At 44.3% G+C, this 115,343-nt stretch carries 109 protein-coding genes, 2 tRNA genes and 1 riboswitch (2 of these 112 running past the window's edge); of the genes, 62 read left to right on the top strand and 49 right to left on the bottom strand.

The window, feature by feature from the left end:
* The 3 genes from QY309_12420 to QY309_12410 all read left to right on the top strand — a co-directional run.
* Nucleotides 1-1,200: the 3' portion of a fumarate reductase/succinate dehydrogenase flavoprotein subunit gene (locus QY309_12420; GenBank protein ID WKZ58670.1), read on the top strand. It extends 723 nt beyond the left edge of the window; 1,200 of the gene's 1,923 nt are visible here — the last part of the coding sequence; its start codon lies beyond the left edge, outside the window; its stop codon occupies nt 1,198-1,200.
* A 1-nt stretch (nt 1,201) separates the two neighbouring features.
* Nucleotides 1,202-1,969: a succinate dehydrogenase/fumarate reductase iron-sulfur subunit gene (locus QY309_12415; protein ID WKZ58669.1), complete on the top strand. Its 768-nt coding sequence runs from the start codon at nt 1,202-1,204 to the stop codon at nt 1,967-1,969.
* Between the two features lie 103 nt (nt 1,970-2,072).
* Nucleotides 2,073-2,954, top strand: coding sequence for an alpha/beta hydrolase-fold protein (locus QY309_12410; GenBank protein WKZ58668.1), 882 nt, complete (start codon nt 2,073-2,075; stop codon nt 2,952-2,954).
* Nucleotides 2,955-3,032: 78 nt separating this feature from the next.
* Here the strand turns inward: QY309_12410 and QY309_12405 are convergent, their stop codons facing one another.
* Complete coding sequence (locus QY309_12405) at nt 3,033-3,536, bottom strand: hypothetical protein (GenBank protein WKZ58667.1); 504 nt, start codon at nt 3,534-3,536, stop codon at nt 3,033-3,035.
* Between the two features lie 137 nt (nt 3,537-3,673).
* On the opposite strand from QY309_12405, the gene QY309_12400 reads away from it, so the two are divergent.
* From QY309_12400 to QY309_12390, 3 genes are all read left to right on the top strand, one after another.
* Complete coding sequence (locus tag QY309_12400; GenBank protein WKZ58666.1) at nt 3,674-5,035, top strand: LPP20 family lipoprotein; 1,362 nt, start codon at nt 3,674-3,676, stop codon at nt 5,033-5,035.
* Nucleotides 5,036-5,104: 69 nt separating this feature from the next.
* On the top strand, nt 5,105-5,671 hold the full coding sequence (locus QY309_12395; protein ID WKZ58665.1) for a hypothetical protein: 567 nt from the start codon (nt 5,105-5,107) through the stop codon (nt 5,669-5,671).
* Between the two features lie 190 nt (nt 5,672-5,861).
* The gene (locus QY309_12390; protein WKZ58664.1) at nt 5,862-6,689 is read left to right on the top strand and encodes a universal stress protein; all 828 of its coding nucleotides are present in this window, start codon (nt 5,862-5,864) and stop codon (nt 6,687-6,689) included.
* A 4-nt stretch (nt 6,690-6,693) separates the two neighbouring features.
* Here QY309_12390 and asnS read toward each other — a convergent pair whose 3' ends face one another.
* On the bottom strand, nt 6,694-8,127 hold the full coding sequence (gene asnS / locus QY309_12385; protein ID WKZ58663.1) for an asparagine--tRNA ligase: 1,434 nt from the start codon (nt 8,125-8,127) through the stop codon (nt 6,694-6,696).
* Between the two features lie 163 nt (nt 8,128-8,290).
* On the opposite strand from asnS, the gene rpoN reads away from it, so the two are divergent.
* From rpoN to QY309_12370, 3 genes are read left to right on the top strand one after another with little or no spacing between them, the layout of a single operon-like run.
* The gene (rpoN, locus tag QY309_12380; GenBank protein WKZ58662.1) at nt 8,291-9,748 is read left to right on the top strand and encodes an RNA polymerase factor sigma-54; all 1,458 of its coding nucleotides are present in this window, start codon (nt 8,291-8,293) and stop codon (nt 9,746-9,748) included.
* Between the two features lie 4 nt (nt 9,749-9,752).
* On the top strand, nt 9,753-10,376 hold the full coding sequence (locus QY309_12375; GenBank protein ID WKZ58661.1) for a hypothetical protein: 624 nt from the start codon (nt 9,753-9,755) through the stop codon (nt 10,374-10,376).
* A gap of 17 nt (nt 10,377-10,393) precedes the next feature.
* Nucleotides 10,394-11,182 (top strand): enoyl-CoA hydratase-related protein, encoded by a 789-nt coding sequence (locus tag QY309_12370; GenBank protein ID WKZ58660.1) that lies wholly within the window; start codon nt 10,394-10,396, stop codon nt 11,180-11,182.
* Nucleotides 11,183-11,185: 3 nt separating this feature from the next.
* On the opposite strand, the gene QY309_12365 is transcribed toward QY309_12370, so the two are convergent.
* Nucleotides 11,186-11,929, bottom strand: coding sequence for an outer membrane beta-barrel protein (locus QY309_12365; protein WKZ58659.1), 744 nt, complete (start codon nt 11,927-11,929; stop codon nt 11,186-11,188).
* A gap of 114 nt (nt 11,930-12,043) precedes the next feature.
* On the opposite strand from QY309_12365, the gene QY309_12360 reads away from it, so the two are divergent.
* The 9 genes from QY309_12360 to QY309_12320 all read left to right on the top strand — a co-directional run bounded on the left by QY309_12360 (nt 12,044) and on the right by QY309_12320 (nt 17,071).
* Nucleotides 12,044-12,117: transfer RNA gene (locus tag QY309_12360), tRNA-Arg, on the top strand.
* A 262-nt stretch (nt 12,118-12,379) separates the two neighbouring features.
* Complete coding sequence (locus QY309_12355; GenBank protein WKZ58658.1) at nt 12,380-12,859, top strand: hypothetical protein; 480 nt, start codon at nt 12,380-12,382, stop codon at nt 12,857-12,859.
* 24 nt (nt 12,860-12,883) lie between these two features.
* Entirely contained in the window at nt 12,884-13,528 is a 645-nt protein-coding gene (locus QY309_12350; GenBank protein ID WKZ58657.1) for a hypothetical protein, read from the top strand.
* The gene (locus QY309_12345) at nt 13,492-14,286 is read left to right on the top strand and encodes a histidine kinase (GenBank protein WKZ58656.1); all 795 of its coding nucleotides are present in this window, start codon (nt 13,492-13,494) and stop codon (nt 14,284-14,286) included. The genes QY309_12350 and QY309_12345 overlap by 37 nt, the downstream gene beginning before the upstream one ends.
* On the top strand, nt 14,276-14,923 hold the full coding sequence (locus tag QY309_12340) for a response regulator transcription factor (GenBank protein WKZ58655.1): 648 nt from the start codon (nt 14,276-14,278) through the stop codon (nt 14,921-14,923). Before QY309_12345 ends, QY309_12340 begins: the two co-directional genes overlap by 11 nt.
* Before the next feature lie 91 nt (nt 14,924-15,014).
* Nucleotides 15,015-15,254 (top strand): LuxR C-terminal-related transcriptional regulator, encoded by a 240-nt coding sequence (locus QY309_12335; GenBank protein WKZ58654.1) that lies wholly within the window; start codon nt 15,015-15,017, stop codon nt 15,252-15,254.
* A gap of 62 nt (nt 15,255-15,316) precedes the next feature.
* Nucleotides 15,317-15,763: a response regulator gene (locus QY309_12330; protein ID WKZ58653.1), complete on the top strand. Its 447-nt coding sequence runs from the start codon at nt 15,317-15,319 to the stop codon at nt 15,761-15,763.
* Between the two features lie 89 nt (nt 15,764-15,852).
* Nucleotides 15,853-16,266 carry a DUF1801 domain-containing protein gene (locus QY309_12325; GenBank protein ID WKZ58652.1) on the top strand — a complete coding sequence of 138 codons (414 nt, stop codon included), beginning with the start codon at nt 15,853-15,855 and terminating at the stop codon, nt 16,264-16,266.
* Nucleotides 16,267-16,315: 49 nt separating this feature from the next.
* The gene (locus QY309_12320; protein WKZ58651.1) at nt 16,316-17,071 is read left to right on the top strand and encodes a class I SAM-dependent methyltransferase; all 756 of its coding nucleotides are present in this window, start codon (nt 16,316-16,318) and stop codon (nt 17,069-17,071) included.
* On the opposite strand, the gene floA is transcribed toward QY309_12320, so the two are convergent.
* A complete protein-coding gene (floA, locus tag QY309_12315) occupies nt 17,064-17,954 on the bottom strand; it encodes a flotillin-like protein FloA (protein ID WKZ58650.1) in 891 nt (296 codons plus the stop codon). The two genes, QY309_12320 and floA, sit on opposite strands and share 8 nt — an antisense overlap.
* A gap of 147 nt (nt 17,955-18,101) precedes the next feature.
* Here floA and QY309_12310 point away from each other — a divergent pair, with 147 nt between their 5' ends.
* The 4 genes from QY309_12310 to QY309_12295 are packed head-to-tail and all read left to right on the top strand — an operon-like array spanning nt 18,102 to nt 21,176.
* The gene (locus QY309_12310) at nt 18,102-18,674 is read left to right on the top strand and encodes an RNA polymerase sigma factor (GenBank protein ID WKZ58649.1); all 573 of its coding nucleotides are present in this window, start codon (nt 18,102-18,104) and stop codon (nt 18,672-18,674) included.
* A gap of 1 nt (nt 18,675) precedes the next feature.
* On the top strand, nt 18,676-19,455 hold the full coding sequence (locus QY309_12305; protein ID WKZ58648.1) for a HEAT repeat domain-containing protein: 780 nt from the start codon (nt 18,676-18,678) through the stop codon (nt 19,453-19,455).
* Between the two features lie 3 nt (nt 19,456-19,458).
* Entirely contained in the window at nt 19,459-20,361 is a 903-nt protein-coding gene (locus QY309_12300) for a hypothetical protein (protein ID WKZ58647.1), read from the top strand.
* 11 nt (nt 20,362-20,372) lie between these two features.
* Complete coding sequence (locus tag QY309_12295; protein WKZ58646.1) at nt 20,373-21,176, top strand: DUF4097 family beta strand repeat-containing protein; 804 nt, start codon at nt 20,373-20,375, stop codon at nt 21,174-21,176.
* A 72-nt stretch (nt 21,177-21,248) separates the two neighbouring features.
* On the opposite strand, the gene QY309_12290 is transcribed toward QY309_12295, so the two are convergent.
* From QY309_12290 to QY309_12265, 6 genes are all read right to left on the bottom strand, one after another.
* Nucleotides 21,249-22,112: an RNA polymerase sigma factor RpoD/SigA gene (locus QY309_12290; protein ID WKZ58645.1), complete on the bottom strand. Its 864-nt coding sequence runs from the start codon at nt 22,110-22,112 to the stop codon at nt 21,249-21,251.
* Between the two features lie 251 nt (nt 22,113-22,363).
* On the bottom strand, nt 22,364-23,041 hold the full coding sequence (locus QY309_12285) for a TonB family protein (protein ID WKZ58644.1): 678 nt from the start codon (nt 23,039-23,041) through the stop codon (nt 22,364-22,366).
* 29 nt (nt 23,042-23,070) lie between these two features.
* Nucleotides 23,071-23,307: a hypothetical protein gene (locus QY309_12280; GenBank protein WKZ58643.1), complete on the bottom strand. Its 237-nt coding sequence runs from the start codon at nt 23,305-23,307 to the stop codon at nt 23,071-23,073.
* Nucleotides 23,308-23,326: 19 nt separating this feature from the next.
* The gene (locus QY309_12275) at nt 23,327-23,896 is read right to left on the bottom strand and encodes a sigma-70 family RNA polymerase sigma factor (protein WKZ58642.1); all 570 of its coding nucleotides are present in this window, start codon (nt 23,894-23,896) and stop codon (nt 23,327-23,329) included.
* A gap of 69 nt (nt 23,897-23,965) precedes the next feature.
* Nucleotides 23,966-26,359: an ABC transporter permease gene (locus QY309_12270; protein ID WKZ58641.1), complete on the bottom strand. Its 2,394-nt coding sequence runs from the start codon at nt 26,357-26,359 to the stop codon at nt 23,966-23,968.
* 93 nt (nt 26,360-26,452) lie between these two features.
* Nucleotides 26,453-27,739, bottom strand: a complete 1,287-nt coding sequence (locus QY309_12265) for a hypothetical protein (GenBank protein ID WKZ58640.1) — start codon at nt 27,737-27,739, stop codon at nt 26,453-26,455.
* A 124-nt stretch (nt 27,740-27,863) separates the two neighbouring features.
* Between QY309_12265 and QY309_12260 the strand changes: the two genes are divergently transcribed.
* Complete coding sequence (locus QY309_12260; GenBank protein ID WKZ58639.1) at nt 27,864-28,337, top strand: hypothetical protein; 474 nt, start codon at nt 27,864-27,866, stop codon at nt 28,335-28,337.
* A gap of 35 nt (nt 28,338-28,372) precedes the next feature.
* Here the strand turns inward: QY309_12260 and QY309_12255 are convergent, their stop codons facing one another.
* Entirely contained in the window at nt 28,373-29,503 is a 1,131-nt protein-coding gene (locus QY309_12255; protein ID WKZ58638.1) for a DUF2911 domain-containing protein, read from the bottom strand.
* A gap of 200 nt (nt 29,504-29,703) precedes the next feature.
* Between QY309_12255 and QY309_12250 the strand changes: the two genes are divergently transcribed.
* Entirely contained in the window at nt 29,704-30,054 is a 351-nt protein-coding gene (locus QY309_12250) for a YopX family protein (protein ID WKZ58637.1), read from the top strand.
* A 3-nt stretch (nt 30,055-30,057) separates the two neighbouring features.
* On the opposite strand, the gene acpP is transcribed toward QY309_12250, so the two are convergent.
* From acpP to rsfS, 7 genes are all read right to left on the bottom strand, one after another.
* Nucleotides 30,058-30,303: an acyl carrier protein gene (gene acpP, locus QY309_12245; GenBank protein WKZ58636.1), complete on the bottom strand. Its 246-nt coding sequence runs from the start codon at nt 30,301-30,303 to the stop codon at nt 30,058-30,060.
* Between the two features lie 60 nt (nt 30,304-30,363).
* The gene (locus QY309_12240; protein WKZ58635.1) at nt 30,364-31,722 is read right to left on the bottom strand and encodes a HAMP domain-containing sensor histidine kinase; all 1,359 of its coding nucleotides are present in this window, start codon (nt 31,720-31,722) and stop codon (nt 30,364-30,366) included.
* Nucleotides 31,712-33,079, bottom strand: a complete 1,368-nt coding sequence (locus QY309_12235; protein ID WKZ58634.1) for a sigma-54 dependent transcriptional regulator — start codon at nt 33,077-33,079, stop codon at nt 31,712-31,714. Before QY309_12235 ends, QY309_12240 begins: the two co-directional genes overlap by 11 nt.
* Before the next feature lie 149 nt (nt 33,080-33,228).
* Complete coding sequence (locus QY309_12230) at nt 33,229-34,002, bottom strand: hypothetical protein (protein ID WKZ58633.1); 774 nt, start codon at nt 34,000-34,002, stop codon at nt 33,229-33,231.
* Between the two features lies 1 nt (nt 34,003).
* Nucleotides 34,004-34,780 (bottom strand): UDP-2,3-diacylglucosamine diphosphatase, encoded by a 777-nt coding sequence (locus QY309_12225; protein ID WKZ58632.1) that lies wholly within the window; start codon nt 34,778-34,780, stop codon nt 34,004-34,006.
* Nucleotides 34,781-34,845: 65 nt separating this feature from the next.
* Nucleotides 34,846-36,882, bottom strand: coding sequence for an ATP-dependent zinc metalloprotease FtsH (ftsH, locus tag QY309_12220; protein WKZ58631.1), 2,037 nt, complete (start codon nt 36,880-36,882; stop codon nt 34,846-34,848).
* Nucleotides 36,883-36,933: 51 nt separating this feature from the next.
* The gene (gene rsfS / locus QY309_12215; GenBank protein WKZ58630.1) at nt 36,934-37,320 is read right to left on the bottom strand and encodes a ribosome silencing factor; all 387 of its coding nucleotides are present in this window, start codon (nt 37,318-37,320) and stop codon (nt 36,934-36,936) included.
* Between the two features lie 71 nt (nt 37,321-37,391).
* Between rsfS and QY309_12210 the strand changes: the two genes are divergently transcribed.
* Entirely contained in the window at nt 37,392-38,129 is a 738-nt protein-coding gene (locus QY309_12210) for a biotin--[acetyl-CoA-carboxylase] ligase (protein ID WKZ58629.1), read from the top strand.
* Nucleotides 38,126-39,064: a DUF2268 domain-containing putative Zn-dependent protease gene (locus QY309_12205; protein ID WKZ58628.1), complete on the top strand. Its 939-nt coding sequence runs from the start codon at nt 38,126-38,128 to the stop codon at nt 39,062-39,064. Before QY309_12210 ends, QY309_12205 begins: the two co-directional genes overlap by 4 nt.
* A 102-nt stretch (nt 39,065-39,166) precedes the next feature.
* On the opposite strand, the gene QY309_12200 is transcribed toward QY309_12205, so the two are convergent.
* From QY309_12200 to QY309_12185, 4 genes are all read right to left on the bottom strand, one after another.
* On the bottom strand, nt 39,167-41,512 hold the full coding sequence (locus tag QY309_12200; protein WKZ58627.1) for a TonB-dependent receptor: 2,346 nt from the start codon (nt 41,510-41,512) through the stop codon (nt 39,167-39,169).
* Nucleotides 41,513-41,718: 206 nt separating this feature from the next.
* Nucleotides 41,719-43,383: a hypothetical protein gene (locus QY309_12195; protein WKZ58626.1), complete on the bottom strand. Its 1,665-nt coding sequence runs from the start codon at nt 43,381-43,383 to the stop codon at nt 41,719-41,721.
* Nucleotides 43,384-43,432: 49 nt separating this feature from the next.
* Nucleotides 43,433-44,404, bottom strand: coding sequence for a DUF4974 domain-containing protein (locus QY309_12190; GenBank protein WKZ58625.1), 972 nt, complete (start codon nt 44,402-44,404; stop codon nt 43,433-43,435).
* Nucleotides 44,401-44,979, bottom strand: coding sequence for an RNA polymerase sigma-70 factor (locus QY309_12185; protein ID WKZ58624.1), 579 nt, complete (start codon nt 44,977-44,979; stop codon nt 44,401-44,403). The genes QY309_12190 and QY309_12185 overlap by 4 nt, the downstream gene beginning before the upstream one ends.
* A gap of 224 nt (nt 44,980-45,203) precedes the next feature.
* Here QY309_12185 and QY309_12180 point away from each other — a divergent pair, with 224 nt between their 5' ends.
* From QY309_12180 to QY309_12165, 4 genes are all read left to right on the top strand, one after another.
* Nucleotides 45,204-48,440 (top strand): hypothetical protein, encoded by a 3,237-nt coding sequence (locus QY309_12180; GenBank protein ID WKZ58623.1) that lies wholly within the window; start codon nt 45,204-45,206, stop codon nt 48,438-48,440.
* Between the two features lie 202 nt (nt 48,441-48,642).
* On the top strand, nt 48,643-49,275 hold the full coding sequence (locus QY309_12175) for an ABC transporter ATP-binding protein (protein ID WKZ58622.1): 633 nt from the start codon (nt 48,643-48,645) through the stop codon (nt 49,273-49,275).
* Complete coding sequence (locus QY309_12170) at nt 49,272-50,525, top strand: ABC transporter permease (GenBank protein WKZ58621.1); 1,254 nt, start codon at nt 49,272-49,274, stop codon at nt 50,523-50,525. Before QY309_12175 ends, QY309_12170 begins: the two co-directional genes overlap by 4 nt.
* 134 nt (nt 50,526-50,659) lie before the next feature.
* Nucleotides 50,660-51,106: a hypothetical protein gene (locus QY309_12165; protein WKZ58620.1), complete on the top strand. Its 447-nt coding sequence runs from the start codon at nt 50,660-50,662 to the stop codon at nt 51,104-51,106.
* A 128-nt stretch (nt 51,107-51,234) separates the two neighbouring features.
* Here the strand turns inward: QY309_12165 and QY309_12160 are convergent, their stop codons facing one another.
* Both QY309_12160 and QY309_12155 read right to left on the bottom strand, forming a co-directional pair.
* A complete protein-coding gene (locus QY309_12160; GenBank protein ID WKZ58619.1) occupies nt 51,235-51,495 on the bottom strand; it encodes a hypothetical protein in 261 nt (86 codons plus the stop codon).
* A 38-nt stretch (nt 51,496-51,533) separates the two neighbouring features.
* Complete coding sequence (locus QY309_12155) at nt 51,534-52,628, bottom strand: glycoside hydrolase family 2 TIM barrel-domain containing protein (protein WKZ58618.1); 1,095 nt, start codon at nt 52,626-52,628, stop codon at nt 51,534-51,536.
* Between the two features lie 197 nt (nt 52,629-52,825).
* Here QY309_12155 and QY309_12150 point away from each other — a divergent pair, with 197 nt between their 5' ends.
* From QY309_12150 to QY309_12140, 3 genes are all read left to right on the top strand, one after another.
* A complete protein-coding gene (locus QY309_12150) occupies nt 52,826-55,057 on the top strand; it encodes a TonB-dependent receptor (protein WKZ58617.1) in 2,232 nt (743 codons plus the stop codon).
* A 157-nt stretch (nt 55,058-55,214) separates the two neighbouring features.
* Nucleotides 55,215-55,434: riboswitch (cobalamin riboswitch) on the top strand.
* A gap of 124 nt (nt 55,435-55,558) precedes the next feature.
* On the top strand, nt 55,559-57,460 hold the full coding sequence (locus tag QY309_12145; GenBank protein WKZ58616.1) for a TonB-dependent receptor: 1,902 nt from the start codon (nt 55,559-55,561) through the stop codon (nt 57,458-57,460).
* Nucleotides 57,461-57,462: 2 nt separating this feature from the next.
* Nucleotides 57,463-57,636, top strand: coding sequence for a DUF5522 domain-containing protein (locus tag QY309_12140; GenBank protein ID WKZ58615.1), 174 nt, complete (start codon nt 57,463-57,465; stop codon nt 57,634-57,636).
* Nucleotides 57,637-57,715: 79 nt separating this feature from the next.
* Here QY309_12140 and QY309_12135 read toward each other — a convergent pair whose 3' ends face one another.
* Entirely contained in the window at nt 57,716-58,465 is a 750-nt protein-coding gene (locus QY309_12135) for a hypothetical protein (protein ID WKZ58614.1), read from the bottom strand.
* Nucleotides 58,466-58,640: 175 nt separating this feature from the next.
* Here QY309_12135 and QY309_12130 point away from each other — a divergent pair, with 175 nt between their 5' ends.
* On the top strand, nt 58,641-60,545 hold the full coding sequence (locus tag QY309_12130) for a CocE/NonD family hydrolase (protein ID WKZ58613.1): 1,905 nt from the start codon (nt 58,641-58,643) through the stop codon (nt 60,543-60,545).
* A 78-nt stretch (nt 60,546-60,623) separates the two neighbouring features.
* Here the strand turns inward: QY309_12130 and QY309_12125 are convergent, their stop codons facing one another.
* Complete coding sequence (locus QY309_12125) at nt 60,624-60,992, bottom strand: DMT family protein (protein WKZ58612.1); 369 nt, start codon at nt 60,990-60,992, stop codon at nt 60,624-60,626.
* 112 nt (nt 60,993-61,104) lie between these two features.
* Nucleotides 61,105-62,787 carry an energy-dependent translational throttle protein EttA gene (gene ettA, locus QY309_12120; protein WKZ58611.1) on the bottom strand — a complete coding sequence of 561 codons (1,683 nt, stop codon included), beginning with the start codon at nt 62,785-62,787 and terminating at the stop codon, nt 61,105-61,107.
* A 227-nt stretch (nt 62,788-63,014) separates the two neighbouring features.
* Here ettA and QY309_12115 point away from each other — a divergent pair, with 227 nt between their 5' ends.
* A complete protein-coding gene (locus QY309_12115; protein ID WKZ58610.1) occupies nt 63,015-63,236 on the top strand; it encodes a DUF2795 domain-containing protein in 222 nt (73 codons plus the stop codon).
* Nucleotides 63,237-63,295: 59 nt separating this feature from the next.
* On the opposite strand, the gene QY309_12110 is transcribed toward QY309_12115, so the two are convergent.
* Nucleotides 63,296-63,976 carry a 2-C-methyl-D-erythritol 4-phosphate cytidylyltransferase gene (locus tag QY309_12110; GenBank protein WKZ58609.1) on the bottom strand — a complete coding sequence of 227 codons (681 nt, stop codon included), beginning with the start codon at nt 63,974-63,976 and terminating at the stop codon, nt 63,296-63,298.
* Between the two features lie 29 nt (nt 63,977-64,005).
* On the opposite strand from QY309_12110, the gene QY309_12105 reads away from it, so the two are divergent.
* Nucleotides 64,006-64,257 (top strand): hypothetical protein, encoded by a 252-nt coding sequence (locus QY309_12105; protein WKZ58608.1) that lies wholly within the window; start codon nt 64,006-64,008, stop codon nt 64,255-64,257.
* Nucleotides 64,258-64,272: 15 nt separating this feature from the next.
* Here the strand turns inward: QY309_12105 and queA are convergent, their stop codons facing one another.
* Nucleotides 64,273-65,319, bottom strand: coding sequence for a tRNA preQ1(34) S-adenosylmethionine ribosyltransferase-isomerase QueA (gene queA / locus QY309_12100; GenBank protein WKZ58607.1), 1,047 nt, complete (start codon nt 65,317-65,319; stop codon nt 64,273-64,275).
* 201 nt (nt 65,320-65,520) lie between these two features.
* On the opposite strand from queA, the gene QY309_12095 reads away from it, so the two are divergent.
* Entirely contained in the window at nt 65,521-66,786 is a 1,266-nt protein-coding gene (locus QY309_12095) for an ABC transporter permease (GenBank protein ID WKZ58606.1), read from the top strand.
* A 77-nt stretch (nt 66,787-66,863) separates the two neighbouring features.
* Here the strand turns inward: QY309_12095 and recA are convergent, their stop codons facing one another.
* Nucleotides 66,864-67,895 carry a recombinase RecA gene (gene recA / locus QY309_12090; protein WKZ58605.1) on the bottom strand — a complete coding sequence of 344 codons (1,032 nt, stop codon included), beginning with the start codon at nt 67,893-67,895 and terminating at the stop codon, nt 66,864-66,866.
* A 183-nt stretch (nt 67,896-68,078) separates the two neighbouring features.
* Here recA and QY309_12085 point away from each other — a divergent pair, with 183 nt between their 5' ends.
* The 11 genes from QY309_12085 (at nt 68,079) to arfB (ending at nt 75,513) form a co-directional block, all read left to right on the top strand.
* The gene (locus tag QY309_12085; GenBank protein ID WKZ58604.1) at nt 68,079-69,122 is read left to right on the top strand and encodes an aminopeptidase; all 1,044 of its coding nucleotides are present in this window, start codon (nt 68,079-68,081) and stop codon (nt 69,120-69,122) included.
* Between the two features lie 95 nt (nt 69,123-69,217).
* Complete coding sequence (locus tag QY309_12080; GenBank protein WKZ58603.1) at nt 69,218-69,907, top strand: response regulator transcription factor; 690 nt, start codon at nt 69,218-69,220, stop codon at nt 69,905-69,907.
* A 116-nt stretch (nt 69,908-70,023) separates the two neighbouring features.
* The gene (locus QY309_12075; protein ID WKZ58602.1) at nt 70,024-71,073 is read left to right on the top strand and encodes an ATP-binding protein; all 1,050 of its coding nucleotides are present in this window, start codon (nt 70,024-70,026) and stop codon (nt 71,071-71,073) included.
* Nucleotides 71,074-71,083: 10 nt separating this feature from the next.
* A complete protein-coding gene (locus QY309_12070; protein ID WKZ58601.1) occupies nt 71,084-71,797 on the top strand; it encodes an RluA family pseudouridine synthase in 714 nt (237 codons plus the stop codon).
* Nucleotides 71,798-71,908: 111 nt separating this feature from the next.
* On the top strand, nt 71,909-72,352 hold the full coding sequence (rplM, locus tag QY309_12065; protein ID WKZ58600.1) for a 50S ribosomal protein L13: 444 nt from the start codon (nt 71,909-71,911) through the stop codon (nt 72,350-72,352).
* A 3-nt stretch (nt 72,353-72,355) separates the two neighbouring features.
* On the top strand, nt 72,356-72,742 hold the full coding sequence (gene rpsI / locus QY309_12060) for a 30S ribosomal protein S9 (protein ID WKZ58599.1): 387 nt from the start codon (nt 72,356-72,358) through the stop codon (nt 72,740-72,742).
* A 16-nt stretch (nt 72,743-72,758) separates the two neighbouring features.
* Entirely contained in the window at nt 72,759-73,529 is a 771-nt protein-coding gene (gene rpsB, locus QY309_12055; GenBank protein WKZ58598.1) for a 30S ribosomal protein S2, read from the top strand.
* Nucleotides 73,530-73,656: 127 nt separating this feature from the next.
* Nucleotides 73,657-74,487 carry a translation elongation factor Ts gene (gene tsf / locus QY309_12050; protein ID WKZ58597.1) on the top strand — a complete coding sequence of 277 codons (831 nt, stop codon included), beginning with the start codon at nt 73,657-73,659 and terminating at the stop codon, nt 74,485-74,487.
* Between the two features lie 100 nt (nt 74,488-74,587).
* A complete protein-coding gene (locus tag QY309_12045; GenBank protein ID WKZ58596.1) occupies nt 74,588-74,938 on the top strand; it encodes a hypothetical protein in 351 nt (116 codons plus the stop codon).
* 1 nt (nt 74,939) lies between these two features.
* Nucleotides 74,940-75,104 (top strand): hypothetical protein, encoded by a 165-nt coding sequence (locus QY309_12040; protein WKZ58595.1) that lies wholly within the window; start codon nt 74,940-74,942, stop codon nt 75,102-75,104.
* Between the two features lie 4 nt (nt 75,105-75,108).
* Nucleotides 75,109-75,513, top strand: a complete 405-nt coding sequence (arfB, locus tag QY309_12035) for an alternative ribosome rescue aminoacyl-tRNA hydrolase ArfB (protein WKZ58594.1) — start codon at nt 75,109-75,111, stop codon at nt 75,511-75,513.
* Nucleotide 75,514: 1 nt separating this feature from the next.
* On the opposite strand, the gene QY309_12030 is transcribed toward arfB, so the two are convergent.
* Complete coding sequence (locus QY309_12030; protein ID WKZ58593.1) at nt 75,515-76,051, bottom strand: hypothetical protein; 537 nt, start codon at nt 76,049-76,051, stop codon at nt 75,515-75,517.
* A 214-nt stretch (nt 76,052-76,265) separates the two neighbouring features.
* Here QY309_12030 and QY309_12025 point away from each other — a divergent pair, with 214 nt between their 5' ends.
* A complete protein-coding gene (locus QY309_12025; protein WKZ58592.1) occupies nt 76,266-78,020 on the top strand; it encodes an MASE1 domain-containing protein in 1,755 nt (584 codons plus the stop codon).
* On the opposite strand, the gene QY309_12020 is transcribed toward QY309_12025, so the two are convergent.
* Nucleotides 77,975-78,385, bottom strand: coding sequence for a hypothetical protein (locus tag QY309_12020; GenBank protein WKZ58591.1), 411 nt, complete (start codon nt 78,383-78,385; stop codon nt 77,975-77,977). The two genes, QY309_12025 and QY309_12020, sit on opposite strands and share 46 nt — an antisense overlap.
* Nucleotides 78,386-78,601: 216 nt before the next feature.
* Between QY309_12020 and QY309_12015 the strand changes: the two genes are divergently transcribed.
* Nucleotides 78,602-79,069, top strand: coding sequence for a CBS domain-containing protein (locus tag QY309_12015; GenBank protein WKZ58590.1), 468 nt, complete (start codon nt 78,602-78,604; stop codon nt 79,067-79,069).
* Nucleotides 79,070-79,217: 148 nt separating this feature from the next.
* Here QY309_12015 and QY309_12010 read toward each other — a convergent pair whose 3' ends face one another.
* From QY309_12010 to QY309_11985, 6 genes are all read right to left on the bottom strand, one after another.
* Complete coding sequence (locus QY309_12010; GenBank protein ID WKZ58589.1) at nt 79,218-81,650, bottom strand: ABC transporter permease; 2,433 nt, start codon at nt 81,648-81,650, stop codon at nt 79,218-79,220.
* A gap of 18 nt (nt 81,651-81,668) precedes the next feature.
* A complete protein-coding gene (locus QY309_12005) occupies nt 81,669-84,041 on the bottom strand; it encodes an ABC transporter permease (GenBank protein ID WKZ58588.1) in 2,373 nt (790 codons plus the stop codon).
* Between the two features lie 11 nt (nt 84,042-84,052).
* On the bottom strand, nt 84,053-86,443 hold the full coding sequence (locus QY309_12000; protein ID WKZ58587.1) for an ABC transporter permease: 2,391 nt from the start codon (nt 86,441-86,443) through the stop codon (nt 84,053-84,055).
* Nucleotides 86,444-86,467: 24 nt separating this feature from the next.
* Nucleotides 86,468-88,918, bottom strand: coding sequence for an ABC transporter permease (locus tag QY309_11995; GenBank protein ID WKZ58586.1), 2,451 nt, complete (start codon nt 88,916-88,918; stop codon nt 86,468-86,470).
* 131 nt (nt 88,919-89,049) lie between these two features.
* Nucleotides 89,050-91,011: a KUP/HAK/KT family potassium transporter gene (locus QY309_11990; GenBank protein WKZ58585.1), complete on the bottom strand. Its 1,962-nt coding sequence runs from the start codon at nt 91,009-91,011 to the stop codon at nt 89,050-89,052.
* A gap of 34 nt (nt 91,012-91,045) precedes the next feature.
* Nucleotides 91,046-92,350 carry an NAD(P)/FAD-dependent oxidoreductase gene (locus tag QY309_11985; protein WKZ58584.1) on the bottom strand — a complete coding sequence of 435 codons (1,305 nt, stop codon included), beginning with the start codon at nt 92,348-92,350 and terminating at the stop codon, nt 91,046-91,048.
* A gap of 206 nt (nt 92,351-92,556) precedes the next feature.
* Here QY309_11985 and QY309_11980 point away from each other — a divergent pair, with 206 nt between their 5' ends.
* Complete coding sequence (locus tag QY309_11980; protein WKZ58583.1) at nt 92,557-93,300, top strand: hypothetical protein; 744 nt, start codon at nt 92,557-92,559, stop codon at nt 93,298-93,300.
* An 86-nt stretch (nt 93,301-93,386) separates the two neighbouring features.
* Here QY309_11980 and QY309_11975 read toward each other — a convergent pair whose 3' ends face one another.
* The 3 genes from QY309_11975 to corA form a co-directional block, all read right to left on the bottom strand.
* Nucleotides 93,387-94,352 carry a calcium/sodium antiporter gene (locus QY309_11975; GenBank protein ID WKZ58582.1) on the bottom strand — a complete coding sequence of 322 codons (966 nt, stop codon included), beginning with the start codon at nt 94,350-94,352 and terminating at the stop codon, nt 93,387-93,389.
* A 68-nt stretch (nt 94,353-94,420) separates the two neighbouring features.
* A complete protein-coding gene (locus QY309_11970) occupies nt 94,421-95,413 on the bottom strand; it encodes a calcium/sodium antiporter (GenBank protein ID WKZ58581.1) in 993 nt (330 codons plus the stop codon).
* Nucleotides 95,414-95,441: 28 nt separating this feature from the next.
* On the bottom strand, nt 95,442-96,455 hold the full coding sequence (corA, locus tag QY309_11965) for a magnesium/cobalt transporter CorA (protein WKZ58580.1): 1,014 nt from the start codon (nt 96,453-96,455) through the stop codon (nt 95,442-95,444).
* Between the two features lie 115 nt (nt 96,456-96,570).
* Here corA and QY309_11960 point away from each other — a divergent pair, with 115 nt between their 5' ends.
* The gene (locus QY309_11960; protein WKZ61703.1) at nt 96,571-97,545 is read left to right on the top strand and encodes a polyprenyl synthetase family protein; all 975 of its coding nucleotides are present in this window, start codon (nt 96,571-96,573) and stop codon (nt 97,543-97,545) included.
* Between the two features lie 115 nt (nt 97,546-97,660).
* Here QY309_11960 and QY309_11955 read toward each other — a convergent pair whose 3' ends face one another.
* Both QY309_11955 and QY309_11950 read right to left on the bottom strand, forming a co-directional pair.
* Nucleotides 97,661-98,128 carry a hypothetical protein gene (locus tag QY309_11955; GenBank protein WKZ58579.1) on the bottom strand — a complete coding sequence of 156 codons (468 nt, stop codon included), beginning with the start codon at nt 98,126-98,128 and terminating at the stop codon, nt 97,661-97,663.
* Between the two features lie 94 nt (nt 98,129-98,222).
* On the bottom strand, nt 98,223-99,677 hold the full coding sequence (locus QY309_11950) for a thioredoxin-like domain-containing protein (protein WKZ58578.1): 1,455 nt from the start codon (nt 99,675-99,677) through the stop codon (nt 98,223-98,225).
* A 160-nt stretch (nt 99,678-99,837) separates the two neighbouring features.
* On the opposite strand from QY309_11950, the gene gldA reads away from it, so the two are divergent.
* The 6 genes from gldA (at nt 99,838) to QY309_11920 (ending at nt 106,176) form a co-directional block, all read left to right on the top strand.
* The gene (gldA, locus tag QY309_11945; GenBank protein ID WKZ58577.1) at nt 99,838-100,764 is read left to right on the top strand and encodes a gliding motility-associated ABC transporter ATP-binding subunit GldA; all 927 of its coding nucleotides are present in this window, start codon (nt 99,838-99,840) and stop codon (nt 100,762-100,764) included.
* On the top strand, nt 100,761-101,489 hold the full coding sequence (gene gldF / locus QY309_11940) for a gliding motility-associated ABC transporter permease subunit GldF (protein ID WKZ58576.1): 729 nt from the start codon (nt 100,761-100,763) through the stop codon (nt 101,487-101,489). Before gldA ends, gldF begins: the two co-directional genes overlap by 4 nt.
* Complete coding sequence (gene gldG, locus QY309_11935; protein ID WKZ58575.1) at nt 101,483-103,165, top strand: gliding motility-associated ABC transporter substrate-binding protein GldG; 1,683 nt, start codon at nt 101,483-101,485, stop codon at nt 103,163-103,165. The genes gldF and gldG overlap by 7 nt, the downstream gene beginning before the upstream one ends.
* Nucleotides 103,162-104,097: a hypothetical protein gene (locus tag QY309_11930; GenBank protein ID WKZ58574.1), complete on the top strand. Its 936-nt coding sequence runs from the start codon at nt 103,162-103,164 to the stop codon at nt 104,095-104,097. Before gldG ends, QY309_11930 begins: the two co-directional genes overlap by 4 nt.
* A 96-nt stretch (nt 104,098-104,193) precedes the next feature.
* Complete coding sequence (dnaN, locus tag QY309_11925; protein WKZ58573.1) at nt 104,194-105,318, top strand: DNA polymerase III subunit beta; 1,125 nt, start codon at nt 104,194-104,196, stop codon at nt 105,316-105,318.
* A 162-nt stretch (nt 105,319-105,480) separates the two neighbouring features.
* Entirely contained in the window at nt 105,481-106,176 is a 696-nt protein-coding gene (locus QY309_11920) for a hypothetical protein (GenBank protein ID WKZ58572.1), read from the top strand.
* Here the strand turns inward: QY309_11920 and QY309_11915 are convergent.
* Nucleotides 106,173-106,676: a metallophosphoesterase family protein gene (locus QY309_11915; protein ID WKZ58571.1), complete on the bottom strand. Its 504-nt coding sequence runs from the start codon at nt 106,674-106,676 to the stop codon at nt 106,173-106,175. The genes QY309_11920 and QY309_11915 overlap by 4 nt on opposite strands.
* Before the next feature lie 127 nt (nt 106,677-106,803).
* Between QY309_11915 and QY309_11910 the strand changes: the two genes are divergently transcribed.
* Entirely contained in the window at nt 106,804-109,254 is a 2,451-nt protein-coding gene (locus QY309_11910) for a DUF5916 domain-containing protein (protein WKZ58570.1), read from the top strand.
* 144 nt (nt 109,255-109,398) lie between these two features.
* A complete protein-coding gene (locus QY309_11905; protein WKZ58569.1) occupies nt 109,399-109,992 on the top strand; it encodes a hypothetical protein in 594 nt (197 codons plus the stop codon).
* A 2-nt stretch (nt 109,993-109,994) separates the two neighbouring features.
* Here QY309_11905 and QY309_11900 read toward each other — a convergent pair whose 3' ends face one another.
* The gene (locus QY309_11900) at nt 109,995-110,795 is read right to left on the bottom strand and encodes a glycoside hydrolase family 16 protein (GenBank protein WKZ58568.1); all 801 of its coding nucleotides are present in this window, start codon (nt 110,793-110,795) and stop codon (nt 109,995-109,997) included.
* 51 nt (nt 110,796-110,846) lie between these two features.
* Between QY309_11900 and QY309_11895 the strand changes: the two genes are divergently transcribed.
* Nucleotides 110,847-110,919: transfer RNA gene (locus QY309_11895), tRNA-Gly, on the top strand.
* A 25-nt stretch (nt 110,920-110,944) separates the two neighbouring features.
* Nucleotides 110,945-111,919, top strand: coding sequence for a YafY family protein (locus tag QY309_11890; GenBank protein ID WKZ58567.1), 975 nt, complete (start codon nt 110,945-110,947; stop codon nt 111,917-111,919).
* Between the two features lie 470 nt (nt 111,920-112,389).
* On the opposite strand, the gene QY309_11885 is transcribed toward QY309_11890, so the two are convergent.
* From QY309_11885 to QY309_11870, 4 genes are all read right to left on the bottom strand, one after another.
* The gene (locus tag QY309_11885) at nt 112,390-112,992 is read right to left on the bottom strand and encodes a DDE-type integrase/transposase/recombinase (GenBank protein ID WKZ58566.1); all 603 of its coding nucleotides are present in this window, start codon (nt 112,990-112,992) and stop codon (nt 112,390-112,392) included.
* 83 nt (nt 112,993-113,075) lie between these two features.
* Nucleotides 113,076-114,191: an alpha/beta hydrolase gene (locus QY309_11880; GenBank protein ID WKZ58565.1), complete on the bottom strand. Its 1,116-nt coding sequence runs from the start codon at nt 114,189-114,191 to the stop codon at nt 113,076-113,078.
* A gap of 624 nt (nt 114,192-114,815) precedes the next feature.
* On the bottom strand, nt 114,816-115,142 hold the full coding sequence (locus tag QY309_11875) for a cupin domain-containing protein (protein WKZ58564.1): 327 nt from the start codon (nt 115,140-115,142) through the stop codon (nt 114,816-114,818).
* Between the two features lie 9 nt (nt 115,143-115,151).
* Nucleotides 115,152-115,343, bottom strand: partial view of a cupin domain-containing protein gene (locus QY309_11870; protein WKZ58563.1) — the 3' portion only. Its footprint extends 168 nt past the window's final position; 192 of the gene's 360 nt are visible here — the last part of the coding sequence; its start codon lies beyond the right edge, outside the window; its stop codon occupies nt 115,152-115,154.

The following is a 115,343-nucleotide window of genomic DNA, read 5'->3' as shown; positions in this document are numbered from 1 at the left end:
TCAAACGTAACGGCTGCCTGGCGCGCCCATAAAAAAGGAGCGCTGTTTGGTAATCCGTGCTATACCCAAATTCACCCAACGTGTATACCGGTATCAGGTGATCACCAATCGAAGCTTACGCTGATGTCTGAATCGTTACGTAACGATGGTCGGGTGTGGGTGCCAAAAACTGCACGCCCTGGATTGAAGGCGAAAGATGCAGTAAGCATTCCTGAATCAGAACGCGATTATTTCCTGGAAAGGAGATATCCTTCTTTCGGTAATCTTGTTCCCCGCGATGTGGCTTCACGCAATGCAAAATATGTGTGCGATGAAGGTCGTGGTGTGGGTTCAACAGGTCTTGCTGTTTTCCTGGATTTTTCCGATGCGATAAAACGTGACGGCAAGAAAACAATCGAAGCAAAATATGGTAACCTGTTTGATATGTATCAACAGATAACAGGCGATAACCCATACGAAGTGCCGATGATGATCTTCCCGGCCGTTCATTATACCATGGGCGGACTTTGGGTTGATTATAATTTAATGACAACCGTGCCGGGCTTGTATGCGTTGGGCGAAGCCAATTTCTCCGATCACGGAGCGAACCGCCTGGGTGCGAGTGCATTGATGCAAGGTTTGGCCGATGGTTATTTTGTTATTCCATATACCATAGGTGATTATCTGGCCGGTATGCCTTACGAAAAAGTGAGCACCGACCGTGCTGAGTTCAAAGAAGCCATGGACCAAGCAACCAGCAGGCTCCATACATTGGTGAATGTTAAAGGAACCAAAACCGTAGATGAGTTTCACCGCGAGCTTGGTTTAACCATGTGGGAATACTGCGGCATGTCGCGCAACGAATCGGGACTGAAAACAGCGAAACAAAAAATTCAAGGCATTAAAGAAGAGTTTTGGAAGAATGTAAAAATTCTGGGAGGCGCCAATGAATTGAATATGGAGCTAGAGAAAGCTAATCGTGTAGCCGACTTTATTGAGCTGGGCGAATTGATGGTTGACGATGCGTTGAGCCGTGCCGAATCTTGTGGAGGCCATTTCCGTGAAGAGTCAGCCACTGAAGATGGTGAAGCAAAGCGCAACGATGATCAGTATGCGTATGTGTCGGCTTGGGAATATAAGGGTGATAATCAACCTGAAGTATTGCACAAGGAATCGCTTGTTTTTGAAAATGTAAAACTTACTCAACGTAGCTATAAGTAACATGAAAGTAACGCTGAAGATATGGCGTCAGAAAAATACATCTGACAAAGGAGGATTCAAGACTTATCAACTTGATCACGCCTCTCCGGACATGTCGTTTTTGGAGATGTTGGATGTACTGAATACTGACCTGATTAAGAAAGGTGAGGAGCCTGTTCATTTTGATCATGATTGCCGGGAAGGCATTTGCGGCATGTGCTCGCTCTACATCAACGGCAGGCCGCATGGTCCGTTGCAAACCACGACCTGTCAGCTGCACATGCGCAGTTTTAAAGATGGGGAAACCATTACCATTGAACCGTGGCGTGCAAAATCATTTCCGGTAATTAAGGATCTGGTGGTTGATCGTTCAGCGTTTGATCGTATACAACAAGCAGGTGGTTATGTTTCCGTGAATACCGGTGGTGTTCCGGATGCAAATGAAATTCCCATCCCAAAAAAGATTGCGGATGAGGCATTCGATGCGGCAACGTGTATTGGTTGCGGTGCCTGCGTGGCCGCTTGTAAAAATGCATCGGCTATGTTGTTTGTGAGCGCTAAGGTTTCGCAATTTGCGTTGTTACCACAAGGTAAGCCTGAACGAAAGGAACGCGTGGAGCGCATGGTAGCCCAAATGGATGCTGAAGGTTTCGGGTCATGCACCAATACCAAAGCCTGCGAAGCCGAGTGTCCGAAAGGCATCAGCGTAACAAACATTGCCCGAATGAACCGCGAATATTATTCATCGATGGCGAGTTCGTATGAATGGCAAGTAGGAGGAGGAGAATAAGATTGAACGAATGATACATAGCAAAGCCCCGATTTATTCGGGGTTTTTTGTTTTGGACGGATTTTGATTTCAACTATTAGCGCTTTCAAAGCATCATACGTTTATGATAAAAAAACTAATCGTACTGGGAACAGCACTCATCTTATTTTGGTCATGCGGGCAAAATGAGAAAGGAACAACTGGATACGCTGAAAAGCCTCTTACTGAATTTTCAGACTATTATTCCCGCGCAACGGCAGAGAATCTCTACTCAAACCATGTTGGCGATACTTTCAAGATTTTTAAGTCCTTGCCAAAGGGATATTCAAACGAATCAGGTAAAAAGTATCCTCTAGTAATAATTCTTGACGGTAATGCATTCTTTGAGTCAGTGGTTTCGGAAATGAAGTTCAATACATTTATCGGACTAATACCAAAATCAATAATTGTTGGAATCGGATATAAAGACTTTCAAACGATGGATTCGCTAAGGTCAAGAAATTATACGTATCCAACAGCAATTCCGGAATATGAAATGGATTTAAGTGGCGGAGCCGAAAATTTCAAAAGATTTATTGATGAGGAACTAATCCCTAAACTTACAAGAGAGAATAAGATTGATATTGACAAGTCAGTTATATGCGGGCACTCACTTGCCGGGTATTTTACGTTATTCTATGGACTAAAATCGATAGAAGATAATTCGTTTACCATAAGGAATATAGTTTCAGCCAGCCCTAGTTTACATTATAACCACAGGTTCATATTTGATATGGAAGAGAAGCTCATGAACAGATCGGCTGAATTGAAACTATACATAAGCATGGGTACAGAAGACATGGCTGACGAAGAATCAAAGGGGATTCTTGAATCATTTGAAAAGCAAATTCAAGGGAAGAATTACCATGGACTTAAATTAAAGGCCGCTGAGTTTACAAACTTTGGACATATTGACGCAGCGATTCCAGGATTTATCAAAGGGCTGACCTTTGTTTTTGAGAACTAAAAGCCCCGGAGGGACGACATCTTATAAGAACGGAATAAATTAAAGCTTTCGAGCCCTGTAGGGGCGGCATCTTCAAACTCAATTGCTCTTGCACACACCAATGCTGGCTCTGCCGCTGGCAGCATCCAACGCAGCTTTGCCAATATTTCCAGCTGCAAGAATTATATCCCTTTCCGGGCCGGTTTCTGCTAAATGAATTTTGATGCAGGCATTTATATCCACCAGCTCGGCATAGGTGACGGGCGTCTCATCGGCTAATTGTTTAACAATGGTTTCACTCTTACCATTGGCAGCATTAATTGGATTCAACAATGCTGCAACATCTGCATCCGCTTCGCTGATATTACCAAGATGCACGTGCACGGGCAATTGAGCGGTTCCCTCTGTTCCCGTAAGATTAATCACAACTTGTGCGCTACCGTCCTTCTTTTCTTTAATCGTGGCCACCCCGCTAACAACGTAGACCGATCCGGCTTGCAGGGCATACGTAACTTCATTGCCCGTAAATTCGCCTACCGGCTGCTCACTTTCCTGGCATCCGAAGATGGCCAATCCCAATACCAACGCTGCTAACTTTCTCATTTTGATCAATAATTTTACCCCCAATTTAAAATATCTGTGGCCAATACTATAATGAATTTGGATTAGATTTGTTCAATCCATGCAAAATTGGCACAGAAGTAGCATTACTGTAACGCATTTAACTGACCAAAAATTTCGTGAAGCGCATATTTCTATACCTGGTTTTAATACTGTCTGCCTGTAGCCCTAAAGTTCAGCCGGTCGACCCACGCCCGGATTGGCTTACCGGCCAATTGAATGAACCACGCTACTATACCGGGGTAGGGCACAGCGCAAAAGATGGTACCAACAACTATGTGCAGGCAGCTAAGAAAAGCGCGTTGGATGATCTGGTTTCGCAAATAAAAGTGACGGTTTCAAGCACATCAATTTTGAGTGTTTTTGAACAGGATCGTAAAGAGTTTCGTGAGCAATATGAACAAATCATTCAAACCGAAGTAGCGGATGAGATTGAAGAGTTTGAACAGGCCGGAGCATACGAAGACGAGCGAAACTACTGGGTTTATTATCGCTTGTCAAAGGAGCGTTACAGGCAAATAAAAGAAGAACAAAAGCGCAATGCCGTAATTCTGGCAACGGATTTTGTTAACAAGGCGCGTAAAGCGGAAAAGGAAGGGTCACGCCTGCAGGCAATCGGATTTTATTTTCAGGCATTCCGAAGTGTTGAGAAATACCTGGGTGAGGCCATTCCGGCTAAAATTGATGACCGTGAAGTTTTGCTTACAAACGAAATATACGCTTCCATAAAGGCCTTGTTAGATAAAATTAAACTTCAGGTTGAGCCTGCCGAGATGGTTATTAACAGGAGGCTAAACCTGAATGCGCAGCCTGTAATGGTTCAGGCCGTGTACACGGATACTAATCAACCAGCGGTGAATTTTCCACTGGTTGCAGCGTTCGAAAAGGGCGAAGGTGAGGTTTTTCCAGACTACATCACGGATGAAAATGGCCAGTCAAAAATTTTAATCAGCAAAATTGCTTCACGTGATCTGGAGCAAACCGTGGGGGTAAAACTAAACCTGGATGCCATCAGCGGAACATCTGGATCTCCGGTTTATAATTTGATAGCTTCAACCTTAAATGCACCCACAGCAAAAACAATTCTGAAAGTTCAGCGTCCGGTGGTGTACCTTACTTCGTATGAAAAGTCGTTGGGTATTTTAAAGAACAGCAGTCAGATTTCAAATCGACTTAAAAACCTGTTGACCAATGCCGGCTTTGAGTTTTCAACCAGCAGTCAATCGGCCGACCTGCTGATGGAGGTTACATCCGATTCTGAAAAAGGTTCTATCTCCGGAAGCATTTACATCACGTTCCTTACTGGAGTTATTCGGGTTACGGAAGCAAAAGAGGGGCGGGTTATCTATGCCACCACACTTGATCGCATAAAGGGATATGGCCTGGATTACGACCGGTCGAGCCAGGACGCCTATAACAAGGCCATTGAAACCCTTGAAAAAGAGCGCATGACGGAACTATTAAACACCGTTTTACAATAAATTAAGGGGCTTTACTTAAATTGGTCTTAAAATTGTAAGCACTATACCTGAAACCAAAAATTGATTAATATGAAAAAGTTATCGTACTCAACCCTTATATTGTTTGCCCTCGCTGGTGCGTTGATGGTTGGCTGTAAGGGGAAAGAAAAATTACCGAAGGGTGAAACTGAAGTAAGCATTCCTTGCTCGGGCCCGGATTATTTCACCAACAAGAATTACTTCCGTGCCAATTCGTTGGGCGAAAGTTCTGACCTGGTGGTATCCAAGAAAAAGGCAATGGATAATGCCCGTGCAGAATTGGCTGCATCCATCGAGTCAACTGTTAAAACCGTAACCGACAACTACGTGAACTCACGAGAGTTTAACAACAAAGAAGATTTGGAAGAACGCTTTGAGCAGTTGAACAGAACGATTGTAAACCAAACCTTATCAGGTGTTAAAATGATCTGCGAAAAGCAGGTGCAAACCAGCCAGGGTGGTTACAGAACCTATGTTGCCATTGAGCTTTCTGCCAGCGATATTGTACAAAAGTACAATGAAAACCTTTCGAAGGACGAGCGCCTGAAGATCGACTACGACTATGAAAAGTTTAAGGAGACCTTCGACAAGGAAATGGAAAAAATGGGCAACCGTTAACGCGATCCTCTTAATAGAACTCCAGTCCTCCCTGAACACCAGGGAGGATTTTTTTTGCTTGTCCCGTTAATGTTAAGCCTAAGTTAATTACCGCACTTGCACCACTGACATAAATCAGGCTTTGTTCGCCATATTTAGTTAGGTGAATTCGCTGTTTTTCTGCAAATTTCAGTACTAAAAAATTTCAGTTATGTTGAACATTCTTGTTCCCACCGATTTTTCTGATTTATCTAAAGTAGCCATGCGCTACGCCATAGATATGGCCAAAAAAATGAACGGAAAAGTAACGCTGCTTCATGTTATTGATACTGCGCAACATGCCTCTAGCATGCGCCTGCGGCTTAGCTCGCTGATTGATGAACTGGTGAAAATGGCAGAAGAGGACTTTGAATCTGTTTTAGCTGAGGCTAATAAGTTGAATAAAGGCGGCAAGCCGATAAAACACGCCATTGAGTTAGGATCTTCTTTTGTTGATGCCGTAGCAAGATTTGCCAAAAAGCATAAAGCTAATTTAGTCATCATGGGAACCCACGGGGCATCAGGTTTGAAGAAGGTGGTGATGGGAAGTAACACAGCTTCTTTGCTGGAGGCCAGTAATGTACCGGTGCTTGCGATTCCTTCAGGCAGCGTATTCAAAAAGTTCAGATCGGTTGTGTATGCTACAGATTTATTAAATACGTCAGGCGAGTTTAAAGCCTTGCTTTCGATTGTGAGCAAAGTAAAGCCCTTGATTCATATCATTCATGTAGCACCCGATAAAAAAGCAGCAACAGTTGCGGAGAGCAAGATTGATAAAGTTGTGATAAAGTCTGGGTACAAGAATGTGTTGGTTCGTGTGTTGGTTAATGAAGATACTCCGGTCGTCATCAGTAACTATGTAAAGAAGTTGAAAGTAGATGTACTCACGATGTTCCCACACAAACACAGTTTCTTCGAAAAGCTGTTTAAGCCCAGTGTAACAAAACAACTGAGTTTTCTGAACAGCGCGCCTTTACTTGCTTTTAAAAGCAAGGGATGAACGATTAAAATTCAGCATTGCCCGGGAAACGCGGGAAAGGGATCACATCGCGGATGTTAGTCATTCCCGTAACGAATAAAATCAAGCGCTCGAAACCAAGGCCAAATCCACTGTGTGGTGCAGAACCAAATTTGCGGAGCTCCAGGTACCACCACAACTCTTTTTCAGGCAAGCCGAGTTCTTGTACACGCTTCAATAAGTTATCATAACGTTCCTCACGTTGTGAGCCGCCAATAATTTCGCCAATGCCTGGGAAGAGCACATCCATAGCCGCCACCGTTTTTCCGTCTTCATTCTGGCGCATGTAAAATGCCTTGATAGCCGCGGGATAGTTGTACAGGATAACCGGTTTTTTAAAATGCTTTTCAACCAGGTAACGTTCGTGTTCCGATTGTAAGTCAACACCCCAGTTTTCAATCAGGTATTGGAATTTTTTCTTTTTGTTTGGATTGGAGTTTCTTAGAATATCAAATGCTTCTGTGTACGAAAGTTTTTGAAATTCATTATTCACCACAAATTTCAGGCGGTCAATCAACCCGAGTTCGCTGCGTTGATCTTGTGGTTTCGATTGTTCTTCTTCTTTCGCGCGCTTATCCAGAAATTCCAGATCTTCTGCGCAATTATCCAGCGCGTACTGGCACAGGTATTTCAAAAAGGCTTCTGCCAGTTCCATGTTATCGTGGATGTCGTAGAAAGCCATCTCTGGTTCAATCATCCAGAACTCGGCCAGGTGACGAGTGGTGTTTGAATTTTCCGCACGAAAAGTCGGGCCGAACGTATAGGTCTCCGATAAGGCAAGCGCATAGGTTTCAACTTCCAGTTGGCCCGATACGGTCAGGTTCGTCTCCCGTCCGAAAAAATCTTCTTTCACATCAATATGTCCTTGTTCATCGCGTGGCGGTTTGTTCATGTCGAGCGTAGTAACACGGAACATGGCACCTGCACCTTCCGCATCTGAGCCCGTAATAATGGGCGTATGGATATAAAAGAATCCGCGATCGTTAAAGAATTTGTGAACAGCAAAAGCCATGGCATGACGCACACGCATCACGGCTCCAAAGGTGTTGGTACGTGCTCGCAAATGCGCAATCTCACGTAAAAACTCAAGCGAGTGTTTCTTGGGCTGAAGCGGATATTTCTCCGGGTCGCTGTCACCCAAAATTTCAAGTGCCTGTACCTTTAGTTCCACCGGCTGACCTTTTGCAGGAGAGGGAACGAGTTCTCCGGTAACAGAAAGGCATGCTCCTGTAGTGATGCGCTTTAGTGTGCCCTCAGCCTGGGAGTTTAGCGCAACCACTGCCTGAAGGTTTTGGATGGTTGATCCATCGTTCAGGGAAATGAACTGATTGTTACGGAAGGTACGTACCCAGCCCTTTACAGTAACGGATTGGCCCTTAGGCTCCACAGTAAGCAGTTCTTTTATCTTGGTGCGCTTCATAACTCAAATGGAATGAGGCGCAAAAAACGACAATTTGTAAGTTTTATCAAAAGGGTTCCGGATTGTTCTGTACGGGGATGGGGGCGCATATTAAATTTTAAGGTACAGGCCGAATTGATAAATTTGTGACAGATGAATTGACATCGGGAAATCGAAAACGTGCATGCAGAAACTAGGGTTAAACCAATCGTTACAACAAAAGCTGTCGCCACAGCAGATTCAGTTCATCAAGCTGCTTCAGGTGCCCACAGCCGAGCTGGAAAGCCGGATTGAGGAAGAACTGGAAATAAACCCGGCTTTGGAAGAGGGGGGGGACGACAACCAGCAGGAGGAGCGCACGGAAAATGACGATGATTACCAGGAAACATCGGGCAGCGAAGAGGAGGTAGACATTACCGACTATCTGCGCGATGACGAGTACAGCAGTTACAAGACGCAAGGCGATGGCGGGGGCGATGATGATGACGACCGTGAAATGCCCATCCCGATGGGTACTTCGTTGCATGAACAACTGATGACCCAGTTAGGGTACCTGGGTCTGAGCGATCATGAAGAGGCCATCGGAAAACAATTGATCGGAAGTATTGAGGCGGACGGATACATCCGGAGGGAATTGGAAGCCATTGTGAACGACCTGGCATTTTCCCAAGGCATTGAAACTACGCTCGAAGAAGTTGAGAAGATTCTGAAAAGAATTCAGTCGTTTGACCCACCGGGAATTGCAGCACGTAACCTGCAAGAGTGTTTGTTGCTGCAACTGGAGCGGATGGATAACGGGCATGATATTGACGTGGCGGTTGCCAAACAGATTCTCACCGAGTGCTTTGATGAATTTACCAAGAAGCATTATCAGAAAATCCAGAAGAAGTTAGGAACCGAAGATGAGGAGTTTGTGCGCGATGCCGTAGAGTTGATCGTGCGCCTCAACCCCAAACCGGGTAGCGGCAGTTCATCCGGTATGATAAAAAACCAGGTGGTTATTCCGGATTATATCCTCAGCAACAATAACGGAAAGATTGAGTTGGCCCTGAACTCACGTAACGCGCCTGAACTGCGCATCAGTCGTTCATACACGGAGATGTTTAAGGCGTACGACAAAGGCGATAAGAAAGATAAGAAACTGAAAGAGGCGGTAACGTTTGTCAAGCAAAAGCTGGATGCCGCCAAATGGTTTATTGATGCTATTAAACAGCGTCAGCAAACCTTGTTGAAAACCATGAAGGCCATTGTTGATTTTCAATATGATTTCTTTCTGGAAGGTGATGAGACTAAACTCAAGCCCATGATTTTGAAAGACATTGCGCAGATGATCAACATGGATATTTCAACGGTATCGCGTGTGGCCAGCAGTAAGTATGTACAAACGGATTTCGGAATTTATCCGTTGAAGTACTTTTTCTCTGAAGGCATTAGCACGGATACGGGTGAAGAAGTGAGTAGCCGTGAAGTAAAGAAAATCATTCAGGATATTATTGACGCGGAAGACAAAGGCAAACCTTTGTCGGATGACAAGCTGGAAAAAATATTAAATGAAAAAGGTTATAACATTGCCCGCAGAACGGTAGCCAAGTACCGCGAGCAATTGAATATACCAGTGGCCCGTTTACGTAAAGAGTTGTAGAAAGGTGAATTCAGCGGCCAAGGTCATTTCCGTTCTTTTGCATCCGTTGTTGATGGCTACCTATTTGTTTACGTTGCTGGCTTTTCTATTTCCAGCTTCCATGTACCCGATTACGCCTTCCTCCAGGATATGGTTTCTTGCGCTTTTGTTTTTGATCACCTTCTTGTTGCCAGTTGTTAATATTGGCTTTTTTCGTGCTTTTGGAGTTATTAAGTCTATGACAATGGAGGATAGGGAAGAACGGATAAAGCCTTTCATTTTCATAACTGTATTATATCTTTTTTTTACGTGGCTTTTGTTCCAACGAAATGGATTTCGATTAGGAGATAACTTATTTAATTTATTAGTTATTATAGATAGTCTGGTAATATTCTCTTTGCTCATAACTTTCTTCTACAAAGCCAGCATTCACAGTGTGGGCATTTGGGGTGTTATCGGAATTCTATTGCCTCTTAATAAAGTAATAGATGATTACGCCATATTCGTGGTTACGTTGGTTGCTTTGGTGCTGGCTGGTTTGGTGATGTCGGCAAGGCTGCAGCTTAATGCACACACACCGCGCGAAGTATTGGTTGGTGCCGTGGCAGGCTTTTCCATTGGCTTTTTTGGTATGTTACTGTTGTTCTGATTAAAACGATAAAATTTATGAGTGCCTCATTTCAGTTTTTGAAGTATACTGTTGCCAATGGTGTTGCCACCATTACTTTGAACCGTCCGGAGGTTTACAATGCCTTAAACGATGAAATTACATTTGAACTTCAGGATGCGTTGAAGACCGTATCCCGCGATGAACAGGTTCGCGTAGGGGTGCTTACTGGTGAAGGTAAGGCTTTTTGTTCCGGCCAGGATTTGAAGGCTGCCTCGGGCGATCAGAAGCGATCGTTTCTTCAATCGTTACACAAGCGCTACAATCCGATTATTCGTGCCATGCGCGAATTGCCTAAGCCGATCATAGGTCGTGTGAATGGCGTAGCGGCTGGTGCCGGATGTTCACTTGCCTTAGCCTGCGATGTTATTGTGGCGGCAGAAGAAGCAACGTTTATTGAAGTATTCATTAATATAGGTCTGGTGCCTGATTCCGGATCATCCTACTTCTTGCCTCGTACCGTTGGCAGTGTAAAAGCATTTGAAATGTGTTCGATGGGTTCTCGTGTAAAGGCAACGGAAGCGCAAGCCATCGGGTTGATCAACAAAGCGGTACCGGCTGATCAGTTGGATGAAGCCGTAAAGGTGTATACCGACTACTATGCAGCAGCCCCTACCAAATCCATCGGCATCATCAAAAAGATGTTGAATAAGTCAACTTCCGCTTCACTTGACGAGATGTTGGAGTATGAAGCTTATTGCCAGGAAATTGCTGGCAGCTCGCACGATTACAAAGAAGGTGTTACGGCCTTTCTGGAAAAGCGCAAACCAAATTTTACGGGTAAATAAAGTTTAAAAGCCAGCCAAGGTAAGTCCGACCGTAAAGTTTGTTAACTCCGCCTGGTTCGGTCCTTCCTTATCGCGGAAGATGGGAGACAGGCTGTAGTAACCAAATACTCCGAAGTTACCTGCACCAATGCGTAAGGTGGCTCCATATCGAAACGGATTCAAATTGAAGTCCTGCTTGTTCTTGAACTTCTTGGTTTCGCCATCTTCATTGAGTTTCAACTTCGTAAAGGAGTCGATCAGTATACCGGCTTTGAAACCTGCCGACACTTTGAAGCTACGGGCCGGATCGTTAGGGTTGGTGCTAAACCGGAATTCCACGATCGCATCCAGGTAGTTGGTAATCAGTTGTGATTTTTTGATACCCGAAATATTCGGATAAGCCGAAGTGATCTCGATCATCTGCAGCTCATCAAATGGACCGTTCGGGCCTGCCACATAACCCAGTGTTCTGTTATTGTTGAATTTATAGCGCTCAAATCCAAAACCCAGGCCTGGGTGCACGCTGAATTTGGTCTGGCCTATGCGCTTGTCAAGTTGATAGTAGACATTCAAGGTTCGTGAGCCAAAAGCCGCGGTTTCGAAAGCCGCGCTGTCACCCATTGGAAAATTCAGGCCAAAATCAATGGAAAATGTACCCGGTATATCAGGTCTTCCGCTACGTTTTTCCTTGGTGGTGCCTGCTTCCTGCCCATAGGTTAAAAGTGTTAAGGCACCAAAAAAAACAAAGAGCACGAATTTCCTCATCATCACGGATTCTGGGGTTAAATAAAGGCTCAAAAATAGGTTTTTTGTTGATGGTGGCAAAAACTGTTTTTTGCCGGATAAATTAATTCTTTACATTTGCAGTCCAATTTTGGGCCTGCACTCGTAGCTCAACTGAATAGAGCATCTGACTACGGATCAGAAGGTTCGGGGTTTGAATCCCTGCGAGTGCACTTGATGGGACAGCTTGAGCGATTCAAGCTGTCCTTTTTTATGCCTTCGCATATAGTTTAGGTCAATCTACCGCTCAAAATCCCTGACATATTTTATTTGATGGTACAATCAGCTCAACGTGCAAACGTGCTTTGCATGATTTTTTAAAAAATCAATGTATAGGAGTTACTCCTATATGCCGGTGAAGAGCTTTTGCCTGCCTGACAACCTTTGCTGCAGAAAAAGGGAAGGTCCCTTTGACGAACCTTAAATTTTAGATGTATGAAAACACGCAGCAAATTTCTCCAGGTAATCATGGTAATGGTTGTATTTTTTGTTTCCTGTGAAGAACAAATGAGTGATGAGCAGCCGGTGCAACTTTCGCAAGAACGTAATAATCATGAGAGCGAAAGATTGATTACAGACTACCGTTTTTCGGGATTGGAAGGCGATGCCATTGATTATGCCGTTGCCCGCAAATGGGTGAATAACTACCAGGAGAAAAATACCACTGGTAATAAGGCGCATTTTTTTGGTTATGAAATTATCAAGGAAATTTTGTCGCTGGAAGGTTGTGTCGGTATTCGCATGTACTATGCACTGGATGATGAGGGTGGTCGACAGATCATTTTAGTAGGCGTTGATGAAAAAGGAAATAATATCATTCCGGGTGAAAATGGTCGCACAGCTGAGGAGGGGGTTGTTGTAGATGCTTCGTTACCTTGCCCAACATATTGTTCAGGTTCAGAAACTTCACTATAATCACAGGTAGTTAAGACTACCTAAATGAAATCCTTATTAATTATAGCATATGTTTCTGTTTTATCTCCCTTAATACCGTTAATTGTGGCATTTATAAGACCAACAAATCTTAAAGTAGAACAGTGGTTTCTGGTTAGTTTACTTTGTTTGTCTTTATTGTCAGATGGATTGTTATGGTTTTTTCTAGACTCCGGTATTAATAACTGGCCTATTGTAAATATTTATTTGATTGTACAAATCATATTGTTGTATAGAATTTTCAGAAGCGACAAGAAAAGTACACTGACAAAAATATTTATTAGCACTTTTCTTACGTTTGCTGTTATAAATTTTGTTTTTCTACAAACACCAGAAGTTTTTAATTCCAGAACCTCGAATATCGGAGCTCTATTTATTATTGCTATGGCATTGTCGTATTTGTATCACCTATTTAAGGAAATGCCAATTAATAATATTTTAGATATGCCCATGTTATGGGTAGCTTTTGCTGTATTATTTTACTTTGCGGGTACGTTGTTTTTATTTTTGCTTAATAATTATTTGATTGTTAATCAACCCGAAAATCATCAACTAGGCTGGGTTTTACATAATATACTTAATATCATCAAAAATCTGTTCTTTGCTGTTGCTTTATGGAAGTATTACAAGCGGAGCATGCTTTGGAAATAATCATTTGGGGCACACTAGTCATGTTGATGCTGGTGAGTTTCATGGGTGTATTCGTTTTGCTTTATCAAAAGCGAGTTATAAAAGAACAGGAGCAGCGTGTTGCACAAGAGTTGAGATACGAACGACAAATGATCCAACTCCAGTTGGAAAGTCAGGAACAGGAGCGAAAGCGCATCGGTGCAGACTTGCATGATTCATTGGGTTCGTTGCTGTGGGGGGCTAAGGTAAATGCCCAGTTGGTACAACAATCTGCAGCGCTGGGCTCAGAGGCACTGGAGTCGCACCAGGAGTTGGTAAAAATTCTTAATGAAAGCATCGAAGCTGTACGGAAAATAGCTTGGGAGTTAACTCCAGAAGCGTTTCATTATACCGGTCTTTCGGGTTCATTAAAAAAACTTTGTCATCAAATGGATGGAAAGCCCATTCAAATTAAATTGTTGGAACATAATACGCAATCGTGGAATGATGATCGTGCCCTGTTGGTATTCCGGATTATTCAGGAATTAATTACCAACACGTTTAAACATTCGGGAGCATCCCAATTGATGATTGTGTTGGACTGGCATTTTGACAAACTCAACATTCGGTATACCGACAATGGAAAGGGTTTGCCTGAGAAGGAAACACGAAAGGGCGTTGGCATGTGGAATATTGAACAACGCGTTAAGCATCTTAAAGCTGTTTTCCAAATGAGAAACCCTACTGTCGGATCAGGATTAGATATTACCATGGAAATACCTTTACACTATGATGCGTGAAAGCCTAACGGTATACCTGGCGGACGATCATACGGTTGTGCGGAAGGGCATGCTTCGCTTGCTAAAAACATTTCAACGGGTTAAAGAAGTGAAAGAGGCCGCTAATGGAAAGGAGTTGCTAGCCCTGATTGAAGCTGAACCTCCTGATGCAGTTATTCTGGATTTGGAGATGCCGGTTATGAGTGGTATGGATGCGGCCCGCCATATTTCCTTGCATCATCCGGATGTAAAAATGCTTATCCTTACCATGCACACCGAGGCGGTGTTTATCCATAAGCTGATGGATATCGGTATCCACGGATTTTTGAGCAAAAGCGTTGAACCTGCAGAGGTTGAACGAGCTTTGTATTCCATAGTGGATAAGGATTTTTACAAGAACGAGATTGTCGAGGAGGCTATGCGGAAAAATATTTCGGGTTCCGGTGTAGAAACCACCTCCAGGCTTAGCAGCCGTGAACTTGAGATTTTACTATTGATTTGCCAGGAATTAACCCCTACTGAAATCAGTAACCGCCTGCAAATCAGCGAGAAAACGTTTTTTAATCACCGCACCAACATATTAGTGAAAACCCGCAGCAGAACCAATGTAGGTCTGTTGCGCTTTGCCGTACAACGGGGTTACATTGAATTAAGCTGATTTTCTGAAAATTCTATGGGAATTACTCCCATGCCCCCGTATCCGAATGCTATAACACAGGCATTTTGCGATCATAAAATCTATTATCGCTATGAGAAAAAATTTCACAACGGTAGGGCTTGACATAGATGCCAATCTTACCTCACGGGAGTTGCAGGTTTTGCTTCTTATTTGTAATGAACTATCACCTGCCCAAATCAGCAAACGATTACAAATCAGCGAAAAAACATTTTTTAATCACCGCGCCAACATCCTGGCCAAAACCCAGGCGCGTACAAACATCGGTTTGCTTTGTTATGCCGTACGATGCGGACATTACCGGATTAATTGAGAATTGGTCTGTAGTTCAAAGCCCTCTAAGATGAATAGTGTATAACGTTTAGTTAAAGCCAAATGAAAAATGCAACGGCCAGTGAGGGCCGAAAACACATTTTACTTGTTGAAGATAATGCGGGTGATGTGTTACTTATGCGTGAAGCATTCGAAGAGTTGAATCTGCCCCACTCATTAACGGTGGCCACGGATGGTCTGCAAGCCCTGGATTTCATTTTCAAGCAAGGTCGTTATACAGATGCAAGACCGCCCGATTTAATCTTGCTGGACGTAAACCTGCCGGGTGTAAATGGTCATGAAATTCTTATCCGCACAAAAAATAATGATGCCACGCGACACATACCAGTGCTCATGTTGACCACATCAACCAATCCGGAAGATATACGGAAGTCGTACCAGAATTTTGCCAATGCCTACATTCCCAAGCCCATTCAATTGGATGATTTTATTGATTTGGTCAGTTCAATCGATCGGTTTTGGTATCAGACGGCCCGTGTGCCGGTGTAGTAAGAACCGTTTTACGTTCACGATCTGGTTTGGTAACTTCTTTAAGAAGAGCGGTCGTTTTTCTATTTTTGGATAACACACTTTCCAATATGGCCGAACTCAAAACCAAAAAGAACACCTCAAGCGTAAAGGCTTTTCTCCAATCGGTGAAGGATACGCAAATGCGTGAAGATTGTGAGAAAGTTGCTGCGTTGATGAAGACGATTACTAAGACCGAACCCAAAATGTGGGGCACCAGTATTGTTGGGTTTGGCGAATACCATTATAAATACGCCAGCGGTCGTGAGGGCGATTGGTTTTTATGTGGTTTTTCTCCGCGCAAGCAAGCGCTTACCCTTTACATCATGAGCGGTCTGGAGCAACAGCCGGAGTTGTTGGCAAAACTGGGAAAGCACAAAACCGGAAAATCGTGCCTGTATATCAAGCGACTTGGAGATGTAGACCTGAACGTTTTGAAATCACTTATTCAGCAAGGTATGAAGAAGCCCATGGGAAAAGCGTGATGCTACGTTAATTGTTTTAACTTTGTTCGGTACACACTAACCAGTTCACATGGATCAACAAAAGCATTGGAATACCATTGCCCCTACATACGAAGACGAAATATTTGATGTCTTCAAAAGCGATAAGCGAAAAATACTTCCCCGATATTTTAAAAAACATGCCAACAAAAAACACCGCGCCATCGATTTTGGTTGCGGAGTAGGCAAGGCCTTTCCTTATTTAGCGCCTGCGTTCAAAGAAGTTCTTGCACTTGATATTTCTGAAGAGTGCCTTTCAACGGCAAAGCAACGCCCGTATAAAAACATCATATTCAAGCATGCTGACCTTTCAAACCCCCGGTTAAGAATCGCGCCTGCTGATTTTGCTTTTTGCTGTAACGTAATCATGTTACCCGAAGTGGAAAAGAATGTGATCATGTTTCGGAACATTCAGAAATCGTTGAAGCGTGGGGGTCATGCCCTTATGGTTGTGCCATCACTTGAGTCGGTATTGCATGCCTCGTGGCAGTTGATACGCATGTACAAAAAAGAAGGTATTGATTTGAAAAATATTCCGGCTCATGAGTTCGATTATTTCAAAGCGAATAAACCTCACCTGGTGCAAGGGATTATACACATTAACGATGTGCCCACCAAGCATTATACGCATACCGAGTTGCATGTACTCATGCGTGAGGTTGGCCTCACCGTTACCGCCATCGAAAAAATTGAGTACGATTGGAATACAGAATTTGATAAACCTGCCAGTTGGATGAAGGATCCCTATCCCTGGGATTGGCTGATCGAATGCCGTAAAATCAATTAAGAAACTTTTGCGAACGGAAGGCGCCTGATATGGCTGCCGGAATTTTCACTTCTTCCATAATCACTTTAGCGCGTGCTTCCTGTGCCCGGGCAACCATTTCCTGTTCCAGTGCCACGGCCATCGCCCTACGTTCTTCTGCTTTGGCTTTGGCGATATTCAGGTCGGCATTGGCCTGATCAATTTGCAACAGCGCACCAATGTTTTTACCGATGTCGATATCGGCAATGTCAATCGACAAAATTTCATAGGCGGTTCCTGAATCAAGCCCATTGGCGAGCACCTCTTTGGAGATACTATCCGGATTGCTGAGTACTTCTTTATAACTAGGCGCTTTACCTATTGCCGAAATAATACCCTGTCCAACGCGCGCAATAATGGTTTCTTCACCCGATCCACCCACCAACTGCCGGATGTTGGCCCGAACCGTTACACGCGCAACGGCTACCAGTTGAATGCCCTCAATGGATACACCCATAATGGCAGGTACTGCAATTACATACGGAGTTACCGATAGTTGCACAGCCCGTAATACATCGCGGCCGGCCAGGTCAATGGCAGTAGCTTCTTTGAAATTCATGTTCAGGTTGGCTTTGTCTGCCACAATCAAGGCTTTGATTACCTGCTGCAGATGGCCTTTGGCTAAATAGTGGGTTTCCAGCTGATTAGAGGTGATTCCTTTAATGCCCGCCTTGGTAGCCAGAATAAGCGATTGTACAATCAAAGCAGGTGGCACCTTTCGAAAGCGCATGAACACCATATCTACGAGTCCAATCCGTACTCCTGAAAAAATAGCCGTAATCCACAGGCTGATTGGTAGGATATAAGTGAAAAGTATTATACCGCCTACGAGCCCAGCGTTAAAAGGAAATATACATCCATGCATTTTCTATAAGTTGGTAAGGTACGGGTAGCAGTCGGTCTTTCTTGTGAATGTTGCGTATTTACTTTTTACCCACGGGCCAACACCAACCTGCCCTTAAAACTTTCTGTAACTTTCTGTAACCATCGGGGAAATCGTGAGTTTCCCTGCTTGAAAACTTTATCCGGATTGGAAACACTCAGCGACAATGCCTTGATGCTCAAGGTTAAAGAGGGTGATCTCGACAGGCTAGGCCTTTTGTTCGAGCGCTATAAAAGGCCGCTGTTCGGGTTCTTCTATGGCTTGAGCAAAAACACTGAATTAAGTGAAGACCTTGTTCAGAATGTGTTCTTCCGCATTTTGAAGTATCGCCATGTATTCCGCGGGGATGGCGATTTCAGAACGTGGATGTTTCACATTGCGCGTAATGTGAACAACGACCACTATAGGAAGAACAAATTTGGAAAGGTTGAATCTGTTGAAAACTGGCAGGATCGGCTGGGTTCACCCGATTCCCACACCACGGATCTCCAACAACGCGAAGAATTGCAGTTGCTTGCCATGGCCATGGAAAGGTTGCCACAGGATAGAAGGGAAATTTTGTTGCTCAGCAAATTCCAGGAAATGAAGTACAAGGAGATTGGTGAGGTACTGGGCTGTTCGGAGGGTACCGTAAAAGTTAAAGTTTTCAGGGCCTTGCAAGAATTGAAGGCTGTGTACAAACAACTTGAAAAGCAAGTATAGTATGGATAAGGAGAAGATTAATGAATTATTGGTCAAGTATCATGAAGGTCAGGCTGACCCATCGGAGCTAAAACAGATTGAGCACTTGCTTGAGCTGGGAGTAATTGAGTTGGATGATCTTGATTCCCTCAGGCATGTACAAAGACAATTGGAGGAACTGGAAATGCCAGTCCCTTCAACGGAAATGGATCATCAGTTCTACACGATGTTGTCTAAAATCAAGCAGGAGTCTGGTGGATTTTCATGGAGTAGTTTTTTCAGTTGGCCGCAACTGGCACCCAAGTTGGCATTTGCCTCAGTTACTCTGCTGGTTGGTTTTTTCCTGGGGTATTTCCTTCAACCCGATTCGGATGATGAGCAGGTTGCCTTACTCAATGAGCAGGTATTTGAACTAAGGGAAATGATGATGCTTTCCCTGCTTGAAAAGGAATCGGCTACCGAAAGATTGAAAGCCGTTAGCTTGACTCAGGAAATGGACCAGGTGAGTAGCAAAGTCACCAACGCATTGATTCAAACCCTTAACAATGATCCGAATGTGAACGTACGACTTTCCGCACTGGAAGCATTAAAGCTATACGTGCGCAATGATCAGGTTCGTGAACAATTGGTGCAATCTATCGGCAGGCAAGATTCGCCATTGGTACAGGTGGCGTTGGCCGAGTTGATGGCTGCGCTACAAGAAAAATCATCGGTAAAGGCACTGGAGCAAATTCTGAAAAGTGACAGCACTCCGGGTGATGTAAAAAAACGAATTGAGGAAAGTATTAAAGTAATGAGTTGAGTTATGAGAACACAAATAACACTTTTATGGATACTGATATGCGGGATAACCTTCGGGCAATCACATACCGAAAAGCTGACGCGCGAATTTTCATTTGAACAGGTCAGTCAAAGCAATACCATGATTATTGCCAACATCAATGGTTCGGTATCAGTAACCGGATATACGGGCAGTAAAATAGTGGTGGAGATCGAAAAAACGATTAAGGCAAAGACAGAACAGCGATTGGAGAAAGGAAAGCGTGAATTAACGATAGGAGTGATCGATCGGGCAGATACGATTATCCTTTACCTGAATGGTTTAAGCAACACGTTCGGGCAAGGAAAGAAAAATAACTGGAACAGAAAGCGAAATGCCGGTTGGGGCTACGATTGGAATGATTGTGATGATGACGAAAACTGGCGTGATAATGAAGGATACGATTTCAAAGTAAACTTTACAGTAAAAGTTCCACAAGGTGTTAACGTGCATGTTTCCACTGTTAATGATGGCGATATTGATGTAGAAAATATTCAACGTGTGGTCGTTGCTGATAATATCAATGGCAGCATACGATTGAAAAACATAGCCGGAGCCACACATGCCAATACCATTAACGGTGATGTAGATATTTCGTACACGAAAAACCCAGATCAGGATTGCCGTTACTACTCCCTCAATGGCGACATCAATGCAAACTTTAAAAAAGGATTGTCGGCCAACCTGAGTTTTGAAAGCTTTAATGGCGATTTGTACACCAATGTGGCCAAACTGGAATCTTTACCGGTTCATGTTCAAAAAGATACAAAAAGCGATCGCACCCGTTACAAGCTAACCGGTAACCGGTTTAAAATCGGAGCAGGGGGTATTCACCTCGACTTCGAAACGTTCAACGGAAATGTTTATGTAAAGGAATTGGAGAATTAAAAATTACAAAAATGAAAAAGCAACTGGTTTTTATAATACTGAGCACAATCTTATCAATGGGGTCTATGGCCCAAAACGCAGGCGACTTTACAGTGCCCTTTAGTGATCCGGCAAAACGTGGAAAAGTAAAGGCACATTTAAACTCAGGCTCTATTACCATAAAGGGTACGCCAAGGAAGGATGTTCTGGTTAAATATTCGGCCTCTGATAAAGATGGAAAGAAAATTGAGCAAGGTAAGGATGGAATGAAGCGAATATCAGGTGGCACGATGGATCTCGAAGTTTCAGAGAGCAGCAACTTTGTTAAGATTTCTTCAGGATCATGGAACAATGCGCTAAGCCTGGAAATTGAAGTGCCTTCAAATATTGATCTACAAGTGCATACGTACAATGATGGTGTTCTTACCATTCAAAATATTCAAGGTGAACTTGAACTGAGTAACTACAATGGTGAAATCTATGCCTATAACATTTCCGGATCGGTAGTGGCTACCTCTTATAATGGTGAAATAAAGGTTACCTTCGATAAAGTTACGGAAGGAACACCCATGTCGTTTTCAACATACAATGGTGATGTTGATCTTACATTTCCTTCAACCTTGAAGTCTTCGCTGAAGATGAAAACAAATCAAGGCGATATCTTCACAGATTTTGATGTGGCCTTGGTTAAGTCAGGCCCGATTCAAAAGAAGGATGAAAAATCGGGCGTGTATAAAGTGGTGATCGATGATTGGGTAAAAGGAGATGTAAATGGGGGAGGCCCCGAGTTTATGTTGAAAACCTATAACGGAGATATCTTTGTGAGAAAAAAGTAGATCGCGTGAATAGTTATCAATAAAAAAGTCGCCCAGTAGAGGCGACTTTTTTTATATCAATTGTTTAGAAAATTATCCGAGATAAGCCTTCAGGCTCTTGCTACGTGAGCTATGACGTAACCTGCGGGTTGCTTTTTCCTTGATCTGGCGAACACGCTCGCGCGTCAGGTTAAACTTCTCACCAATCTCTTCCAGTGTCAACGCCTGTTCTCCGTTCAAACCGAAATAATACGAGATTACTTCCGCTTCGCGTTGGGTTAACGTTGCCAATGCGCGTTGCACTTCCTTTCTTAGTGAATCTTCCAGCAGGGAAGAATCGGGTGTAACTTCACTGGTGCTTTCCAATACATCCAGCAAGCTGCTTTCTTCGCCATTGGCAAAGGGTGCATCTACGGAAACCTGACGACCGCCTACACTCAGGTTCTCGCGAACCTCATCTGCAGTAATGTCAAGAATTTCAGCAATTTCTTCCGGAGAAGGTTCACGCTGAAATTTCTGCTCCAATTCAGAGAAAGTGCGGGAAATTTTGTTCAATGAGCCTACCCGGTTCAGCGGAAGGCGCACAATACGGGATTGCTCGGCCAAAGCCTGCATAATGGACTGGCGAATCCACCACACCGCATAGGATATAAATTTAAAACCACGGGTTTCATCAAAACGCGTTGCCGCTTTTATCAAACCCACATTTCCTTCATTAATTAAGTCGCCCAGGGTAAGGCCATTGTTTTGGTATTGTTTCGCTACGGATACAACAAAGCGAAGGTTCGCCTTGGTTAGTTTTTCAAGGGCAATCTGATCGCCTGCTTTAATACGCTTGGCTAATTCTACCTCCTGTTCGGCTGTGATCAGGTCTACTTTACCAATTTCCTGTAAATATTTGTCAAGGGACTGACTCTCCCGATTCGTGATTTGTTTACTGATTTTTAACTGTCGCATGTTGAGGAAACGTGAAAAATTAGAATTAGTTCCGTTGAGCGTTATCACTCAACCGGTGTGTTTTGCGGTGCATTAATCTTTGGATTTCCAGAAAGCGGACTTTCGATGTGTGCCCAGTCTTGCTAAAAACGCGGATTAGTCGCTAAAACCCGTGCAAATATAGGCATTTTAAGGCCCAAAACCTAAGTTTTGGGCCTTTGGTCAATCCTTAAAAAGTATCACGATACAGGGTTGTATGGCCATTTGAGGGGTTAATTAAGCCGGAAATGGACCGGCATGGTCATTTTAACGAATACCGGATTACCCCGTTGTTTGCCTGGCTCCCAACGAATTTGCTTCAGCACGCGCACGGCCTCTTCATCGCAGCCATTGCCGATTCCTTTTACGATTTTAAAGTTTACCGGTTCACCCGATGGGCTGACAACAAACTCTACAAAAACTTTTCCGTGGGCATTGCGCTGTTTGGCACGGCTAGGGTATTTGATTGAGGTGCTTACTTTCTTGTAAAAAGCTTCATAGCCACCCACCGGTTGTGGCATTTGTTGAACCACGATGAATGTATCGGGTGATGTTTCAACGGGTATTTCAATTTCAATTGGACCTGGTTTAACTTCAATGGGTTCAATGGCTATTTCGATATCTGTTGGCTCAGGTTCTGTTACTTTTGCCACTTCAATCCGGGTAGGATCAACCATCTTGATCTTTTTAGGCTTTTGTACCGAAGGCTCCTGGTGTTTAACCTGAATTACTTCGTACGGATAGAATGTGACCTCCTGTTGAGGTGGTAAACCGTCAACTGGTTTTTGTGCTATGCGACTTTGCCATTCGAATGCTACAATGACTACGGCAACACTAATGGCAAAGCCGATCAGAAAAAATTGCTTGGTGTACCGGTGTACATCTTTGTTTGGATTTTTCTTGGGTTCCATAGGTCAGGTGTTTTGTTACACCTTCCTAATCACTTCTTAGCAACAAAGTCACGAGTCGGTTCAAAAATTTCAATGGATGAATTTTTTTTCGATTCAGTTTGCTTGGATTCCCAGCGCAACACAATCAATAAAATGAGAAGCAGAAACAGCACAACCAGAAAATACGTGAACACGCGCACGATGCGTTTCATGCGCGAATCGCGATCGTGTTGGCGCATGAGTTCAGAATAATTGCGGTGTCGCGCAATTCGTCCTGTGCTCATCATGTTTCGCCTCAACCGTATCTCATTTCTTCCCATCGTACTTGATACTAAGATTAAAATTTTTCCGCAGCCTGTCCAGTGCCCGATAGGTGCGCATTTTTGCTCCGCTTTCGGTTATGTTCAGAATGTATGCAATTTCTTTAAAGTCCTTGTCTTCAAAAAACCGAAGTTCCAATACTTCCAGCATATCGGTAGGCAATTCTTTTAGATAGCCGATTAATCGTTGCACCAATTCTTCATCCCAGCCATCAGCGCCCATTTCTACCAGTTCTTTTACACGCACTTCTTCAATGCTGAATACGCGCGTAGCTTTTTGTTTTCGGTAGTGTTTGTTTACCTCGTTGGCCGCAATGCGGTACAGCCAGGCAGAAACCGGTACGCCCCGAAATTCAAATCGGTTTACATGGTTTAGTGCATTGAGAAAGGCCTGTGAGCAAAGATCAGCAGTTAGGTCTTCATCATCGGTTTGCCGGTAAATGAAATTGAAAATCCTATCGAAATATTTTTCATATAACACGCCAAATGCACGCGAATCCTTTTTCGACTTCTCGAGGATTTGGTACTCCTGGCGTATTTCGTCATCCGATAGCAAGGCGCATTTCTTTGCTTAATAATCCGAAGCTTTTATGAAAGTCACAAGCACAAGCGGATTACAGCGCAATTATTCGTTGCGCAGGCTATCGGCCGGATTAATGAAAGCGGCCTTGATGGCCTGATAGCTTGCTGTGCCAAAGGCAATTATCACGCAAAGGAGCGAGGCCCACACCAATGAGGATGCACCGATTTCGGTTTTATAGGCGAATGCACTTAACCATTTGGTCATCATGAACCACGAAACCGGAAGACCAATAAGTATAGCTGTTAAAATGAGTGGTGTATAATCGCGGGTAATAAGCATCACAATGTTTTGAGCTGATGCGCCCAACACTTTGCGAATGCTGATCTCTTTGGTTTTCTGAACGGCAGAAAAAGAAACAAGTCCAAACAATCCAAGACATGCAATGATAATAGCCAAGGTAGCAAACACGGTGAAGATGGTGCCCATGCGTTCTTCGGCTTGGTAAAGTGCTGCATATTGCTGATCGACAAACTGAAACTCAAACGGACGATGCGGATAAATAGCGTTTGAAATCGATTTTATTTTTTCCAGCAATTGCTGAACATCGCCATCGGCAAGCTTAACAAACACGTGGTTCAGTTGAGCTTCTTCCGGAAAAATTACCAATGGCCCGATTGAATTATGTAATGAGGCGAAGTGAAAATCCTTAACAACTCCAACAATTTCTCCTTTTCTTGGTCTCACTTCAACAACAGTTCCAATGGCGTTCTCCTTTTCCAGAAAGAGCGCGGCAAGGGCAGATTCATTTACAATGAAGGAGTAAATGGTATCCCTGGAAACCCGTTCTACGTCCGCTTTTGTAAAGTTTCTTCCATCCAATAGTTCCATGCCCAAGGCTGGCACATAGTCTTCATCAACAGGTAAACCGGTAATGATAACACCGGGGCCTGTTGTTTCTGCAGTTTTAATGGAATACCCACCACGAATCTGAACAGGTGATTCATTGCCACGACCCACAGCGGTTACTACACCTGAGCGCATCAATTCATTTTTGAACGATGAGAATGCTTCAGGCATTCTGCGTTCATAAGGCAGAACGATGGTGTTCTCCTTATCGTAGCCTAATTTTCTCGACTGAATAAACGTGAGTTGCTTTTGAATAATTAATGTTCCAACAATCAGAATGACAGAAATACTGAACTGTGTAACCACCAATGCTTTTCTCAACCATATTCCACGGCCGCTTGAGCGGAAGTTACCTTTCAATACAGTAGCGGGTTGAAAACCAGTAATAACCAGTGCGGGGTAGGCCCCTGACAAAGCAGCAATGAGTATTAAGGTTGCGAGGCTCACCAACAAAAAAGTTGGAGATAACAACGAGGCGAAGGCAAATTCTTTCCCGGTAATGTGATTGAAAAAGGGAAGCATAACCTGTGCAAGAAAAAATGCCAACAGGAAGGAAAGTATGGTGATGACAATAGATTCACCCATGAATTGTGCAAAAAGTTGTTTCCTTACTGCACCTACCACTTTTCGTAGACCCACTTCTTTTGCGCGGTCGGCAGCACGGGCAGTAGCCAGGTTTATGTAATTAATGCTGGCAATAACCAATACCAGAATGGCTATTATTGAAAAAATATAAACATACTTGATATCGCCCAGCGCTGCTTCTTCCGTGCTGAAATCAGAGCGAAGATGGATGTCGGTTAACTTCATGAAATTGTAGCGCACATAATCGCCTGCGTTGGTCAGATCGGCAGCCAGTTCTTGCTTAACGAGGTCGTTTAGCTTTTGATCGAGTTGTGTAACCGAAGCATTTTTATGCACCACCACAAAGGTTTGGTAGTTGGCACTCCACCAGAATGGTTTTGCGCGGGTTACTGCCAGCGAAGTAAAGGAGCCTAAGAAATCGAAACGTAAAATTGAATTATCAGGCGTATTTTTTACTACACCGGTCACGGTATAATCGCGCGCATTGTTAATGGTAAGGGTTTTTCCTATCGGATCTTCATCACCAAAATATTTTAGTGCTGTGTTTTCGGTAAGGATGACCGAGTAGGGTTCTGTTAATACTTTCTGCGGATTTCCTTTAATCAGTTCAAAATCGAATACGTTGAAGAACCCGCTATCGGCAAAGAAGAATTTTGTTTCCTGAAAAATGTTCTCGTCTTTTTTTACAATAAACGGACTCCATCCGGAAGGATTGTAAACGCGAACGCCTTCTTCTACTTCAGCAAAACTTTTTAGTGCCGGTAGCAGCGCGGTGGGAGAGACAGACGTTTTGGACACCTGCCCACCAAAGCTGTATTCCATGGAGCTTCTGTAAATACGATCCGCTTTACTGTGAAATGTATCAAAACTTAACTCATGCGTAACCCATAGAATAAGAAGCAGGGCAGTAGCAAGGCCTAAGCCAAGTCCGGTAATATTGATCAACGAATAGGAAAATTGCTTGCGAAGATTACGAAAACTGATCAGGAGGTAGTTTTTGAACATGACAGTGGGGTTTTGGTATTAGACTCATGCGTTTAGCAAGAGGTTGCACCTTTCACTGGAATTTTGATCTTCAACTGAATCCAATGGCATTAATCACGGTTTGAGTGGCGATTTTAAGATTATGATGGGTTGTAGTTCTGCGGCCGGTTTGATTTTCTTTTGCTCATCGTAACCATTCCACTGACTGTTTGCTACATAGTAAAGTGTGTTGTTAACAAGGCAGCCATTGGTTGGCTCATTAAAATCTGCATGCGCTCTATCAATGGTACGCGCAGCAACAATAGCGTCATGGGTGTTGTTGAGGGTAAGCTCCATTACACGCATAGGCTGCACACCATTTTGTATGGTTATTAATTTATTTTCATAGACATATAACCCATCAACACCTTTTATTGAAGCTATAGCCTCAATGGGTAGTAATATAAGCTCCTGGGTTTTCAGAGTTAGCCTGAAAATTCCTTTTATATAGTCAGCTATGTACAGGTATGTTTCATCTTTTGAAAAACCAATACCTTGAATGTTCCAGAATTCAGATGAAGAGAAATACGGGTCAAGTTTTTTGGTTTGGCGATTTACTTTGAAAATTACATTGTTACGACTGTCGGATACAAATACATCTCCTGCCTTATTCAGAATCAAATCCCCAAAGAAAAATTCTTTTGCTTCATGTTGTGGTTCATATCGGGCAATCAGCTTACGCGTACGAAGATCAAATTGATAAATGGCCGATGCGAGTGTTGAATCGTAGTCCATCATTTCAGGTGTGATGGTGGAGGCTACCCAAAGGCTATTGGTTATCGGGTCAACCTTCACACTCATGGCCGCACCTAATCCATCTTGTTTTGAGGCAATGAAGTCAGAATCGGTACCCGCTTCGTCAATGAACATTACTTTTCGCTTGTGAATACTGGTTACGAAAAACGTTCCGGTTTTTAAACCCGGTGTAATGCTTTCGGCATGAAGTTGTGAGTCGGAAATGGTGAACGCTCGTGTACTGGTCTGAATCGGTTTATTTAATTCGGTTTTAAGTTCCTGTATGCGTTTAAAATCTTCCCGTTCATGAAGGCTATTGAAATCATCGAGACTTAAATCAAATGACGTATTGATCAGAATGGCATTGCGCAGAAGCGCTACAGCTTCTTCAGGCTTTTGCATATGCACCGCGGCCAACGCTTTTTGATACATGATTCCCTGATGGTAGGGATGCATTTCAAGTGCCTTGGAAATGTGATCGTAAAAGACGGAATAGTCTTTCAGCCGATATGCTTCTTTCGCGAGGTTGTAACGTTCCTGAAGCGATAAATCCTGTGAAATACCAAGGGTACTTTGCAGCATCCATAAAAGAATAAGCGTAGGGGTCAGTATTTTCTTTGCACTCATGGGGTGTGGATTCGAGGTATATGGTTACATTGGACTAAGCAAAATTCAGTATATTTCTACTTTAATCGTTGTCCGCTTTCGGGCAATTTGTGAATGAGGGCTTCCTTACTACGACTCTTACACTATGAAATTTGTTAAATTATTTTTGATCATCGCACCGCTCGCCTTATCCTGTCAATCACCCGATACGGATGCTGAAAGAAGAGCTGAGGTTATGGAGGCCGATAAGAAGTTTAGCCAAATGGCTAGCGAAAAAGGTATTGCGGAGGCCTTCATTTATTATGCAGATGAGAAGGTGATTAAGCCAACGTCAGGCAAACAACCCGTGGTTGGGAAATTTGCCTTGATGGATTGGTATGAGAAAAATCCACCGGGCGATGAAAAGTTAGTTTGGGAGCCGCTTCGTGCAGAAGCTAGTGGTAACTTGGGCTATACCTTTGGTGGATATGAATTACACACCAAAACACCGGACGGATTGCGTGATACGGTGCTCTATGGAAATTACGTGTCGGTGTGGAAGCGAAAAAGTGATGGAACCTGGCGCTATGTGGTGGATACAGGTAGTGCAACAGATGGACCGGTGTCATTAAAAAAATAGTGGTCGCTTAATTAAGCAACCACTATCAAGTATTTTTATTCTTTCAGTTTCTTCACTTCACCTTCATAAAAAGCCAGGTTAGGCTTCTGATTCTCGGGAAGATTTTTGATCGCTAACTCCCAATATTTGATGGCATTCTTTTTATCGCCTAATGCGGTGTAACCTCTGGCTAAACCAACATTAGGTGTAAATTTATCTTCAGGGTGATTTTTTGCATTCAACTTGAATACTTCCATGGCTTTTTGATTTTTTCCGGTGTTTAGCAAAAGCCTGCCATATTGATGTACAGCACCTACGGATGCAGTGGGATGCGCAATCGCTTTATCCATAACAGCTTCTGCCTCATCGTTTCGATTCATAGCCATCAATACCTGTGCTTTGGTTGAAAGTGAATTGAAATTTTCCTGTCCGAAGAACGGATCACTGATGGCCAGGTCAGCCCATTGAAGTCCTTGCTCAAGTTCGACTTTGTTTTGTGCACAGAAGGTTGCTGCGGCTATGTAGGATTGATGCTGGAATCCGGCAGTTGACCCGCGCATTTCATCGCGAATGGTTTGCACGTATAATTCATTTGCATTCGGCACTTCAATTTTGAATCCGATGCGTTTGTTCTCCCATTGCAAGAAAGCAACAGCCGAATTTCTTCTGCGATCATCAAAGCTGTAGGTAAGCCATTCGGTGTACTCGCAATCTTGTGGGGTTGCCTGCACACGCACCACATCCAGTTCAGGGTTGTAGAAGTAACTTCCCCAACTGCTGGCATCTTTGTTGAGTATCCAGGTCCAGGGGCCTTCTTTTTCAACAGCAAGGAAAAGCCCATATGTGCCGGCCGCCACTTTCTTTCCACCAACCTGTACATCATGCGAAAAGCTAATGGTGGTATTTTCATTAGATCCTGCCCGCCAGGGTGCTGCTTTAGATGTACCAAAACCCTGATCGACATACCCATAATGCACTACATCACCCCAGATTTTTCCTTTACGATCCTCACCATTTGGTCCGTGAACATCGGGGCTGCTGTAGTTGATGGTAACCTGCACCAATCCAATGGATTGGGTTACGCTTGATTTCTGGTTATCTCCGCTTGGCGGCAGAGATATGCCTTGTGCGAAGGCAACTGATCCGAGGCAAATGAATGCCCACGTTACGAGTAGATTTTTTTTCATACGCATTCAGAATTTGGTTAACATGAATTTAACGAGCATTCTGGTAAATGCGGTTGGCTTTTAGTCCACTTTTAAATAACCGGCAAAACCAGAGGTTACGCGGATCGCTGGGCCAATTTGTATTCGGGATTCCAGCTGTATCGATAGAATTTCTGTACGAAACCGAACGGTACGAAGTACTACATGCTTAATTTTACAATATGAAAGAATTCCAACCCCGTACGTTTAAATTTAAAGCCTGGAATCGAGAGGCGCGATTGCTGATGAAGCTGGGTAGCATCGATTGTGTAAAGGGAGAGTTGTTTAAGCGCGATCATATTTTATTGCAATATACCGGCCTGGTAGATAAGCACGATGAAGAGATTTATGAGATGGATATCCTGCTTAAGCAGGACCGAAAATTTTTGGTGCGCTGGCACGATAGTTTTAACGGTTGGTATATCGTGAACTATCCGGGTAAGGATTCGTTCCAACCGCTCCACAAGGAAGATGCACAGCGCATGAAGCGGTTATGTAATTTTTTTGAGTCGGATGAAAATACGGAAAGCTGAAGGCTACTTTTTATCCTGTAGCTTTTTTTCAATGTAGGCTACGGCTGCCCCAATGGTGGTAAGTTTTTCAGCATCTTCATCGGGAATGCGGATATCAAATGTTTGCTCGAAATCCATCACAATTTCAGCGTAGTCAAGCGAGTCAATTCCCAGGTCTTTCACCAGGTTTGTATCGGGGTTGATTTCAGACTCAGCTACACCAAGTTTATCGATTAATATGCGGGCAACTTTTTGCGAAACGTCAGCCATAAAAAATGAATTTCGCAAAGGTATTAAATCCTCATTAAATTCATCAAAATGGAAGCTTTTTTAGAATCGCATAAAGAATTCGGTACCTTCTCCAACGGTGGATTTTACGGTGAGTGTTCCCTGATGCTGACGCATCACCTGACGCGATAAACTCAGCCCAATTCCTGAACCCGATTTCTTGGTGGTAAAGAAGGGGATAAAGATTTTCTCAAGGGCCTCGGGATCAATACCGGAGCCATTATCACGGACTGAAATCACCGGTCGGTTTTTCTCGGTAACAGATGCCTTTACCGTAATCACTTTTTCTTCCTGTTCTTCATCAAACGCCTGAATGGCATTTTTTACAAGGTTAATCAGCACTTGCTCGGTTAACCCCCGATCGGCCAACAAGGTTAAATCAGGCGGATCGATGTTGACCACAAGCTTAATGTTCTTTTCGGCTAGCTCATTTTTGTGCAACATGCAGATTTCATCCAGCAAGGTGCATACGAGAAAAGTTTGTAAACGCGGCTTGGGTATGTGAGTGAGACTACGAAATTCTTTTACAAACTGAATCAGGTTTTCACTTCGCTTGCTGATGGTTTGCAGCGACAGGTGGATATCTTCCAACTGATCTTTTTGCAACGGCTTTTCTTCTGTTCCCTTCACGTGGTCGCTGATCTCGGCCTCCATGGTTCCGGCCAACGATGAAATCGGAGTAACCGAATTCATGATTTCGTGTGTGAGCACGCGCACCAGGTTTTGCCAGGCTTCCATTTCCTTTTCTTCCAGTTCACTCTGAATGTTTTGCAATGAAATCAGTTTCATGTTTTCACCGCGCAGGGTCAATTCAATCGCATAGATGGAAAGTTGAATAATGTCTTCCCCGACTTTTAGGCGCATCAACTCACGGCCACCAGTTTTTAAACGTAAAAACGTATGAACGAGGTTAGGATCAACTTCTTTTAAATCGCCTAACGCATTCGCATTATTTATTTTTAAAAGCTTTCGTGCAGCGCTGTTAAAGATTTCAATTTTTCCGGTGGTATCGTTAAAAATCACCAAGCCGATACCCACGTGCATCACAATGTTTTTATAAAACAGGTATTCCGAATCTTTTTCCTGGCGCGAGTTTCGCAGTCGCGTAAGGGCTTCGTTTAGTTCCTGATGAAAGCGTTGCACGTATGGATCATGGCTTTCGGTTTTAAAGGAAGCTGAAAAATCATCAAAGCTTACCGAGTCGAGAAAGGAGGCAATGTCTTTATTCGATTGATCAACCAGGTCAATCAGTTGTTTAATCTGAAAAGCGGTGAGCCCCAGAAACGCAATGGCTAGCCAATAGTGATTTTCGAACAGAAAAAAACAGAGCGCAAAAATGCTGGCCGCTAAAAACAGTATTCTGGGTACAACCGGTGATTTCCAGTTAAACTTATAATCCATACTTTTCCATTCTGCGATACAGCGAAGCGCGGGTTAATCCCAGCTCGTCAGCAGCTTTCGAAATATTTCCGCTGTGCAGATTCAAGGCTTTCACGATAGCCGCTTTTTCCACTTCATCCAGGTTTAACGTTTCTGCCGATGAAGAGGATACCGGTCGGCTAAACAGGAAATCGCTTTCCTGTAACGAAGCCGAGTCGGTCATGATCACGGCACGTTCAATGGCGTGTTGCAACTCACGGATATTGCCAGGCCAGGCATATCGTTTTAGTTTGTCCATCGCGTTCGGTGCGATGGTTGTTACCTGCTTGTGGTACTTACGGGCGTAGTAATCGAGGTAATGGCGTGCGAGTAATGAAATATCTTCAACGCGATCGGCCAAAGGCGGAACTTTGATTTCAACCGTGTTGATGCGGTACAATAAATCCTGACGGAATGTTCCCTGCTCCACCATTTGATGCAGCGGCATGTTGGTGGCACAGATTAAACGAATATCAACCGCTATCGACTGGTTGGAACCTACCCGCGTTACCTGCCGCGATTGCAGTGCGCTCAGCAATTTACTTTGCAATGCCATGCTTAGGTTTCCGATTTCGTCTAAAAAGAGTGTGCCGCCATTGGCCAGTTCAAATCTTCCGGGCCGATCTTCGCGCGCATCGGTAAAGGCGCCCTTCTTATGGCCGAATAATTCGCTTTCAAACAACGTTTCTGTAATGGCACCCATATCCACCGAAACGAAGCTGTTGTCTTTCCGCAGCGAGCGTTGGTGAATGGCGCGGGCGATGAGTTCTTTTCCAGTTCCGTTTTCTCCGAGTATCAACACGTTGGCATCCGTCTTGGCTACTTTATCAATCAGCCCGAACACTTCTTTAATGGCTATGCTTTCGCCAATGATTTCGCCAAACGGTTTACTGATTTGCTCTTCCAGCATTTCTTTGGCTTTGCGCAACTTGTCTACTTCGTTGTACGACTGCTTCAAACGAATGGCCGTAGAAATGGTGGCAATTAATTTTTCATTTTGCCAGGGTTTAAGGATGAAATCGGTGGCGCCTTGCTTCAGGGCTTTCACGGCCATTTCCACATCGCCAAAAGCCGTGATCAGGATGACCACCGCGCTCGGATCTTTCTCCAGAATTTTTTCCAGCCAGTAAAAGCCTTCCTTACCGCTGGTAATGTCCTTGCTGAAATTCATGTCCAGCAGGATCACATCGTACGTGTCGTTATTGAGTAAAAAAGGAATTTTATTCGGGTTCTTTTCTATGATTACATGGTGGTTTTGCTTCTTGAGCAACATCTTGGCTGCCAGTAGAACGTCCTCATCATCATCGATCATCAATATTTTGCCACCTTCAGGATTCATGGTATAGATTTAAGTAGTGCTTTTAGTTAGTAAAAGTTGTGCCAGTTACAGAATTGTTTGTTTTGGAGCAAAAATGGGGAAAGCAGTGTTCTTTCCTGCACAAATATGTTCATAATTGAACACATTTTTTGTGCGAATACGGACTGTAGTTAAGGGTTTTTTAATTCAACAACCAAACGATCCCCAAAAACCTTAAACACGCGTTCATCGGTAAGCAGCATAAATTGCACTCCTTTTTCAATTTGGAGTTCGCGCGTTTTACCATCGAATAAATCAAAAAAAATCAACTTGTCATTCAGGGCATAGTATAACTCTTCTCCCAGAAAATTAAAGTACCGAATCTCTTTTCCTGGAATAAGCCGAATCCGTTTGCCAATGGCATTGTGAATCTCAATGCCTGCATTTTTATTATGGATGAATAAAAAGTTTTGGTATTCGCGCATGCCAATAAAATCTGTTTTCTCTTTGGCTACATGTGGCGATAGGTAAATTTCCACGTCAATGCTTTGTTTAGCAGTATTCAACTTTTTGATACTCAGGTCAGCGCCATCCAGTATCCAAAGGTTTTGATCGCCCGATGAACACACCAACCACGGCTCAATGGCAAACTCCTCCGGAACGGGTTGTTTGTTCAACGTGCCGAATAATCCGTAGCTGTACCAATTTCCTTTACGATCAAAACTGAATGCGCGCGATCCGTCACGGGGTTCAAAAAGAGCGAGTGGTAACTCAGGTTTTATTTCTTCAACCAGTTTTCCGTTGATGTCGAATTTCTGAATCGTACCGGTCTCAAATTGCACGTACAAATCACCGGGCCGGTCTACATAGGCTGCCGTTACGGGTTGATTCAACGGAACAGTTATTGGAAATTGCTGACCGTACGAAAGAAAAGGCAGTACGACCAGCAAATAAATTATTCTCATGCTATGCGGAAAAAGTTTTAAGCTCAACGGTTTTTCCATCGTACACGGCATAGGTATTAAAGTGAACCCACTCACCAAGATTGATGTACCGGCTGTTTGCACCCACTTCCAGATCGAGCGGTAAATGCCGGTGACCGAAAATGTAGTAATCATGGTGGTGATGCTTTTCCAGTTCTTTACAATAGGTAAGCAAAAATTCATTTTCTTCTCCTTCAAATTTTTCTTCACGTTTCGTGTTACTGATCCGGCTTTTTCTCGACCATATTTTAGCAATGCCTATGCCAAGGTTGGGATGTATACGGGCAAACAGCCACTGGCAAATTTTACTGTTGAAAAACTTTTTCAGGATTTTATAGGAGGTGTCACCCGGGCCAAGTCCATCGCCATGGCCGATCATTAATTTTTGATTGTTGCACGTTAGTACCACCGGGTTACGGTAAATCGGGATATCCAGTTCGCGTGGGAAGTAATCAAACATCCACATGTCGTGATTGCCGGTGAAGAAAATAATGGGAATCCCCGCATCGCGCAGTTCCGCAAGTTTTCCCTGTAACCGGATAAATCCTTTCGGAATGGCTTGCCGGTATTCAAACCAGAAATCAAAAATATCGCCTAACAGGTAAATCGCCTGAGCTTCGCTTTTTATGGAGTCGAGCCACCGCACAATTCGCTTTTCACGAGCCAGACTATCCTCATAATTGGGTACACCCAAATGGAAATCGGAGGCAAAGAAAATCTTCTTACCGGCTTCAAGTTTAATTTCCACAGGGGTATTCATTGGCCTAAAAATAAAAAACTCAGACCTGATTGTAAGCCTGAGTTTTTATTTAGTGTGTTTTTAAATTATGGGTTATCGGTCTTGGGTTCTTCCGAAACCGGAATCACTTCCGGTGCAGGCGGAACCTCAACCTTTTCTTCTTTCTTTTCGCCACTACCATTCGTGAACTGCTGGTAGGTAGTAAGCTTATCGAATGGTCGTTTGCCAATCAATCTTTCCAGATCCGACTGGAACAGGATTTCCTTTTCCAACAACTCTTTGGCAATCACTTCCAGGTGTTCACGGTGTTTGCTCAACAAATCTTTCGTGCGCTTGTAGCAGGAATCGATGATCTTCTTCACTTCCTGGTCGATACGTTGAGCCGTGGCATCTGAATACGGTTTTTGAAACGCGTAATCGTTAGCTTTTGAATCGTAGAACGACATGTTTCCGATTTCAGGGTTCATGCCGTAAACCGTTACCATACTGTAGGCCATTTTGGTTATGCGTTCCAGATCGCTCAAAGCTCCTGTAGAAATCTTTCCAAAAATAAGATCTTCAGCTGCGCGACCACCGAAGGTCATGCACATCTCATCCAACAATTGCTCGGTTTGATAGAGGAACTGTTCTTTCGGTAAATATTGAGCATAACCCAACGCGGCAACACCACGCGGTACAATGCTAACCTTCACCAACGGATCGGCATGCTCCAGGAACCAACCGGCTACGGCATGACCCGCTTCGTGGTAAGCCACAATTTTCTTTTCTTCCGGTGAAATGATTTTGGTTTTCTTTTCCAATCCACCAATCACGCGGTCAATCGCATCCTGAAAATCCTGCATGTCAACGGCTTTCTTATCTCTGCGTGCAGCGATCAAGGCAGCTTCGTTACATACGTTGGCAATTTCAGCACCGGCAAAGCCAGGCGTTTGTGCCGAAAGTTTTTTAATGTCAACCGATGAATCCAGTTTGATAGGCTTCAGGTGCACCTTAAAGATAGCTTCCCGACCAACAATATCCGGCTTATCAATGCTGATCTGCCTGTCGAAACGACCGGGACGCAATAAGGCAGAGTCGAGTACATCCGGTCGGTTGGTAGCTGCCAGAATAATTACACCTGAATCGGTTGCAAAACCATCCATCTCTACCAATAATGAGTTCAAGGTATTTTCACGTTCATCGTTGGCACCCGGCATCTGGCCGCGACCACGCGAACGACCGATGGCATCGATCTCATCGATAAACACAATACACGGAGCCTTTTCTTTGGCTTGCTTGAACAGGTCGCGTACACGCGCAGCACCTACACCCACAAACATTTCCACGAAATCTGAACCTGACAAGGAGAAGAACGGCACTGCAGCTTCACCGGCAACGGCTTTTGCCAACAAGGTTTTACCGGTACCCGGAGGGCCTACGAGCAATGCACCTTTCGGAATTTTACCACCCAGCTTGGTGAACTTGGATGGGTTCTTCAAGAACTCAACGATCTCACGAATTTCTTCTTTGGCTTCTTCCAAACCGGCAACATCTTCAAACGTAATTTTTACTTTGTTTTCGGCATCGAACAACGCTGCCTTTGATTTTCCGATGTTGAAAATCTGACCACCGGGGCCACCGCCACCCGTCATTCTGCGCATCAACATCCAGAAGCCAAACAACAACAGGAACAAAAAGCCCCAGCTAAAGAAATGGCCGATGTAATCGATTCGTGTTTCCGATCTGTACTCGGGGCGATCGGCTTCAGGAATTTTACTGATCCACTCGTTGTATTTCCTGTCGAAATTATCAACGGAGATAACTTTTACTTTATAGTGTGGGCCAGCGTTGTTTTGACCCATTGGCCCCTGAATATCTTCCTTGTATTTCGCATTCTGCAAGGCATTTGAATTCAAGGTTACTTCAACGTATTCTTTATCTTTTATGAGTATAATGCTCCGTACATCGCGACTTTCAATCATCGCTTTCAGCTCATTCTCATCTTTTTCTTTCAGGTTGTTGTTTGATGTAAACCACATCACCCCCATAATCACCGCAATGGTGACCAGGATTACCCATAATTGATAGTTGCCACCCTTGGGCACCTTTGGAGGGATCATTTTATTATCGCGCTTATCCGACATGTTTTCTGTATTTCAAAAAGTCAATTTTCTCTTCCAATAACGCTGCCTTTTTTATTTGGTTATGGCAGCATCTTCAATTTCTGTTACTTCCGCATCTCCCCACAGTTTTTCAAGGGCGAAAAATTCGCGCTTGTCTTTGCGGAAGATGTGGGCAACCACATCAAAGTAGTCGAGTAACACCCATTCTTTATTGTTTTTGCCTTCCACATGCCAGGGATTTTCGTTCAAAGCCTTGTATACTTCAGCGTCAACGGATTCGGCAATGGCATCCAGTTGCTTGTCTGAACCACCTGAACAGATCACAAAAAAATCGGCAATGGCATTTTTTACTTTTCTCAGATCCAGAACCAGGATGTCGAGGGCTTTTTTCTCCTGCATTCCTTTTACTATGGCGTCACAAAGTTTTTCAGAACTGACACCCTTTCTTTTCTTCGCCATTAAACTATCTTCGGTTTTCGTACAAAACTAACAATATTTACTTGTATAAAATCCCTGCCAATACCCTTTTCATGGGGCACAAACTGGTTTTCGTGCCAGAATGTCATTCTACCAACGATGAAGCACAACGCCTGCTTCAACAAAAGGGTTCAGCGGATGGTTTGGTGGTGATAACAGCCAATCAAACGGCTGGGCGGGGTCAGCGCGGCAACACGTGGATTACGGAGCCGGGCAAGAATCTCACCTTTTCCATTGGATTAAAGCCACACTTTCTTGATCCTAAAAAGCAGTTCTTCCTCAGCATGGCGATTTCGTTGGGTTTGCTGGATGGTTTGACAAGTTTGTTGCCTAAGGCCGAAGTAAAAATCAAGTGGCCAAACGATATGATGCTGAACGGCAAAAAAACCTGCGGCATCCTGATCGAAAATCAGTTGATGGGCCAGCTGCTGGATCGAGCGGTGGTGGGGATTGGCGTGAATGTAAATCAGGTTTCGTTCTCCATTCCAACGGCAACCTCGCTGGCTGCTGAAGCCGGGCATGAATTTGATTTGAATGAATTGTTTTCACATTTACTGCAAAAAATTGAAGCGCGCTATTTACAACTAAAAGTGGGAGAATTTGATCGGATGAAATATGATTATGAGCAACATTTGTATTGGCGCGATGAGGTTCATGATTTTGTTGTGAATGAGCAACCCGTTTCAGGGATAATAGAAGCCGTTTCAGAAGAAGGGAAACTGGAAGTTTTGATTGATGGCAAATTCAAACAATTTGCTTTTAAGGAAATCAGTTACGGATACAACCAATGAAGACGATAACCGGAGTTTTAGTTGCCATGCTCTTGCAAAGTGTTGCATGCGCACAACAGCATACCATCACCACAGAAGACATTACCCATTTTTGGGAAGCCTATGACGCGTTGACTTCCGCCAAATCAAAAGAAGACAGTATTTCCATTATTCAACAGCGCTACATTGACCGTGCAACCGAGCATTTCAAAACGTTTATCCGCATCCGCAAATTTACCGCTGAGGAGTATGTAACGTTGCTTAGTAAATATCCGAAGTTCTGGAAATCAGTCAGACCACTGACAGAAAATATCGCCTATCGAAAAGCGGAGATTGAAACAGTTTTACAAAAGTTTAAAAATGAATTGCCGGGATTTGAGATTCCGGATGTTTGTTTCGCGATTGGATGTTTGCGTACGGGTGGTACCATAGGTGATCAATTAATCTTGATAGGATCGGAAATTGCTGCTGCAAATAAGGAAGTTGTAAAAGATGAATTGTCTCCCTGGTTGAAAAGCATAATCGGCAATACAGGCGATATCGTATCGATGGTGGCACATGAAGCGGTGCATACACGGCAGCGTGGTAATCTCAGAAATGCGGGCTTACTGGTACCTGTTTTAAATGAAGGAATAGCAGACTTTGTAACAGAAAAAATTTCGGGAATGAACATCAATACGCTTATTCATACTTATGGAAAGGAAAATGCTTGTGTCATACGAGATGAGTTCAATGAGGCAATCCAAAATAAAAGCGCGGATTTAAAGCCCTGGTTGTACAATGGAAATAACTCGGGAGGGAGAGTGGCTGATCTCGGTTATTATGTTGGGTACGCCATTGCTGAATTGTACTATAACAAACAGTCCGACAAGCAAAAAGCATTGGAGTGGTTGCTGGATAGAAGTAAGTACAAGAAAATTTATGAGTTAAGTGGTTATAAGGAAAGCTGCAAGTAATATGCAAACCACAGAGCGCTCAAAGGAGGCACAGAGAACACAAAACGAATCTCCGTGCCTTTGCGTGACCTTTGCGCCCTCTGTGGTTAAAGGTTTTTGAAATCAAAACTCAATCTTATAACTCAATACCGGTATCAAAGGCGTTTGGTATGCAGTCGTGATTTTTCCGGTAAGCGGTTCGAAATAACTTCCGTAAATATTTTTTCGGTTAGTTACATTTTGAATATCCAATGCAAGTGTATGGGTTGACTTGGGTTTGTTGCGCTTTAAACTGATGCGGATGTCCGTTCTGAAGTAAGCAGGATTCTGTTCTTCAAATGCTTTATCTTCCTGATAAACGGTTTCCCCTTTTAAAAGTGATTCCTCCAGGTCTACCGGAGTGGTACGCAAGCCACCGCTGTACAGGCTTCGAACATTCAATCCGAGTACGCGATCTTTTTTTAGGGTGAATTCTTTACCAGCAGTAAAGGTCATGTTGGCGTTACCGTTGTAGCGTGTGTTGCGCCACGCGTTCTCCTGTGTTTTGTATAATGAATTGTATATGGAAGCAGTCAGCAGAAAGTACAGGTTGTTGTGAGTGAATTGCTCCAGTGTAAATTCTGCACCATAATTTTTACCGAGGCCTTCATTTATTAATGGATCAGTTTGAAATGACCACTGTTGATTAATAATCGAGTAAGATTCGTTCTCCCCGGGCTTAACCGGTATATTAAACAAGTGTTGATAGTAGGTCTCCACTTTCATACGCAGGTATGGATTTAATGACCGGTCATAACCAACTACAACATGATGTGCCTTACTTAAGCCTAGATTTTTGTTAGGCAATATAATCTGACCGTCATCTACGTATTCAGCAAAATAAGATCCGAGCGGTTGAACCTGACTGTGTAATCCATATCCAAAACTGATGCTGTTTCTTTCGTTGAGCGCATACGATGCACTGACCCGTGGCTCCAATGACTTGGAATTATTCAACAACAGTTGAAGATAATGAAGTCCGGCATTTATGGTAAAGCGTTCACTTGCCTTTATGTTAAGCTGCGAAAACAACTGAATGCTTTGTGTATTTCCTTTGGTGTTGATAAACGTATCAAGTTGCTCCGCGTCTTCATTAAATTCGCTTTGCTCAAGATTGTAGTACAATTGATTCAGGTAAACTCCGCTTCGCACACTATACCGTGCCGATAACTTGGTGTTTAAAACCGAGCTAACAGTGATTTTTGTGTTACTGAACTTTTCATAATACCAAAACCGATCTTGGTATTCATCGTCCAGTTTGTACATTTTATCGCCCATGGCGTTGCCTGATGCCAGCACCGTGGTTTGTAAAAAGTTATTCGTGTTGATCATGTAGGCATGTTTGATGCCTATTGCTCCGGTATTGGAAAAATATCTGTCACTATAGCGATCGTATTCACTTTCCCATTTCAGTGAATCCTGTACAGCATCTTTGTGCTGATCGCTCAAGCCACCAAATCCAAAAACAGAAATACTGTTCTTGCTGTTGATGGGTAGATGAATGTTCACTGATAAATCTTGAAAGTTGGTCGCAAAGTCGCCAAGTGGAACACCCAGTTGTGCCAATAGCGAGAGGGTTGAGTACCGGTAATTGATCAGGTAAGAACCCTTATAGTTTTTGGCAATGGGTCCTTCGGCCGCAAAGTCAGTACCCAAAAAGCCAGCTTGTAGCGTAAATTCTCTTTTTTCGTTGTTACCCTTTCTCAGACTTAAATCAAACACACCGGATAGCGCGTTGCCGTATTCCGCGGTAAAGGCACCCGTTAGAAAGTCGGAGTTGGTGAGCAGTTGTGAACTGAGAATGGAAATGCCGCCTCCGGAAGTGCCCGGATTTACAAAGTGATTGGGGTTTGGAATGTCTATGCCTTCCATGCGCCACAGCAATCCGTTCGGACTGTTACCGCGAATGGAAATATTATTATTCCCATCATCGGTACTCACCACCCCCGAGAACGATGCGGCCATACGGGCGGGATCATTCACGGCAGCAGCAAACTTCCGGGTTTCTTCAACAGAAAAGGTACGGCCGCTGATCAATACCATGTCGTTGATGGTGCGGTCTTTTTCAGTAGCCGTCACCACAATCTCATCCATTTGCACAATATCTTCTTCGATGGGAATGTTCAAGACCACTTCCTTTCCGGAGTTGACAATTACGTTAGGCAGAATGAAATCTTTATAGCCGATAAAACTAACCCGCACAGTGTATGTACCAACTGGCAGTTTCTGGATTTTAAATTCGCCATCCACATCTGTGGTTGCGCCAACTAACGGATCAGTATTCAACACCATAACCGTTGCACCGGGCAAAGGCATTTGGGTTACCTGATCGACAATCTTTCCCCGAAGGGTTTGGGTTAATGATTGGGCATGCAGCCAGTGGGCTGTGAAAATGAAAACAAGGACAAAGCTCTTTTTTAGAATTTTCATGGGGTTTGTGATTCAGTTTATCTCTACGACAACTGAATGTGGTGTTACCCCTATGCAGCTTTAAATTTTTTTAAAAAGTATCTCAGGTTAACCACAAAGTGACACAAAGAAGGCGCAAAGTCCTCCAAGTAAAATGTTTAACGCGCAACTCTTTGTGCCCTTTGTGCTGCCTCGGTGACCTTTGTGGTTTGAACTTTAAGTTGACTTTAAAACAATCGAATGCCCGCTCTGAAGCCCCACCAGATTTGTGAAGCAAGGTCATGTTGCGTGTAGGTTCGTTCGGATTGAATTGTCGGTGTGTAGTAGGTAAACAATTCCGGATGTCGATTGAAGGTAGTATCGTATATGCGAATGGAAACCGTTGGCCCGGCATAGAGGGCAAAATTTTTGGCGACCTGAAAATCCAATCCTGCATACATGCGGTTTATAACATTCAATGCTTCTATATTGCCTTTATTGATTTGATTGGCCGTTACCTCAATGTTCAGGTACAGTTTTTTCAAAATGCGTGGCGAGGTGCCCACACCATAACCAAACGACCACACAACAGTATCCGCTTTTTCCGGTCGAACACCAACGCTGATAATATTATAGAAAACACGAACACCTGTTCGAAAAGAAATACTGACCGGCATCACTTCATCGACACCCAGTTCTAGCGTGTGGTATCCCTTGGCCACAAAGCTTAAAAAACCAATAGGGACACCCCGAATGCTATCGGCTATGTTAAGAAAGCCGATTTGCGATCCGGAAATTTGCTTCGCGATATTCACAAAGCCTGATACCTGCGAACCGCTGATGGATTTACTGATGTTGGCAAAGCCTGACACCTGTGCCCCTGTGGTGTGTTTACCGGTCAGGTTTAAGAAACCGGCAAGTTGTACGCCTTGCATATTTTGCATGTTAAGGTTTGCAAATCCTGCAGCCTGTACTCCGCTTGCTGACTGAAGATTTAAGTTGAATGTTCCGCCCAATTGAACACCTTTGGTTTCACCGCCATTCAGGTTAAACACACCAGCAGCCTGGAAGGCTTTTACATTGCTGGTGTTGATGTTGAACACGCCTCCGAATTCAGCTTTGTTGGTTCCTGCCGAATAACCACCAATCATGTTGAACGACCAATCGTTGGTAACACTGCCGCTTAACTTGCGGTTGGTGCCTACAAATGGAACAAACGAAACCTGCCACGTGCGGTGAATGGTATCGCGCATGTTGGTTAGGTGAATACTGGCCACGGAACGTTTCGTCCACGACCAAAATTTCACTGCGGGTTTCGCGAGGCTTTCGCCCACGTTATTCAGTTTCTCTTTATCAATGCGAATGGAAATCTTTTGGAACGATGAACGCTTTTGCGGAGCCAACAGAACCGTATCGGTGTAATCAACTTTTTTAACAATGAGTTTGTAATCATAAGTAGTTGGTTTCTTCACCACGTACTCAAAGTATCCGTATTGATCGGTTGTAACCGAACGAAGCGTAACCGGGTTGTAAACCGTAGCGTTACCGATTCGTGAACCGGAGGTCTCATCTACAATATACCCGCGAATAACTACTTCTTTTGAGACATTGGGAGCCGGTGTAAGAATGACGTACACTCCTTTTTGTTTCATTTTGATGTTGCCATCAAAAACAGTCTCTAATATTTCACGGGTGGTTTGCTGTTCAAATTCATAGGAAACAGATCGCGACACATCAAGCGAGGAGGCACTATAGGAAAACACACATCCGGATTCCTGCGAAAGTCTTTTTAAGAAAATATCAAGGCGTTCATCCTGAGCCTGAATGGATACCTGCCGTTCAAGCACGGGCACCTGTTGGGCCAATACGGGTAAAGAGCCGATTAGAATGAATACACAGAGAAAGGATCTCATAAATAGACAAGAGACGCAGTCACTAACGGGAGATTGGCGATAAGGTTTCTTATGGGCAACCCACTCCATCAAGAATTATTTCTGTTCCTGTGTCGGTTACGGTAAGGTTAAGGGTTTCGGAAATTATTCCCAGAATGGTTTCCAGGCTTTCATTCGTAAAGCTTACTGTGAGGCGACATGTTTTGATGTTTTCAGTAACTACAATTTTTCGGTTGTAAACCTGACTAAGTTGATTCACAGCCTCTGTCAGGGCGATATCATCGAATGTGAATTCCAGTGTTTTATAGGCAATCACATTCGGGTTGGCTTCGGCCTTCGAAAATTGTTTGGTGGATTTATCGAACAATCCTTTTTCACCGGCTTTTATGGAAATGCCTTCGTCCTGGTTGGAGTAAAACTGGACTTCGCCTTCAATCACTGAAACTTCAACGATTGGATTATCTGTGTATGCATTTACATTAAAGGTGGTGCCGATATCCCGAATAAACAGTTCATCGGTTTGCACCAGCCACTCAACTTTTTTATCAGGCTTTATGGTAATGGTAGCTTCACCTTTTAGTTTTATAACACCTGTCTTTTTTCGCTCGTTGTACACCACTTCAGCTGCGCTGTTTTTATTCAACGCTATTTCTGTGTTGTCGGCAAGCGTTTGCGTAACTACTTCAACTTCGCTGGCTAACTGAAGTTGCTCGGTACTGAAAAACTGCCAATGCAGAAAATAGGAGAGCACACTGATCAGCAACAGGCTGGCCGCCACACGCCACAGGTTTACCATGGGTAATTTTCGGACTTTACCAACATTGATTTTTTCTTTCACCTTTTCCCAGGCTGCTTCTGCATTATATTCATGTCCGTCATCAACCTGTGCTTTTTCATAAATCAGTTTAGCGTGATCGAAATATTTTTGATTCTCATCCGATAGGGCACACCACTCCCGAACCAACTGCTTTTCCTGTTCAGTAGCTTCCCCGGTAATGTACTTACCAACCAACTCATCCATATCGTATCCTTCTCCGTTCATGGCTCCAACAATCCGTTCATGAGTATGGCAATCAGTGGCAGGTAGTCGCGTAATTGTTCACGCATAATTTTCAAGGCTTTGCCCATCTGGTTCTCTACCGTTTTCACAGAGAGATTTAACTGATCGGCTATTTCCTGATATTTCAATTCTTCAAACCGGCTCAACTGAAAAATAATGCGACACTGCTCGGGCAAGGCCAACAGCGCAGTTTTAATTTTTTCTTCCAGTTCGCCACGAAGGGTACCCTGGTCGGTAGCTTCGGCATATTTTTCTCCTGACTTCAGTTCGTGGTCGGCATAGAGTTGCTTTACCTTCTGATGTTTGATTTCATTCAGGCAGGCATTTCGAATGGCCCGGTACAGGTACGCTTTTACGGAAGTGGTAATGTCGATGTGTTGGCGTTTTTCCCATATCCCGATAAAGGCAGCTTGCACAACTTCCTCAGCGTCTTCGGGATCGCCCACAAACGTAGAGGCATATCGGCACAAGGGTTTATAGTAGGTTTTAAACATCATCTCAAAAGCGCTTAGGTCGCCCAAACGGATTGCACTAAAACTTTCGGTTGATGATTGCACCTGGCCTTTCAGTTTCTGCGCAAGTTAAGGTTTTAGGCGGTTTTTGATAGTATGACAACCCAAAGTCGCTTTACCCCTATGTGACCCTTACTTGATCCGAAAATTTTCCGCAGCCGCTTATATAACCTGCGGGCGATCTATCCTAAAAAAATCCGGTTTAGTAAAGTGCTTCTGTAAAACGCGATGCAGAATGGTATCTTAGCCCATCTAAAAAATTACAACCTATGAGATTTTTACTGATCATTCTGGGCCTGATGTTGATCGTTCCGGCCTGGTCGCAAAAACTGGATATGGATAAGCTGAAGGGTTTGACCCCACGAGCGATTGGTCCTGCTGGCATGAGCGGCCGTATCACTGCCATCGATGCAGTGGTGAGCAATCCTGATATCATTTATGCCGGTGCCGCTTCGGGCGGTGTGTGGCTTTCAACCAGCGGGGGCGTTTCGTGGGAACCGATTTTTGACAAGGAAGCTACTTTGTCTATTGGTGCCATCGCCATTCAGCAGGATAACCCGGCCGTGGTTTGGGTGGGTACCGGTGAAGGTAACCCTCGTAACAGTTTAAATGGTGGTTACGGTATTTATAAGACTTTGGACGGTGGAAAAACATGGCAATTGATGGGCCTCGAAAAAACCCGTCACATTCATCGTATCATCATCGATCCGAAAAATCCGAATACGGTTTATGTTGCTGCCATTGGTTCACCTTGGGGCGAACATCCTGAACGCGGTGTATACAAAACAACCGATGGTGGCGCTACCTGGGAGCGCATTCTGTTTGTGGATAACAAAACGGGTTGTGCTGAGTTGGTGATGGATCCATCCAACCCCAATAAACTTTTCGCCAACATGTGGGAGCACCGCAGAATGCCGTGGACATTTAATTCAGGTGGCCCGGGTTCTGGTCTTTATGTAACGCATGATGGCGGTAAAAACTGGAAAAAATTATCCGATAAGGAAGGATTGCCAGCCGGTGACCTTGGTCGCATGGGTCTCGCCATCGCGCGAAGCAAACCAAACATTGTGTACGCCTTGGTTGAATCCAAGAAGAATGCGTTGTACCGTTCGGAAGATGGTGGTGAGAAGTGGACCATGGTCAATAATAAAGGTGAAATTGGCGATCGCCCGTTTTATTATTTCGAGATTTATGTTGATCCGAAAAACGAAAACAGACTCTATACCATTTTCTCTCGCGTAAACGTAAGTGAAGATGGCGGAAAGTCATTTCAACAATTGCTGCCTTACTACGGTGTTCACCCCGATCACCATGCGTGGTGGATACACCCTGAAAATCCAAGTATGATAATCGATGGTAACGATGGTGGTTTAAACATCTCCCGCGATATGGGCAAGACCTGGGTGTTTGCTGATAACATTCCGGTTGGTCAGTTCTACCACATTAATGTAGACATGGCGCATCCGTACAATGTATATGGCGGTATGCAGGATAATGGTTCGTGGGTTGGCCCGGCTTATGTGTGGCGCAACGCGGGTATCCGCAACAGCTACTGGCAGGAAGTTTTATTTGGTGATGGCTTTGATGCATCACCCGATCCGGATGATAACCGTTACGGTTACGCCATGTCGCAAGGGGGTAACCTGGCGCGTTTCGATTTGCAAACCGGGTTTACAAAAAATCTTCGCCCCACACATCCGGATGCAAACATGAAATTGCGTTACAACTGGAACGCTGCGTTGGCGCAGGATCCATTGAGCAATTCAACCATATATTATGGAAGCCAGTTCTTACATAAGTCGACCAACAAAGGCGACACCTGGGAAATCATTTCACCTGATTTAACCACCAACGATCCATCCAAACAAAAGCAACACGAAAGTGGTGGATTGACGATGGATGCAACTGGTGCAGAAAATCACTGTACCATTTTGGCTATCGCGCCAAGCCCGGTAAAGCAAGGTGTGATTTGGGTAGGTACGGATGATGGACAAGTGCAGGTAACACAGGATGGTGGCAAAACCTGGACGAACACTACGGCCAAAATTGCCGGCATGCCGAAGAATGCGTGGGTAGCACAAATTCAGGCTTCAACCTACAATGCCGGTGAAGCTTTTGTGGTAGTGAATAATTATAGATTGTTTGATTACAAGCCTTATCTGTTTCGCACAAAAGATTTCGGTGCCACCTGGGAGAGTATGGTTACACCTGCTCAAGTTGGTGAAAACAGTTATACGCTTTCGGTGGTACAAGATCCGGTAGAACCCAAACTCTTGTTTTTGGGAACCGAGAATGGATTGTTCGTTACCATTGATGCAGGCAAGAACTGGACAAAATGGACAAATGGTTATCCGGCCGGAACACCAACTATTGATATGGTGATTCACCCACGCGAACACGATTTGGTTATCGGTACATTTGGTCGCGCCATCTATGTGTTGGATGATATCCGTCCGCTGCGCGAGATGGCGAAGTCAGCTTCAGTAGCGTCTAAAACACTTCATGTGTTTACACCTCCGGATGCATACCTGGTGTCCATGCAACAACCGGCTGGTCCGCGCTTCGATGCGAATGCCGTGTTCAACGGACAAAACCGTCAGCCCGGTGCCATGATTACGTATTCGGTAAACAAGCCATCCGATCAACCTAAGCCTGCTGCTGTTGAGGCTAAGGGAAAGAAAGGCAAAGAAGAACCCAAGCCGGTTACACCTGAGCCGAAAAAAGGAGTGAAGTATGATTCCGTAAAGCTGGAAATCTTCAATGCAAAGGGTGAGTTGGTGAACACCATTCGCCAGAAGGCACCCGAAGAAAATGGCGTATACCGGATGGGTTGGATGCTGAATGAAAAAGGTGATCGTCAACCTTCCCGCCAGGCGCCACGCGGAGGTATGGGTGGCGGTGGTTTTGGTGGCTTTGGCGGAACAACCGTTCTGCCGGGCACCTATAAGCTTCGCGTTACCTTTGGTGATCAGAAAGATTCAACTTCCATTATTGTAAAAGCTGATCCGCGTATGGATGTTCCAACTTCTGTGTATGAGCAACGCTACGCACAGATTAAGGATTTGCAAAAGCTGCGTAGCCTGGCTACAACGGCTACCGACAGACTTCGTGAGTCAAAAGAGATTGTAGAGGAATACGAAAAGAAGATCAAAGACGCAAAGCGCGATGACCTGAAAGATGCGGCTGCTAAAACCAAGGCAGTAAAGGATTCCATCAATGCGTTATTCGACTATATATTAGGTAAGGAAGATGACCGCCAAGGCATTGTGCGTTCACCTGATCCGACACCCGTTTCATATATCAATACCGCTATGGGTTATGTGGGCCGCTCCCGCGATCCGATCAGCGATACGGATAGAAGGGTGGTGAAACATGCGGAAGATAAAATCGCGGAAGTAGTGAAGCGGGTTAACGCCTTTTACGAAAGTACGTGGAAAGAATACCGCGAGATGATGGAAAAAGTAACGCTGTCACCGTTTAAGGATTACGAACCAATTAAAAATTAAATCAGTTCCCGTCATTGCGAACGGAAGGGCTGGTAGGCGTGCCGGGGTGAAGCAATCCCTTGCTTAGAAGTTTTGGGATTGCTTCACTCCAACGCTCTGCCTCCGCTTCGGTTCGCAATGACGTAAATTGATAATCTTTAGTAATAAATAAACAAAAGTCTGGCGGAATAAACCCACCAGACTTTTATTTTTAAGCCGCATTATGGTAACGATTAAAAATTTGTCATTCGCCTACGGAAACCAGAAAGGCATACGCTTTCCGGATTTCAGCATCGAAAAAGGTGAACACTGTTTGTTATTGGGTGAATCCGGAAGCGGTAAAACCACCTTGCTTCACGTGTTGGGCGGGTTACTTCGCGGCTACTCCGGATCGGTTGAAGTGGCGGGTACAGAACTTTCATCTTTGTCGGAAACAGCGTTAGATCATTTTCGAGGCAAGCACATGGGGTTTGTGTTTCAGCGCAACCACCTGATCAGTGCGCTCACGGTTGAAAAGAATTTAATCATGGCACCTTACCTCGCGGAACTGCCTATCAACCATACCCAGGTGGAAGAGGTGTTGGGAAGTTTGGGCATTGCGGAAAAGAAGCACAGCAAAGTGACTGAACTGAGTCAGGGACAGGCGCAACGCGTTGCCATTGCCCGTGCGGTTTTAAATAACCCTCCTGTAATTTTAGCGGATGAACCTACTTCGGCTTTGGATGATAAAAGTTGTGCGCAGGTTATCGACTTGTTGATTCAGCAAGCCAATGCACACCAGGCTACGTTGCTGGTGGCCACGCACGATCAGCGGTTGAAAGATAAAATTGGAAAACAGATTAGTCTACACGGATGAACATCATACTACTTGTCTGGAATTATTTAAAAGCAAAGCCACTCAACACAGCTTTAAATATTGTGTTGCTTTCCTTGGGCATTGCTGTGATCATAGTATTGCTGTTGTTTAATAAGCAACTGGAAGAAAAAATTTCGGAGAATGCACGCGGCATTGATTTGGTAGTAGGGGCGAAGGGTAGCCCGTTGCAACTTATACTCTGCAATATTTTTCACATCGATTTTCCTACAGGCAACATCAATTTGAAAGAAGCGGAACGCATTGCCAAAAACCGGTTGGTGAAAAATGCTATTCCGCTTGCGTTAGGCGATAGCTATGAAGCGTACCGGATTATCGGAACCGATAAGCGATATGCCGAACTCTATAAAGTAGAAGTGGAACAAGGCGCATGGTTTAGTGAAGAACTGGAAGTGGTGATTGGTGCCAATGTGGCCGCCATGACTAAATTCAAATTAAATGATGAATTTGCCAGCGCACACGGCCTCACCACCGGTGGGCATGCGCATGAGGAGCACAAGTTTGTGGTGAAGGGAATCATGAAACGCTCCAACACCGTGTTGGACAACCTCATTCTTACTTCCGTTGAAAGTGTATGGCATGTGCATGATTTGCACACCGAAGAAGATCATCAGCATCACGATCATGAACACGACAGCACCTTTATCGCCTCTCCGTTGGTGCCGACCGTTGCAGCCGGTGATTCCACCAAAGAAATAACGGCCATGTTGCTTCAATATCGCTCACCAATGGGCGCCATACAGTTGCCCCGTTTTGTCAATCAGCAAAGCAGCATGCAGGCAGCATCGCCAGCGTTCGAAACGGCACGCTTGTTTTCCATTTTGGGTGTTGGTGTTGATATTTTAATGGCGTTCGCCTACGTGCTTATTTTCATATCTGCGTTAAGCATTTTTATTGCCCTCTATAATTCATTAAAAGAAAGGCGCTACGACTTGGCCATTATGCGCTCCATGGGCGCCACACGATTAAAACTGGTGGTAACTATTTTATCGGAAGGCGTGTTGCTTACCTTGTTGGGCAGTATAATCGGGTTGTTGCTGGGGCATGGTGTGGTTATGCTCATGACAGCTTTTGTGGCCGAAACCCAAAAAGCCGGGATAAGCGGTATTGTTTTCTACACCGAAGAATGGATAATTTTGGCGGGAAGTTTGTTGTTAGGTGTGTTGTGTGCGCTGATACCTGCCTGGCAGGCGTACCGAACCGATATATCAAAAGTGCTGGCAGGGAATTGATGTTGAATTTGTTGTAGTGAGTAACTGTTGTAAAGTAACTAACCACATAGGAACATAGATCACATAGAAAAAACTATGTGTGCTATGTGTCTATGTGGTTCAAAAAATAATGAAACCTTGAACCATTAATCAGAATGAAGAAAATAATATTAGTTGTATGTGTTGTTTTATTGACCAGCCAGGCATTTGCCCAAACCCCGAAGTTTGACGCCTGGAATGAATTTGCCAAAACCAAATTTGAGCCCAAATACTACGAAAAGCTTGGCGAATATTTGTTCTATCCCAGTTTTCCGGAATCATTAAAGTCGCTGGAGGGAAAGGAAATTACCGTAGAAGGTTTTTACGTGCCCTTTGCACCGGAAGAAGGCAACTATATTATTCTCTCCAAATACCCCATGAGCCAGTGTTTCTTTTGCGGAGGTGGTGGCCCTGAATCCATAGCCGAGGTAACGTTCAAAGTTGACCCCGGAAAATTCCAGGTGGATGACCTGATCACCGTAAAAGGCAAACTCAAACTCAATGCTTCCGACATTGAGCATGTGAATTTTATTTTGGAAGAGGCCGTGCTGGTGAAGAAATAACCAGGCACATCAGTTTCGTTATTAATTCTTTTCAATCTCCTGCCCGATAAACAATAGCGTGTTGGTTTGAGGAATACCAATGTGTACTTCACGCATCCCATACGCCTGGTTAAAGGGCTCTCTGACCTTTAGGCCTTGTAATTTAATTTGTCTTTGATTGCGCTCCACACGCTATCCAGGTCATCTACCTCCAGGTAAAATTCCATTTGCCCGATATCTTTTCCTGCCCGCAGCAGGTGTACCGTCAGGTTGTCTTTGTGATAAATGGCGTACGTTTCCGTTTCCATATGCGGAGTGAAGCTCAGGATGTCTTTAAAGAACTTGCCGGTTGCTTCCAGATTATACGAAGGAATCATTGGGCTCAGGTATAATGCCTTGTAGGTACTCATGTTAATCCTGGATTCAGTAATGGGTTACCACGATTAAACTAATTCTTCCCCGTAAGCTTTTTAATAAGCTCAACCTCTTCCGGCTTGTACGGTGTTCCATCCTTCCGGAAGATGTCGTGAAACCAAACTTCAGGTTCTTTGCCATCAGGCATGGGCGTATCCCAGGCGTAAATGGTATTGGTTTTTCCGGCAACAAGCCCCCAGTTGTAGGCACCAATGTTTTCCTTTTTCAGTAGCGGCATAATGTTATCAAAGCGGCTGTTGCGGGTTCGTGCCATGTATTCGGTGCAGATTAACGGCTTGCCGTACGTTTGCAGGCTGTCAATCCACTGTTGGTGATCTTCCGCATCACCATAATTGTGGTAGGTGATCACATCGGAGTTGGCGAGCTGAAACGTATTGAGTTCAAGCAGCTCTTTATTCCAAACACCAACCGACAGCGGTTGTGACGGGTTAACCTCCCGGCCCCACTGAAAAACGTTTTGCAACAACGGCATCGACTTGTTTTTATAATTCGAGTTACCCGGTTCGTTGTACAAGTCCCATAAAACAATGCGGGGGTCATTTGAAAATTCCGTAAGCACATCTTTTACATAGGCTTCAAGCGTATGTATAAGCGTTGAATCCTGGTGAAGGATATCGCCCGGATCGCGCAGCCAGCCGGAGTTGTGAACACCGGGTTTGGGTTCCGGCTGTGTGCCGGTTTCAAACGTGGGGTTCCAGCAATCATCGAAGAAAACAAACAAGGTAGAGATGCCATGCTTATCCGCGATGGCCAGGTATTGACTCACCCGATCCTTGAATCCTTCCTGGTCGGTTTGCCAGGCGGCATGATGCAAATACACCCGCATGGAATTAAGTCCGATGGCTTGCGCCCATCCCAACTCCTTGTTTATCGTGGCTGTGTCGAATGTTTCGGCTTGCCACATTTCCAACTGATTGATGGCCGTGCTGGGAATAAAATCACAACCGCGTAACCAACCCCATTGTTTATACCAGTCATGGGCTTGCTCGCGCGACCACACCTCGCGCACGGGTTTTGTATCACGGGCCTCATCCGCTTCCTTTTTCTGACTGCAGGAAAGCACTGAGATAATCAACAAACTAAATGTCAAAAATTGTATGGGTTTCATCGGTATAGGGATGATGGTAATGCTGTAGGGAACTCAAGTTACCCATTTCGTTTTTAATTGGCTAAAAGAAATCAGTTATGAACCATCCCAATTCAGTCGGTTTTTGCTCATCTCAAATAAATTATCCTAAACCTATTGCCTTACTCCTTCGTTTTACTTAGTGTTGTATAAACAAAAATTTAGATTAGTCTAAAAATATGCTTAGTAAGGCTAAAATTTTGATGGTGGCAGGGGTTGTATGGGCCTTTCAGTCGGTGGCACAGGAAGCCGCAGTACAGGGGTGGGTACGGGCCAAGGAAGCGCCTGTGTCTTTTGCCACGGTGGCCTTGCGCGGCACAAACAAGGGCACAATCACCAATGCCGATGGATCGTTTGAGTTTAAGGGAATAAATGCGGGCTCCTACGTGTTGGAAGTTTCGGCCGTAGGGTTCAAAAAAAATACGCAACAGGTTAATGTCAGTCCGTCAACCCAACCGATAACCATTACCATGGAAGAAGAAGTGAGCCAGCTTGATGAGGTAGTGGTAACGGGAACCATGCAGGAGGTAACAAAACTCAGGTCACCGATTCCGGTGGAGGTTTACGCTCCGGTGTTGTTTAAGAAAAATCCGGTGCCCAATATTTTTGAATCGCTGAACATGGTGAATGGTGTGCAGCCGCAAGTGAACTGCAACGTATGCAACACGGGTGATATACACATTAACGGATTGGAAGGACCATACACGATGATCTTAATTGATGGCATGCCCATTGTGAGCAGCTTATCAACCGTATACGGATTGGCCGGCATACCCAACGCTATGGTGAAGCGCATTGAAGTGGTGAAAGGTCCGGCTTCCACATTGTATGGTTCGGAAGCTGTTGGCGGGTTGATCAACATCATCACCAAAGAACCACACAACATGCCCGTGTTACAAGCAGATGTTTTTGGAACCAGTGTGGGTGAAATGAACCTGGATATTTCGGTGGCCGGAAAAGTGGGCAAGACTTCAACCCTGCTGGGGATCAATCATTTTCAATACCGAAACAAACGCGATATCAACAACGATAATTTTACCGACATCCCGGTGCAGCAACGCATTTCCGTTTTCAACAAATGGGAATTTCCAAAACAAAAAGGGTCATTGGCGTTGCGGTACTTTTATGAAGACCGGTGGGGCGGAGAACTGCAATGGAACCGAAAGTACCGCGGGTCGGATGTATATTATGGAGAATCCATTTATACCAATCGGTGGGAAGTGATCGGCACACAAGCACTCAACACCAATGCGGCTATCGATTATTCCTATAACTACCACCTGCAGGATTCGTATTACGGTACCGTCAAGTACAAGGCCGATCAGCATGTTGCGTTTGCGCAGATGCGTTGGAACCGGAAGATGGGTGCACACACGTTGCTGGCGGGTTTGCCCGTACGGTTTATTTATTATGATGATAACACTCCGGGCACGGCTGAACTTTCTGGCGACAACACACCCTCGGTTACTTTCTTACCGGGAGTTTTTGTGCAGCACGAAGTGGAACTCAGTAAATCATTTTCTACGCTCGCAGGTTTGCGTTATGATCACCACAACATTCACGGAAATATTTTCACACCACGTTTAAGTTTTCGGTATGCGCCTGCTGCAAACAGCGTCTTTCGATTTACTACCGGCAGTGGCTATCGCGTAGTGAATTTGTTTACGGAAGATCATGCTGCCCTTACCGGCTCGCGCGAAGTGGTAATTGAAGATGAACTGAAGCCGGAACAATCGTGGAATGTGAACCTGAACTATACGCATACAATTCCATTCGCATCAGGCTTTTTGAATGTTGACGGATCGTTGTTCTATACGTACTTCTCAAACAAGATTGTTGGTGATTTTTTAGCTGACCCCGATAAAATCATTTACGACAACCTGGATGGGCACGCCATATCGAAAGGCATCACGCTGAACTCCGATTTACAGTTCACTTCCGGGTTTTCGGTGCTGGCCGGTATTACCATAATGGATGTGTACAACAGGGAGGGGGGAGAAAAAATTCCGCAGCTTTTTGCGCCTCGCTTTTCCGGAACATTGGCCACGTCCTACACCACGCCAAACAAAGCGTGGATGATAGACCTCACCGGAAGGTTTAATGGCCCGATGCACTTGCCCGTGCAGCCCAATGATTTCCGCCCGGATAAATCGCCTGTGGTTCCGTTAATGAATATTCAGGTAACACGGACGATAGTCAGCAAAAGCGAAAAACACCAATGGGAAATTTACGGTGGTGTAAAAAATCTGTTGAACTTCATTCCCGAGCATCCGTTGATGCGACCATTCGATCCGTTTGATCGAAACACCGATGTGAATAACCCAAACAACTACACATTCGATACGGCCTACAACTACGCGCCTGTTCAGGGGTTGAAAGGATTTTTGGGTGTGCGGTATACGTGGAGATAGAATTCAAATGTTAGCAACAGTATAAATGCCCTAAATACATCCTCGGGTAATTTTGAACCACATAGGAACATAGGCCACATAGAAAATTTATAGAAACTATGTGCGCTATGTGTCTATGTGGTTTTAAGGTGAATTTTGAATCTTAAATCCTGAATCTGTATACTTGCACCGCTTTGGTTCCTGATCAATACACGATTGAAAAGGATGAAAAGGGAACCCCGTGAAAATCGGGGGCTGTTCCCGCAACTGTAAGCATCATTAAGACTTGTCTTAATTCTTCAAGCCACTGTTTTGATTCCGATAGTTATCGGGACGGGATGGGAAGGTGAAGGCAAGTGATGTAAGCCAGGAGACCTGCCACAGCAACGTTTATTTCAGTGCTTCGGGTAAAAGCTACTTGATTCTTGTGATTCATGTGATGGGTATGATAGAATCACACCCTCACTCCGCACGACTCATTTTCAGCCTTTACTCTTTTTTCAACCTTAAACCCTTTTTCAAATGAAAAAAGAGATTAAAGTCTGGGCAATGACTGTAATTGCCTGTTGGTTATGGGCGCCAACCCAAATAATGGCCCAACAAGATTCCCTGTCATCCACCACCCTTCGTGAGGTAGTGGTTACCGCTACCAAGTTTCCGAAAAATGTTTCCGAGACGGGCAAGGTGCTCACCATCATCGATGAAGAACAATTGTCGCGCAGTTCGGGAAAGGATTTATCGCAACTTCTTAATGAACAAGTTGGCTTGGTCATCAATGGTGCCAACAGCAATCCCGCCAAGGATAAGTCGGTGTTTTTGCGAGGCGCTGCCGGCAAGTACACGCTTATTCTCGTTGACGGTGTTCCGGTAAATGATCCCAGTGGTATTGATGGTGCGTTTGATTTACGCTTGCTATCCATCGATCAAATCGAGCGCATTGAAATTCTGAAAGGAAGTCAATCAACCTTGTATGGTACCGATGCCATGGCGGGTGTCATTAACATCATCACCAAAAAGAAAGGCAACAAACCCTTAAGCGGAACAGGTACCGTAAGCTATGGCAGCTACCATACTTTGCGTGGCAATGTTGGTATTTCAGGAAGTACAGATAAGTTTGACTATAGTCTGGGCTACACGCGCCTTCAAACGGATGGCATCAGTGAGGCTAAAGAGCCCGATGATAATGTCGATTTTGATAAAGATGGTTTTGAACAAAATGCCATTCAGTTGAATCTTGGCTATAAGCCAACCGAAAAAATTTCCATCCGTCCGTTTGTGCGCTTCAATGATTTTGATGGCGCCTATGATGTGGGTGCTTTCGCAGATGATCCGGAGGCGTTTTATAAGGCCAACACCTTTCACTACGGTGCCAACGCTGACTATCAATTTGAGAAGGGCGCAGTTACTGTCATGTATGCGCATAACAAAACGGAGCGTTCTTTTGAGAGCATGTTTGGTGGGCCTGATGAATATGATGGCCGGTTCAATCACGGTGAAATATTCATGAACTGGAATTTCACGGATCATGTGCAATTGTTAGGAGGATTAAACTACCAGCATGTTAAAATGGTGGCTACCAATGCAACCGTTGAGAATCCTACGGCTGACATGACCAGTCCTTATGCTTCACTGTTTATAAACAACCTGAATGGATTTTCGATGGAAGCTGGCGGACGGTTTGTAAGCCATTCGGTGTATGGAAATAATTTCACGTTCAGCATCAATCCTTCGTACCTGATCCATAATCAGGTAAAGCTTTTTGCCAACTACGGTACCGGATTTAAAGTGCCCACACTGACGCAATTGTATGGTCCGTTTGGTGCTAACGAAGATTTGGAACCCGAGGAAAGCACGAGCACAGAAGCAGGTATTCAGTTTGTTTCTTCGGATAAGAACTGGAATGTACGCGCTACCTGGTTTAACAGAGAAATTGAAAACGTAATTGTTTATACAACCGGTTACCTCAACCAGGATAAACTGAATGATCACGGTGTTGAAGTAGAAGCATCATACACCACAAATAAACTTACACTGACCGGTTTCTATGCATATGTCGATGGAGAGATAACTACCCAAAGCGGGGCAGGATCCGAAACAAAGCCCAACGACTTGCTTCGCAGACCAAAACATTCCGTGGGTTTAAATATCGGGTATCGTGTATCGGATGAATTATTCGCAAGCCTGAATTTCAAAACCTTTGGCGAGCGTAACGATGTATTCTTTGATCTAAACACTTTTACCTCAAGCCCGGTAGTGTTGGAGGCTTACCAGTTGCTGGATGTTTATGTCGAGTATGCGTTACTCGACAATCGCATAAAGTTGTTTGGGGACTTCCGCAACCTGTTGAATCAGGATTACTACGAAGTGTATGGCTACAAGACGCAACCTTTCAATTTATCATTGGGTGTGCGTGGCACATTTTAAGTATGGATAATATCAGGAAAAACAAAGCTAAAAGTCCATCCGCTTTGCCAGCAACCGAACCCGACTATTACCTTGAAAATGGTAAGGTAGTTTTTACGGCATCTTATCACCTGAAGCGGGGATATTGTTGCCAGAGCGGGTGCAGGCATTGTCCGTACACTAATAAAACAAAGTAAATGGTATTAAAAGAAAAGGCGCCCCGCGAAACGGGACGCCTTCGGATAACAAACACCTAACCCTCATCAAAACGGTCTGCTACCCAAGCTCTTTTTCCAGTTGTGCTATTTTTTCCTGGGCCTGTACATGTCCTAACGAAAGGGACATCTTATAAAGTTCCAAGGCTTCGCGTTGTGTTTCTTTCTTTTTCTTTGGCGCAAACTTGGTTCTGTCAGCGGCCGTTTCTAAGGCAGCCGCTTGTGCGTAGTACAATTCGGCTTTGCTGGTCTTCGAAGCGATGTTGACTTCAGCAACTTTGGCTTCCAGTTCGGCAATGTTCTCTTCCTTTAATTGAATGAGTTGCTGCTGTTCAGCCATGGCCAACGTTTTTTCATTTAAAGAGGAGGTAAGCAACTGATTTTCATTTTTGAATTTGGTTACCTCTGCTTCCAGCGCAGCCAGTTGTTCATTGCGAAGGGCCAGGTCTTTTTTCAGTCGCCTGATGGTAGCTGAATAATTCACAGCACTTTTCTTCATCGACTTTTCAAGCTCAGCCAGCTTTTCCTGACTTTCGCGAATGTAGGCATTGAGTTCGCTCAACCGGTTTTCGTAGTCGGCATAGGATGTGCCCTCTACTACATTGGTGCGCAATACCTGCCGGGTAGCGTCAATGGAATCCAGCAGGGTGCCTACCTCCTGTAGGGTGGTGGCCATCTGCTGACTGGTTTGCAATTCCACTTGAAGGGAGTCAACTTTGGAAAGCAGCTGTTGCTTTTCTTTGGTATCGCAACTCATGACAAGCGCTGCCATACCAACGGTTAATACAAAAAATTTCAGGTTCTTCATCATAAGAAAGTTTTTTGGTTGCACCTGTATAACGTACAGGTTTGGGTAAAATGAACCTGAATTTTAGAAAATCCGGATTAACGGTTGTCCATTCAGATTAACGGAAGCATCAATCTATTAATTGACATTGAAAATGAACCCTCAAACCACTACATTCCACATTATTTTACCTTTTCTTATGAAAACAAAACTGATTACACTTCTTTTAGTTACATGTGTCACCCTCACGTATGCGCAGAATTTCAAGGAAGATTCTGTTTACATGCGTACGCATTATGAAAAATTTGAATATCAGATTCCGATGCGGGATGGTGTAAAACTTTTTACGATTGTGTATGTACCGAAGGACCAATCCAAAAAGTATCCGATTTTGTTAAACCGTACCTGCTATAACGCCTCAACCTATGGCGATTTCAAAACGTATGGTCATCCATCGAATTACCTGGTAAAGGATAAGTACATTCTGGCGTTTCAGGATGTGCGGGGTCGGTACATGAGCGAAGGAACCTTTGATAACATGCGGCCCAACATTCCCGGAAACGATCGGAAGAATAAAACAGCGATTGATGAAAGTTCCGACACCTGGGACTCTATCGACTGGATGATTAAGAATATCAAAAACAATAATGGTCGTGTGGGCATGTTCGGTATTTCATACCCGGGCTTTTACACAGCTGCAGCCTTACCTGATGCGCACCCTGCATTGAAAGCCTCTTCACCCCAAGCACCCATTTCAGATTTCTTCTTTGACGATTTCCACCACATGGGTGCGTATTTGCAAAGCTACACCGCAGCTTTTGCCGTATTCGGTTATCAAAAAGAAGGACAAACCAAGGATGATTGGTTTATGGATGAGATCATGCGGTTTTATGGTAAACAAGTAAAGGATGGGTACGATTTCCACTTGAAGCTTGGTCCATTAAAAAACATTACAGAACAATATCATCACGATAATTTCTTTTGGCAGCAGATTGTTGATCACCCTAACTACGATGAGTTCTGGCAGAAACGTAGCATTCTTCCACATTTAAAGGATGTTAAGCATGCGGTGATGACGGTAGGTGGATGGTTTGATGCGGAAGATCTGTACGGACCATTGAATATTTATAAGTCAGTGGAGGCATCTAGCCCGCAGGCCTACAATACCATTGTGATGGGCCCATGGGGTCATGGCGACTGGGCCAATGAAAAAGGTAAGTCAACACACAACCATATTTATTTTGGCGACAGCATTTCTACGTTTTATCAACGTGAAATTGAACGTACGTTTTTTGCTTACCATTTAAAAGGTGAGGGGCAGCCCAATTTGCCTGAAGCCTATATGTTTGATACCGGTAGCAAGCAATGGAGAAAATTTGATACATGGCCTCCCCGCGATGCTGCTCCGTTGAGCCTGCGTTTTGCTGAAAACGGAAAGTTGTATGTGAATCAACCCGTGCCGCAGGAAGCTGTTTTTGAATATGTGAGCGACCCGGCCAAACCGGTACCATACACCTCACAAACCGAAGGGCTTACCTTTACGCCCCGAAGCTTCATGAGTGATGATCAGCGCCATGCTTCCCGCAGATCGGATGTACTGACCTTTGAAACAGATCCTTTAACAGAGGACATCGTGTTGTCGGGAGAAATTTTAGCGAAACTGAAAGTCTCCATGACCGGCACGGATGCTGATTTTGTGGTAAAACTGATTGATGTATATCCGCAGGATCATCCGAATTACGAGCACAATGCCAAGAATATTGTAATGGGAGGTTACCAACAATTGGTTCGGTCGGAAGTGTTCAGGGGAAGGTTCAGAAACAGTTTTGCTAAACCGGAGCCCTTTAAGCCAAACGAAATTACCGATGTGGAATTTCCACTTCAGGATATTCTGCACACATTTAAAAAAGGCCATCGTATTATGATTCAGATTCACAGCACGTGGTTTCCGTACATTGATCGAAATCCGCAGAAATATGTGGATAACATCTATAAAGCCAATGAAGAGGATTTTATTAAGTCCACCATTCGGGTATACGGATCATCATCCATTGAGATTGGTGGCAATAACAAGTTGAATACCAAGTTGGATTTTAAGAAATAAGTTCAATATCAAAAATTGTATGAGATCGCAGATGATTGTCTGCGATCTCTTTTTTTGGAATCATTTATAGGGTTGTAGTTATTTCTTAAAAACGAAATACACCGCCAATACCAAAAACACAAACGCGATGAGGTGGTTGGTGCGAAACGTTTCGTTTTTGAAAAACACGAGCGAGAAAGCCACGAATACCACCAGCGTAATTACTTCCTGAATTACTTTTAACTGAACGAGTGAGAACGGACCGCCATATCCTTTAAAGCCAATACGGTTGGCGGGTACCTGAAGCATGTATTCAAATAACGCAACGCCCCAGCTGATGAGAATGATGGAAATAAGTGGAAGACTTGCGCTCCACTTCATGTCTTTGAATTTCAAATGCCCATACCACGCAAATGTCATGAATGCATTCGACATGACGAGAAGAATGATTGTATAGAAAGCTTTCATGATTTGGAAAAAATGGCCTTAAGACTTACGACCAAGGACACAAGATATAGGAATGATTCAATTCTGATATCTTATGTCTTACATCTTATGTCTTACGTCTAACTACTCAAGTCTATTTTACCAGTTTCTTATACCGTATCCGATGCGGCTGATCATCACCCAAACGCTTCTTCTTGTTCTCTTCGTATTCGCTGAAGCTTCCTTCAAACCAGTACACTTGTGAATCACCTTCAAACGCCAGAATGTGTGTACACACCCGATCGAGGAACCAGCGGTCGTGGGAAATGATTACAGCACAACCCGCAAAATTTTCCAACGCTTCTTCCAGTGCGCGAAGCGTGTTCACATCCAGATCGTTGGTCGGTTCATCAAGCAACAACAAGTTGCCACCTTGTTTCAAGGCAATGGCCAGGTGCACGCGGTTACGCATACCACCGGAGAGTTCTTTGATTTTTTTCTGCTGATCGGTTCCGTTGAAATTGAACTTACCCACATACGCGCGCGAGTTCATTTCTTTACCACCCAACATAATCAGGTCGTTGCCACCGGTGATTGCCTGCCATACCGTATCTTCCGGTTTCAGGTCATCGTGCTCCTGATCCACATAGGCAATCTGTACGGTTTCGCCTACTTCAAATGTTCCGGCATCGGGTTTTTCTTTGCCGACAATCATTTTGAACAGCGTGGTTTTACCGGCACCGTTTGGTCCGATAATACCAACAATACCAGCAGGCGGTAATGAGAACGTTAAATTTTCATACAACAACTTATCGCCATACGCTTTGGCCACGCCATTGGCTTCAATAACCTTATTTCCTAAACGTGGTCCGGGCGGAATGTAAAGCTCCAGCTTTTCTTCACGTTCTTTTGTTTCTTGTGTGAGCAGTTTTTCGTAGGCACTTAAACGCGCTTTGGCTTTCGCTTGTCTTCCTTTCGGATTCATGCGCACCCATTCCAATTCACGCTCCAATGTTTTCTGACGCTTGGATTCAGATTTTTCTTCCTGTGCCAAACGCTTTTGCTTCTGATCCAACCAGGAAGAATAATTTCCTTTCCACGGAATACCTTCTCCGCGATCCAGTTCCAAAATCCATCCGGCCACGTTATCTAAAAAGTAGCGATCGTGTGTTACGGCAATGATGGTGCCTTTATATTGACGCAAATGTTCTTCCAGCCACAACACCGATTCGGCATCCAGGTGGTTGGTGGGTTCATCCAATAACAATACATCGGGTTCTTTCAACAACAGGCGGCAAAGTGCTACGCGTCTTTTTTCTCCACCCGACAGGTGTTCGATTTTTGCTTCAGGCGGGGGGCAACGCAGCGCATCCATGGCGCGTTCCAGTTTGTGATCCAGTTCCCAGGCGCCAACGGCATCCAGTTTCTCCTGTACTTCACCCTGACGGGTAATGAGTTTATCCATGGCATCCGGATCTTCCATAATGGCCGGATCGGCAAACTTTTCATTGATCGCTTCAAACTCCTTTAATAAGGCAACCGTTTCATGCACGCCTTCTTCCACAACCTCCTTTACCGTTTTGGTTTTATCCAATTGAGGTTCCTGCTCCAGCAGGCCAACGGAGTACCCCAGGTCAGAAACGACTTCGCCTTGAAACTCCTTATCAATACCGGCAATGATGCGCAGAAGGGAAGATTTTCCAGAACCGTTTAATCCCAGCACACCAATTTTGGCTCCATAAAAGAAGGAGAGGTAGATGTTTTTCAGTACTTGTTTATTGGGCGGATAGATTTTACTCACGCCCGTCATCGAGAAAATTATTTTTTCGTCAGCCATAAATCATTTGTTGGATTTTGCCGTTCAGGCAATTAGTGCCTGCCTCAGACAAGGCGCAAATATGGCTTTTTTTACCCGATAGTCCATGATTGTAGCGGAATGGTTCAGCGGTTACTTTCCGGCCAAATTTACCATGGAGTGGCAAGTGGTTTTTTGGCCAAAACGGGCTATTGACTATGGAGTAATTAATTCTATTTTTGCGAAAATTTAAAAGGAGGACCTCTGTTATGTATTGGACACTTGAACTTGCCTCATACCTGGAAGATGCACCCTGGCCGGCTACGAAGGATGAATTGATTGACTACTCCATCCGTTCGGGCGCACCGTTGGAAGTGGTGGAAAATCTTCAGGAATTGGAGGATGACGGTCAGCCGTATGAAAGCATTGAAGAGATATGGCCGGATTACCCGACCAAGGAAGACTTCTTCTTCAATGAAGATGAGTACTGATTAGGTTAGAAATTATTTTCTATAGTTTAACAGGAGAGTGAAGCCGGTGTATGCCGGCTTTATTTTTTGGCTCGGATAAGTGCTTCAGCTACTATCAAATCTTCGGGTGTGGTGATCTTGATGTTTTCATAACTTCCTTCAAATAAAGAAATCAAATGCCCCGCGCGTTCAGCCACACTGGCATCATCGGTAAGGCTTGCATCTTCTTTTGTTTGATACGCCTGCTTGATTAATGAAACCTGAAACGTTTGTGGTGTTTGTACTAAGCGGAAGCGTGAACGATCCATTGCTTTGGTGTTGTCCTGATCGGTCATGCGAATGGATTCTTTGAGGCGCACAGCTGCTACCGCTGAACCATGCACAGCTGCCAGGCGAAACGATGCACCAATAATATCTTCACTCACCAGCGGGCGCACACCATCATGGATAGCGACCAAACCCTCGCCTTCAATTTTATCCAGCCCATTTTTAACGGATTGAAAACGGGTGTCACCACCTTTGGTAAGCAGTAAAGGTTTGTGGTATTTGTGAAGCAGGCATAGCTCTTCCCAGATGGGAAAATCATCTTCAGGTAAAACAACAATCACCGTAATAGCAGGTGAGTAGGCGTAGAAGGTATTGATGGTGCGCATGAGTATGGGCACACCATCCAGGTCGAGAAACTGTTTAGGCACTTTGCTTTTGATTCGCGTGCCTTTTCCCCCGGCAACAATAAGCGCGTATTCTTTATTATTGTTCATATATTCACCGTGAAAATACCAAAATACTTATGGTGATACTACGCTTGTTGCTGATTGTGTTTAATGTGGTGGTGGTGACTTACCTGGTGTACCGCATGTTCCAGGTGGCAAAGGAGCCGATTCCCTCGGGGAAGAAATCACTCATACTGATTGCGGGCATCCTGCTATTGCTGGCCCCGTTCAGCATGTTTTTTGGCATCATGAATGCCTCCTTCACCTATTTTATGATTTATCCCGTAGCGATCTCGTTGTTTCTGTATCTGATTCGTGAGGTGCAATAACATGCACCCATGTCATCAGATAATCAACATCGCATCACCGTACGTCAGGAACTTGTATTTTTCCTTCTTCGCCACTTTGTAGGCTTCCATGACCAGTTCAAAGCCACCAAATGCTGCGGCCATCATCAACAAGGTTGATTCCGGCATGTGGAAGTTGGTGATCATGGCATTACAGATTTTGAAATCGTAAGGTGGGAAGATGAACTTGTCTGTCCAACCTTCTTTTACCTTTAACCGGTTGGTTGCCGAAACAGCCGACTCCAGTGCACGCATGGAGGTGGTACCGATGGCACACACCCGGTTTTTATTGTCGAGCGCCTTGTTCACTTTATCAACTACTTCAGGGCCAACAATAAAATTCTCGGAATCCATCTTGTGCTTGGTAAGGTCTTCCACATCTACCTGGCGGAAGGTACCCAACCCGATGTGCAGGGTGATGAAGCTCATATCCACACCTTTCAGTTGAAGACGCTTTACCAATTGCTTGGTGAAGTGCATACCTGCAGTTGGTGCAGAAACAGCACCTTTATTCTTCGCAAAAATAGTTTGGAAGCGATCCTTGTCTTCGGCTTCCACTTTGCGTTTAATGTATTTGGGAAGGGGCGTCTCGCCCAGGGTTTCAATTACTTTATCAAAGGCTTCGGCATCGCCATCAAACAGAAAGCGAATGGTTCTTCCGCGTGAGGTAGTATTGTCGATTACTTCAGCGACCAAATCACCGTTACCAAAGTACAGCTTATTGCCCACACGGATTTTACGAGCCGGGTCAACCAGCACATCCCACAGGTGCATTTCGGCATTCAGTTCACGAAGCAGAAAAACTTCAATTTTGGCTCCCGTTTTTTCCTTGCGGCCGTACAAACGGGCAGGAAACACCATGGTATCGTTGGCTACCATCACATCGCCTGCATCGAAATAATTGACCACATCTTTAAAAACCTTGTGTTCAATTTTTCCGGAATCTTTGTGAACCACCATTAAACGGGCTTCATCCCGGTTTTCGGCTGGTCGTAAGGCGATTAGGTTGTTGGGGAGATCAAATTTGAATTCGGAAAGCTTCATATTTTAAACGCAAAGTATGCCCAATGAACAGTTAATTTTTTTAAGGTTGCAAAAATAAGGCAATACTTGAGATTTACGAAGAATGAGCCTGTTTTTAAATACCGTAACAAATTGCCCTGTTTTTAGTCTAATGGGCGTAATTCAAATGGCCAAAAGCCGACTAACCCGAGTAATTTTAGCCATAAACCCCAAGGCCAAAGCATGAAGGTACTGCGTCAGATCATGGAAAGTTTTCGGTTCGCCTGGAAGGCCCTCCGGTCGAACCTGTTGCGTACCATTTTGTCCCTGTTGGGCGTTACAGTGGGTATCTTTGCCATTATTGCCGTGCTTACGTTGGTTGACTCCCTGGAAAAGAACATCAAAGACAGTTTGAACTTTATCGGAACCGGGGTGATCTACATTGAAAAGATGCCGTGGCTTCCGGAAGAAGGTGGAGACTACAAGTGGTGGGAATACTTCCGCAGGCCGAATGCCTCTTATGCCGAGTTTAAATTTCTGAAACAAAATCTCAAAAATGCAAGCCACATCGCCATCCTGGCGGGAAGAGGAAATGCATTGATTAAAAGAAACAGCAACAGTATCGGACAAGTGCGGTTGTTGGGTGGCAGTGAAGGGTATGAACAATTGTTTGAAGTGCCGATTGAAAAAGGCAGATACTTTACTACCGATGAAGTAATGGGCGGGCGTAATGTAGCGGTTATCGGATATGAGGTGGCAAAAGCTTTGTTTCCCAATGATGAAGATGCGCTTGGCAAAACCATAAAAGTCAGGAACCTGATGTATAGTGTAGTTGGTGTTGTGAAGCAGGAGGGGCAAAGCTTTATGGGAAATACTACCAACGACTTTACGGTAATCATACCATACAATTCTTTCCGGAAGCTTTACCAAACCGGTACAGGACGCTGGAATGAGATTGGATCAACCATTGGAGTGAAGGGAACGGAGCAGGACATTGGATTAGTCGAGCTTGAGAATGAAGTGCGCGGGTTCTTACGTACGCGTAGAGGAGTGCGGCCTGTTGAGAAAGATAACTTTGCGTTGAACAGACCGGAAGCCATCATGAATGTAATCAGCGGTTTGTTTGATGTGGTGGGTGTTGCCGGTTGGATCATTGGAGGATTCTCCATGTTGGTGGGAGGTTTTGGAATTGCCAACATCATGTTTGTGTCAGTAAAAGAACGCACGAGTATTATCGGGCTACAGAAATCCGTAGGTGCAAAAAATTATTTTATACTCTTTCAGTTTTTGTTTGAAGCGATTTTCCTCTGTTTGATCGGAGGGTTTGCCGGGTTGTTTTTGGTGTACCTCATCACCCTTATTCCGATGGGTAGTTTAGTCGTTACCCTTTCATTCAAGAATATTGTGTTAGGAATCGGTGTTTCAACTGTAATCGGCTTGGTATCCGGAATCGTACCGGCTGCCATGGCGGCAAGGTTGGATCCGGTGATTGCTATTCGGGCATCTTAGTCTTTAGTCAATGGTCAATAGTCGATAGTCTTTCTGACTATGGACTATTGACTATTGACTGTGGACTGATTGTCTTATTACTTTTCTTTCTCCTCCAACACTTTCTTGCCTTCCACACCGGAGATTTTCTCTTTGATCTTTCTCTCCAGTTCTTCCATCAATTCCGGGTTGTCTTCAATGAGTTGTTTCACGGCATCACGACCCTGACCGAGTTTGTTGCCTTCGTACGAGAACCAGGAGCCTGCTTTTTGCACCACATTCAATTCAACACCCAGGTCAACAATTTCACCGGATTTGGAAATTCCTCTTCCATACATGATGTCGAATTCAACTACTTTAAACGGAGGGGCAACTTTGTTCTTCACCACTTTTACTTTTACACGATTACCGGTAATGTCATCAGCAGCTTCTTTGATCTGGCCGATTCTGCGAATATCCAATCGCACAGAAGCATAAAATTTCAGGGCGTTACCACCGGTAGTGGTTTCCGGGTTACCGAACATGATTCCGATTTTTTCGCGAAGCTGGTTGATGAAGATACAGGCACAACCGGTTTTGCTGATGGTACCGGTAAGTTTACGCAACGCCTGCGACATCAATCGGGCTTGCAAGCCCATTTTGCTGTCACCCATTTCACCTTCGAGTTCGCCTTTCGGTACAAGTGCAGCAACAGAGTCAATTACAATAATATCAATAGCACCCGAACGAATTAAGTGATCAGCAATTTCAAGTGCTTGTTCGCCATTATCCGGTTGAGAGATCAACAGGTTCTCCGTATCAATACCCAATTTTTCCGCATAACTTTTATCGAACGCGTGTTCCGCATCAATGAAAGCAGCCAGCCCACCTTTCTTTTGTGCTTCGGCAATCATGTGCATGGTCAGGGTTGTCTTACCCGATGATTCCGGTCCGTAAATTTCTGTTACACGGCCACGCGGAATGCCGCCAATGCCAAGGGCAATGTCCAGCCCCAGCGAGCCGGTTGATATGGCGGGTATATCAATAACCCGTTCATCGCTTAGTTTCATTACGGTTCCTTTACCGTATGTCTTTTCAAGTTTATCGAGGGTAAGCTGAAGCGCTTTTAATTTTTCTTTTGCGTCACTCATGAGTTCAATGTTTAAAGTTTGTAGCGGTTGTTAATCCGGGTTGAAATTACGACTAACCCTTCCAAAAACAAACGCGCGGCACTTTTCGCGACAGTAGTTGTCAGTGTTCCTTGCGCCCATTCATTCATCAGATTGCTGTTCCTGCAGTTCACCAAAAGTGAGTATACTGCGTGAAATTAAGCTATGCTGAGGTGGTTTTTAAGAATGGTGAAGTGGTTTGTGCTCACCCTATTGGTGGTGGTGGCCGTGTTGTGCGTGGTCTATCGCGACCTGGTGGGGTATGGCTTACGCCAAGCAAAAGGTCAACTTAATATTGTCTGGAATGCACGACCGGTAGCGGAGTACCTCGCGGATACAACCTTTCCCGATTCCCTCAAGCAAAAGCTGTTGTTAATCGCTGAAGCGCGTCAGTTTGCCATTGATTCACTCGGATTGAACGACACAAAAAACTATACCACCCTGTACGACCAACAGGGTAAGGAAATCATGTGGGTGGTTACGGCCAGTGAAGCTTTTCAGCTTAAGCCTAAAGAATGGGAGTTTCCCGTCCTGGGTGCAGTTCCGTACAAGGGTTTTTTTGAGATGGAGCGTGCACTTGCCGAAAAACAAAAACTGGAGGCTGAAGGCTGGGATGTTAACGTTCGTAATCCGGGTGGCTGGTCAACCTTAGGTTGGTTTACCGATCCCATCTTGAGCAATATGCTTTCGCGATCGGAGGGTGACCTGGTGAGTTTGATTATTCATGAGATGGCGCATGCAACCATCTTTGTAAAGGACAGCGTTGACTTCAACGAAAACCTGGCTTCGTTCATTGGCGATCGGGGAGCAGAGTGGTTTTTGATTTCAAAGTATGGGAAAAACAGCGAGCCTTATCTTCAGTTTGTTCAGGAAGACAAGGAGTTTGCTCACTATGTTGATCATATCCTGCGTGGATGTGATTACCTCGACAGCGTTTATGTCGCTATGACCGATAAAACCCTTGATGAAAAGCGCACCTTAAAGGAGGCCGCTATTCGTAAAATCATGGATGCCGTTGACACCTTGTCGTTCGAGGCGCTGGTTCGCCCCACAGATAAGCACAAGGTTATACCCAACAATGCGTTCTTCATGTCGTTCAGAAGGTACCAGTCAAAACAAGATGTTTTTTGGCATGAATGGAAGCACGATTTCCAGAGAGATTTGAAGGCATATATACGGGTTTTGGCCGATCGTCATCCCTTCTTGTAGGCTGAACTTCAGGGATTAAGGAATTGTTAAGAATGGGCAGACGGTTTTTAAACCCCTGCCTTTCTGTCTACTTTTGTGTTAAATTACATTAATCTATGGGAAACAAGCCCGTGCATAAAGTGCTTGTTGTGGATGATGAAGAGCCGATTCAGGAGCTTCTGAGATACAACCTCGAAAAAGATGGATACGATGTTAAAACCGCTGGCGATGGTGCCAAGGCGGTGGAGATCGCCAAGAAATTCCATCCTGATCTGGTATTGCTCGACATCATGATGCCCAAAATGGATGGCGTGGAAACCTGCCGGTTACTGCGCGAAATTCCCGAACTGCAAAAAACCTTTATCGTGTTTCTTACTGCCCGTGCAGAGGAATATTCTGAAGTGGCAGCTTTTGATGTAGGTGCCGATGACTACATCACGAAACCAATTAAACCCCGCGCGTTGCTAAGCCGCATCAGTGCGTTGTTCAGAAGAGAAGTGAAAAAGGCCGATCCGTCAAGCTCCATTTCAGCTGGCGATCTTACCATAGACAGAACCAGTTACACCATCAAAGTGGATGGTCGTGAAATAAACCTCCCTAAAAAGGAATTTGAACTGTTGTATTTCCTGGCTAAAAATCCCAACAAAGTATTCAGTCGCGAAGACCTGTTGCAAAACATCTGGGGATCGGATGTATATGTGCTGGCACGCACGGTAGACGTACACATTCGCAAAGTGCGCGAGAAAATCGGGGAAGATTACATCACTACCGTAAAAGGCGTTGGCTACAAGTTCAGCCTCAATTGAAGTTTCAGCATGTTATCGGCTGAGCAATTTTGAGAAAGACGCGAATACCTGCCTGTACCCAATCAGGATTCCTTCTGTTATCTTGAATTTTGATTTTTTAATCTTGAATTTCCCGCATGGTTTATAACTCGAGGGTATTGGCCTTGTTACTGGCAATTTGCATTGCCTTAATTACCACCCTCTTTCTTACGTTGTTCAAGGAAGCTTCAACCACGTTGTTGCTGGTAGCGTTTGGTATCAGCTTTTCGGTTTCATACCTGCTTGTCTTTGTTGTTCTTGATTTTCTCATCTTTCGTGAGATCAACAAAATTTACCGGCTGATGGAGAAGTTGCGTAAGAAGGAGTTGAACAAATTGGATAAGCAACGATCCGGAACCCTAAACCCTCTCGAAAAAATTAACGAAGAAATTTTCTCCTTCGCTGAACTCAAGCAAAAAGAAATTGACGAGTTGAAAAAACTCGAAGCTTTTCGAAAAGAATTCATTGCCGATGTTTCACACGAATTAAAGACACCCATATTTGCCGCACAGGGTTTTGTGCATACGTTGCTTGATGGCGCCATGGACGACAAGGCCGTGCGCACACGATTTTTAAAGAAAGCTGCCAAAAGCCTGGATGGCCTTGATGCCCTCGTGCAGGATTTGCTCACGTTATCGCACATTGAAACCGGCCAGATCAAAATGCATTTCGAAACCATCGATATGCATAAACTTACACAGGAAGTATTTGAACAATTTGAAAGCAAAGCCGATAAACGCGACATCACGTTTCGCCTGGAGGGCAATCCCGGTAAGGTAATGGTGTATGCCGACTGGCAGCGGATTTTCCAGGTGATGACCAACCTGGTATCCAACGCAGTGAAGCACTCATTCGAAGGCAGTGAAGTGGTAGTCAGCTTTGACGTGACAAAGAAATATGTGACTACCCATGTGCGCGATTTTGGGGAGGGCATTCCTCCTGAACATATCAACCGTATATTTGAGCGCTTTTACCGCGTGGATAAAAGCCGAAGCCGCGAAAAAGGGGGTACAGGATTAGGGCTGGCGATCGTCAAGCATATTCTCGAAAACCACCACACGAAGGCAGAGGTACAAAGCACACCGGGTAAAGGTTCAGATTTCAGCTTCAAACTTCCGCGTGTAAAACCGCAGGAAGGGCACGCTTAAAAATTGCAGAGTGAAAAAGTATTCGGTTAGAGATTTAATCCTGTGGGAAGACAACGATTTTATTGCAGTCAATAAACCTCCCTTTCTTTCCACGCTGGAAGACCGGAGCGATCCGGTTAACCTGTTGGCCTTGGTGCGTGATTATTGCGAGACTGCCCAGGCCTGCCACCGGTTGGATAAGGATACTTCGGGTATCATTGTTTTTGCAAAGAATCCTGAAGCGTACCGCCACATGAGCATGCAGTTTGAACACCGGAAGGTGGAAAAAATATACCATGCCGTGGTTGACGGTGTTCATGATTTCAAACAACACCTGGTAGATGCCCCCATTTTGGCAGCACCAGATGGTATTGTAAAAATCAGCAAACGCGATGGGAAGCCAGCCCAAACCTATTTTACTACATTGGTCGCTTATCGGCAGCACTCCTTAATAGAGTGTCGGCCCATAACGGGGCGGATGCACCAAATCCGCATTCATCTGTCGCTTTTAAATGCCTCCATTACCGGGGATGAGCAATATGGCGGAAAGCCACTTTATTTATCCGCTATAAAAAGAGGCTTTAACCTGAAGAAAAACACCGAAGAAGAACCCTTGATGAAACGAATGGCCCTCCATGCAAAGTCGCTGATTTTCAAATCGATGAAGGACGAAAAACTGACCTTGGAAGCCCCGTACCCCAAGGATTTTCAGGCCCTTATCCGCCAGCTGGAAGCCAATAAGTAAACAGGCTTTGGCTAAAAAATCAGGTCTATTTGCTTTTCCAATACCATCAGCTTACCTTTGTGTCCCTTTTTAAAGGAAGGGTGTATTTTGTTGATTTTTAAATAGAAAAACGTGGATCATCAGAGCTATAAAACCACTCACGCCAACAAGGCAACCGTTGAGAAAACGTGGGTTTTGGTGGATGCAAAAGATAAGGTGTTAGGCCGTGTAGCCAGCCAGATTGCACACATCATCAAGGGTAAGCACAAAACCAGCTACACACCACATGTTGATTGTGGCGACCATGTAGTGGTTATCAATGCCGAAAAGGTAAAAATGACGGGTAAGAAATGGACCGACCGTGTGATTTTCACACACTCCGGTTATCCGGGCGGACAGCGTGAGCATACGCCTGCCAATATCCGCAACAAACATCCTGAGCGCCTGGTAGAGCATGCCGTACGCGGTATGTTGCCTAAAAATCGTTTGGGACGCGAGCTTTTCCGCAGCCTGCATGTATATGCCGGTACGGAACATCCGCACACAGCACAGCAACCAAAAGAAATAAAACTATAATAAATGGAGATTTTCAACGCAACGGGTAGAAGGAAGACTTCTGTAGCCAGGGTTTATGTAAAGCCTGGCAAAGGTGACATACAAGTAAACGCCCGTGATCTCAAGGAATACTTCCTATCTGAGATTCACCAGACACTGGTTAAGCAGCCGTTAGCAGCGCTTAAAGCCGAGAATCAGTATGATGTAACCATTAACGTTGAAGGCGGTGGCATTAAAGGCCAGGCTGAAGCCGTTCGATTGGGCATTTCACGAGCTCTTGTGGCCGCAAATGCTGAAAACAAAATCGTATTGCGTAAGGAAGGGTTTATCACCCGCGACTCGCGTATGGTAGAACGTAAGAAGCCGGGAAGAAGAAAGGCCAGAAGGAGATTCCAGTTCAGCAAACGTTAATCGTAAACATCAACACATGGGAAAGAAATTAACTTATCAGGATTTATTGGAAGCCGGTGTTCATTTCGGACACTTAACCCGTAAATGGAACCCGAAGATGGCTGAGTACATCTTCATGGAAAACAACGGCATCCACATCATCGACCTGCACAAATCATTGGCAAGCCTGGAAGAGGCAGCATTTGCCATGAAGAACATTGTACGTTCTGGTCGTAAGATCATGTTCGTTGCCACCAAGAAGCAGGCAAAAGATATCGTAACCGAAGAAGCAAAGCGCCTGAACATGCCGTACGTAACGGAACGTTGGTTGGGTGGTATGCTTACCAACTTTGCTACCATACGCAAGTCGTTAAAGAAGCTTTCGCAGATCGACAAGCTGATGAAGGATGAGGCTTACCTGAACCTGCAAAAGAAGGAGCGCTTAACATTAACCCGTGAGAAGGCGAAACTGGAAAAGCAGTTGGGTGGTATTGTTGATCTGAACAGATTGCCTGCAGCCCTTTTTGTGATCGATGTAAAGCGCGAGCACATTGCCGTTGCAGAAGCACAAAAGCTGAACATCCCGGTATTTGCCATGGTAGATACCAATTCGGATCCTACTACGGTAGATTTCCCGATTCCTGCCAATGACGATGCATTCAAATCGATTTCATTGATTACAGGATACATCGGCAGCGTAATTGAGGAGGCACTGCAGGAGCGCAAAAAGGAGAAGGAAGAAGCTTCCTTGAAGAAGGAAGAGGACGAAAAGCGTAAAGTAGACACGGCCGTTGAAGAAGCCAAGTAAGAGCAGCGACTGATCAATATTGGTTCAATCGCCCAGCGATATACAGAATAAACATCGGCCTTCCAGTCGGTGTTTATTTTTTTAAACCCAGCACTAGTAAACTGTAACATTTAAAATTCATAAAGCGATGTCAATTTCAGCACAAGATGTAAACAAACTCAGGCAAATGACCGGAGCCGGTATGATGGATTGTAAGAAAGCCCTTACCGAAGCCAACGGTGATTTTGAAAAGGCCATTGAAATATTAAGAAAGAAAGGTCAGAAAGTTTCTGCTTCCCGTTCCGACAGAGAAGCGAAGGAAGGTTCTGTATTTGTAAAGGTGAGTGACGACAAGAAAGAAGCGGTGTTGATCGCCCTGAATTGCGAAACAGACTTCGTAGCGAAAAACGAAGAGTTCCAGTCGTTGGGTAAAATGATTGCGGATGTTGCGTTCGCCAACAAGCCAGCCGACAAAGATGCGTTGTTGTCGCAGAAAGCCGGTGACCTTACGTTGAACGATAAAATTGTAGAACTCGTAGGTAAGATCGGAGAGAAGATTGAAGTGAGCGAGTTTGTGCACATGAAAGGTGAAGCCGTTGTGCCATACATTCACGCAGGTGCCAAACTTGGGGTGTTGGTATCGTTGAAAGGCGTTAACGGTAAAGACGTAACCGATGCAGGCAAAGATGTAGGTATGCAGATTGCTGCCATGAATCCGGTTGCCGTTGATGAAACTTCAGTGGATAAAACTGTGATTGAAAAGGAGCTTGAAATCGCCAAAGCGCAAATCTTAGCTGAGGGCAAACCTGAAAACATGGTAGAGAAAATTGCGCAAGGTAAGTTGAACAAGTTCTTCAAGGACAACACCCTGTTGCCACAGGCATTTGTGAAAGACAACAGCAAAACCGTAGCGCAATACCTGGATAGCGTATCGAAAGGATTGACTGTAGCGGAATTTAAGCGCGTGTCAATCGGATAATTTTTTTGATTCTTAAGAACAAGAAGGAGTCTGGCAGCAGGCTCCTTTTTTGTTTCCGGTGGGCAAAGTGTTATCTTCAATAAACCAAATCCTACATGCTATGAATGCTGCCGCTAAATCAGTTTACTATTTCGGGTTTTATCTGTTGGTGCTGGGTATTGCATTGATCACGTACCCAAATCTGTTGCTGAGCACATTCGGTCAACCTGAAACCGCTGAAGTATGGATTCGGGTGGTGGGCGTTATTGTATTTAACATTGGGTTGTATTACATCTTTATGGCACCCGCGAACAGTGCACTTTTTTGTACCTTAACCGTGTACACCCGACTGGCCGTTTTGGTTTGGTTTATTGTTTTTGTTGTATTGGAGTGGGCGCAGCCTTCGCTGATTTTGTTTGGTGCAGTTGATGCAGCAGGAGCGATTTGGACATACCTCGCCCTTCGCAAGTGATATGAAAAAGAAAGAATGTTCATCGTGTGCAATGGAAATAGATGCAAATAGTAACGTATGTCCGGTTTGCAGTTATGAATTTCCCAAAACCAATACCGCTTCGCGTTGGGTTGTGATTTTCCTGATCATCTTGTTTTTAGTGTACATGCTGATTGGAATTTTTTAGTGAGATGAAGGCTCCTGAACAACACCTGTACGCGCACGAACTGGTATTCACCACTTCCCGCAGCAGCGGCCCGGGCGGACAAAACGTAAACAAGGTAAATACGAAAGTAACCCTGAAGTGGGATGTACAAAATTCAACCGCCATTACCGATGAACAACGCGCGCTCATTCGCGAAAAACTGAAATCGTATTTTACAAAAGAAGGGGCGTTGATTTTAATGGCGCAAGACAAGCGCTCGCAACTGGCAAACAAGGAAGCGGTGTTACACAAACTTGATCAGTTGCTAAAGAAAGCTTTCGTTCGAAAAAAAGCACGGAAAGCCACCAAGCCCTCGAAAACAGCAGTGAAGAAACGACTGGAGTCAAAGAAACAACACGCGGAGAAAAAGCAGTGGCGGAAAAAACTTTAGCCTACCAGTCTCCGTTATCTTTTCCAACAAACTGAAGCTTGTCGGTAAACGCCTGATCGAGCAATCCAAGCATGTTGGGTTTGCACCAATCGGGGTGAAGCAGTGTGCCACTGTTTTTGGTTGAATAGCTGGTAACGCTTTCTTTTTCTGTGATGATTTTATAACCGATGTTTCCGGTCATTTGCAGGTCGCGCACCGTTACCCTGTAACGACCATCCCGAACATCAACGGTAACCTTGCCGCTGTATTTTCCGGTTTGAATGATGGGCGGTGTGCCCACCTGGCTGAACTGAAATTTTTTATAGTCTACCACCACATCATTCATGTCAAATGAAATTCCCGTTTCCGTAGGCTTTATGTTGGAGATGTAATCTTGCTTCTGATAATATTCAGAAAGCTTTAAGGCGGTAATGCCTTCTTCGGTAAATACTTTCTGGTAAATGATTTCCTGGTCCTCCACTTTAAAATTTCCAAACGTGGTTGGCTGTGCCTGTACGAAGGCGGCAACAAGGATTAAAAATGCAGTAAGTGTTCTCATGGGTTAAAAGTACAAAGGGATGCCGGTCAATCAAAAAGCGGTTTCAGCTGGCTAATTGTGTTTATTTTATTTCATCCAACGCAATAAATGGTAAATGCTATATACCTGTTAACGAACCTATTAACACTTCATCGCCATTAGGGTGTATTGGCTGGTATTTTGGGCGGTTTATCCGTGTTTTTGGGTAAGTATGTAACCTGGAAAAACGGCCCTTATGAAAATATACCTAACCCGTTCGGTCGACTTCAATATTTTATTGGTCGCCCTGCTGTATTATTTATCTGCCGAAATCGGCTTTTTGCTTTCATTTGAGAGCATTCAGGCGTTGCCCTTTTGGCCACCCGCGGGTATCGCGTTGGCTATGGTCATTCTGTTGGGCAGAAAAGTGTGGCCCGGTATTGCCATTGGTTCCCTGGTTATTGTTGTGAAGAGCTATTGGTTCGGTGCCATAAACTCCGTTCAGGTATTGATGGCCGTATCGGCATTGATAGCCACAACGGCTGTGCTCGAAGCGTTGGCCGGAGCGTTTTTGTTTAAGCGTTTTGTGAAAAGTGTTTATCCATTTGCAAAAGCCATCCATGCTTTTCAGTTTTTATTAATTGCTTTGTTGATTTCGTGGATCAGCACGGGCGGAACAGTTTTGGCGCTTGGATTATCCGAAGTATTAGCTGCCTCAGATTGGGTGAATGCCTTATTTGCCTTGTGGATGCGCAACGTAGTGGGCATACTATTGTTCAGTCCGGTGTTGCTGGCCTTACCGGGCATTCAATTTAAACCCACGTTAATCAAGACGGGGGAGATTGCTTTGTTTGTACTGTGTTGTACGGGTGTATTCTTTTTGTTTCAGCTGAAAGCCTTGCAACATGTAGCTCCTTTTGCCATGGCTTTTGTAGCGATTCCGTTTTTGTTGTGGTTGTCGTTTCGGTTTAAAGGGTTGGTGGCCATTAGCGGGTACATGATTGCTTCGCTGGTGGCTATTTATGCTACCAGTCAACAATCCGGACCGTTTTACCTAGCTGACCTTGCCGGTGATTCGATTATTCTATTGCAGGTTTATGTGGTGGTGATTTCGGTTTCGGCTTTGGTCTTGTCGGCCGCGGTGCACGAACGAAAGCAAGCACAGGAAGCGCTAAAAAAGTTAAGTGAAAACCTGGAAGCGATGGTGCAGCATCGCACCAAGGAACTGGAAGAAGAAATTCAACAACGGACGGAAGCGCAAAAGAAGTTACAGGTTACAAACGAGGAATTGGTGAAGCGAAATACTGAACTGGATAATTTCGTGTATAGCGTTTCGCACGATTTACGTGCACCCATTGCGTCCATCCTGGGGTTAATCAATCTGGCCAAGACAGATCGCAGTGCGAACCTGAAAACCATTTACCTCGACATGATGGAGAAGAGCGCACGCCAGCAGGATTATTTTATCCGGGAAATTTTAGATCAATCACGCAACGCACGCCTGGAAGTGAAGCGTGAACCTGTTCAATTCAAAACCTTGATTGAAGAAGCATTTGAACAGGTAGACTATTCTAATCTCAATGGAAAACGGGTTGAGAAAGTGATCAACGTGGATCAGGAAGAACCTTTCTATTGCGACAAGTGGCGGCTAAAAGTCATCCTGAATAATGTGATCTCAAATGCCATTCGCTATAAAAATGGAAAAGATCCGGTGGTGAAAGTAAATGCACGCATTGATCGTGATCACGTAAAGTTGAGTGTTCAGGATAATGGCAAAGGCATTGAGAAAAAACACCTTTCGCATTTAGGTAAAATGTTCTATCGGGCTACCGATGAAGGTGCCGGCAGCGGACTCGGACTTTATATTGTTAAAGAAACACTGGAAAAACTTCAGGGTTCCATGGCCATCGAATCGGAAGAGGGCCACGGCACTACGGTAAAATTTGAAATTCCTGAGGTTGGCTATCAGGTTGAGAGTTTGGCAAAGACCGTTCCGGCAATGAATGCCTGAATAATGCCGTACACCAACCAGGTAGTAATCATAAACAAGGAAATGTCGATGGCGCTGAAGGTGAGCCACAGCACGGGCAACATAGCCACCACGCCATATACAAGGGCTACTTCAAGTGCGCGAAGCCATGCACTGCCGGTGAACAAATCTTTGTAGCGTTCCCAAAACCATTTCAACGCAGCGCTCAGTACAAACGGGTGTACATAAAACAGCCAATCGGTTTCAAACGAGGAGGCACGAAACACCGCGTTGTAGTATTCTTCCATCAGGTTAGGGAAAAAGAAAATGGCGATGTACAGCATACCCATACTGGCGATCAGCACCAGGAAACCGGCTAACAGAATGGCGGTGATATTTTTTTTCATGGCAGTAATTTGTTTGTAGCCCTAAACTAACACGATTAACCCAACGGTTAGCTGACGATTGTCAGTTGTGTGGATTGAGGTTGGTCAACCCCACGGTTGGTCAGTTGTTTGATTTTTTTGTACATTCATCAACGCAAGGAATCTGCCCGGACCTAAAAAGTTCATTTTCGGGCCGTATTCCAAGTAAAATGAACCTAAACCAAAACTGTTGAGTCTATGAATTTTAAGCCTGTAATGAAAACCAAAGAAGAAATGGAAGCTGGTCAATCAAAATACGAGTCGGTAACGAAATACATGGTGGGTGCGGGCAACCTGATCACCTTTAACCCCGACCAGACTATTCAGGAAGTAATTGATATCATCATTAATAAAGGAATATCCGGTGCGCCTGTGTTGGATAAGGATAGAAAATTGGTGGGCATCATTTCTGAAAAAGATTGCCTGCGCATCATTGTCGATCAGGCATATCATAATTTACCAACTTCCGATCGCAAGGTATCGGATTACATGACGGTGAAAGTAAAAACACTTTCTTCCAACAGCGATGTGGTGGAAGCTGCCAATGAATTTTTAAACAGTCCGGTAAGGCGATTGCCCATTTTAGAGAATGGTGTGTTGATTGGCCAGGTAAGCCGCAGGGATATTTTGAAAGCAGCTAAGAATATTAGTCAGACGACCTGGTAGAAGCTTTTCATCGTTATTTCGGGAGTATTGCCTGCTTGTTCGACAGACATTCCTCACTCAATCATAACCTATGCCCCCGTTCGTTTTAAAAGGCATCTTCACAGGAATCCTTTTGAGCCTTGAGGCAATGACGATGACTGAGAAAAATCTACTCGCTCCGCAGCGAATCCACCGGGTTGCCCATAGCGGCACACAATGCCTGGAAGCTGATGGTAAACAATGCCACCACCAATGCCAGCAGGCCAGCACCTCCAATAATCCACGGATTGAAATCAATGCGGTACGCAAAGCCCGAGAGCCAATACTCCTGTAGCAGGTACAATGTAAGGGGTATAGCCAAAACAAAAGCAATGATTACCAGCCGTGCAAAATCTTTGCTGAGCAACAACACCAACTGACTTACCGAAGCACCCATTACTTTGCGCACGCTTATTTCCTTGGCACGTTGTTCGGCTGAATAGGTGGCCAGACCAAGTAAGCCCAAGCATGCAATGATTATGGCCAGTCCGGTGAAGATGATGAATACCTGTCCCATGCGTTCTTCGGCTTTATATTTTGCCGCAAAGTTTGAGTCGAGGAAGCTGTATTCGAATGGTGCCTGTGGGGCATATTTTTTCCAGATGGATTCTACCAAGTCAATGTTGCGCCTGATGTCGTCAGATGAAAAACGAATACCGGCCTCAAAGTTGGGCTCACTGCCTAAGATCACAATCATGGGCCGAATGTTGTTTTTCAACGATTCGTAATTGAAATTTTTGATCACCCCGATTACGTCCAGTTCATTTCCTTCCATGGTATTGAATCGCGACAAAATCTTTTTGCCTTCATGCGAATCCCAACCTAACTGGCGCATAGCCGCTTCGTTAATCAAACATGCTGCGGTATCTGTTTTGAAGTCGCGTGAGAAGTAACGGCCGGCTGCCAGTTGATACCCCATGGTTTCCAATGCATCGTAGTCGGCTACGTATACGGTGAGCAATTGATCTTGGCCGGTTTCAGTAATTCGAAAAACTGAACTCCAATCGATATTGGGAGGCATGCGGTTAACAAACGTGACGTGCTCTATTTCCGAATATTGCTTGAGTTCGTTTTTAAACGCTTCACCATTTTTTTCAAGGTTCATGGTGTGCAACAATGTCATGATGTTCCGCTTATCAAAACCCAGGTTTTGCTGTTGCACAAATTTGAGCTGTTGAAACACCATCAGTGTAGAAATAATCAACCCAATGGAAGCAAAAAACTGGAACACCACCAGTGCGTTGCGAATGCCGGAGCTTTTGAAGCCAGCGCGTACTTTTCCTTTCAGCACTTCTGCCGGTTTAAAGGCCGTGAGGTAGAAGGCTGGGTAACTTCCGGCCAACGCACCGATGATCAGGGTGAAAACAAATAGTCCACCCAGGAACATCGGACTGAGCAATGAGGAGAACGCAATATCTTTAGCAGTGATGGAATTAAAGAAATTCAAGGATAACGATACCAGCATCAACGCGAACACAACGGCCAGTATGGTATACAGGTATGATTCCATCATAAACTGACCTACGAGTTTGTGTCGCAGGGCGCCAATGGTTTTGCGTATGCCCACTTCCTTGGCTCGGTTGGCGGCCCGTGCGGTGCTCAGGTTCATGAAGTTGATGCACGCCAGCACAATGAGGAAAATGGCGATCAAACCAAATAAATATAAATACCGGATGTTTCCGTTAGGTTCAAGTTCATCCGTAAATTGAGAATGCAGGTGTATATCAATTATCGGTTGTGAACTATAGCGAATAAAGTTTCCACTTTGCTCCAGCTGTGCCATATTCATTTGCATGAACTGTTCCACTTCCCTGGAGATGTAAGTGTTGGTAAAATGGGTATACATGTTATCAACATCGGCAATGGATGTGTTCGGCCTGATTTTAAAGTAAGTGATTACCGTACTGTTCAACCAAATCGGGTAATTGAGTTGTTGCCACGTGGTGATGGAAAGCAGAAAATCGAATTTCAAATGCGAGTTGTGCGGAGTGTCCGCCACAATGCCCGTCACTTCGGCCTTGTTTTCACCCTGGCTGCCGATGAAAAACATTTTTCCGATGGGCGAGAGATCACCGGGTCCGGTGTACCCAAAATACTTCTTTGCAGTAGATTCAGAGATTACCACTTTGTTCGGACCATTCAATACAGTTTTTGGATTGCCGACCAACAATTGAAAATTGAAAAAGTCAAAGAAGTTTGAATCGGCCAATAAAAATCGGTTTTCGGTAAAGTTTTTATCCTCATACCGAACCGGAATGGTGCTCCATTTTGAAATACGCACGGCAGATTCAACAGCCGGCACATCTTTTAACATGGCTTCCATCATAGGAATGCCGGTATAGGCGGTTTGAAAGTCCTGCCCATTTAGCCGGGCTGACATCACGCTTCGGTACATTCGGTCGGCATCGGTGTGAAAGCGATCGTAGCTTGCTTCATCAACAATGTAGAGGATTAGCAGCAGGGTGCTGGTAATGCCCAGGGTAAGACCGAACAGGTTTATGGCCGAGTAAACTTTCTGCCGACTGAGAATGCGAAGGGTGGTGATGATGTAATTGCGGAACATGGTATATAATAAATAGAATTATTCGTTTCGTAAACTGTTTACCGGGTTACTGGTGGCTGCACGTAGGGCCTGTGTACTCACAATAATGAGCGCAACAATCAATGCTGAAAGTCCGGCTAGCGGAAATATCCACCATGCAATGGTAATGCGGTAAGGGTATTCTTCCAAAAATCCGGAGAGGAACCACCAGGCCAATGGTGCAAATAGTACAAAGGCAATAATCACAAGTCGGGAGAAATCTTTGGAGATAAGCAACACCAACCCGGTTACGGTGGCGCCCAATACTTTTCTGATGCTCACTTCTTTTGAACGTTGTTCCGCTGTGAAGGCAGCCAAACCAAATAAACCCAATGCGGTGATGGTAAGCGCCAGTGCGGCAAACACTTTTGCCAGGTTGCTGGTCAGGTTAATGGATGCAAATTTCTTTTCAAACTCCACATCAGCAAAGCGGTAGGCAAATGGGTAGGTGGGGTTTAAACGTTTAAATACATCTTCCACTTTACTGATGGCTCCGGGTAAGTCTGCCGTTTTTTCCAGGCGAATGGTGATGGTGCTGGTCCAATCGGGAATAAAAGCAGCCATCATAGGCGAAACCGGTTCATAGGGAGAACTCATAATCACATTTTCAATAACTCCGATGATGGTCAGTTCACTGCCGTTCATGCTTAGGGTTGCGCCAATGGGTTCCTCCAATTGCATCATGTCAACTGCTGCCTGATTGATAATAACCCCTGAAGAATTGCTGGCAAACTCGGGGGAGAAGTCGCGACCTTCAATTAATTTCATGCCCATGGTTTTCACATAATCATACTCGGTAGCAATGGTAGTGAATACAACGCGTGTTCCGGGCGCCATACCGGGCCACTCTACAATGTTGTTTGAGAAGATGGAGGTTATGGGGCTGTTGGATTTGGTAACACTTTTTACTGCACCAGTACTTAATAGCTCATTTTTGATGGTTTGGTAATTCGTTTCTAGCTCACCGTTTGTCCACACCATCATCAGGTTTTCCCGATCATAGCCAATCTCGCGATCTTTTACGTGCATGATCTGTTGATAAATGACAATGGTTCCAATTATCAGGAAGATGGAGAAACCAAACTGCAGGGTTACCAGAATTTTTCGGGGCAGACTGGCATATTTTCCGGTTTGAATTTTTCCCTTAAGTACCTTAACCGGTTGAAACGATGATAAATAAAATGCCGGATAGCTTCCAGCCAACGTACCGGTAATCAAAATCAACAGGGCCGCTCCAGTCCATAGGTATGGATTGCTGTAGTCGATGAAAAGTTTTTTGCTCACCAGCGTATTGTACATTGGCAAAGAGAGTTCCACCAATACTACAGCTACCAGAAAAGCAAATGTGGTAATCAGAAGTGATTCACCCAGAAATTGAAAGACAAGTTCCTTTTTTCGCGAACCGATGCTTTTGCGAATGCCCACTTCACGTGCACGTTTTTCTGAGCGTGCCGTGGCCAGGTTCATGAAATTGATGCAGGCAATGATGAGCACAAAAATGGCAATAGCACCAAATAGCTTTACGTATTCGATCATGCCACCTGCCACTTTTCCATTCTCGAATTTCGAGTACAACCTCAAATCCGTAATGGGGTGCAAGAAAACTTCCGGGTTAGGCAAGGTATCCGGTGTATTTTTCAATACAATATCCCGAATGGAAGCGGTAACTTCTTCTTGTGTGCTGCCTTGTTCAAGTTCCACATACATCTGGAAGGAATTGTTTTGCCAGTTTTCGCGTGAATTGCGAACCCAAGGCATGATGGACTCATAGTAAGCGAAGGGAATAAGATAATCGTAATTCGAAAAGGTAGTTTGATCGGGAAAGTCCTTCAAAACTCCGGTTACTTTCAACTCGCGGTCATTGTCGAGTTTTACCATCTTGTTCAACGGTTCCTCATCACCAAAAAGGGCCTTGGCCACACTTTCGGTCAGCACAATTGAATTCTGATCATCTAATGCCGTGTTGACATCACCCTGTATCAACGGAAAGGTGAACATCTTTAAAAAATCTTCACTGACGGCAAGTCCTACTTTGGTGATTTTATTTTCATCAACCGTCAGTAAAAATCCTTCACCCCAATTGGTGATTACCGTGTGCTTGATTTTGGGTGAATGTGCAGGAAGCGCTTCTTTTAGCGGATAAGGAAGCGCGATTTGTGATCCTCTTTGCCCTGAAAACGTTTGGTTCAACATGACCTTGTACAGGTTTTCACGCTTCTCGTGAAAGCGATCAAACTGGTACTCATCTGCAATCCACAGCATGATTAAAATGCTGCAGGCAATGCCAATAGATAGGCCGAAGATGTTGATGAATGAATACGTAAAGTTCCGTTGGAGATTACGCAGAGCGATTTTAAGGTAGTTCAGGAGCATGGTTTTACTGATTATTCGTTTCGTAATGCGTTTACCGGATTGGCCAGCGCGGCTTTAAGTGCCTGGAAGCTAATGGTGAGTAATGCAATGAGTATGGAAGCTGCACCGGCAGCAATGAAAATCTGCGGGCCGATTTTAATGCTGTACTGAAAATCCTGCAACCATTTTTGCATCACAAAATAGGATGCGATGCTGGCCAGCACAAAGGATATAATAATGAGTACAATAAACTCGGCTGACAGCTTGTACAAGATATTTCCATTGCTGGCACCCAATACTTTGCGAATGCTGATCTCCTTCTGGCGTTGCTCGGCCGTAAAGGCAGAAAGCGCAAATAAGCCCAGGCCCGCAATGATCATGGCCAGCACCGTAAAGTGTGTAAACATGTTGGCGAAGGCTTGCTCGTTTCGGTATAGGTTGGCGAATTGCTCATCCAGAAATGCATATTCGAACGTTGTTCCGGAGTTTATGTTCTTCCAGGTAGTTTCGATAAAGGCAATGGTACTACTAATATTTTCAGCATTTACCTTAATCGCCATGGAAGGGTTGTTGGTATTGTACACCATGAACAAGGGCTCAACCTTGTGCCGAATGGTGGCAAAGTGAAAATCTTTCACCACACCTACTACGGTGTAGTACGTTACGTCTGTTGCCGGGTTCGGTCCCGATTGCAACCCGATTTTTTTACCTACAGCATCATGCCATTCCAGCAGACGTGTCATTTCTTCGTTGATGATGATGGAGAGGGAATCATTATAATCCAATGAAAAGTTTCTTCCGCTGGCCATGTCCATGCCCAGGGTAGGAATAAAATTCTCATCGATAGCCATTATGCTTACGATAAAATTGGTTTCGTTGCTGAAGCCCTCGGGCTGAATGCCTGTGCGGCCCAGTTGTTGACCAATTCGGGTAGAGGAGGAGCCGACCGATAGCACATCGGTATTGCGTTGAAGTTCTGTTTTGAGTGCAGTTGCGTTAGCTAGGTTTTGTCCGTTTTGCGCCAGGGTAATGATTTGATCACGCTTATAACCCAAATCGGCTGTGTAAATGAAATTCATTTGTTGATACACAATGCCTGTACCCACCATTAAGGCAATGGAAATGGTGAATTGCAACACCACGAGCGCTTTGCGCAAACGCGTTCCACTGGCGGAATTTTTAAATGCACCTTTTAATACCACCACCGGCTTAAAGCCGGATAATACAAATGCGGGGTATAGGCCGGCCACCAACCCCACCACAATGATCAACCCGATAAACACGGAAATATTTTCGGGTTGGAGGATGACACTCGCATCAGCAAAGCGTTGGTAAATGTTGTTTAGTGTAGGCGTAATCATGAAGACAAGCACCAAAGCAAGAATACCGGCCAATGCAGTAACCACTATGGATTCAGTAAGGTGTTGTCCGATAAGTTGTGCGCGCACAGCACCGATTACTTTGCGCATGCCCACTTCCTTGGCACGCCCGGTTGATTTGGCGGTAACCAGGTTGGTGAAATTAACGGCAGCCAGCATGAGGATAAGCCCAGCAATAATGGAGAGCACATACACATTCAATACATCCGATTTGTTGGCGTTACTTTCGAAGAGAATTTCTTTTGAGTGCAGGTGAACCTCCGGCATCGGTTGAACAACCGGTGTAAAGAATTCAAACGCGTTGTTCTTTTTCGCAATGGCCTGGAGTTTAGGATTCAGCTCATCCGGGTTTGCCGGGCGATCCAGTAGTAAATAGGTGAACTGGTTAATGCCCTGCCACGATTGCAAAAACTGACGGTAGCCTTCTTCATCTTGCGAAGGTGTCATGGAACGCAATAAGTCGAATTGAATGTGTGAATTTTTAGGTGGATCGGCTACCAACGCCACCACGTGTAAATCCAGGTTTTGATTGAGGCGTACCACTTTGCCAATCGGGTTTTCCTTTCCGAAAAGCCGTGTTGCTAATGTTTGGGTGATGGCAATCGTGTTGGGTTCGTCCAGTACACCTTCTTTTTTTCCATCAATAATTTTAAAATCGAAAATCTCAAAGAACGAAGATTCCGTGCGGAAACCGGCATCGCAACGCAACAGGTTATCTTCATAACTCAGGTCGAGTCTGCCGCCACCGCTGATGCGCGCACTGTTGATCACCTCAGGAAGTTCTTCTTCCACAGCAGGTCCCAATGCAGGTTGCGTTACCCCAACCAGTTTACTACTCACGCCTTCCGCACTGTCGATGGTGAGCACGCGTACAATGTTCTTGTAATTTTTATGGAAGGTGTCGTACGACAGATCTTCCTGAACAAACAGGTAAATGACCAATGAGGCTGCGAGTCCGAATGCCAGACCGGCAATTTTAATGATAGAATATCCTTTCTGCTTCAGCAGGTTTCGGATGGCAATAAGAAAATAACTTTTTAACATATAGAGATGGTGTATGAAGTTAGGTTATTCGTTACGCAAGGATTTTACCGGGTTGGCCATGGCTGCTTTAATGGATTCAAACCCAACAGTCAACCAGGCAATGGCCAGAGAAATGATTCCGGTGATGATGAACACCACGACATTCAATTCAATTTTATACGCGAATGACTGCAGCCATTTGTTCATGGCATAATACCCAACAGGTGCTGCGATTACGAGTGCGATGATGATCAAAATGACAAACTCTTTTGATAACATACCCACGATGCTGCTCACAGAACCGCCTAGTACTTTTCGAATACCGATTTCTTTCACCTTGCGTTCGGCTACGTAAACCGATAACCCATACAAGCCCAGGCAGGAAATGATGATCGCTAACGTGGTAAACACAAAGATGATTTTTGAAACACGCTGGTCGTTTTGATATTGACGCTTTACGCTATCGCTTAAAAAGTCAGCTTCAAATGGAGTACGCTGAACCAGCTCCTTCCATTTTACTTCCATTTGCTGGATGATGTGCTGGTAACTTTGCGGACTTACGGAAGCAATGATGAAATTATAATTCTCCCGACTAGCCGGAATCCAGAAGATTAGCGGAGCAATCGATTCATGGAGTGAAAATTGGTGGAAGTCGTCAACCACCCCAATAATTTCATGGGTAAAGGTTTGTCCTTGCCATTCGGAAAGCAATTGGGTTCCCAGTGCTTCTTCCAATGGAATATTCAGGGTTTGCAGACTGGCTTTGTTAACCATGATTTTACGGTTGGGGTTCTCCCAGGAAAAACTATCGGTCTCATATACCGGAGTTCTTCCGGCCAGTAATTTGATGTCGAGCAGATCGAAATAGTTTTCGTCAACTACCGTGTTGCGGTGCATGATGCCACGATCTTGCGATGAACCTTTCGGGTAAACAGCAAAATCACTTAGCATGGGTGTGGAAGGTAAACTGCGTGCTGCAGAAATCTTCTCAACACCACCAATCTGAGCAAACGAATTTTTTAATTGAAGATACTGTTGCTTGGCCTCATCGGTACGCAGGGGAATCATGATTTTGTATTCCGGATCAAACCCCAATGGCTTGCTTTGAATAAAGTTCAATTGCCGCTGAATGATGACAATGGAAGAGATTAACGTGATGGAAATAACAAATTGAAATACCACCAAACCCTTCCGTAAGAAGTTTGAGCTTCCGCCACTCAGGCGTTTATCTTTTAAAACAATAGCGGGCTGAAATGACGACAAGAAAAATGCCGGATAACTTCCTGCAACCAACGCAGTAACGATACCGATAAGCACCATGATACCCAGCACAAAGGATAGGTTAATGGATTGAAGGCTTAGTGCCTTCTGGGTGAGATCATTGAAGAAGGGCAAGGCTATTTGCACAATAATCAATGCTAAAAGCAAGGCCAATAAAACAATGGTCATGGATTCGCCTAGAAACTGTCGGATAAGATTTTGACGTGTGGCACCTAATGATTTACGCACGCCCACTTCACCAGCACGCTGCGAGGCCTTGGCGGTTGTCAGGTTCATGAAGTTGATGCAGGCTAGTAGTAGAATAAATACACCGATTGATCCGAGGATGTAGATGTATTCGATATTATCGGCTTCAGCCATGCCGAATGAATTTTGAAAATCGGAGTGGAGATGAATTTTATCCAACGGCTGCAGGTGCATCTCTTTGTGTAAGCCTGCATTTTTCAAATCTGCGCCTGAGTGTTTTTCAATCAGCGCAGGAATTTTTTCGTCTACCGTATTGGGTGATGTATTCGGTTTTAGCTTCACATAACTGTTAATGAAATTTTGCCAAGCCCATGTAGTTACCGAGTTGATGTAATCACCCATGGGGTGACCATTCATGCTCATGTAAAAGGATGCATTAACATGCGAAGGTTTGGGATTTGGTTTAAGTACACCACTGATAAATAACGTATCAGTAAACTGACCACTGCTGATGATAATGGGTTTGTCCAACGCTTCTGTTTTTCCAAAAATCTTTTCGGCCAGTTCAGCCGTAACCACAACGGTGTTGGGGCGATCAAGTGCCGTGAGGGGGTCACCTTCCTGAAATTCAAACGAGAACACATCGAAGAAAGTGGAATCGGCCAGGTAACCCATCTTTTCATAAAACAGGTTTTCTTCATAGCGGATGAGGTGTTGCTCCACTTCCGGAATGGGGACGAGGCGGGTGGCCGTTTCTACTTCAGGAAATTCCTGCGCCAATGCCATGGCCACCGGAGGGGATGTGCGGGGGAAGGATTCTGAATTTCCATCGCGGGAGAAAACGCTGTAAATGCGGTAAATGCGTTCATGATCAGTAAAATGCTGCTCGTAACTAAACTCGTCATGTATATAGAGTACCAGCAACACGCAACACGCCATGCCCACTGCAAGCCCCCCAATATTGATGAAAGAGAATGCTTTGTGCTTGAGTAGGTTACGAATGGCAATGGCTAAGTAATTTCTGAACATGGTGCTTAGGGATTTACACCTGCCCCTTACTAAATTCTTGCCATCCTAAAAACTATGAAAGCGGGTTGAATTTGGCCTTTTCTGGAAGTTTGAACGGTCAGTACTGAACATGATTGTCCGGTATCGGGCAATTATCGCTCGTCTTCCCGATCGCGCTTGATCTTGACGATAGCGGGCGGCCCAACCTGTATGGGGGCCTTTTCCAACTCCAGGTTGGCGGCCTCAATACCGTAGTGGGCTTCGGTTGACAAGCTGAATTTTTTCAACAACCGGTACCCCTGAATAATCAACCGATCGAAGTTCGATATCTCGCTATCGGGTGAGGCCCACGATTGAATGATCACAAATTTGAAATCTGCCGTCTGGCTGTATTTATGTAACGAAGGGTACGGGCTGATCAAATCGATCTCACCGTTATCGGCCATTTCGTGTACAATCTTATTGAACAATAAGTTGATGCGGTGATCGGCTTTAAATCCGAGTTTGATACGCACAAAGAAACACTTCTTCGGAATGATGGTGTCTACCGAGTACTTGCTGGTAAACGGACTATCAACCGTATCGATATGCAGGAACCAATACACATCGGCACGTTTGGGTCGTTTGCGGAACATCGAATAAATAATGTTCGAGTCGATATACCGCTTACTATCAGCTACCGCCAGAAATACCAGGTTGGTAGATTCCTTGGGTATGGTTTCATCAGACTGAAGATCTTTGATCATCTCCACGTAATGTTTCAAGTCGACAAACTCAGTATGCCGTGTGCGCAACCTGCGGGCGCGCAATTGAACGAACAATACCAGGAAGAGAGCACCAGCAATGATGAACGCAAACCAACCACCATGACTGAATTTACTTAGGTTGGAGATGAGGAACATAAACTCCAACGAAAAGAAAAGCAAGGCCAACCCGATGGCACGCACAGTTGATTTTCGTGAGAGTGAAAAATAATATACCAACAGCGAAGTGGTCATCAACATGTCAATGGTAATGGCTAGTCCATAAGCACCTTCCATCGCTGCCGACTCCTTGAAGTACAGCACTACCAGAATACAGCCCAGCATTAAAATCCAATTGATAGAGGGAATATAAATCTGTCCTTTAATCTGGCTCGGGTAACGCACACGGGTCATCGGCCAGAGTTTGAGTTTCATGGCTTCGTTCACCAACGTAAATGTTCCTGAAATCAACGCCTGGCTGGCGATGATAGCGGCCATGGTGGCGATGGTAATGCCGAAAGGTAAAAACCACTCCGGCATAATGGCATAAAATGGAATTTGGTTACCCAGCACGTCACCTTCGTGCTGCAGTAACCACGCTGCTTGTCCGAAGTAGTTCAGGAGCAACGCTGTTTTTACAAAAGCCCATCCAACACGAATATTTCCTTTACCACAGTGACCCAAATCAGAATACAACGCCTCAGCACCCGTAGTACACAAAAACACCGCACCTAAAATCCAGAAGCCTCCGGGGTATTGTGCAAGTAATTCAAATGCATAAACCGGATTGATGGCTTTGAGCACCATTGGATTTTGAACCAGTTGAATGGTGCCCAATGTACCGATGGTTAAAAACCAGATGGTCATGATCGGTCCAAATGTCTTACCAACAACCCCTGTTCCGAATTGTTGGAATACAAAAAGCCCGATGAGAATAACAATAACTATTTGAATGATGGGCAAATCAGGATTGAAGATTTTTAAACCTTCAACTGCGGATGACACACTGATGGCGGGTGTGATAAATCCATCGGCAATCAACGTGGCACAACCGATAATGGCTGGATAAACTACCCAACCCGCTTTGTACCTGCGCACCAACGCATACAAAGCAAAAATTCCACCTTCACCCTTGTTGTCAGCATTCAAGGCCATGTAGATGTACTTGATGGTAGTTACCAGTGTGAGCGTCCAGAACACACAGGAGAGGCCCCCAAGTATTAACGCTTCTGAAAGTTCATGCTGGCCTGCGATGGCGCGGAACACATAGAGTGGTGATGTTCCGATATCCCCGTAAATAATACCGAGCGATATGAGTACACCGGCAGCGGAGAGAGGAGTTTTGTGTTTATGGTAAGATTCTAAAGCCATTACCTGTAGAACGAATGTACTAAAAATATTTGCATCAGGTTATTCCTTCCTTGTTTCTACTGATGATCAATCGGTTACTTTTGTCGTATGAAAAGTAACTGACAAACCAGGTGAACATGACAAAGAATTTATTGCGGAAGCCGATGATGTACATCAAATGCACAAACATCCACACAAACCACGCGAAGATGCCTTGAAATTTCAATCCCTTGATATCCACTACTGCACGGTTTCTTCCGATGGTTGCCATGGTTCCCTTATCAAAATAGGAGAAGGGCTTCATTTCTTTTTTGGTCATCAACCGTTTCAGATTCTTTGCCAACAGTCTGCCTTGCTGAATGGCAGGCGGTGCCATCATGGGATGACCTGCCGGGTATCGCTCATCGCCCTCCATCACTGCAGCGTCACCAATGGCAAAAATATTATCGTAGCCGGTTACTTTATTATAGGCATCAACCCGAATTCTTCCGGATCGATTGACTGCCCCATCGTTCAATCCTTCAATGGGTTTTCCTTTCACACCGGCAGCCCACACCATGGTTCTCGAAATCAATTTTTCACCGGTGTTGAGCATCACTTCGTAACCGTTGTACGATTTCACGGCACAATTCAGGTGAACTTTAACGCCCATGTTTTGCAAATATTCCAGTGCTTTTTCTGACGCATCTTTCGACATGCCATTGAGTAGCCGCGGGCCGGCTTCCACCAAATGCACATCCATGTGGGTGAACTCCAGTTCTTTATAGTCTTTCGGGAAAACGTGCTTTTTCAATTCAGCCAAAGCGCCTGCCAACTCCACACCGGTTGGTCCACCGCCAACAATCACATAGTCCATCAGGCTGTTCATCAACTCTACATCATCCGTAAGTAGTGCCATTTCCATGTTACGGATGATTTTATTCCGCAGTTGAATGGCATCTATGATGCTCTTCATGGGGATGGCGTGTTCCTCTACATCTTTCAATCCGTAATAGTTGGTAGCAGCTCCATTGGCGATTACCAGGTAATCGTATTTGATGCCACCGATCGAGGTTTCAATGTAGTTTTCTTCCGGTTTGATGGAGATCACCTCACCCATGCGGAAGAAGAAGTCGTGTTGTTTGGCAAAGCGTTTCCGGAAAGGAAAAACGATGGAACTGGTTTCCAGTCCTGAGCTGGCTACCTGGTATAATAAAGGTTGAAACGTATGGTGGTTATACCGGTCGAACAATACAACCTGTGCTTTGGCATTTCGTAGCCCTTTGGCTACTTCGAGGCCACCGAATCCTCCTCCGATAATGATTATCCGGGGTTTTCCGAGGTCGGCAATACGCGTACGCGCGGTAGTTGGGTTGGACATGAAATCAGTGTGGCGGTCCGTAAACGGGGTCAAATTTAAGCGGTTTATGGTAGGGTAAAAACACAATCGAATAAAGTTATTTATCCCTGACGGTTTTGTTTAACGTGCTGACTTTATGCTTAAAAAATAATATGCATTCGCAACCGATTGAATCGTGCAGACGTGTATTTTTGTATATACCTAATACCTTTAACGCATACCCTTCTATGAAAAACTTTCTTTGGGCTATTCCCGCAGTCGCGCTGCTAGCATCATGCGGTGCAAACGAAAAAGCAGATCTTCAGGCACAAGTTGATTCCTTACGCGTAGAGTTGGAGACCTCACAACGCATGACGAACACGCTCATGGAAGTTGGGGTGTTGATGGACTCCATTGATGCGAACCGTCAATTGTTGCGCATTAACATGGTGGAGGGAACCACTTACGATGACTACACATCACGCATGAAGGATCTGAACAAGTATGTGAAGGATACCGAGAAAAAAATTGCTGATCTGGAAAATGCGTTGAAGAAATCGCAGGGAAGCGCATCATCGTATGCACGCCAACTCAAAAAGTTAAAAAGCGATTTGGAGTCCAAAACCAACGAAATTGTTGCCTTGCAAGAACAAGTAGAAAAGTATCGCAACGAAAATCAGAACCTGATTAACCTGGCAGAGTTGCAAAGCGCTGAAATTGCCGATAAGGAAATTCAGATATCTACAAAAGAGCAAGAGCTGGCATTGATTGAAGCACGCATTCAGGAGTTGATGATTCAATCGAAAGTAAGTGAGGCTGATGCTTACTACGCACGAGCAATGGCTGTTGAAGAAGCGGCAAACCGTACCAAGCTTGCGCCACGTAAGAAAAAGGAAACCTTGCAGGAAGCGCTCGAACTGTATAGGAAGTCGCTTTCATTAGGCAAGCAGGAAGCGCAGGCAAAGATTAATGAGATAGAGAAGAAACTCTGATCGATATCGATGCTAACAAAAATGTCACACTGAATTTCAGTGTGACATTTTTTTTGTTCACGATTTTAATGGAATCTGTTAAAACTTCAACCTTCCAATCCAATCAGGTAAACCGTATAAACAATATACCCAATAAACAAGATCACGGCCTCCCACCGGTCAAGCTTGCGCGTATTCAGCGTGAACATAAAAATCATCAGCACAACGGTGGCAGCAGAGAGCACGTAAATATCAAAGTTTAGTGCAGTATTAAAATTGATTGGATTGATCAATCCGGTAACACCCAATATCAAGAAGATGTTGAAAATGTTTGATCCCACCACATTGCCAATGGCGATGTCGGTGTTTTTACGATAAGCTGCAACTGCCGAGGTGGCCAGTTCAGGCAGTGATGTGCCTGCAGCCAAAATGGTAAGCCCGATTAACTTCTCACTCAATCCGAAATGTTGGGCCATCAATACGGCATTGTCTACTACAAGTTTTCCGCCACCGACTAACATCACCAATCCCAATACAAAAAGGCCGGTCGATTTCCAATTGCTATAAATTTTAATTTCCGTAGTCTCCTCATAATCACTGGCCTGCTTCATGGTGCGATAGATGTAGAATAGAAAGAGGCAGAAGAAGCCAATCAAAATAAAGGCATCCAGTCGGCTAAGTACATTTGGTTCGCTGCCCCACAACCGGAAATCGTTTACCAACATGTAGAGCACAAGCGCAGCAAAGAGGGACATGGGCACTTCGTATGAAACGGTTTTCCGCTGAACAACCAGGGGGTAGATCATTCCGGAGAGACCAAGAATCAATAATAAATTGAAGTTGTTACTACCGATTACATTACCAAAAGCGGCATCACTTTTTCCGCTCATTCCTGAAATAACATTCACGACCATTTCCGGCATGGAAGTGCCAAAAGCCACAACCGTAAGGCCAATGGCCAGGTTGGATACATTAAATTTTTTGGCAATGGAGGAGGCGCCATCCACAAGAAAATCTGCGCCCTTTATTAAAATAACGAAACCTGTAAGGAGCAGAAGTATAGCCAGACCCATAGATTTTGCTTGGTAAAACTTTTAAATATAATGGAATATCAAGCCAATTGTAAAAGGCTCTGTCAGAATTAATTTCGGATGATCAGGTAATAGGTATATCCGATGTACATCAGTAGAAAAATAAAGGCTTCCCAGCGGTCTACCTTATTGCGGTTAAGGGTAAACATGGCCAGTAACAGGGCCAATGTGCCAATGCCCAGCACATACAAGTCAGTGTTCAGTACGGCATGTTCCAGGTGTGTTTCATGCTGATGGGCCGGGTATTCAATGGGGCTGATAATGCCGTTGATGGCTAAAATCAGGAAAACGTTAAAAATGTTCGATCCCACCACATTACCAATAGCAATGTCGGTTTGACGTTTTAATGCGGCCACAACGGTTGTTGCTAATTCCGGTAGCGATGTGCCTACAGCCAAAATGGTAAGGCCAATTAATTTTTCACTCAAACCAAAACGCTGGGCAATACCTACCGCATTTTCAGTAACCAGGTATCCGCCACCGATCAGCATCGCAATGCCCCCAATTACCATAATCACTGAAATACCGGTTTTGTATTGTTTTATGGATTCTCCCTCGGTATCGTCTGTTTTGGTTTTTAGCGAGCGGTAGATGTACACCAGAAAAATCAGGAAACCTGTGAAGAGAATAAGGGCATCCATGCGACTCAAAAAATTATTGGATTCACCCCGAACCACCTGGTCGTTCACCAACAACCACACAATGAGAATACCCGATAGTGAAAAAGGTACTTCATATTTCACAGATGATTTTTGAACAACCAATGGATAAATCAATCCGGTTACGCCCAAGATGAATAACAGGTTAAATAGATTACTGCCAATGATGTTCCCGAAAATGGCTTCGTTTCTTCCGGCTGCTGAGTTGATGATGTTCACCGTCATTTCAGGGGCAGAAGTGCCGAATGCAACAACCGTTAATCCAATAACCAACGTAGAGACATTAAACCGCCTGGCCAGTGATGATGCTCCTGCCACCATAAAGTCAGCACCTTTGATGAGAACAGCAAAACCTATAATGAGCAGAAGAATGTTCAGGAACATGAATCAATGAATTTACCGAATCTCAAAGTTAAAACCATTTCTTAAACCGGAAATAGACCAACATGCCAATGGCCAGCACGAGCATGACCCCCCATATGAACGGATAACCGTAGGTCCATTCCAGTTCCGGAAAGTGCTTGAAATTCATGCCATATACCCCAACAATGAAGGTGAGCGGAATGAAAATGGTGGAAATGATGGTGAGCACTTTAATAACCTTGTTCAGTTGGTTGTTCTGCGTATTGATGTGAATGTCCATCAGGCTTGAGGTGAGATCCTTATAGGTATCAAGTGAATCCAGTAAGTGTACAATATGATCGTAAACATCAGCGAAATACCGGAGATTCTCCTCTTCAATAAAGTCACTTTTATCTTTAATCAGTTTTGAGAGTGCATCGCGCAATGGGTAAACAGCTTTCCGTAAAAAAATTAGCTCTTTCTTTAGTTTTTGAATACGCTGAAACGTGTGTTCCGATTCGTTTTCACTCAGGTTATCTTCGATTTCTTCGATTTGATTTCCGATGGCATCGAGTATGTTGTAGTAATTGTCAACAATGATATCAATAAGCCGGTACAACAGGTAGTCGGCTTTCTTTTTTCGTACACGTCCCTGGTCAAGTCGGATACGTTCCCTGAAAAAATCGAACAAATCACCTTCCTTTTCCTGGAACGAAATCAGGTAATGATTACCCAGTACGAAACTGATTTGCTCATATTCAATATTTTCACCGTTGATACTATACAGCATTTTTAAGGTGAAGTAAAGGCAATCATCGTATTCCTCTGCTTTGGGTCGTTGATCGTTCAATACGTCATCAATCAGTAACGCATGCAGGTTAAAGTGTGCTTGCAGTTTATCGGTAACGGTTGTATCAAACAGCCCATCAACATTAACCCAGTTAACCCGCTCAACATTGATTTTTTTGAGTAGCTCATCCAGGGTAAGTCCATCGGTTTTTTCGTAGTAATCATGACTATAGCTGATTAGCTCCAGGATTACGGATGACGATGTGCTACGAACTTCTCCCGGTGTGTGCGACATGATGCGTGTGTTGATTTAAGCTCATCCAATATAGTATCCGAAACGGGATTTTTTACCTTAAAAGGCCGTAAATCCTATTTTGAAAGCCCTTTTGGGCATTGTATTATTGTGCCCAATGGCGCTAAAGCTGGAGGATATCAAGGCACCGATCGTCCGTGAAATGGACGAATTCGAGCAGAAGTTCCGGGATTCGATGAAAACCCGGGTCATGCTGCTTGACCGCATCATGAATTACATTGTGAAGCGGAAGGGAAAGCAGATGCGCCCCATGTTTGTTTTTCTTAGTGCCGGAACGTGCGGATTGATTAATGACTCCACTTACCGCGGTGCCGCCTTGATTGAATTGCTGCACACCGCCACACTGGTTCACGATGATGTGGTGGATGATGCCAATTACAGACGCGGTTTTTTTTCCATTAATGCTTTATGGAAAAACAAGGTTGCTGTATTGGTGGGCGATTTCCTGCTCTCAAAAGGGTTGCTGCTTTCAGTGGAAAACAAAGATTATCACCTCCTGAATATTGTATCGAATGCGGTTCGTGAAATGAGCGAAGGCGAGTTGATGCAAATGGAAAAAGCCAGGCGATTGGATATTACAGAAGATGTGTATTATCAGATCATCCGGCAAAAAACGGCATCATTGATTGCTTCATGCTGCTCAGTAGGTGCCAGTTCGGTTGGTGCCACTGAAGATGCCGTGCAAACGATGCGCCTGTTTGGTGAAAAGATTGGTATGGCTTTTCAGATTAAGGACGATTTATTCGATTATGGTGAAGCTGAAATCGGAAAACCGTTGGGTATTGATATAAAAGAAAAGAAGATGACGCTTCCGCTGATTTATGCGTTATCAAAAGCAGGGTGGCTGGAAAAACGAAGAATCATTAGCATTGTTCGGAATGAAAGTGAAAAGCCAAAGAAAGTAAATGAAGTGATTGCGTTTGTGAAAAAATCCGGTGGCATTGAATATGCCAATGCAGTTATGGAGAAGTATCACCAGGAAGCATTGCAACTTCTTAACATCTTTCCGGAATCCGACTATAAGAAATCATTGATTCAGTTGGTACAATTTACAATTGAACGAAGCAAATAATCCTGACAGTTGATGCTTGTCGTGCAATCCTGTTAAAATTCCTTCACATGATATAAATGAAGAACCCTGCCGTAGCAGGGTCCCTCGGATCTATAACCTAAACCTATAAGAGGTCTTACAAAGCTGGAACGCGGTTTCTGCCCGCTTCCAATACCGCGTAATCTTTCCATTCGCGATAGCTGTCTGGGTCGAGCGTTTCAATTGCCGATCCGGTTCCATCTGGTACGAAGTTTCCTTCGTTGCTCCACCACTGTTTGGCGAGCTCTTTAGCTTCACTTTTATCTACTTCAAAAAGATTAATGCACGAATCAGAAATGATCCAGGGCTTTTCAATGCTGCTGTATTTTTCAAAAATCAGGTTGCGCATTTGTGTGCCGTTGGGCTGGTTGTTGAAATGCGAAACCGTGTACGACATGGTTTCAGGTTCGGTCATCACCATGTCCCAGTACTTCTTCGAAGCAATTACCTGTGAGGTTGTTAACAGGTAGCCAAAGCCATTTTCAATCGGCTCACGCGTAATCGGGCATTTGGCTTTCAGCTCTTTTTTGGGCGATTTTCCCAGCAGTTTGTTGAAGAATGTCATGATTTTTTCGTCCTGTTTGTACTATAGATACTCCGATACCCCGGAATAGTTGCATATAGGACGCAAAAAATCTCAAAAAGTTACAAATGGCGCTTTACGGTGATGATTTGCCCGCTTGCTGCTGCTTCTGGAAGCGTTCATAATTGGTGAAAAAGTTCTCCAGCCGGTCAGCAGGAATCTTCTTGGCGATGATTTTCTTCTTTTCATCCAATATGAACAATGTGGGCGTAGTCATGGCATCGTACAAATCGTGGTATGAACCAACATACGAGCGCGGACCGTTCACCGTAATCCATTTCATGTTCATGGTTTTGATGTACTCCTTCATTTTTTGCATGGAAGTATCTGCACTTACGGCATACACCTCTACATCAAAGCGCGTTTTGTTTTTGGTATAGAAGTCAACCAATTTTGGGGTTTCTGTTTTACAGTGTCCACAATCCGGATCAAAGAAATAAACAATGGTGAATTTGTTTTTGATTTTGTACAACTCTTTGGGTTGAAGCGAAGCATCCTGCATGATCAGGTTCGGTGCAGTTTTGCCAATCAGACTTTTCCGCAGGTTATCGGCATGGTCTTTCAGGTTTTTCTTCAACTTGTCATTAGCCCAAAAATTCATCTCACCCGATGCGAAATATTTGTCGTTCAGGTGCACGAAGATTTCATCCAACCCCATATACTCAGGTGTTTGGTATTTCAACATTAAGGTCCACACCAGGTATTTGTAGGTTTCCTGATTTTGCTTCGCCTTGGCAATCATGGGTTCAATGGCTTTTTTCACCGAGTCAGCCTGTGGCGGAAAAAGCTTGTCGAGATATTCGTTTACTTTTTGACTGTAGATGGGCTGCGGCAAACGAATCAACGCATCATCACCCAGGTCGAAGTAATCAAAAAAATGTTCGCGATAATACCGGAGTTGAAAGGTTGAATCGATTGATCCGTCTGCGCGTTTTGGCGGCTCGGGTATATCAATGCGTTTGGTACTCTTCAATAAGCGGGCGGTCATGGTTTTTGGGTGTGCCTTGATCAGTTCGTTTTGATAGGCCATCACCTTGTCGTTTACTTTACCGAATGATTCGCGCGCAGCTTTTTTCTGGTTCTCATCTTTTATTGTGCTGTCCTGAAGAATCTTGATAAACGGATCGGCTTCTTTGCCACGTTCCATGTTGAAACGCAGGTTTTCAAAAAACAGGCGGTTGTCGTCATCATTTTTCACCACCATATTTTTCACATAGTCCTCAGTTGATGTTTCAAGTGTAAAGTGCTGGTTGTTTCCTACCACCAGATCAAAAAGGCGTGTTTTATCCAACACCACAAAATAAATCCCCTGAGGTAGCGCCTGGGCCTTTTTAAATTTGAATTGTCCGGCAGCATTAACCCGGGCTGTATCGCGCACATAGGTACTTTCTGCGTAATAATACCCCAGGTATACCGTTGTATCTTTCAGTCCGTTAATCTTGAAGTTCAGTTCATAACCCGGCTTTTGCTGGGCCAGACCAATAATCGATGTACATAGTATTATAAGGAGTGTACTAATCTGTATGCGCATAACCATCTGTTTCAGCATTCAATATTATTACTATTTCGGCTTTGAGGCAATTTGTATGCCGATAACCTTCATTCGCTATGCATGGTTCCCGTAACCCCTGTTATGTGTTTCCATGCATTCATTGCACCGTTTATTTTTATAGTTTTGTGCCCCGTCAACTATGTCGTTAACCGTTCAACACCTTACCCGATTTTACGGACAGCAGCGCGCTGTGGATAACGTATCGTTCTCCATCAAGGAGGGGGAGATTGTAGGTTTTCTCGGACCTAATGGTGCAGGTAAATCCACGACCATGAAAATTGCCACTACATACTTGCCTCCCTCGGAAGGTACGGTATGTGTAGGTGAGTGGGATGTTCAGCAAAATCCTATGCAGGTGAAACGCATCATCGGGTATTTGCCTGAGCACAACCCATTATACCGCGACATGTATGTGCACGAGTACCTGCGCTTTATTGGCAGTTTATATGGATTGCGGGGGCAGACGTTGAAGCAACGTGTGAATACCATGGTGGAGCAATGCGGCCTCACGCAGGAGCAACACAAAAAAATTGACATGCTCTCGAAAGGCTATCGTCAACGTGTTGGTCTGGCACAAGCGCTCATTCATGATCCACAGGTGTTGATTCTGGATGAACCCACAACCGGACTTGATCCGAATCAGTTGGTGGAGATCAGAAGACTCATCAAAGAAGTGAGCAAAAACAAAACGGTTGTTTTCTCCACGCACATCATGCAGGAAGTGCAAGCCCTGTGCGATCGGGTGATCGTGATCAATAAGGGTAGGGTAGTGGCTGATGATTTATTACAGAACCTGGTGCGCGGTGGCGCAGATTCCATAATAATTCAGGTTGAATTCGATCGGACTGTGCCGGTTGATGACTTGCGTGCCTTAACAGGTGTGGCAAGTGTTGATGTGATTAGTGATACCACCTTTCGGATTATAGCTGAGCAAGCCAAAGATGTGCGTCCAGAAATTTTTAAATATGCTTCCGAGAAATCGGTTTCGTTAATCGGACTCAAGCAGGAAGAAAATTCCCTTGAGCATGTTTTCAGACTGTTAACTTTACCTGACACGGAAACATGATCAGTATATTATCGCGCGAGTTTAACGGATTTCTGAATTCACTGATTGCCTACATGGTAATTGGTGTGTTCCTCACAGCCATCGGGTTGTTGATGTGGGTATTTCCGGAAACTTCCGTGCTGGAGTATGGCTATGCCGATATGGATACGTTGTTTTCGCTTGCACCATACGTGTACATTTTTTTGATTCCGGCCATCACCATGAAAAGTTTTGCAGAAGAAAAGCGTGGTGGAACGATGGAATTACTGCTCACGCGGCCGCTTTCTGATTGGGATATTATTCTGGGAAAATATTTTGCTTCTTTCTTATTGGTTGTATTCTCCATCCTGCCAACGCTGGTGTATTATTTTTCTATTCGCGCACTGGGCGATCCGGTGGGCAATGTAGATACTTCCGGTGTGATCGGTTCATACATTGGGTTGATTTTGCTCGGTGGAGTATTTTGCTCGGTGGGAATTTTTGCTTCCTCCATTACACCCAATCAAATCGTTGCCTTTATCGTGGCTGCGTTTTTAAGCTTCCTGCTGTTTTCCGGGTTTGATTCCCTCTCGGCACTAAATACCTGGTCTTCCTGGGTGTTGGTGATCAAGCAGTTCGGTATTTTATATCATTACGAATCCCTTGGCAAAGGCCTGATCGATAGCCGTGATTTGATTTATTTCTTCAGCGTGGCTTTCATGTTTTTGTTGCTCACCAAAACGGTAATCGGTTCGCGGTCATGGTAATGAAAAGCAAAAAGACAGGCGATTTTCTTTTACTGGCCAATGGCTTGGTGTTGGTGATTTTACTTAATCTTATTGCTGCCGATAATTTTTTTCGGATTGATCTTACCGAAGAGAAGCGCTATTCCATAAAACCCCAAACACAGGAATTGTTACGTGATCTTACCGATGACATTTATGTGGAGGTTTACCTGGAAGGTGAGTTAAATGCTGAATTCAGAAGACTGCGTAATGCCATTCGTGAAGTGCTGGATGAGTTCAGAATATACTCTGGTAATCGGGTGAAGATATCCTTTGTAGATCCAACCACAGCCATGAGTCAGCAGGCACGCAATGAATTTATACAGGATCTGGCGTCAAAAGGTGTTCAGCCTACGCGTGTGGTAGAACAGAAAGACGGACAAACTTCTGAGAAACTCATTTTTCCGGGAGCTGTAATTGCTTATGGTGGAGCAGAGGTTGGCGTAACCTTGCTGAAGGGGAACAAAGCACGAACACCGGCAGAAGAAATCAATCAATCCATTGAAGGGCTTGAATATGAATTTGCTAATGCCATTTACAAACTCACCAATGTTGATCGTAAGCGAATTGGCTTCATTCATGGTCATGGCGAATTGGATAGTTTGTTTATCGCAAGTTTTAACAATGCATTGCTGGATGTTTATGATGTGTACAAGGTGAACCTGCAACGCAAGCAAGCGCTAACTGATTATGATGCCTTAATCATCGCAAAACCCACCCAACCTTTTTCAGAGCATGACAAGTACAAACTCGACCAGTACATAATGAATGGTGGCCGTGCGTTGTTTTTGCTTGACAGACTTGAGGCTTCCATGGACAGCGCTTCACGTGAGGATTATTTTGCGTTTCCTTACGAATTGCGCCTGGATGATCTACTCTTTAAATATGGTATCCGCATTAATGCCGATTTGGTTCAGGATCGCAACGCAGGATTATATCCGGTTGTTACCGGCCAGCAAGGATCAAGGGCGCAAATGCAACTGATGGACTGGCCATTTTTTCCGTTGATTAACCGGTATGCTGATCATTCCATCACCCGCAACCTCGATGCCGTGATGATGAAATTTGCCAGCAGCCTGGATACCGTTAAAGCAATTGGTATTGCTAAAACACCATTGGCTTTTACATCGGAGTATTCGAGGTGTGTAAACGCACCGGTGCCGGCAAGCATCAATGAAATCAGAAGGAATGTAAAACCGGAATCTTTTTCGTCTGGAAATATTCCGGTTGCTTATTTGCTGGAGGGAAAGTTTACATCCTTGTACAAAAATCGGTTTTTGCCTGAAGGGATTAGCCAGGAAAGCTTCAGGGCAGATGGGGAGGAAACAAAACTAATTGTGGTTTCGGATGGAGACATTGCCCGAAACGATGTAAATCCCCGCACCGGCAATCCGCAGCAACTTGGATTGGATCCGTTTACCAATTACACATTTGCCAACGAAGAATTTTTAATGAATGCGGTAGCCTATTTGGCTGATGAGAATGGCTTAATAAAGACCCGTTCAAAAGAAGTAAAAATCCGACCGCTTGATAAAGAGAAAATTCGGGTGGAGAAAACGAAGTGGCAGGTAATTAATCTGGTTTTGCCGGTAGTGTGTTTGATTTTGTACGGAATACTTGCGGCATACCTGAGAAGAAGAAAATACAGTAAGGCATGAGCGGAGCAGAAAATAGAAACCGGAATTTATTGATCTCGCTTTTAGTGCTTAGCGTAGCCACGCTTGGTTATTACTGGTATTCGCAGCGTGATCGCTCCGGAGTGAATAAGGCGTTGTTCCAGATTGATCGATTGGATGAAGTGGATCAGGTGGTGCTGACGAGGGGATCCGATGAGGTTGTGTTGAAGTTTGACGGTACGCGTTGGCTGGTGAATGATGAGATTGCTGATCGCAACCTAATTGATGTGTTGTTTGCAACGCTTCAGCAGGTGCAGCCGGTACGACCACTTGCTCAGGCACTGCAGGACTCGGTTAAACAACACCTGCAAGCGGAAGCTGTTCAGGTGCGAGTGCTGGCGGGTGAAGAAGTATTGAAGACTTTTGTGGCCGGAGGAAATGCGCGCAAAACACAGGCATATTTTTTTCAGCCCGATGAGGACGTTTACCTGGTGACCATTCCGGGCTATCGGGTTTATGTTTCAGGGATTTTTGAACTGGATAAAAATGGCTGGAAGGACAAGCACGCTTTCCAGATCAACTGGCGTAATTTTCAAAGCCTGAGTGCAAGCTTCCCACGGTCACCTGCGGATAATTTTAATGTGCGTTTTAAAGACGGCTTTTTTCGCGTGGACGAATTACCGGAAACGGATACCACACGCTTAAACGACTACCTGGATGCTGTGTCATTTTTAATGGTTGATTCATACATTTCAAATAAAGCTATACTCGACAGTCTTGGCTCTGCTTCGCCTACGATGACCATTTCGTTGCGCGATGTAGCCAACCGGTCATTCGTGCTCAGCTTGTACCCCGATCCGCGTGAGCCATCCAAAATCCTGGGCATAACTGACAGCACCCAGCTGGCCTGGTTCGACCGCAGACTTCTGGAGGGAATCCTCAGAACACGTGATCACTTTGCTCCTAAAAAGTAGGGCTTACTGGCGTAAAAAGTGAATTTTGACGCGTTTCCAAAATTGCCTTTTCTTTATAACTTTACCGCGTTTTAATACTAAATCAACAACCACGAAATGAAATTCATCGTCAACTCTGCTTACCTGCTCAAGCAGCTATCGAATATTAACGGAGTGATCACCACCAACCCGGTTGTGCCCATCCTGGAGAACTTCCTGTTTGAGTTGGATAAGGGAAGCCTTACGGTTACCGCTTCCGATTTGCAAACCTCGATGATCACCGAATTGCAGGTAGAGTCGAAAGAGCGGGGTAACATTGCTGTTCCGGCTCGTATCCTGCTGGAGACGCTGAAGAACCTGCCCGAACAGCCGGTTACATTTTCGATAGATGAGTCGACTTACAGCGTAGAAATTATTTCTGATAACGGCCGGTATAAACTTTCCGGTGAAAATGCCACCGACTTCCCGAAGGTGCCTTCCGTAAGCAATGATTTCTCAGCCGAAATTTCTTCGGAGGTGCTGGCCCGCGCCATCAACAATACCATTTTCGCTACCAGCAACGATGAACTGCGCCCGGCCATGACAGGTGTGTATGTGAACCTGGGCGAGAAAAACGCAACGTTCGTTTCAACGGATGGTCATCGGTTGGTACGTTACCGCAGAGCCGATATTAAATCCGATAATGGCAATGCCATCATCATTCCGCGTAAAGCGTTGAACTTGTTGAAAGCAACCTTGCCAGGTGAAAACACTCCGGTAAACATCGACTTTAACCTGTCCAATGCATTTTTCAAGTTTGGAAACATTCGCATGATCTGTCGCCTGATTGATGAGCGTTTCCCGGATTACGAGAACGTGATTCCAACGCAGAATCCAATCAAGATGACGATTGGTCGTTCAGAAATTTTGAGTGCATTGAAGCGTATTTCCATTTACGCCAACAAAACTACGCACCAGGTTCGGTTGAAGATTACCGGCAGTGAATTACAAATTTCTGCTGAAGATCTTGACTTCTCCAACGAAGCAAACGAACGCCTGTCGTGCGAACATGAAGGTGAGGATATTGAAATTGGTTTTAACGCCAAGTTTTTGATTGAGATGTTGACGAATTTGGATGCCGACCAGATAAAACTAAACATGTCAGCCCCGAACAAAGCCGGAGTAATTTTCCCTTCCGATCAGGATAAGAGCGAAGATATACTGATGCTGGTGATGCCGGTCATGTTAAATCAATACGTATAAAAAATATTTTTGAATAGATAAAGGGTCAGTTCATGAATGAGCTGACCCTTTTTGTTATATTGAAGTTCAATTTTAAAATGATAAGAAATGTTCACTGTCCCCAGAGTATTCATTTTTTTGAGCCTTATAGTATTGGCTTCTTCCTGCGCTTTTCACTCGGGTATGATCACAAATTCCCGGTTAAGTAATCCACGGCTTACCTACGACTATAAAGATGTGGCAGTAGGGTATAGCAAGGCAAATTATTTTCTTGGTCTCGGAGGCATGAAGAAGGATGCTATGCTCAACGATGCCAAACGTCATATGTATTTATCGTATCCGTTAAAGCCTAATCAGGTATTTGATAACATTACACTGGATCGGAAGTCAACCTATGTGTTTCCATTTGCTAAAACAGAAATTATTCTGGTGGCTGATGTCATTGAACTTGACTCGGCTCACCAGATGAGCATGAGTGAAGGGTATTTGGATGCACTGGCCCGATCTGCTGTAAAATCGAAAGAAAATATTTCAAATTACGAACCCGTTTTCTTGTTGGAAAATGGAAAGGCCTATGGTGGAAGAGTGGTCAGTATTGGTAAGCGAAAAGCCACGGTTTTCTATGTAAATGCAAATGGCTTAATTCGGGTAGGCAATAAGCGGTACAGAGATATTTTCAAAACGCAGAATCTGGAGGAGCAGCAGCGCAAAGTAGGTGTTTCAATTGGTGAAGAATGGAACTTCTCCTTGCATCGCTCGGTAAAATCTTATTTTAATCTGCAGGGTAAAGTAATTGGTATGAATAGCAGTCGACTTTTGCTGGAAACAAAATCCGGATTTCAATCGATAAGCATAGAAGAAATTGCAGGTAAAAACTAAAGTGCTCCCCGCTTACCCAGTTCAATCACTTCCATATTTCTAATTTCCTTTTCTTTCAACTCAAAACGAACTAGTGTTTTGATGTGATGAAAGCCATGGTTACCCGAGGCACCTGGATTCAGGTAGAGCATGTTATTGAATTTCGGATCGCGCTTTATCCTGAGAATATGGGAGTGCCCGCAGATGAAAATGTCCGGAATGCGTTCTGTCAGAATCTTCTTCACACGTGGATTGTAGTTGGGTGGAGCTCCGCCAATATGCGTCATCCAGATGGTAAGCCCTTCAACGGTAAACCATAAGTCTTCCGGTAAGTTATTCTGTAGTGTCCGGTTATCAATGTTGCCGAACACGGCACGTACGGGTTTGAACGCTTCTAGTTCATGAAGTAAATCCTCATCGCCAATATCACCAGCATGCCACACTTCATCACAATGCTTGAAGTGTTCGAATATGGATTGATCCAGAAACCCATGTGTATCCGACAGCAGTCCTACTTTCATCTCAACCTGTTAAAAATTGCCTTTTGTAACGATAATCTTACCAGTCATAAAGATTGGGAATTTTTTAACAATTCGGACGTAACCATGGCGTACAGGAAGGAGTATCTATACACATCTTCCAAACCCCATGAAGCACCTGACCGCCTTGCTTGCCGTGTTATGCCTGATAGGCTCTTCATTCCTTGTATCGGCTACCGATAAAAAGGAATTCAAAGCGAAGCGGGTGGAGGATGCCCCACGCATTGATGGAATTTTAGATGACGTGGCCTGGCAGGAGGGTGGTGAACAGGCTCAGTTCTTTCAGTTCTCACCCGACAATGGTAAACTATCCGATTTCAAAACCACGGTACTGCTGGCATATACCGATCGGGCCATCTATGTGGCCGCCCGAATGTATGATCCTGAACCGGAAAAGATATTACGCGAGTTCGGCTTGCGAGATGATGGTGACCGAAATGCGGATGCCTTTGGTTTTTTGATTGATCCGTACAACAGCGGCATCAATGCCTTTTCCTTTTTTGTAACAGCCGCGGGCGTTCAGGCCGACTTTTTGGTGACCGGAAGTGAATTTGATGCCAGTTGGGATGCGGTTTGGAAAAGTGCCATGAAGATGGATGATGAAGGCTGGATCGTGGAATTTGAAATACCGTACTTCGCCATCCGTTTTCCCAAGCAAGAAGTTCAGCATTGGAGTGTCAATTTTTACAGAAGGGTTCAACGTAAACAGGAAGAGTCGTATTGGAATCTCGTAGATAACGGAATCCAGGGAACGGTGAATCAATTTGGAGTACTCTCGGGCCTGGAAAATATCGAACCACCCCTTCGTCTTTCGTTTTCACCCTACGTTACATCAATCTATACACACGATGGTCATGCCGGTGCCGGTAAGTTTTCATTTGCCGGAGGGATGGATTTAAAATACGGCTTGAATGAAAGTTATACGCTCGACATGAGCCTGATTCCTGATTTCAGCCAGGTGCAGTCGGATAACATTGTGTACAACATTTCTGCATTTGAAGTGATGTATAATGAAAATCGCCAGTTTTTTACAGAAGGCACGGAGTTGTTCAGTAAATCCAATCTCTTTTACTCAAGGCGCATTGGCCAAACCTTTGGTTCGGTTGAGTATGATGCCGAAGCTGAGGAAGTAGTAAGCGCACCAACGGCTGCCAACCTCATCAACGCGACAAAAATATCCGGAAGGAATAAAAAGGGACTTGGCCTTGGCTTCTTCAACGCGATCACCAACCGCACACATGCTACAATCCGGAATCTGGAATCGGGTGAAGTACGCGAACAACAAGTTGATCCGTTAACTAATTTTAATGTACTGGTGGTTGATCAGAACCTGAAGAACAATTCCAACATCAATTTTACAAATACCAGTGTAATACGTGGAGATGGCGGACGTGATGCCAACGTAACTGCGTTGCGCGTAAGCCTTCGCAATAAAACAAACACGTATCAGGCGAGTACATATGCGGCTGTAAACGCGATTATGCAACCGGGTGAAAGTACGGATGTTGGGTACAAGTATTTTGTTGAGCTCGCCAAAATCAGCGGTGTATGGCAATACGGTTTGGGTCGAAATGTAGAGAGCGACAATTATAATATCAACGACCTGGGTTATTTGCAGGCACCAAACGAAATATCACACTATGGCTGGTTGCGGTACAGTATTCTCAAGCCGAAAGGCATTATCAACACCATGCGCACCACCTTAAATCTATTTCATGAGCATCTGTATGAGCCAAACACCTTCACGTCATTTCAATCGCATGTAAACATCAATGCACAGTTTAAAAACTTTTGGTGGGCCGGCTTTAACATCGGAGGTCGACCGATAACATCGCACGATTATTTTGAGCCGCGTGTTCAGGGTAGGTATGTGATCCTTCCGGCAAATTTCAATTTTAATTTTTGGGTAGAGAGTGATAGTCGGAAGCCATTACAGGTAAATGGTTATACCGGTCAGTGGTACAGACCCGATTGGGATCAAACGTTTCGGTGGTGGGGTGTTTACTTCCGGTACCGCGCTAGCAACAAGCTTTCGTTCAATACGGAAATTAATTATGAGCGTGGCAACGGTAGAGGCTTCGCCACAAAATTATATGATGAATCGGATAATCTTTCGGATATTATTTTCGGTACGCGCGATATGGTGATTGCCAGTAACATTGTGGGATTGAATTACACCTTTAATAATAAGATGGGGTTAACACTTCGCGTTCGTCATTATTGGTCGAAAGTGAAGTATGAAGAATTTTTCAGTTTAGGTTCAACCGGTGAATTAAATGATACGGATTACATGGGCATTGATGAGGATGGACGCCCAGCGCACGATGCCAACTTCAATGCTATGAATGTAGACCTGGTTTATTTCTTTCAGATCGCTCCAGGTTCGTTTTTGAATTTTGTATGGAAAGATGCGATCCACACCTTCACCAACGATACCGATCCCGATTATTTTACCAATGTGCGTGATGTGTCACGGTCGCCACAGGTGAACAGCATCTCCCTCAGGCTTACCTATTTCATCGATTACCTGACACTAAAGAAAAGTCTTTCGCGGAACTAAGTAGTGTGCGTGTTTGAGCTGTGATCAACAACTTATCGTGGCTAACATTGCCTTTAGCGGAAAAATCGGGGATTCAAATAAGTACTATTTACTGGTAGAGTCACAGGATTTACTTTTAGCGTTCACCTGATAAAGCCGGTCGATATGAACAGAGTAATTGCCTTTTTGATTCTTTTGGGTATGACTACTACAGCTACATGGGCCACGAATCCAGAAGAACAGCAGCCTACGTTACAGCAACAGTTTCAAGGAATACGCGACAATGCAGAGTTTATTGATCCATTCCGCATGGTGCGGGCGTACCAGGTTGAAAATTTCTGGAAGGCAGTTCAGGATACACTGAAGTCGAAAGATGAAGCGTTGGCCGTGGCGCAGCAAAAAATCTCTTCCGTAGAGGGTGAGGTGGCATCACTAAAAAATACAATTAAGGAAAAGGATTCTTCGGTAGAAGAGATGGCCTTTGCGGGTTCGCATATTGCATTTTTGGGATGGGATGTTCCAAAAGGCAGTTTCATTTGGATCGTGGTAGCCATTACAGCGGGTTTACTGGTAGTAATGGGTATGTTGTTTTTTTCTCTTCGATTAGCGCTGCGGGCCGCACGCGAGTCACGTGATTTGTACAACGAGGTGAGTGGGGAGTTTGAAACCTACAAACGCAATACGGTAGAAAAGGAAGTGAAGCTCTATCGCGAATTACAGGATTACCGCAATCGCATTACCGAATTAAGAAGCGCCTAACCTTACCGGTAAACACGAACGTAATCGACTTCCATGCGCTGTGGCCAGATGGAATCATCTACGCCTTGCATGCCGCCCCAGTTGCCACCCACAGCAATATTCATAATCAGGTGAAAACGCTTGTCGAACGGCCAGCCAATATAGTCCTCGTTTTCATCGCGCGTCACGCTGTGGTATAAGGTGTCATCCACAAAAAAGTCAATTTTGTTTTCGCGCCAATCGATGGCGTATACATGAAATGCATCCTGGCAATCGGCAATGGAAATTATGCCTTCTTTTTGCGTGCGTTTGTGATGGTTATATTTTTCCGTATGTATGGTTCCGTGAATCATACCCGGATCAAATCCAACGTGCTCCATAATATCAATTTCGCCTGAAGCTGGCCAACCTCCGTACGACCAATCGGTGGAGAGCATCCAGATGGCGGGCCAGGTGCCTTTACCACGTGGTAGTTTTGCTTTTACTTCAATGCGTCCGTACAACCAATCGCCTTTGTTTTTCGAAACAATCCGCGTGGAAGTATACGTTTTGCCCCCCAGTGAATCGTTGTGTGCTTCAATAATCAGTACTCCGTTCTCAACCCGCACATTTTTTGAATCATTGGTGTAGTACTGAAGTTCATTATTTCCCCAATCGCAAACATTCGGGCAGCCATCCCCCAGGTCGTAATTCCATTTGGTGGTATCAGGTATTCCAGTGTAATCAAATTCATCTGACCACACTAAAGCAGTTCTTTGATTTATGCAGGAAACGAAACTTAGCAGTATAAAAAGCTCAAGGGAAGAAATAGGGAAAAATTTCATTGACGAGTTGTTTAACGGGAGGATAAATATCCATAATTTTCATAACTATTCGCGGGAGTAGCTCAGCTGGTAGAGCGTTGGCTTCCCAAGCCGAAGGTCGCGGGTTCGAGCCCCGTTTCCCGCTCATTATTTTGTATTAATCCCAATTGATGAACCGAATCGATCGCCTTACTGCTATTTTAATTCAGCTTCAAACCAAAAAAGTAGTGAAGGCACAGGAAATTGCCGATCGGTTTGAAATAAGCCTGCGCACGGTTTACCGCGATGTGCAGGCCTTGATGGAAGCCGGTGTGCCCATTGGCTCAGAGGCGGGTAAGGGTTACTTTATTGTAGATGGCTACCACCTGCCTCCGGTTATGTTTACCCAAGATGAAGCCAGCGCCATGTTGCTGGCCGGTAAACTGGTAGAGAAGATGGGTGATAAATCGGTGCGGCAGGCATTTGATACGGCCTTGCAGAAGGTAAAGGCTGTGCTGAATGAAACCGAAAAAGATCACCTGCAAAATTTGGAGCCACATATTGAAATTTATTTGCGGTCGCGGTATGAGCATCGCGAACGCGATGGTTTCCCCGATCATTTTCTTACCGAGATTCAGCGGGCACTAGCTAAAAAGCAGGTGTTGATCATTGATTACAGCAATAGCAAGGAGGAGGTAACGAAGCGTGAGGTTGAGCCGATTGGTATTTTTTACTACAGCATGACCTGGCATTTGATCGGCTGGTGCCGGCTGCGAAATGATTACCGCGATTTCCGTTCGGATAGGATCAAACACCTGGAAAGTTCAAGCCAAACATTTGAAAGCCGAAACCTGATGTCGTTGCAGGAGTATTTCAATACCATATTTCAGAATAACAGCTCCCTGATCCGCGTATCCGTATTGTTTGATAAAGCAGCGTTGGGCGGCCGCCCGATTTTCGGAAGCATTTCCCAAACCGATCTGGGTTACAGACTTCGTGTAGAGTTTATGATGGATAACCTGCGTCACCTGGCGCATTGGTTGCTGACGTACGGGAGTGCAGTTGAAATTGAATCACCCGATGAGCTTAAAACTATCATGGCTGAACTGGTGGAGGAGTTGGCTGGGTATTATAGTGGGCATGTTGGCGAGGTAAGCCGGAGTTGAGACTAAATTTGAAAACGTTTTGTGTTTGCGCAGTGGTGGGACTTTGGAACACTTCACTGTCCCACGTGACCAAACGTTGAACGAAGATATAAACTTATAGCTACACCGAACCCCACCATTGCGCAAACATTTTGTTGCCAGACGTAGGGTCATTCTCCTCACTTCATTCGTAGCCTGCATTCCAGTCACCCGATAATTTACACCAAACTTTATTAGTAGAAGTGCGGTGGGGCTTTTTTCATTGCCACTTTATCAACTTACACTGCACTGAGCACACTCTTTGACTGGCTTTGGATGTGGGTTGTATGTGCGGCCAAGCAATGTGTGTGCGATTTAGTTGTTGTCATTTCACAAGGTCTTACAACACAATATTTTTCTTATAAGAAACACGTCAGCCATAACTCAATGATAGCTAATTTGTGCACAGTTTGAAAGTCGTCTCGATAAATTTTAAGAGTCCAATGTCCCTGTCAGTTGGCTTTGCACCCGAATAGGCAACCCATACACGCATGAGTCTGGTTGTACGCAACTCGTTTGTGGTATGCTTGTATCGTTTGTTCTCGGATTTTTCTAAAGTTCACAGTCTTTCTCCCGTAAGCCTCTCCCGGAGTCAGTCCGAATAATGAACCGTGTGGTCTTTTGTCGTTGTAGTCGGGTACAACAACTTTTTCCATGACTTTAATAAGCTCTTCTTCGTTGTGGATATTTCTCGGGTAGAGGTAGTAATATTTAATAATCTTGTTTAATGATTCCACCGCTGAGTTTGATTTCAAGATGTCTTTCCTGGCCACCAATTTGTCAACGGGGTATTTTTCCAATAATGTTTCTACTTTTTTATTTTTGTTCTCCGAACCACCATCAACAATCAATTCGGTTATTTCTTCTTGATTCGGTTTTATTCCAGCGTTAATGATAGTCTCTTCAAATGTTTCAATTCTCACTTTAGCATAAATCTTGTCCGACACACGCCATGAGGTAATGTAACGCGCAAAATTATCCATGACCAGATAGATATAGGAAATATTTCCGTCTGCTGTTTGAAACTGTGTTATATCCGCATGCCATGGCACCATTGCAGAAACATTTTGTTGGCGGTAGTTGGGCTTCCTCTATGTTCGTATTCGAGTCCTCAGTTTAAAGTCGATTGATTTAATAGTCAATTATCCGTAGCATGTTCACGAACAATTTGATTAAACTTTTCAACTTCTTCCATATTTGGACTATGCGCGGAGTTTTCAAATATGTAGAACTCTTTTATTGGAGCTTTTAGTTGGTTAAAGAAATCCTTGGCAACCGGATAAGGTGTCTGGTAATCATATAAACCCTGAAGAATATAAACAGGAACTTGCATGCTATCAATTTCATTGAAAAGATTAGTATCGATCACCTCTTTCCATAAGTACTTGGCTGAAAAGTCACTGCCTTTTAAGTAGTTGAACTTTTCTTCAATTGTGTATTCATGAGTAAGAAAAATCATCTTAACTAAGGGCAATATTCCCCTCATTTCTCGCATTGCGCCACCACCATACTTCATAACATAATTTCTCTCAATACCGATGAAAGCATCCCAAGCCGAATTGAATTCATCTAAATTAGCATAACTTTCAGAATGATTAGGGAAATTTAAATTAGCCAAATCATTGATGCCCGCTATGTCATTTTGTAATTGAGCCTGGTTTTTAACCCATTCAAATGAAACAAGTTCCCCCATGTATTGATGTCCTATTTGACCCACACCAAAATAGGCATGAAAAAGTTCAGGATATCTATTGGCTGTTAAAATCCCTAGTAGGGATCCCCAAGAATGTCCCATAATGTAAATTTTGTCTTTTTTGAATCGCTTGGTAAGGTATTGGCTGAGTTCACCCGCATCTAAAATAAATTGCTCCAAATTCATTGACTTAGGTGGAATATCAGGATTATAGGATTTTCCTGCTCCCCTTTGTTCCCAGTACACCATTACGAAATCATTTTCTATTAACTGGTTTGTTTCTTTCATCATACCAATCTCTGGTCCGCCCGGGCCTCCATGAACAAACAACATTACTGGCTTGGTTGAATCGGCACCACGAATTATTATATATTGTTTCAGGCCTCCAATTTGAAGTGTATCGATGATTGAAATGCTGTCTGAAATTGTCATACCACTTTTATCTGTAATAGGGTCAGCTTCCCCGGGGCTATTAATCCACCATATAGTCACTAAGCCTAAAGCTAGTGTCAAAAATGCTAAGACTATGTATAAAATTACCTTCAGAATTTTCCTTATCATGTGTTATAGCTATTTTAAATTTGTCAGTTAATCAAAAATGTATAGAAATAAAATCAATAAACATTTTGTCCACCTCTAAAAGCTGGCCGAGTACACCAACTTCCCTTACTGTCCTTCATTTTAATTTTATTCTTCACCGTCTGCCTGAGTTGTAACTCTGCCATGTGTTGTAAACTGTCAGCGAAGTTTTTGAATTTTGTCGACCGAATTTGTCAGCTTACACTTCTCAGTCTACAAGCCGGCCCAAATTTCCACCAGTCACCCGCAGCCGGCATAGAAATCACGGTGTTGGCAGTAGTAGGGCCCTTTACCACACTTTACTCGTAGCCTTGTCTTTCGCTCTCGTTAAAGTTACACCAATCTTCATTAGTCAGTCGCGCGGTGGGGCATTTTTCATTGACCACTTTGTCCGCTTACATTGGACTGAGCACACTCTTTGACTGGCTTTGGATGTGAGTGGATGTGTGGCCTGGCAATGTGTGTGGGATTTAGTTGGGGTCATTTCACAAGGTCTTACAATACTTATTGATATTTTTATAAGAAATGACATAACTCAATGATTGGAATTTTGTCCTTCGTTCACAAAAATGTCTCTGATTAGGTTGAATTCCACAAGGAAGATTCTCATAGGTTCTTATAATCCTCTCTAACGGGACTAAAGACATCAAAAATCTTACAGTTAGATAGGGCTACTCCACCATGAACAACATTTGAAGGAATTATAGCAATTAATCCGTTCTCATATATTTTGGTTTCACCATCTACTGTCAATTGAAACTTGCCCTCTACAACCTGTGTAGTTTGCTCATGAATGTGAGAATGTAGTGGTATGGATGCACCTTTTTCGACTTCCCAAAAAGCCAGTGTTGTATTTTCGGTGTGTATGAATCTCCCTTTAAAACCTTTAATGATTTCTTTGGGCTCGATTTTTGAAATATCTACGGTTGCCATGCTGGTAGTTTAATAGATTTGTTCTTCAATTGATTTACTAATAGCTGATTTCACCTTGCCGGTATGTTCGGTAGTCTTTGATTCAATTAGCATAACCAGGCATTCCGCTGTTGAGGAAACACGGTGGTATGTTCCTTTCTTCACAACTAACAAGTCGCCCTTTTTCATCATAAATTCCTGTTGATTCTCCATTTCCATCAG

The organism is Cyclobacteriaceae bacterium (genome assembly GCA_030584025.1).
Taxonomy (GTDB): domain Bacteria; phylum Bacteroidota; class Bacteroidia; order Cytophagales; family Cyclobacteriaceae; genus UBA2336.
The sequence above is the reverse complement of the archived record's forward strand: the minus strand, read 5'-3'. Positions and strand labels throughout refer to the sequence as shown.

Excerpts from the sequence above, each read along its gene's own strand:
- QY309_12170 (WKZ58621.1), top strand. The coding sequence starts at position 49,272 with ATGAACATCATACTACTTGTCTGGAATTATTTAAAAGCAAAGCCACTC.
- QY309_12130 (WKZ58613.1), top strand. The coding sequence starts at position 58,641 with ATGAAAACAAAACTGATTACACTTCTTTTAGTTACATGTGTCACCCTC.
- QY309_12240 (WKZ58635.1), bottom strand. The coding sequence starts at position 31,722 with ATGGATTATAAGTTTAACTGGAAATCACCGGTTGTACCCAGAATACTG.
- acpP (WKZ58636.1), bottom strand. The coding sequence starts at position 30,303 with ATGGCTGACGTTTCGCAAAAAGTTGCCCGCATATTAATCGATAAACTT.
- QY309_11995 (WKZ58586.1), bottom strand. The coding sequence starts at position 88,918 with ATGTTCAGAAATTACTTAGCCATTGCCATTCGTAACCTACTCAAGCAC.
- QY309_11960 (WKZ61703.1), top strand. The coding sequence starts at position 96,571 with ATGGCGCTAAAGCTGGAGGATATCAAGGCACCGATCGTCCGTGAAATG.
- QY309_12370 (WKZ58660.1), top strand. The coding sequence starts at position 10,394 with ATGAGTGCCTCATTTCAGTTTTTGAAGTATACTGTTGCCAATGGTGTT.
- QY309_12295 (WKZ58646.1), top strand. The coding sequence starts at position 20,373 with ATGAAAAAGCAACTGGTTTTTATAATACTGAGCACAATCTTATCAATG.
- QY309_12025 (WKZ58592.1), top strand. The coding sequence starts at position 76,266 with ATGAAAATATACCTAACCCGTTCGGTCGACTTCAATATTTTATTGGTC.
- QY309_11975 (WKZ58582.1), bottom strand. The coding sequence starts at position 94,352 with ATGGGTCTGGCTATACTTCTGCTCCTTACAGGTTTCGTTATTTTAATA.
- tsf (WKZ58597.1), top strand. The coding sequence starts at position 73,657 with ATGTCAATTTCAGCACAAGATGTAAACAAACTCAGGCAAATGACCGGA.
- QY309_11915 (WKZ58571.1), bottom strand. The coding sequence starts at position 106,676 with ATGAAAGTAGGACTGCTGTCGGATACACATGGGTTTCTGGATCAATCC.
- QY309_12180 (WKZ58623.1), top strand. The coding sequence starts at position 45,204 with ATGAGATTTTTACTGATCATTCTGGGCCTGATGTTGATCGTTCCGGCC.
- QY309_12040 (WKZ58595.1), top strand. The coding sequence starts at position 74,940 with ATGAAAAAGAAAGAATGTTCATCGTGTGCAATGGAAATAGATGCAAAT.
- QY309_11970 (WKZ58581.1), bottom strand. The coding sequence starts at position 95,413 with ATGTTCCTGAACATTCTTCTGCTCATTATAGGTTTTGCTGTTCTCATC.
- QY309_12140 (WKZ58615.1), top strand. The coding sequence starts at position 57,463 with ATGGATAATATCAGGAAAAACAAAGCTAAAAGTCCATCCGCTTTGCCA.
- QY309_12020 (WKZ58591.1), bottom strand. The coding sequence starts at position 78,385 with ATGAAAAAAAATATCACCGCCATTCTGTTAGCCGGTTTCCTGGTGCTG.
- QY309_12235 (WKZ58634.1), bottom strand. The coding sequence starts at position 33,079 with ATGAATCCTGAAGGTGGCAAAATATTGATGATCGATGATGATGAGGAC.
- QY309_12280 (WKZ58643.1), bottom strand. The coding sequence starts at position 23,307 with ATGATGAGCACAGGACGAATTGCGCGACACCGCAATTATTCTGAACTC.
- rpsB (WKZ58598.1), top strand. The coding sequence starts at position 72,759 with ATGGGAAAGAAATTAACTTATCAGGATTTATTGGAAGCCGGTGTTCAT.
- QY309_11955 (WKZ58579.1), bottom strand. The coding sequence starts at position 98,128 with ATGACATTCTTCAACAAACTGCTGGGAAAATCGCCCAAAAAAGAGCTG.
- QY309_12395 (WKZ58665.1), top strand. The coding sequence starts at position 5,105 with ATGAAAAAGTTATCGTACTCAACCCTTATATTGTTTGCCCTCGCTGGT.
- QY309_12155 (WKZ58618.1), bottom strand. The coding sequence starts at position 52,628 with ATGAAACCCATACAATTTTTGACATTTAGTTTGTTGATTATCTCAGTG.
- QY309_12405 (WKZ58667.1), bottom strand. The coding sequence starts at position 3,536 with ATGAGAAAGTTAGCAGCGTTGGTATTGGGATTGGCCATCTTCGGATGC.
- asnS (WKZ58663.1), bottom strand. The coding sequence starts at position 8,127 with ATGAAGCGCACCAAGATAAAAGAACTGCTTACTGTGGAGCCTAAGGGC.
- QY309_12175 (WKZ58622.1), top strand. The coding sequence starts at position 48,643 with ATGGTAACGATTAAAAATTTGTCATTCGCCTACGGAAACCAGAAAGGC.
- QY309_12320 (WKZ58651.1), top strand. The coding sequence starts at position 16,316 with ATGGATCAACAAAAGCATTGGAATACCATTGCCCCTACATACGAAGAC.
- ftsH (WKZ58631.1), bottom strand. The coding sequence starts at position 36,882 with ATGTCGGATAAGCGCGATAATAAAATGATCCCTCCAAAGGTGCCCAAG.
- QY309_11900 (WKZ58568.1), bottom strand. The coding sequence starts at position 110,795 with ATGAAATTTTTCCCTATTTCTTCCCTTGAGCTTTTTATACTGCTAAGT.
- QY309_12125 (WKZ58612.1), bottom strand. The coding sequence starts at position 60,992 with ATGAAAGCTTTCTATACAATCATTCTTCTCGTCATGTCGAATGCATTC.
- QY309_12075 (WKZ58602.1), top strand. The coding sequence starts at position 70,024 with ATGGTTTATAACTCGAGGGTATTGGCCTTGTTACTGGCAATTTGCATT.
- QY309_12270 (WKZ58641.1), bottom strand. The coding sequence starts at position 26,359 with ATGTTCAAAAACTACCTCCTGATCAGTTTTCGTAATCTTCGCAAGCAA.
- QY309_12010 (WKZ58589.1), bottom strand. The coding sequence starts at position 81,650 with ATGTTCCGCAATTACATCATCACCACCCTTCGCATTCTCAGTCGGCAG.
- QY309_12135 (WKZ58614.1), bottom strand. The coding sequence starts at position 58,465 with ATGATGAAGAACCTGAAATTTTTTGTATTAACCGTTGGTATGGCAGCG.
- ettA (WKZ58611.1), bottom strand. The coding sequence starts at position 62,787 with ATGGCTGACGAAAAAATAATTTTCTCGATGACGGGCGTGAGTAAAATC.
- recA (WKZ58605.1), bottom strand. The coding sequence starts at position 67,895 with ATGAGTGACGCAAAAGAAAAATTAAAAGCGCTTCAGCTTACCCTCGAT.
- QY309_11905 (WKZ58569.1), top strand. The coding sequence starts at position 109,399 with ATGAACAGAGTAATTGCCTTTTTGATTCTTTTGGGTATGACTACTACA.
- QY309_12225 (WKZ58632.1), bottom strand. The coding sequence starts at position 34,780 with ATGAATACCCCTGTGGAAATTAAACTTGAAGCCGGTAAGAAGATTTTC.
- QY309_12150 (WKZ58617.1), top strand. The coding sequence starts at position 52,826 with ATGCTTAGTAAGGCTAAAATTTTGATGGTGGCAGGGGTTGTATGGGCC.
- QY309_12045 (WKZ58596.1), top strand. The coding sequence starts at position 74,588 with ATGAATGCTGCCGCTAAATCAGTTTACTATTTCGGGTTTTATCTGTTG.
- QY309_12190 (WKZ58625.1), bottom strand. The coding sequence starts at position 44,404 with ATGAACGGAGAAGGATACGATATGGATGAGTTGGTTGGTAAGTACATT.
- QY309_12290 (WKZ58645.1), bottom strand. The coding sequence starts at position 22,112 with ATGCGACAGTTAAAAATCAGTAAACAAATCACGAATCGGGAGAGTCAG.
- QY309_12305 (WKZ58648.1), top strand. The coding sequence starts at position 18,676 with ATGGATAAGGAGAAGATTAATGAATTATTGGTCAAGTATCATGAAGGT.
- QY309_11980 (WKZ58583.1), top strand. The coding sequence starts at position 92,557 with ATGAAAAACTTTCTTTGGGCTATTCCCGCAGTCGCGCTGCTAGCATCA.
- QY309_12410 (WKZ58668.1), top strand. The coding sequence starts at position 2,073 with ATGATAAAAAAACTAATCGTACTGGGAACAGCACTCATCTTATTTTGG.
- QY309_12080 (WKZ58603.1), top strand. The coding sequence starts at position 69,218 with ATGGGAAACAAGCCCGTGCATAAAGTGCTTGTTGTGGATGATGAAGAG.
- QY309_12300 (WKZ58647.1), top strand. The coding sequence starts at position 19,459 with ATGAGAACACAAATAACACTTTTATGGATACTGATATGCGGGATAACC.
- corA (WKZ58580.1), bottom strand. The coding sequence starts at position 96,455 with ATGTCGCACACACCGGGAGAAGTTCGTAGCACATCGTCATCCGTAATC.
- QY309_11920 (WKZ58572.1), top strand. The coding sequence starts at position 105,481 with ATGATCACAAATTCCCGGTTAAGTAATCCACGGCTTACCTACGACTAT.
- QY309_12165 (WKZ58620.1), top strand. The coding sequence starts at position 50,660 with ATGAAGAAAATAATATTAGTTGTATGTGTTGTTTTATTGACCAGCCAG.
- rpoN (WKZ58662.1), top strand. The coding sequence starts at position 8,291 with ATGCAGAAACTAGGGTTAAACCAATCGTTACAACAAAAGCTGTCGCCA.
- QY309_12145 (WKZ58616.1), top strand. The coding sequence starts at position 55,559 with ATGAAAAAAGAGATTAAAGTCTGGGCAATGACTGTAATTGCCTGTTGG.
- QY309_12325 (WKZ58652.1), top strand. The coding sequence starts at position 15,853 with ATGGCCGAACTCAAAACCAAAAAGAACACCTCAAGCGTAAAGGCTTTT.
- QY309_12330 (WKZ58653.1), top strand. The coding sequence starts at position 15,317 with ATGAAAAATGCAACGGCCAGTGAGGGCCGAAAACACATTTTACTTGTT.
- QY309_12015 (WKZ58590.1), top strand. The coding sequence starts at position 78,602 with ATGAATTTTAAGCCTGTAATGAAAACCAAAGAAGAAATGGAAGCTGGT.
- QY309_12340 (WKZ58655.1), top strand. The coding sequence starts at position 14,276 with ATGATGCGTGAAAGCCTAACGGTATACCTGGCGGACGATCATACGGTT.
- QY309_12085 (WKZ58604.1), top strand. The coding sequence starts at position 68,079 with ATGCTGAGGTGGTTTTTAAGAATGGTGAAGTGGTTTGTGCTCACCCTA.
- QY309_11950 (WKZ58578.1), bottom strand. The coding sequence starts at position 99,677 with ATGCGCATACAGATTAGTACACTCCTTATAATACTATGTACATCGATT.
- QY309_12365 (WKZ58659.1), bottom strand. The coding sequence starts at position 11,929 with ATGATGAGGAAATTCGTGCTCTTTGTTTTTTTTGGTGCCTTAACACTT.
- arfB (WKZ58594.1), top strand. The coding sequence starts at position 75,109 with ATGAAGGCTCCTGAACAACACCTGTACGCGCACGAACTGGTATTCACC.
- floA (WKZ58650.1), bottom strand. The coding sequence starts at position 17,954 with ATGCATGGATGTATATTTCCTTTTAACGCTGGGCTCGTAGGCGGTATA.
- QY309_12030 (WKZ58593.1), bottom strand. The coding sequence starts at position 76,051 with ATGAGAACACTTACTGCATTTTTAATCCTTGTTGCCGCCTTCGTACAG.
- QY309_12355 (WKZ58658.1), top strand. The coding sequence starts at position 12,380 with ATGAAAACACGCAGCAAATTTCTCCAGGTAATCATGGTAATGGTTGTA.
- dnaN (WKZ58573.1), top strand. The coding sequence starts at position 104,194 with ATGAAATTCATCGTCAACTCTGCTTACCTGCTCAAGCAGCTATCGAAT.
- QY309_11890 (WKZ58567.1), top strand. The coding sequence starts at position 110,945 with ATGAACCGAATCGATCGCCTTACTGCTATTTTAATTCAGCTTCAAACC.
- QY309_12415 (WKZ58669.1), top strand. The coding sequence starts at position 1,202 with ATGAAAGTAACGCTGAAGATATGGCGTCAGAAAAATACATCTGACAAA.
- QY309_12250 (WKZ58637.1), top strand. The coding sequence starts at position 29,704 with ATGAAAGAATTCCAACCCCGTACGTTTAAATTTAAAGCCTGGAATCGA.
- QY309_11910 (WKZ58570.1), top strand. The coding sequence starts at position 106,804 with ATGAAGCACCTGACCGCCTTGCTTGCCGTGTTATGCCTGATAGGCTCT.
- QY309_12335 (WKZ58654.1), top strand. The coding sequence starts at position 15,015 with ATGAGAAAAAATTTCACAACGGTAGGGCTTGACATAGATGCCAATCTT.
- queA (WKZ58607.1), bottom strand. The coding sequence starts at position 65,319 with ATGAAGCTTTCCGAATTCAAATTTGATCTCCCCAACAACCTAATCGCC.
- QY309_12210 (WKZ58629.1), top strand. The coding sequence starts at position 37,392 with ATGGGGCACAAACTGGTTTTCGTGCCAGAATGTCATTCTACCAACGAT.
- QY309_12110 (WKZ58609.1), bottom strand. The coding sequence starts at position 63,976 with ATGAACAATAATAAAGAATACGCGCTTATTGTTGCCGGGGGAAAAGGC.
- QY309_12230 (WKZ58633.1), bottom strand. The coding sequence starts at position 34,002 with ATGAGAATAATTTATTTGCTGGTCGTACTGCCTTTTCTTTCGTACGGT.
- QY309_12105 (WKZ58608.1), top strand. The coding sequence starts at position 64,006 with ATGGTGATACTACGCTTGTTGCTGATTGTGTTTAATGTGGTGGTGGTG.
- QY309_12115 (WKZ58610.1), top strand. The coding sequence starts at position 63,015 with ATGTATTGGACACTTGAACTTGCCTCATACCTGGAAGATGCACCCTGG.
- QY309_12345 (WKZ58656.1), top strand. The coding sequence starts at position 13,492 with ATGGAAGTATTACAAGCGGAGCATGCTTTGGAAATAATCATTTGGGGC.
- QY309_12005 (WKZ58588.1), bottom strand. The coding sequence starts at position 84,041 with ATGCTCCTGAACTACCTTAAAATCGCTCTGCGTAATCTCCAACGGAAC.
- QY309_12200 (WKZ58627.1), bottom strand. The coding sequence starts at position 41,512 with ATGAAAATTCTAAAAAAGAGCTTTGTCCTTGTTTTCATTTTCACAGCC.
- QY309_11990 (WKZ58585.1), bottom strand. The coding sequence starts at position 91,011 with ATGGCTTTAGAATCTTACCATAAACACAAAACTCCTCTCTCCGCTGCC.
- QY309_12195 (WKZ58626.1), bottom strand. The coding sequence starts at position 43,383 with ATGAGATCCTTTCTCTGTGTATTCATTCTAATCGGCTCTTTACCCGTA.
- QY309_12285 (WKZ58644.1), bottom strand. The coding sequence starts at position 23,041 with ATGGAACCCAAGAAAAATCCAAACAAAGATGTACACCGGTACACCAAG.
- QY309_12350 (WKZ58657.1), top strand. The coding sequence starts at position 12,884 with ATGAAATCCTTATTAATTATAGCATATGTTTCTGTTTTATCTCCCTTA.
- QY309_12260 (WKZ58639.1), top strand. The coding sequence starts at position 27,864 with ATGAAATTTGTTAAATTATTTTTGATCATCGCACCGCTCGCCTTATCC.
- QY309_11875 (WKZ58564.1), bottom strand. The coding sequence starts at position 115,142 with ATGGCAACCGTAGATATTTCAAAAATCGAGCCCAAAGAAATCATTAAA.
- QY309_12095 (WKZ58606.1), top strand. The coding sequence starts at position 65,521 with ATGAAGGTACTGCGTCAGATCATGGAAAGTTTTCGGTTCGCCTGGAAG.
- gldA (WKZ58577.1), top strand. The coding sequence starts at position 99,838 with ATGTCGTTAACCGTTCAACACCTTACCCGATTTTACGGACAGCAGCGC.
- gldF (WKZ58576.1), top strand. The coding sequence starts at position 100,761 with ATGATCAGTATATTATCGCGCGAGTTTAACGGATTTCTGAATTCACTG.
- QY309_11930 (WKZ58574.1), top strand. The coding sequence starts at position 103,162 with ATGAGCGGAGCAGAAAATAGAAACCGGAATTTATTGATCTCGCTTTTA.
- QY309_11985 (WKZ58584.1), bottom strand. The coding sequence starts at position 92,350 with ATGTCCAACCCAACTACCGCGCGTACGCGTATTGCCGACCTCGGAAAA.
- gldG (WKZ58575.1), top strand. The coding sequence starts at position 101,483 with ATGGTAATGAAAAGCAAAAAGACAGGCGATTTTCTTTTACTGGCCAAT.
- rpsI (WKZ58599.1), top strand. The coding sequence starts at position 72,356 with ATGGAGATTTTCAACGCAACGGGTAGAAGGAAGACTTCTGTAGCCAGG.
- QY309_11885 (WKZ58566.1), bottom strand. The coding sequence starts at position 112,992 with ATGGTGCCATGGCATGCGGATATAACACAGTTTCAAACAGCAGACGGA.
- QY309_12000 (WKZ58587.1), bottom strand. The coding sequence starts at position 86,443 with ATGTTAAAAAGTTATTTTCTTATTGCCATCCGAAACCTGCTGAAGCAG.
- QY309_12160 (WKZ58619.1), bottom strand. The coding sequence starts at position 51,495 with ATGAGTACCTACAAGGCATTATACCTGAGCCCAATGATTCCTTCGTAT.
- QY309_12390 (WKZ58664.1), top strand. The coding sequence starts at position 5,862 with ATGTTGAACATTCTTGTTCCCACCGATTTTTCTGATTTATCTAAAGTA.
- QY309_12255 (WKZ58638.1), bottom strand. The coding sequence starts at position 29,503 with ATGAAAAAAAATCTACTCGTAACGTGGGCATTCATTTGCCTCGGATCA.
- QY309_12265 (WKZ58640.1), bottom strand. The coding sequence starts at position 27,739 with ATGAGTGCAAAGAAAATACTGACCCCTACGCTTATTCTTTTATGGATG.
- QY309_12205 (WKZ58628.1), top strand. The coding sequence starts at position 38,126 with ATGAAGACGATAACCGGAGTTTTAGTTGCCATGCTCTTGCAAAGTGTT.
- QY309_11880 (WKZ58565.1), bottom strand. The coding sequence starts at position 114,191 with ATGATAAGGAAAATTCTGAAGGTAATTTTATACATAGTCTTAGCATTT.
- rsfS (WKZ58630.1), bottom strand. The coding sequence starts at position 37,320 with ATGGCGAAGAAAAGAAAGGGTGTCAGTTCTGAAAAACTTTGTGACGCC.